The following is an 85,881-nucleotide window of genomic DNA, read 5'->3' on the forward strand; positions in this document are numbered from 1 at the left end:
ACTTACATCACGAACGCCATGGAGCTTCCATATTCCAACGCTAAACTGGAAGCGACCAATAAACTCATCAAAGACATCAAGAGGCAAGCGTTCGGCTTTAGGAACTTTACGAACTTTAAAAACAAGATATATATTTCTTTGAATATACAAAAAGAGAGAACGAATTTCGTCCTCTCTAGGTGTTAGCTTTTCACCTACCCACTACAGTTGACAAAGAGCCATAAAAACTGCCTCCCTTATATGAAAACAAGGATGCTAACTTGAGCTAGGCATCCTTGTATTAGTTTTATTCAATAACCTGTGTTTCTGCTACTTTTTTATACCAATAAGCACTTTTCTTTGGATAGCGTTCTTGGGTTTCAAAGTCAACATAGAACAGTCCATATCGTTTCTCGTATCCATTTGACCAAGAAAATACATCCATCAAGGACCAGATGAAATAACCTTTAACATTGGCACCATCTGAGATAGCATCTGAAATCACTTCTAAATGCTTTTTCACATAATCAATTCGACCATCGTCATAGACTGTACCATCTACAAATTCATCTTTATAGCCTAGACCATTTTCAGTGATGTAGATTTTCTTATAGTTTGGATAGTCATTTTTCACACGCATGATTTGGTCATAAAGGCCTTGCGGATAGATAATCCAATCCCAGTCCGTTTTTGGAATATCGACTGGAGACTCTCTACGACCGACTCCTTTGATTTGATACTTAGAACTTCCCTTTTCACCTTTACCATTATGGATAATTTCAGTCTCACCGTCATGAGCCCTCATCCAATCACTCATATAGTAATTGATGCCCAAGAAGTCGTTCAAATCTTTTGCAGCATCTAAGGCCGCGAAATCTTCATCACGAAGGTCTAATTCTCCACCATTCACTTTCAGAATATGTCGAACGCCTTCAAGTGTTTTTTCAGAATAGTAACCCAAGTATGTAGCATCGAGGATAAATTTATTATGAATAATATCTTCTAGTTCCGCTGCACGAACATCGTCAGGATTGGTTGGATCATAAGGATATTTCGTTGGCAATGCATGTACAACACCAATTTCTCCGCTATAACCAGCATCCTTGTAGAGCTTAACTGCCTTGGCATGTGAAACCATCATATTGTGATGAGATTGGAATACTTTAGCTAAATCATACTGAATACCTGGTGGGAACTTCCCAACAAGATACTGACCGTCACCAATTGGGCCGATTTCATTAAAGGTTGTCCAGTAATTAACTTCAGGGAATTCTTTGAAACAAAACGCTGCGTAATTGACAAAGTGCTCAATGTTTTCACGATTTAGAAAGTCACCATTAGAATGCAATGTTTCAGGCGTATCAAAATGGTGAAGCGTTACAAATGGTTCTACGTGACGTTTATGGCATTCCGCAAATAATTTATGGTAATACTCTACTCCCTTTGGATTCACTTCTCCAAAGCCTGTTGGGAAGATACGAGACCACGCAATTGAAATACGAATGCCATTCACACCAAACTGTTCACTTAGTTCTAAATCAACTGGATAACGATTATAAAAATCAGAAGCTGGTTCCGCAGTGTACCAGTAATTATCTTCTAGATACTTGTCCCACGCAACACGACCTTTTCCATCCGTCTGTGTAGCACCCTCTGCTTGATATGCAGCAGTTGCTCCACCAAATATAAAATCTTTTGGTAATGTTTTAACCATATGCCTACCTTCTTCTATCAAAAATAAATAAAGGGGTAGGAGTTGGAGATTTATTACTCCCTCCCCTTTTGATTAAGAACCTGTATTCACAAGTGAAGTGCTTGTATATAAGAGATAGTTTTTCGCTAATCAAGGCAGTTTTTTGAGGGAATACTGACTGTATTTTGAAAAAAACTAACGATGAGTAGCTGAAAAACTAGCCTTAGATGGGAGTGCTGAACTGTGAATACAGGTTCTAGAACTGTTGTTTGACAAAGTCAAGAGCACCTTGACCATCACGAGTGAGTTTAATGTATTGAGCCCCTTCAGTTTTGGCAAGTTTAATGCCCAATGCATCAGTTTCTTGTTTTATATCATCGTAGTTCGATGCCACTTGAGGTGCAAGGATAACTAATTGATATTCTGGCAAAATCTCACGGTGAGCACCATAGCTTCCTGCTGTCGCTGTGACTGGAACGCCGTATTCCTTTGCAGCTTTAGTTAAAGCGTTGGCAAGCAACCCACTTGTACCGCCTCCTGCACAAAGTACCAGAACGTTTGTTTGTTCAGAAATTTCAGTATCTACTGCAGCTTTTTCAAGGATAGCATCCGCCTTAGCAGTATTAAAGTTAGCCGCCACTTTCTCTTTCAAGCTATTTTCAACTTTCCCTGATTGTTCTTCAGCAAGAATTTGCTCATCGTAAACTTTCAAGAATGGATAATAGATAAGTACATCGACAACTACCAATAAGATAGCTAGTGCAAAGGCAAGTGGAGCAAAGTTTGTCCCCATTACAATCCCCAATGGTCCTGGAGTTGTCCATGGCAAGTTAACGCTGAAACTGTTCATTTTTAGCGTATCAACAAAGAATTTGAAAATCCATACGTTAGCAATTGGAGCTAAGATGAATGGAACAAAGAATACTGGGTTGAGTACAAGTGGTGCACCGAACAAGATCGGTTCGTTTACACCAAAGAAAGTTGGAACAACTGAAGCACGTCCAATTGCTTTATTTCGTTTAGACTTAGTCAACCACATAAACATGAATGGCACAACCAAGGTAGCACCTGTACCACCCATTGTCACGATAAACATTTGAGTACCTGAAGTCAGGATTTTGTCCGCATGTTGACCCGCCTGTAGAAGCTGGAAGTTGGTTTCAATATTGGCATAAGTAATGGCTGCAATTGCTGGTTCCACAATAGATGGACCATGAATCCCTACAAACCAGAACAAAGCATAGGCACCAAAGATAATGGTAATACCAACATAACCATCTGCGGCTGTAAATAGAGGCTCAAATAATTTCAGGATCGCCTCAGCAACGTTTGTTCCAAGGAATTGACGTGTCACAAGATCAATTCCATACAAGACAAAGATAGACAATGCATATGGAATCACATCTTTAAATGCCTGGGATACGTTCGGTGGAACTTCGTCTGGCATACGAATGGTAACATTGTTTTTCACACAGACCTTATAGATATTAACCGTAATGAAGGCAGCTAGAAAGGCTGTCAAAAGTCCCTTAGTTCCCATGTAACCATTGGCAAATCCACCTTCAATACCATCAGAAGCCAGTAATAGGAAACCTGAAATTGAAGCAATCATGGTTGAAATGAAGTTGATTTGATTGGTTTTTGGCAACTGACGGTTAAACGCATCTGTCAAAGATTTTGCGGTCGTTCCTGCAACTAAGACAGCTACAATACCCATTGTATAACCGTAAGGTTTCATGATAGCTGCAACTGCTTCATCTGACCAAGTAAAACCAAAGATATTAGGCACGAAAGCCACCAATAGAAAGATACTTGAGAACAAGATAACCGGCATGGCAGCAATAAAACCATCACGGATAGCCCTTAAATAAGGGTTTCTCGAAATCTTTTCAAAGAAAGGCTTCCCTTTCTCAATGAATTCAATCAATTTATTCATTACTTGTCACCTCGTTTGTACAGTTCAATCATATGACTCATCATATCTTTCAATAATAATGTTGTCATGAGATGGTCTTGACCATGCATAAGTGTCACACTAAAGGCTAAATCCTCACCAGCCGCTTCTTTCTGCAACAAACTTGTCTGAGCATGGTGGGCTTCAACAATACAAGCATTGGCAGCTTCAACTAGTTCTTCTGCTTTTGCGTAATCACCTTTTTGAGCAGCAGCCAGTGCCTCCATCAAACGAGAACGAGCATCACCAGCGAATGCAACAATCTCAAAACCTAATAACGTAATTTCTTCTCTGTTCATAATATGAACCTCCTATTTTTTATGTACTCAATGGAAATACCATTCAGACTAGGCGACGAAAACGTAGATAGAACTAAAGTTCATCAAGTTGAGGCAACAACGTCTGAATTGGATTTACGAAGAGTATGATTTACAATAACCGTTGAATATGTAGTACAATATAGAACCTTTCACTATCATTTACAGGCTCATCAACCAATGATGTAATCATCTCAAAAATCTGACTTCCAACCTGATGGGCTCTTGGATTCTGGAGCTTGATGTACTGTTCCAAACTAGCAATCGATTCATTTGACTGATGGGATCTATCTAAGTAATTCAGAAAATAGGACAAATGAATCATAAAGCGATCATAAAAATTACTATTTTCTTTTGTCCGTTTAATCCCATTCTCTATCAAAATTTGTTCAACCTCAGCAATAATTTTCTTACTGATGTCATGTTCTTCACTTGTGGGATGAATTGTTTCACCTTTTGCATTGATTAAGTGAAGTGCAATTTTACCAATCTCATCATTTGGAAAATCATTTAGCAACTTTTCACGAAACATAGCTAAGGCTTCACGCGCCATTTTATATTCCAATGGATATTCGGCTGAAATATTGGGTAGTCTACTTTCTTGATAGGTATTCTTTAAAACCGCTTGATATGCACAATAGATATGATCTGTCAGTGTCACATATAGATATTCTTGTACAGGGTAATGATAAGTTTCTACCAGATGATTAATAACCGTGTAGGTTGCCGAAATAAAATCTAAGGGAATATCTTTTAATAAGGTTAGAAAATTTTCTTTGGCTTCATCATTTTTCAGTGAAAAAATATTTTCTATCTTATCCTTAACAATCAAATCTCCCTTTTTCTTTTGAAAGGTTATACCTAATCCCATCACGACTGCCTGTTCCCCATGTTCATTTTTCACCAGGGCAGCGTTATTATTTAGTGACTGTATAATCCTAAACATATATCCCTCCTATATTTTTAAGCAAAAAAAGACTACAAACAAACCGAGAATATCCTACTCTCAAATTCATTTGTAGTCTTGCCTAATCGAATTAGTTACAATCCACTCTATTCTTACTGATGAGATTATTATAGCATATTCTCAAAAAATGTAAACCCTTTCTTTTAAGAAAATGGTAATTTTTTTAATTATTTTTCTAGCCAAGAAGTTGCTGTTTGAGACAAAACTGCATCAAGTCCCTCAATATTTTCACGACCAACAGTTCGTAACCATTCTCGTGCTGCTTCTTCACCTTGCTCAATATAAACAGGCACAACTCCAGCCCATGTTGCACGACCGCAAAGAACACCGTTAAATTTTGCACCTGCTTCATGAGCAAACACCAGAGTATCTTGGAAGAGTTTAGCTGAAACACCTGCACTTAGATAAATGTATGGCAAATGAGTTGATGCTTCTTGTTGACGGAAATATTCAGCTGCTTCTTCTTTTGTATAGACGACTTCCCCTGTTCCAAAGCCTTCTACAAAATTCATATTCACAGGTACTTCTACCTTGAGAACATCCACTCCAAAGCGTTCATCCGAAAATACTTTCATAGCATCATTTACTTTTCGAGGTTTGACTTTTGCAAATTCCACACTGGCATTGTCTTCAATCGTTTCATCGTAGCTCAAAATTTCCAAAAAGAATGGTAAACCTTCAGCCTGACATTCTGAACCCAAGCGTTCAATATAGGCCTGTTTTTGAAGATTGACGTATGAATCTCCATCCACATCATAATAGAGTAGGAATTTAATGGCATCTGCACCTTCTTCTTTTAGTCGTTTCACAGACCACTCTACTAGGCAATCTGGTAAGCGACTAGTAGAGCTGGTATCATAGCCAGTTTTTTCATAAGCCAAAAGCAAACCGCACTGTTCGTCACGGGCGCGTGATGCTGGCAAACCAAATTCAGGATCTAACAGAATTGAGGAAGAAAACTGTGTTAATTCCTCTGAAACTAGTTTCTTTAGTTCTTCCATCTGCTCCACAGTAGGTTCTTCTACCTGATGTTTTGCCATCATTTTTTTCAGGGCTCCACGTTGGTCAAAAGCTAAAGCTGAAATAATACCTGCTTCATTGCTTACTTTTTCCATGTATTTTCTTTTATCTGCTGTTGCTACCATATTATACCTCTTCGACTTCGATTTGAGAATACAACGATTCTGCATTTTCTAAATTGACGTAACCTGTCTGTTCTTCTTGGGCATTTAACATGCCTAAAACATTAGCATTTTTTAATAATTCTGCTTCAGGTAAAGCATGTACCAAACCTGCTGCAATACCTGCAACAGTTGAATCTCCTGATCCTACTGGATTGACGACTTTGATTTTTGGAATTCTGACACGATAGAACTTGTCATTGTGCTTGGCAAAAGCCCCCTGTGCCCCTAATGAGACGACTATCCAATCAATTCCTTGGAAAAGTTGATCAGACAAAACTGATTTTAACTCTTGAATATCATCAGTAACTTCTTTACCAATCAGTTGTGATAACTCCTCTGTATTCGGCTTAATAACTGTCGGCTTCTGCTGGCTTTCTAAAACGTTTTTCAGCGCCTCACCAGAACAATCCAGAACAACAGCCACACCGCATTTTTTACAAAGTTCAATTATTTTAACATAGTAGTTGCTAGCAAGTCCCTTAGGCAAACTTCCTGAAATGACAACTACATCTACATTATTCAGGATGATTTCAAGATGTTCTATAAAATTCAAGGCTTCATGTTCTTGAATAGTTGGTCCTTGTTCTAAAATCTCCGTCTGTTTGCCATCATGAAGAACCGCAATACAGTTACGTGTTTCGCTCCCAATTTCCACAAAGGAATTTTTAATATCCTTTCGAGTGAGTTGTTTCTTTACATAACTTCCAATCTCACCGCCAATAAAGCCTGTTGCTACAACATCTTCACCGATTTGTTTCAAAACTCGTGTGACATTGAGCCCCTTGCCTCCAGCTGTTTTTTGAACTTTTTCTACTCGATTGACCGTATCCAAATGAAAGGTATCCAATTGATAGGCAATATCAACGGACGGATTTAATGTGATCGTCAAAATCATGTGAGCCTCCTAGTCGTGGTATTCTCCACGATCCCACTTTTCAAGAAATTCCGTAAAGAACTCTGGATTAGCCTGCTCTTGATTGAGCGTTTCAACTGCAGCAATCTTTTCAATCAAACGTTTGTTTGCTTCAGTTGGTTTGTATTCTGCTTTAATGAAGGCTTCAATGATGTCGCACATGAGCAACTCACCTGTAATCTTTCCTCCAAAACCAATGACGTTGGCATTTAACTCTTCTTTTGCATAGAGTGCAGAGGTCATATCACGAACCAGGGCTGATCGAACGCCAGGTACCTTGTTTACAGCATTGTTGATTCCAACACCTGTTCCACAAATACAAATTCCCAAATCTGCTTGTCCGCTTGCAACAGCTTCACCAACTTTTTTACCAAAGATTGGGTAATGAGTACGAACATTGTCATAAGTCCCAAAGTCCAATACTTCATATCCTTGATTTTTCAAATAATCTACCACAGCGATTTTTTCATAGGTTACAATGTGGTCACAACCGATTGCAATTTTCATCTCTTATTCTCCTTTGTTTACAACAATTAGCACATTTTATTTAGCATATCGACACGAATTTGGTGACGGCCACCATCATACTCACCTTCAACAAATCCTTTAACGATATTTTTAGCAATGCCTTCTCCTACAATCTCACTACCGATTGTAATAATACGCGAATTGTTGTGGCCTCTTGTCATATAGGCAGAACGTTCGTCTGAAACTTCTGCAGCGATCATGCCTTTGACTTTAGTTGCGGTCATAAATGGACCAACACCATAAGCATCAATCACAATGCCAAGATTTCCTTCCTCTTGATTAACTTCTGCAACTACCGCCAAAGTTGTATCAACAAAATCACTTCCATCACTGACATCTTTAAAGTCATATGATTTTTCTAGCAAATAATCTTTAATAACGTCTTTTAGTTTTGAACCCGCTGGATCAGCACCGATAATGATTGTCATAACCTATCTCCTAACAAAAATAGAAAGTTGTAGCCATATTTGGCAGAAAATCTTTGTTTTGCAAAACTTAGAAAAGCGTTTTCGCTTTTTATGTTTAAATTATACAACCAAACAAACATAAAGTCAACATATTTTGTTTTATTTTTGTTTATTTTTTTCGTATACAAACAAAAAACCAACATTTTGCTGTTGGTTTTGATAACTTTATGATTTTGTAGAAATAATTTCAATGTGATTACTTAATAATTGGTAATTTTCATCCTTTGCATTCATATCTGTCACTAGAGCAGTTACATCATTCAAATCACAAAAAGAAGTAAAATCATCTTTTCCAATTTTCGAGGCATCTAGCAGTAGATATTTTTCTAAAGAATGTTTAATGGCAATATTTTGCGTATAGGCTTCGGCTAAGGTAGAGGTCATGACATCAGTCCCCTTAAGTCCGTTACCTGAAAAGAAAATCTTGCTGAATCGCATTTTTTCCAAACTTGTATTGGTAATTTCTCCTACAAAAGATTCTGTCACTTGGCGATATTCTCCCCCCAAGAGAAAGACTTGAAAATCCTCTGTCTTCTTTTGTGATAGGATGGTAAAAACAGGCATACAGTTGGTGATGACCGTTAGGCGAGGATTTTTAATGGCCTCAGCCAGAAAGGCCACTGTTGTTCCTGGACCTAAAAATACCGTGTCTCCATCTTCTATCAGTTGTGCAGCCCTTTCCGCTATCTCTTGCTTGGCTTCCTTATTCTGAATGTGTTTCTCAGAATGGGAATATTCCCGATATTGAAAAGCCTTATTACTTCTAGCACCACCGTGAATTTTTGTTAAGACACCTTGCTCTTCCAGTTCAATAAAATCACGTCGAACAGTCATATCAGTAACATTTAGCAATTCAACAATCTCAGAAATTCGAACTGTGCCTTTTTTGTTTACCAATCGTGTAATTTCTTCTAGTCGTTCTCGTTTATTCATGTTTAATCCTTTGTTGTTTTTTTACATTATATCAAAAATAAACAAGAATATGTTGGAATTTTGAACAATTCAAACCACCCATTCGATAATATAATGCGAATTACTGTTCCTAGAAGAATTCTCAATTAGAAAATTAACTACTTTTTAAACTCCCTCAACCGTTCCTGTCCAAACTTCATCATCTCTTCCTCTACCTTACTCCATTTTCCAAAGAGACACTCTTGTAACACTTCTGCTGCTGAACCTTCATCTGTTTCAGAATCATAGACACAAGTTCTATCTCTTTGGTAAATTTGAATTCGTTCAAAGAGTTTCTCACTTTCTAGCTCCCTCAAGTTATCCACCAAGTTCTCTACAATCCCATCATGGTGTTCTTTTGGTGTTACTCTGGCCTGATTGGGATCGATGGCATAAAGTTCTTCGTAACGAATCAAGGTGCTGAGATAGGACAATTCTGGTTTGGTACCAATGACAGCTAAGGAAACTTGGAAGCCTTTTGATGCTAATAATTGAGCAGTCTGACGAGGAACTTTAGTGGTTCGTAAAGTCCCTTCAATTAACAAATGATAACCACGTTTACTGAGTTCATCAACCAGATGTTCTACCATCTTTCCTGCAAATCCCTTGGTATAGTCCACGCTGTCCTTGCCATACTCTTCTTGCAGGGCTAAGTAGTTGGGATGCTGAGAACGGCAGCTATCACCATCGATGATAATGATATTACCTTGAAATTCTTTTTGCTTGATACGATGAATAGTCGTCTTACCAGCCCCGCTTTGTCCTCCAAGCAAGATAGCTTTCGATCGATCTGGAATCATCTTTCCTCGGGTTAAAGCCCGAATGGTTCGCTGTAAAGCCTTCTGAAAGTCAGCCTCACTAAATTCTTCCAATCTCATTAAGCCACCACCCGATGATGCACCATCTCTAACATCCGCTCAATACCATCTAAATAACCATTGTAACGCTCGATTTCATCGAAGGTATCGACAAGGTAAATTTTCGTATTGATCAATTCAGCCAAGTCATCACTCATCAAAATCCAAGGATTCGCTTCATCATCAAAAGCAATCTCTTGACTATCCTGGTATCTATAAAGCTGTGATAAAATGGCTGCTCCACGTTCTTTTATCACTTCTATTCTTAAAGTCAGTTGGTAATCTTCAACAGGTGTTAGCATCTTATCCTCCCCTACAATATCGACATAAGAGACGTTAAATTTTTGACAAATACGATCGATGAGTTCTGTTGAAACTTTACTAGTTCCATTTTCATAACGACTCAGGCTATTGCGTGAAATCCCCACCATTTTCGCAAATTCTGGTTGTGTTAAATCGTGTGTCTGGCGTAGTGATTTTATATTGTCTCCAATCATAGCCTTTCCCCCTATTCTTAGTTTTATTGTAACACAAAACGCACCAAATTTGGTGCGTTTTTAATCGATTTTTTTCACAAAATAGCTCTCGTGCTCTTTTTAAACCTACTTAGGCCTAAAACTCCTCCATCTCCACAAAGGAGGCAAGAATAATCTCTTCCACATGGTCCACTGAAAGAGTCACAAAAACATTTCCATCCAAGCGACCATGCAACACAGCCTGCTCGCTCATTTCTCTCACCAAATCTTGGACTGGGATACCTACTTCAGGCAAGGTCATCGGAATTTCCATCTCATTTTTGAAGAAATGGTAGGTTTTCTCAATAGCCTGTCTAGCCAATTCTTCATCTGAACCTTCTGTCAGTCCCCAAACATTGCGGGCATAAGTTGCAAATTTCGCATGTGTCGTCGGATCAGTATCAACACAGAATTTCATCCAGCGCGGTGTCAAGACAGCCAAACCAATACCGTGCGTAATATCATAATAGGCCGACAATTCATGCTCGATAGCATGGCAAGTCCAGCCGCCCGCACGTCCACTAGCAACCAAGCCATTCAAAGCCAGGGTCGAGGTCCAAAGCAAGTTGGCACGCGCCTCATAATTTTCTGGTTCTGCAAGAGCCACCGGACCATGTTTGATGGCCGTCTTCAACAAGCCCTCTGCAATGCTATCCTGAACATCCACTCCAACTGTGCGATTAAAATATTGCTCAAAAAGATGGCTCATCATATCCGCCGTACCAGCTGCCGTCTGCCATTTTGAAACCGTGTAAGTCAAGGTCGGATCTAAGAAAGAGGCCCGCGGAATGAGCTCCCAGCCACCTGTACCCAATTTTTCATTGGTCTCCATATTGGAAATCACAGCCCCACGGTTCATTTCTGTACCAGTTGCCGCCAGCGTCAGAATATCTACAATCGGAACTGCCTGGCCAATCAGGCGAGGATTTTTGACCAAATCCCAGGCATCACCATCGTAATAAGCTGCCGCAGCCATAACCTTACTGGCATCAACGACTGAACCGCCACCGACAGCCAAAAGCATGTCTAGGCTATTTTCGCGAATCAACCTTCCACCTTCACGGACTGAATCAATCCGCGGATTGGGCTCGACACCTGCCAGCTCCACCCACTCAAAATCATTGTCTTTCAGCAAGGCCGTAACCTTATCATAGAGACCAGAACGCTTGATGGAGCCACCACCGTAGACCAAAAGTACCTTCTTGCCGAATTGTTCCAAGACCTCTGGCAATTCAGCTAAGCGGTCACGTCCGAAACGGATGTCTGTCGGAATCTGTAAACGAAAATTATTCATCATGTCTCCTTTCAACGACGAGAAATGTATAAATTAGTGAAAACGCTACACTCTTAGTATATCATTCTTGGCTCCAAAAATCAGCTGCTGTAGATAGGAAAGCAAAAAGAGGCCAAGACCTCTTTCCTATCCCTTACCTAAGCATCCGCTGGTGGGTAGATATAGCTAACCGTACCTGCCCCGGTAGTCGTCGGGTTAAACCATCCACGGTAGTTTCCAATGGACATATTGCCATTAAAATTCGATTCCATCACCTGAATGGTCCCGTCTGCTGCTACGTCTGTCACATAAGCCACATGTCCATAGCCACCATCTGTCCATACGATAACGGCACCTACCTGAGGAGTTGTCCCAACCGTATAGCCCTGAGCCGCAGCACTTGCTGCCCAATCACCTCCATTGCCCCAATAGTTACCGACCCATGGCGCTAGCTCCTTTACACCCCAGGTACATTGGCCGACTGGATAGGTGTTGGCAGTATAAGTAGCCGTTACAGCGGAACTATAGGTCGTCGAGGCTGTAGAGACCGTCTCCGAAATGACAGCGCTACTGCTATCAGCCACTCCAAATGATTGGTAGATTGGAGCTGGATGTTCTCCCAGATAGCGCGGACCATAGGAATCAAAGGTATCTGCACTAGCCGAGGATTGTCCCAGCATGGCCATACCTGCAACTAAGCTTGCAGCGATTCCCAATTTCAACTTCTTGTTTGCAAAAAATGTATTCATTTCAATACTTCCTTTCTTCTAGAACCTATATTCCCAAGCGAAGCACATTTATATAAAAAAATAAAGATGCCGAGCTATAAAGGTGGGTTCGGATATTACCCTATCTATCCTAAGACAGAAAGCTTGAAGAAGCCTTAAATAAATATGACAACTGTTACAGCTGACTCACAAGCAGATGACAAACATGTTATAATGGAAAAAATGATTGGAGGAAAGTTTATGAAACATATGGTCTTGATTCACGGAACCTGGTGCGATGGGGCTGTCTGGGGAGAATTTGCCACAAAATTAGAAAAAATGGGCATCATTGTTCACACGCCTAGCCTGCGCTACCACGACTTACCCTATGAGCAAGTGATGGAAAAGGTTGGTGCCGTCAGCCTGACCGACTACGCTGATGATTTGGTTGCCCTGGTCGAAAGTCTGGAAGAGCCTCCTCTACTACTAGGGCATTCCCTTGGCTGTCTCTTGGCACAAATGGTCGCCGAGCGCACAGAAATCGCCGGCATGATTCTCATGGGACCTGCCCCTACTGCCGACATCTTTGCCCTCTATCCGACCATGATTCGTTGTTTCATCCGCCACTTCCTGCGCTGGGGCTTCTGGAAAAAGCCCATGCCACCATACAAGGATGAGTTTTTCACCTATTGCCTCAACGTCCAGGACCCTAGCCTCAAGGAGGATATCTTCAAGACCCTGGTTCCTGAATCCGGCAAGGTTTACACTCAGATGGCCTTTCCTTTCTTTGACAAAAGCAGAGCAGGCTATGTGGATTTCAGCAAGATTTCGGGTCCAGTCCTGGTCATCACGGGAAGCGAGGACAAGATGACCGTATCCGCCATCGCCAGAAAAACAGCTCAGAACTACGCCGAATCAGTGCTCGTATCCCTAACAGGAGCCGACCACATGTACGAATCCGGCAAATTCCAAGACAAAACCCTCTCTGTTATCCGCGCCTGGTTGACCGAGAAGAATTTCATCTGATTCCCCACACCAATTGCGCTTAGGTTTCTCAAAAATATAGTAGATTATTTGATGGTTTTAAAGTATAATAAGCTAGTACGTAAAATCAGAAAGTTCCGCAAGCATGAAGCAATCTATCAAATCAAACATCCGAAAACGAAAAATACAAAGACCCCTATGGAAAAAATTAGCCATTGGACTCCTGGTCCCCCTATTGGCCCTGGGACTTTGGTACTCTGTCAGTCTGGCCAATTACTATCTCCAAGCACATCTGACAGAAAGATTTCCCCAGCATGTGCAAGAAATTTACTTCATTCTCTTCGCCCTGCTCTATAGTGGCCTTGTTCTGGTCCTGTCTTTCTCGCTCTGGCTCTGGTGGAAAGTCATTTTTGACGAAAAATTCACCTGGTGGAAACCAGCTTCCTTACTGGTCGTCTGGCTACCCGTCTTTCCAGTCTTCTACCTTGTTAAACAAGAGGCCAGACAGATTATCCCAAAGTCTCCACAGGTCATTTCCCACCGGGCTCTCAACGGTCCTAGCGCAGTTGAAAATAGTCTCGAGGCCTTCCAAATTTCCAGCAAAAGCAAGTTTGACTACATTGAAATTGACATCTGGGAAACAGCAGATTTGGAATATGTGGTCTTTCACGACCCTAATCTATCCGGCTGGACAAGGCTCCACTATCGGCCACACGACCTGCCCTTAAGCACTCTAACCAACATTAGCTTGACCGATCAAGAGGGGCACACAGCCCATATCGCCGGCTTTGATCAGATTCTGGAAGAGGCCGAAAAGTCTGGTCAAAAGCTCCTGATTGATTTCAAAACTTCTGAGCTAGACAGTCCACAGATTGTGGAAAACTTTCTAGGAAAATACCAACAGCGTTTAGAGCAAGGCCAGCATCAACTACAAACAGCTGACCAAGAATTTATGAAGAGAGTCCTCAGCCACTCACCTAAATTTGAAACAGTCTTGATTATGAATTCCATCCTTGAGGAGCAATTTCCAGGTTTAACTGGATTCAGCGTCCCTTTGAGCGACCTGACTCCCGAATTACATGATTACATCAAAGCCTCCAAGAAATTTCTCTATGTCTGGACAGTCAATGATGAAGCTGGCGTGACCCAGGCAGATGATTTAGCGGTTGATGGCATCATTTCAGACTTTCCTGGCAAGACCCAAGACCAACTAAACCACACCTTGGTGTATTCTAAGTACAAGGATTATTATCACAAGCAATTGGAGAACCTTCTCATCTTTCCAAGCTTAAAATAAAGACAGCATAGTAGCAATCAGGTGGATACCATCTGGTTATTTTTTTTTGAACAGGTTACACAAAAAGAGAAGACCAAACGGTCTTCCCTTAAAGATTATTATTCAGTTACAGCTTCAAGCTCTGCTTCTGCTGCAAGTTCTTCAGCAACTGTATCTTCAATGATTTCAACTTCATTGATGGCTTGTGGCTCAAGATTACGGTAGCGGGCCATGCCTGTACCTGCTGGGATAATCTTACCAATAATAACGTTCTCTTTAAGACCAAGAAGGTTATCACGTTTACCACGAATGGCTGCATCTGTAAGGACACGAGTTGTTTCCTGGAAGGATGCGGCAGACAAGAATGAGTTGGTTTCAAGGGAAGCCTTAGTGATACCCATAAGAACTGGACGAGCTGTTGCCGGAATACCACCTGCAATAACCACGTCAGCATTGGCATCTGTAAAGTCTGTGATATCCATAAGGGTACCCATGAGAAGATCAGTGTCACCTGGATCCATGACACGAACTTTACGAAGCATTTGACGAACCATTACCTCGATGTGCTTGTCGCCGATTTCTACACCCTGGCTACGGTAAACTTTTTGAACTTCAGAAAGAAGGTACGTTTCAACCGCCAAGACATCACGGACTTCCAGCAAACGTTTCGGTTGGATAGAACCTTCAGTAAGGGCTGCACCTCTCGCAACTTGGTCACCAACTTCAACCTTCATACGGGCTGTAAATGGAACCACATATTCGCCTTCGCCAGTTTTACCTTTAACAAAGACTTTCTTGGTACGAGTTGCCGCATCTTCTTCAATCGCTGTAACTTCACCTTTGACCTCAGTGATAACCGCTTCCCCTTTCGGATTGCGGGCTTCAAAGATCTCTTGAACACGAGGAAGACCTTGCGTGATATCGCTGTTTGAGGCTACACCACCCGTGTGGAAGGTACGCATTGTAAGCTGTGTACCAGGCTCACCGATAGATTGGGCTGCAATCGTACCAACTGCTTCACCCACTTCAACCGCATCACCTGTCGCCAAGTTGATACCGTAACAATGACGGCAGACTCCATGACGAGTATTACATGTAAATACGCTACGGATGGTTACTTGTTCAACACCAGCATTGACAATATCACGAGCAATGTCTTCTGTAATCAATTGGTTTGGACCGATGATAACTGCATCCGTTTCAGGATGTTTAACAGTTTTCTTAGTGTAACGACCTTGCAAACGCTCTTCAAGTGGCTCGATCATTTCCTTGCCATCTGTGATTGAACGGATATCAAGACCACGGTCAGTTCCACAGTCGTCTTCACGGATAATAACGTCTTGGGCAACGTCAACCAAACGACGAGTCAAATAACCTGAGTCGGCTGTCTTCAAGGCCGTATCCGTCATACCCTTACGGGCACCGTGAGTAGAGAAGAACATTTCCAATACAGAAAGACCTTCACGGAAGTTAGACAAGATAGGCAATTCCATGATACGTCCGTTCGGAGCTGACATGAGTCCACGCATACCGGCCAACTGGGAGAAGTTGGAAATGTTACCACGGGCACCAGAGTCCATCATCATAACGATTGGGTTCTTCGGATCCTGTTTTTCAACCAAGCGTTTTTCCAATTTTTCCTTAGCAGAACGCCATTCATCTGTAACAGCTGTGTAGCGCTCGTCCTCGGTGATCATACCACGACGGAATTGTTTCTTGATTTGTTCCACACGTTCGTGAGATTCTTCAATGATTTCAGCCTTGTTGTCGATAACCGGAATATCGGCAATACCCACTGTCAAACCAGCAAGTGTTGAATGATAATAACCCAAGTCTTTCAAACGGTCAAGCAGGGCTGATGTTTCAGTTGTACGGAAACGCTTGAAGATTTCAGCGATGATGTTACCAAGATTTTTCTTCTTGAATGGTGGGTTGATTGGCAATTCTGCAATAGCAGCCTTGATATCTGAACCTGGTTCCAAGAAGTATTTATCAGGAGTTCCTTCTGTCAAGTTAGCGTTGTTTGGCTCTTGCAAGTATGGAAGACCTTCTGGCATAATCGCGTTGAACAAGATTTTTCCGACAGTTGTCATCATGACCTTGTGTTTTTGGTTGTCTTTCCAAGGTTTATCAAGGCTATCTGTTGCAATACCAACACGGGTATGCAAGTGAACATAGCCATTACGGTAAGCCATAACAGCCTCATCCGCATCCTTGAAGACCATACCTTCACCTTCACGACCAGCATCTTCCATGGTCAAGTAGTAGTTACCCAAGACCATATCCTGAGACGGTGTTACAACTGGTTTACCATCTTTAGGGTTAAGGATGTGTTCTGCCGCGAGCATAAGGATACGTGCTTCTGCTTGTGCTTCTTCTGACAATGGAACGTGAATCGCCATCTGGTCACCGTCAAAGTCGGCGTTGTAGGCTTCACAGACAAGCGGGTGCAAACGAAGGGCTTTACCGTCGATCAGAACTGGCTCAAAAGCCTGGATACCCAAACGGTGAAGGGTAGGTGCGCGGTTCAAAAGAACTGGGTGTTCTTTGATCACTTCTTCCAAGATGTCCCAAATACGATCATCTCCACGTTCAATCAAACGTTTTGCAGCTTTTACGTTACCAGCAATATCACGGGCAACGATTTCGCGCATGACAAACGGTTTGAAGAGCTCGATCGCCATTTCGCGTGGCACACCACATTGGTACATTTTAAGCGTTGGACCAACGGCGATAACGGAACGTCCTGAGAAGTCAACACGCTTACCAAGCAAGTTTTGACGGAAACGTCCTTGCTTACCTTTAAGCATGTGGCTGAGTGATTTAAGTGGACGGCTACCTGGTCCAGTGATTGGACGACCACGGCGACCGTTGTCAATCAAAGCATCCACAGCTTCTTGGAGCATACGTTTTTCGTTTTGTACGATGATCCCTGGGGCATTAAGTTCCAAGAGACGAGCCAAACGGTTGTTACGGTTGATTACACGGCGATAGAGTTCGTTCAAGTCAGATGCGGCAAAACGGCCACCATCCAACTGAACCATTGGACGCAAATCTGGCGGAATAACTGGAAGGATATTGAGAATCATCCATTCTGGCTTGTTACCAGATTTGTAGAAGGCATCCAATACATCCAAGCGACGAACTGCTTTAATGCGTTTTTGACCAGAAGCTGTTTTCAATTCTTCTTTCAAAGCTGCGATTTCTTTTGGAAGATCGACTTGCTTCAAGAGGTCTTGAATCGCTTCTGCACCCATTTTGGCAACGAATGAACCATAGCCATATTCACGCAAACGCTCACGGTATTCGCGTTCTGTCATGATTGACTTGTGCTCAAGCGGCGTATCTTTCGGATCAATCACCACATAAGCTGCGAAGTAAATAACTTCTTCAAGCGCACGTGGGCTCATATCCAAGGTCAAGCCCATACGGCTTGGAATACCTTTGAAATACCAGATGTGTGAGATTGGAGCTTTCAACTCAATATGGCCCATACGCTCACGGCGGACTTTTGCACGAGTTACTTCCACACCACAGCGGTCACAAGTGATCCCTTTATAACGGATACGCTTGTATTTACCACATGAACACTCCCAGTCTTTTGTTGGACCAAAGATCACTTCATCAAAAAGTCCATCACGTTCTGGTTTTAGTGTACGATAGTTGATTGTTTCAGGTTTTTTAACCTCACCGTAAGACCATGAACGAACCTTACTTGGTGAAGCTAACGTGATTTGCATACTTTTAAATCGATTTACGTCAACCACTAATAATCCCTTTCTTTTCTTGTGAGAGGTGGATGAGTCACACCTCGGATTCTTGAATAACCGACAAAGTTGCTAGACTGTCTAGCACCAGACAGACTAGGCGATCCCAGTTGATACAAAATCAAGCAAGGACCTCCCCCTAGTCTCCTATCTGATTATTCTTTGTCTTCTGCTTCTTCTGCTGCAAAGGCTGCCGCTGCGTCAGCTGCTGCTTTTGCACGTGCTTTTTCAAGATCATCTACGTGGATGATATCATCATCTTCACCTTCATCAAGGTCACGCAATTCTACTTCGTTATCATCTTCATCAAGGACACGCATATCCAAACCAAGTGATTGCAATTCTTTGACAAGAACGCGGAATGATTCTGGAACGCCTGGTTTTGGAATTGGTTTGCCTTTTGTGATGGCTTCATAGGCTTTCAGACGGCCTGTCACATCATCTGACTTGTAGGTCAAGATTTCTTGTAGGACGTTTGAAGCACCGTAGGCTTCAAGGGCCCAAACCTCCATCTCACCGAAACGCTGACCACCAAACTGAGCCTTACCTCCGAGTGGCTGTTGGGTAACGAGTGAGTATGGTCCGACTGAGCGGGCATGAAGTTTATCATCAACCATGTGGTGAAGCTTGATCATGTACATGACACCGACAGACACACGGTTATCAAATGGCTCACCGGTACGTCCATCGTAAAGAATGGTCTTGGCATCTGAATCCATACCCGCTTCTTTAACGGTTGACCAAAGATCTTCTGAACTTGCACCATCGAAAACTGGTGTTGCAATATGGATACCCAAGTTACGAGCCGCCATACCCAAGTGGAGTTCCATAACCTGACCGATGTTCATACGAGATGGCACCCCGAGTGGGTTCAACATGATATCAACTGGCGTTCCATCTGGAAGATATGGCATATCTTCAACCGGTACAATACGTGAAACGACACCCTTGTTACCGTGACGACCGGCCATCTTATCTCCGACCTTGATCTTACGTTTTTGAGCGATGTAGACACGAACCAGCATGTTAACACCTGATTGCAATTCATCACCGTTGGCACGAGTAAAGATTTTCACATCACGAACGACACCATCGGCACCGTGAGGTACACGAAGAGAGGTGTCACGCACTTCACGTGACTTGTCACCGAAGATTGCATGCAAGAGGCGCTCTTCAGCAGAAAGATCTTTTTCACCCTTAGGTGTGACCTTACCAACAAGAATATCGCCTTCTTTAACTTCCGCACCGATACGTATGATACCCATTTCATCCAACTGACGAAGGGCATCCTCACCAACGTTTGGAATTTCGCGTGTGATTTCTTCAGGGCCTAACTTGGTATCGCGGGTTTCTGATTCGTATTCTTCCAAGTGAACAGATGTATAGACATCTTCTTTCACCAGACGCTCAGACATGATAACCGCATCCTCGAAGTTATAACCTTCCCACGTCATGTAGGCAACGATTGGGTTTTGACCGAGGGCCATTTCCCCACGTTCCATAGAAGGACCATCTGCGATAAAGTCGCCTTTTTCAACGACATCGCCTACTTTTACAAGGGTACGTTGGTTATAGGCTGTACCAGAGTTTGAACGGCGGAATTTTTGAATGCTATAAACATCCAAGGAACCATCTTCACGGCGTACTTCTACCTTGTCCGCATCTGCATAAGTTACCTTACCATCATGTTGAGCAATAACTGCCGCACCTGAGTCATGAGCAGCCTGATACTCCATACCAGTACCAACGTAAGGTGCTTTTGGATCAATCAATGGAACAGCCTGACGTTGCATGTTGGCACCCATGAGGGCACGGTTGGAGTCATCGTTTTCCAAGAAAGGAATACATGCTGTCGCAACAGCAACTACCTGTTTCGGTGAAACGTCCATGAAGTCCGCTGAATCTGCTGGGAACTCTTGGTTATTACCTTGGTGACGTCCCATAACGATTTTATCAACGAAACGGTTGTTTTCATCAAGTGGTGATGTTGATTGGGCTACGATGTAGGCATCTTCTTCATCTGCTGTCAACCAAACGATTTCGTTCGTTACTGTACCAGTTGCACGGTCGATCTTGCGGTATGGTGTTTGGATGAAACCATACTTGTTGAGGTGACCATAAGAAGACAAGTTGTTGATCAAACCGATGTTTGGTCCCTCAGGCGTTTCAATCGGACACATACGGCCATAGTGAGTGTAGTGAACATCTCGAACCTCATAACCAGCGCGGTCACGGGTCAAACCACCAGGTCCCAAGGCTGACAAACGGCGTTTGTGAGACAACTCGGAAAGTGGGTTGTGTTGGTCCATGAACTGTGACAACTGAGATGAACCAAAGAATTCTTTGATTGCAGCTGTAACAGGGCGGATATTGATGATTTGTTGTGGCGTCAATACTTCATTGTCTTGAACAGACATACGCTCACGCAAGTTACGTTCCATACGGGTCAAACCGATACGTACTTGGTTGGCAAGCAATTCACCAACGGCACGAATACGACGGTTACCCAAGTGGTCAATATCATCTACACGACCAAGACCTTCAGCCAAGTTGAGGAAGTAGCTCATCTCTGCCAAGATATCCGCAGGTGTTACTGTACGTACGTTTTCCGCCGGATTAGCATTACCAATCACAGTGACTACACGATCTGGATCTTTTGGTGCCACAATCTTGAATTTCTGCAAAAGAACTGGCTCAAGAAGAACAGCGTTGTCATTTGGAATGTATTCAACAAGGTTGAGTTCGTCGAATTGAGCTTCTACTTTTTCAAGCACATCACGGCTCAAGACTGTACCTGCTTCCAAGACGATTTCGCCTGTCTCACCGTTAATCACATGATCAGCAAGTGTTTGGTTGAGCAAACGAGTACGGAGGTTGAGTTTTTTATTAATCTTGTAACGACCAACAGGTGCTAGGTCGTAACGACGTGGGTCAAAGAAACGAGCTGTCAAAAGGCTCCGTGAGCTTTCCGCTGTCTTTGGTTCACCTGGACGAAGGCGCTCATAGATTTCCTTAAGCGCTTCATCTGTACGAGAATCTGCTGGGTTTTTATGAATATCTTTTTCAATGGTATTGCGAACCAATTCGCTATCACCAAAGATATCAATGATTTCATCATCACCTGAGAAACCAAGCGCACGAACAAGTGTCGTGAACGGAATCTTACGCGTACGGTCAATACGAGTGTAGGCAATGTCTTTTGAGTCTGTTTCCAATTCCAACCAAGCTCCACGGTTAGGGATAACCGTTGAACCATAACCTACTTTACCGTTCTTATCTACTTTATCATTGAAGTAGACACCTGGTGAACGCACCAACTGAGAAACGATAATCCGCTCTGCACCGTTGATGATGAAGGTACCCATTTCAGTCATGATTGGGAATTCGCCAAAGAAAACTTCCTGGGTCTTGATTTCACCCGTTTCCTTGTTGACCAAGCGGAATGTCACATAGATAGGCGCAGAATAGTTGGCATCGTGCGAACGTGCCTCTTCCAAAGTGTATTTTGGAGTCTTCAATTCGTAGCCAACAAATTCCAATTCCATGGTATCTGTGAAGTTTGATACTGGAAGTACATCTTCAAAGACTTCCTTCAAACCAGAATCCAAGAAATCTTTGAAAGAATCTGTCTGGATTTCGATCAAATTTGGTAAATCAAGAACTTCCTTGATTCTTGAAAAACTACGACGGGTACGGTGCTTACCGTACTGAACTTCATGTCCTGCCAAAAGTTTTCTCCTTTGTAATAAGATACGAGACCGTCAAGCTACTCGCTATCCGGTCGAGTTTTATCTATCGCCAGCCCTAGCGAGCTAGCTTTTGTCCTTTTTCTGAATATTTAGAATCTTTAAGAATACATTACAATTCCTAAAAATCCATCAAATAGACACAAAAAGAGCAGCTAAATCTTCCTTTGAAAAGTGTGATTTAACTGCTGCAAGTCTTGTTTGGACAAGATTTCAAACAAGACAGACGACAAATTATTTATAAAATTATAACACAAGACCGCTTAAAAATCAAGGGTTATCTTCTTCACCAGAGTCCGAGCTTGGTTCGGAATCTCCGTCATTATTATTTGCTGAGGATGATGAGCTCGAACTGCTAGAAGAACCTGTCCTGCTGTTACTGCTTGAGGAGGTCGTCCTACGCTGCTGGTTGCCAAACAAACTATTCCAAGCTGTCTGATAATCAGCCTCTGTTCCACCTACCATAAATCGATAGTTGGTCACCGGCGCCCCATTTTTGGCCCAATAACTAGTCGTAGTAGCACCTGATACGTTAATCGTACGGCCATTGACCTGCACACTACCTGGCCGTTGCCCAGTAGAGGTGACTACATTAGATGCAATCACACTATCATCCAGTGTAAATCGTCCAGAGAATAATTCCGGTGCCACTTGATAGATGGCATTGGACAAATAAGCAACATAGTGAGAATTGCTATTATAGCTTGCAAAAACATCCAAACTTGTATTATCATCATAGCCTGCCCAGGAGCCCAAGGTAACCTGAGGGGTCGAAAGCATGAGCCAAGCATCTCCAGCGTAATTACTCGTACCAGTCTTGCCAGCTATATCTGTATTGGCCAATACTTGAGGGTTGATAGCCCTGATACGGTTTGCATAGGTTGTGGTCAAGCCAGAGGAAATAACCCCCTTGAGCAGGTTCATCATGATACTCGAAGTTGCCTTAGAGTAAACCTGAACAGGTGCCGCCTGGTGCTGGTAAACAACTGTCCCATCAGCCTTCTTGATATTCTCAACCAGATAATGCTTGTTGTAGACGCCGCCGTTTGCCAAGGTTTGATAGGCGTTGGTATTGGTAGCTACAGAAACATCAATCCCTCCTCCGAGAGGCAGACTTTCAATGTCATACATCGGAATGTGGTAATCCATCTTCTCCATATAGGACTTGACATCCACACCAGACTGTTGCAGCAGCTTATAGGTCCAGAAGGCAGGAATATTGACCGAGCGATTGAGAGCAGTCTGCAAATCAATCATACCTGAACCTCGGTTATTGACGTTCATGATTTGCTCGCCACTGGAGAAACGAGCTGGGTAATCTGAGAAGATACTAGCCGATCCGATTAGGCCCTGGTCCATAGCAATACCGTAGGCCAAAATAGGCTTAATGGTTGATGCAGGAGAACGAACAGTATCGAAAGCATGATTGTTCTTGTTCTGTGAAAAATCACGGCCACCAACAAAGCCAAGCACTGCACCTGTCTTGTTATCTAGCAAGACCGAACCAGTCTCTACAACTCCGTTTCCTTCATCCAGCAAGTAGCCATTGTCACGCGCCACAGCATTCATGGCATTGTGAATAGCAGGATTGACCGTAGAAGTGACGGTATAGCCCCCTTGGCTAATTTCTTGGGCGGCAAGCTCTCTGTATTCTTGAACGGTCTCATCATTTTTCAGCTTGGCATCTGAAACCTTATCCCGCTCCACCAGATAATCATACATGACGTCAATGGCTTCATCCAGAACAGCATAGTATAGAAAATCCTTGGTATCCTCTGTTACCGGACTAGGAGGAAGGAAGTCCTGGCGAATATCATAATCCTTATAGGTCTCGTACTCTTCCTTGGTCAGAAATTCTGCTCGGTACATATTATAGAGTACATCTTGGTGTCGAGCCAGGCCGTAAGACATATACTCATCCGACTTGAGACTACCGTCTGCCGCATAGGGCGAGTAGACAATGGGACTCTGTGGCAAACCAGCAATAAAGGCCGCCTGAGGAACCGTTAATTCCTTGGTTGATTTTCCGAAAATTCCCCGCGCCGCTTCTTCTACACCGGCAATATTTTTGCCCTGATTATTTCGACCAAAAGGCGAGACATTGAGATAAGTAGTCAAAATATCTTCCTTGGACATGTCCCGCTCCAGAGCCAAGGCTGTGATAATTTCATTGGCCTTACGTGTAAAAGTCGGAGCGTTGCCTACAATCTGCTGCTTAATCAACTGCTGAGTAATGGTCGAACCACCGCTGGAAGAACCAAAACCAACCGAGCCCAGAGCCGCACGCAATACCGCCTTAGGCACAACACCATTGTGGCTCTCAAAGGTGACATCCTCCGTAGCAATCACGGCCTGCTTGATATAGTCAGAAATATCTGCATTTTCAATAGGGCTCCGCAACAAGTCTGAATTGATATCTGCTACAGGAGAACCATCCGAAAAGACAATATGAGAATTTCTACTGATATTGGCGATATTGGCCAGCAGCTCTTCCTTACTAGGCGCCTCTACTTGGTCAAATAGGCTAAAGACATAGCCAACTCCAACCCCGGCACCCAGACTGCCCAAGACTAGGAAAATGACTGCCAAATAATCCACCAATAATTTGATACTTCTTAACAAGATGCCCAATCCATTGGTCAGGCTAAAAGAAGCCATCATTGTTTTGAATTTAGAATGTTTCGTCGTCATAGTAACTCCTTATTCCTTTTATTATACCAAACTTTGCCCACTTTCTACAATTTCATGGTATAATAGGGGGAAATTTTAAAAGGAGAAAGCCTCATATGAATATTTTTGAAGAACTAAAAGCACGTGGCTTGGTCTTTCAAACGACAGACGAAGAAGCCTTGGTAAAAGCCTTAACAGAAGGGCAGGTTTCTTATTACACAGGCTACGATCCAACAGCAGATAGTTTGCACTTGGGGCACTTGGTTGCTATCTTAACCAGCCGTCGCTTGCAACTAGCTGGTCACAAGCCTTATGCCCTCGTTGGCGGTGCGACTGGTCTGATTGGCGACCCTTCCTTCAAGGATGCGGAGCGCAGCTTGCAAACCAAAGACACCGTTGACGGTTGGGTGACAAAAATCCAAGGTCAACTCTCTCGCTTCTTGGATTTTGAAAATGGTGACAACAAGGCCGAAATGGTCAACAACTACGACTGGTTCTCAGACATCAGCTTTATTGACTTCCTTCGTGATGTCGGTAAATACTACACGGTCAATTACATGATGAGCAAGGACTCTGTGAAAAAACGGATTGAAACAGGTATTTCCTACACCGAGTTTGCCTACCAAATCATGCAGGGCTATGACTTCTACGAGCTCAATGACAAGCACAATGTGACCCTACAAATCGGTGGTTCTGACCAGTGGGGTAACATGACTGCAGGTACCGAGTTGCTTCGCCGCAAGGCTGACAAGTCTGGTCACGTTATGACTGTACCACTTATCACCGACTCGACAGGTAAGAAGTTTGGTAAGTCAGAAGGCAACGCCGTTTGGTTAGACGCCGACAAAACTTCCCCTTATGAAATGTACCAATTCTGGCTCAATGTCATGGATGACGATGCCGTTCGTTTCTTGAAAATCTTTACTTTCTTGACATTAGATGAGATTGCTAAGATTGAAGAAGAATTTGACGCTGCCCGTCATGAACGTCTGGCTCAGAAAATTTTGGCTAAGGAAGTCGTGACATTGGTTCACGGTGAAGAAGCTTATCAACAGGCCCTTAACATTACCGAGCAATTGTTCGCAGGCAACATCAAAAACCTGTCCGCAAAAGAGCTCAAGCAGGGTCTCAGCAACGTTCCAAACTACGCTGTACAGGCTGAAGACAACCTTAACATCGTTGAACTCTTGGTTACCTCTGGTATTGTCAACTCAAAACGCCAAGCTCGTGAAGATGTGCAAAATGGTGCCATCTATGTCAACGGTGAGCGTGTACAAGACTTGGACTACACCCTCTCTGACAGCGACAAAATTGACGGCGAGCTGACCGTTATCCGCCGCGGGAAGAAAAAATATTCTGTGTTGACTTATTAACATCTCCCAAGGAAATCCTATGTGATTTCCTTTTCTGCTAACCTAGGAGAACAGCTATGACCTGTATTTTTTGCCATCAGATTGAAGAAATCGATATTCTCTACCAGACGGAGCATTTCAAGGCGGTCTGGGACATTGACCCTGTCCAAACGGGGCATCTACTGATTATCAGCAAAGACCACTATGACACGCTCAGCCAAGTCCCACCTGTTGTTCGCTATGAGCTATCGGACTTGGAAGTCTTTTTGACTGATAAACTCTGTCAAGCATTGATAATTGACGGTGTGACCATAGCTTGCAACGATCGCTTGTTTGATGTCGGCACCCATTTCCATGTCCACCTGATTCCACGCTTTCAAGAAGATGGCTTCTGGGATCAAATTAGGCTTAGGCAAGCCCAGATGGACCTGAACAAACTCCTCAAAGCATTATAAAAAGCAGCCCGACGGCTGCTTTTTCGCTTATATCAACTCTTCCACTTCATAGATGGTATCGTCCAAAGCCACTTGGTAGCCTTCCAAATCATAGGCCACCGAAGTTTCCACTTCCGCCAACTGCTGATCCAGCTGGATTTTCACTTCTACCACTCCGTCCAAATCCAAAAGGTGATTGGTCACGTGCTTGACACAGTTCTGACAAGATAAGTTTTTCAATTTCAAGATTTGTTTCATATTCAAACTCCTTTAGCATGATGCCCACAGGTACATTGACCTGCCAAGCATTGACAGGCGATTCGCTCAGGTGCAGTCTTTTGTAGTTGGGCTATTTTACTAGCTAGTTGTTCAAGGCTTTTTTGGGAAAATGTCCCTGTGTCTAGCAAGTTTTCAACTAACTGCCCCTGTTTTGTGGAACAGATGGTAGCTAGTAAGAGTTCCACCTGCGCCTGCAAATGTTCTTCCTCACTGATCAGCGGATAATAGTGATACTTGCTAGTTTCCTTAGCCATTCTCAGATAGTTTTTCTTCCGTAGCCGCCCCAAGAGTGTCTTAATGGTCGTCGCCTGCCAGTCAAAGCCTTCCTGCAAGGACTGAATAATTTCCTGAGAAGTCGCACCAGGATGGGCCCACAGAACCCGCATGACCTGCCACTCCGCAGCAGAAATCATCTGCTCCATAAACTCACCTCCCAACAATCATTTTCTAATTTTAGTTTACACTTGTAGTCAGAAAATGTCAAGAAAAAGGACTGAACATTCCGTTCAGCCTTATTTTCTTAGTGAGCCAGCATTTCCTGACCGATTTCCAAACCAGTCAAACCAACTGGATAATAGGTCGGCCAGTTTTCCAATTCTTCCAATAGTTTTTCTTGGCTCTCTCCACCAAAATAGATATGGAAGTGACCTGTCTTAACAGGGGCAATATTGTGGTCACTGAATTGCACATACTTGTAATCACCAGCATTTGGATCCGTTGCTTCAAATAAGAAACGAACACCACGGTTACCTTTTTTATAAGTCAAAATTTCATAACCCACGTACTTATAGGTATACTTGTAAGACTTGTCTCCCACTACAAACTCCATGGTATTATCTGTAATGTTAATTTGATCAACGTCTGTCTTGTAACCTGTGTCGTAGTATGCCTTATACTCTTCAGCTGTCATATCACCTTTAATTTTCGCCTTGTAATCCCAAACTTGATCAAGCGTACCATCGAGCAAATATGGGTAAACAGACTGCCACTCCCCGGCATAATCTGACAAAGTGCGATCTTTAACAGCAGCATCTTCAAAGTAGCCATTGTAAACCGTCTGAGCCGTCTCAGCACCCTCTTCTGGCAAGATTTCCACTCCTGCTTGACTGGTTGTTTTTTCCAAAGCCGCCAAGTTTGCTTCCATGATGGAAATATAATCCTCACCACTATCCATAGCTTCTGTCGTCACACTCTCAAGCGTATCCAAAACATCCAGTTCCACGCCAGTTTCTTTTGCCAAGGTTTCCGCTACTGCTGAAGACGCATTCTCTTCAAAATAGATATACTTGATACCGTAGGTCTTGATATACTCGGTCAATTCCGCCAAACGAGTTGCCGTAGGCTCTTGGTCTGCAGAGACACCTGTGATCGACACTTGGTGCAAACCATAGTCCAAAGCCAAATAGGCAAAGGCAGTATGCTGGGTGACAAAATATTTTTGCTTAGCAGCTGACAAGGTTTCTGTGTATTGAGAATGCAGAGCTTCTAACTTTTCAATGTAAGCAGCTGCATTTTCTTCAAAAACAGCTTTTTTATCAGGGTACTGGGCAATCAACCCATCCCGAATGGTTTCCACCAAGGTAATGGAACGTTCAGGTGACAACCATACGTGTGGGTCATAGGCGTGTTCGTGGTCTTCCCCTTCTTCGTGGTCATGTTCTTCTTCCTCACTACCAGGCAAGAGCAACATTCCCTCCGTCGCCTTGATAACACCGACCGCTTCAGTATCAATACTGTCTAAAACATCTGGCACCCAAGTCTCCATATTTTCATTTTCATAGACAAAGGTATCCGCTTCTTGAATAACGGCAATGTCCTTGGCAGATGGCTCAAAGTCATGAACTTCTGTACCTGCTTCAATCAAAAGGTCAACGGTTCCTTCCTCACCCACAACCTGTTTGGTAAACTCATAGACAGGATAAAAGGTGGTCACGATGTTCAACTCATCATTTTGAGAAGCTGTGCTATTACCACAGGCCGACAAGGCGAAGAACGATAAACCCAAACCTAAAAGAGCTAATTTTTTCATAATTCCTCCTATTTTTTAAACTTGGCTACTAGATTCACCAATAGGAAAATACTAATAAAAATCAAGGTAATGCTGGCACTTGCAGGTGTTTCAGCATAATAAGATGTCAGCAAACCAGTGACCATTCCAAAGAAGCCAATCAACATTCCGATCACAATCACCGACTTGAAATTTTTTCCTAAACGAAGCGCAATGGCTGCAGGTAAGACCATGATGGTCGATACCAAGAGGGCACCAGCCGCAGGAATCATCAGGGCAATGGCGACACCTGTCACCACATTAAAGGCAATAGACATGGCACGTACCGGTAAACCGTCCACAAAAGCCGTATCCTCATCAAAAGTCAAGATATACATAGGACGCAGGAAGAGAAGGGTCAACAAGATAACCGCAACTGCAATGCCAAATAAAGCCCAGACCTGTTCCTGGCTAATAGTGACAATCGATCCAAACAGATATTGATCCAAACTCAAACTCGACTTTCCGCCAGACTTATTCATGACAATAAGGGAAATAGCCAGACCTGTAGACATCAAGATTGCCGTACCGATTTCCATAAAGTTCTTGTAAATCGTCCGCAAGTATTCAAGAAAGACTGCTGCAACAATCACAACAAGTAAGGTGGACACAGTCGGAGAAATCCCCAAAACCAAACCAAACGCCACACCTGCTAAGGAAACGTGACTAAGCGTATCTGACATCAAACTCTGTCTTCTAAGAATGAGAAAAACACCCAGGATTGGCGAAAACAAACTCATGGCAATAATTGCCAAAAAAGCCCGCTGCATGAAATCATACTGGAAAATAGACAGATCAAACATGGCCTACCTCCTCGTCGGGTTCGTGGACGTTGAAACAACGCCATGGTGACGCTTGGTCCCGCACCAGATGGATGTTACGGTCCGCATACTTGCTAAGCTCATCTGGATCATGGGTAATCATCAAAACAGCCTTTCCATGCTTTTTAGCAGAATGGTGCATTAACTTATAAAAGGCATCCTTGGTACCACTATCCATACCAGTAGTCGGCTCATCCAGAATGAAAATATCCGGATCAGATGCAAACATCCGAGCAATGACAGCCCGTTGCTTTTGTCCACCGCTCAGTGAACCCAGTTTTTTATCTCGATGATCCCACATACCAACTGATTCCAAACTCTTCTTCACATGTTCCTCATCGTGAGCCGTCAACCGTCTAAACCAACCCTGCCTTGGGTAACGCCCCGAACGAACAAATTCCAAAACAGTACTTGGAAAACCAGCATTAAAGCTAGCAATCTGCTGTGGTAAATAGGCCAAACGTAACTTTTTGCCCGTAACACTCTTCTCTGCCAATGTCACTTTTCCTATCCTAGGCTTTAAAATACCCAGGGTCGCCTTGATCAAGGTAGACTTGGCAGCCCCATTTTCACCCGTCAAGGTCACAAACTCCCCACTATCCAAGTGATAATGGATGTGCTCTAGGACCGGCTCCTTGTCATAATAGAAGGACAAATCCTCCACTGTGATGTATCTCATTATTTTTTAATCTTCTCCACTAAATCCTGCATAAATCGACCAATCAATTCTTGCTCATCAGTCGTGTAACCCTTTAGCAAGTCCTCGTAAGCCTCTAATGTGTGGGCATGATGGTGGGCATGCTCCGCCGCAATGGGACGAGCCAGGTCCGTTAGACTAAAGCGAACAACACGGCCATCCTTACTATCCCGCACTGCCTCCAAGAGACCTTGCGCAACCAAAGACTTGGTGGCCTTGGTCACTGCAGCCTGACTGATATTGAGCTGCTTAGCAATCTCAGTATTGGTATAAGCATTCTTTTCAATCAACATGAGGATATGCTCCTGGGTATTGGTCAACTTGACCGAGCTCTGGCAATTACCAACTAGAATCTCCAGTTGATTTTCCGAACTCAGGACAATCTCATGCAAACATTTTTCAATTTCTAACGCAATCGGATTCATTTTATTTCCTTAACCTTTTAATTAACTTGTTAAGTATATCATATAAAAAAAGAAAAAACAAGAAAATGAGTCATATTTTCAGAAAAAGGCAAACCTCTGACTAAGAGTAGCTTGGACATAGGGCAACCAAGGTCCGTATCAACCTATGCCGTAAGGTATTTTTCTATTCAAATAGCAAAACAGGCACAACTGGCAACCTCGCACAGACATACCGAGATATTTACAAGATTCACTTTTTCATCTTTAAGAGAAATACCAGAGGGGCAAAGAGAAAGAGAGACGGGAAGGCGATTTTTTCTGCCAAGGCATTTTTAGGTATCTTTTCATACAAATCATCCATGATAAACGAAAAGGCCAGCCAACAGAGAAATAAGTAGATGGCACCTAGAAAATTAGGCCAAGTAGGCAAACCATCCCAAAGCAAACTTAGGCCAACCCCAAACAACATCCCACCGACGACAAAGGCCAAAAAATCAAATTTCAAAGATTTCATAACAGCTCCTTTTGTTTATAGTATAACACAAAACAACCCCTCGGCGAAGGGCTGCTTTGATAATCCGTTTAACTTATAGACTGGACACATATTCGTAGATAATGTGATAAGTCTGTTCTACGTTAGGAGCGAGAATAATAGAATCAAAATGTTCATGGTGAACTGCATCAGGAAGATTTTGCGGTTCAATTGCAATTCCTTCGTGAATGATACCCGCTTTTCCATCGTCACGCGCAAATGAAACTCCTTCTGTCAGCGAGTTCATGGTGTAGATAACTACCCCTTGACGCTCAGAATATACATTTAGCTGATCTCCACTCTCTCTATCACGCAAAACAACTATTGGCTGGTTCTCTGCTTGGTTGACAACAAATGCATCATCAAAGCCTACACTCTGCTCAATTGCTCGACTAAGATTAGTTAACTTTCTAAAATCGAATGGCGTATTATCGACCGGCAGAAATTGACCGGAGGGAATCAATTCGTCATCAGTCTCCAAAACATAATCTGCAGCAACCATCAATTCGTGTGTCTGTAGGTTTTGATAACGACTCAAATTAAAGTAGGGGTGGGTAGTAGGATTGAAAACTGTTGACTTAGTAGCATTTGCCCCTGAAAACTCAAATATAACCTGATTCTCATTTGTCAAACAAACAGCTACCGTTACATCCATATCAGCTGGAAATCCGTCATGTGCCTCTGTTATACTGTGTGAGAAAACCACCGTCACCCTATCCTCATCCTCGATTACTTGGTAATCCCAGTGTAGTTGATGGAAACCTTCTGGACCTCCGTGTAAGCAATTTTGATGATTATTTATTGGTAGCTGGTAACTATTTCCATCAAGAGTAAGCTCCCCCTTTGCAATACGACCGGCAACTCGTCCGATTGTTTGACCTGCAAAAAGATCATTTCGGTAATAGTCACTTGGCACATCAAAACCCAACAAAAGATTTTTATAAGAACCATCTGGTTGCGGAACTAAAAATTCTTGCCAAGTGGCCCCTAAAGTCAGAAAACTAACCACAAGACCATTCTTATTCTGTAGCCGAACCTGTGTGACTTCCTTATCATATATCATCTCTAGTATTTTTGTTGTAACTGTCATCCTTGTCTCCTTAACAACTTAGAAAGCTACTTTATCAACACATACTCAAGCCCTACTAATTTAGCCCAATCAATAACCTGATCAGAGGTCGCATTCAACGAAACAACTGTATGGTGGCCTCCCCCAGCCTCAATCCAAGCTTTTACACCATCTTGGAAATTAGGTTTTACCTCCCAAAGTACACGTGCAACTGGTAAATGTGGAGCTAGCTCTGTTGGCTCAAACGCACTTACTTCATTGATAAGTAATTTGAAGTGTGTTCCAAAATCTGCTACTGATACGACGACACCTTCTCCTGCTTTTCCATCAAATACAAGACGAGCTGGATCTGCTTTTCCCCCAATTCCTAATGGAGAGACAAGTATTTTTGGTTTGTCTTTGGCCAGTGTAGGATCGACTTCAAGCATGTGAGATTGTAGGACAGATTCCTTACCGATAGCAAGTTCGTAAGTATAGTCTTCCATAAAACCAGTATTCTGATTATGTGCCATCACTTTCATAAAACGATCAAGGGCAGCAGTCTTCCAATCACCTTCCCCTGCAAAACCATAACCTTGCGCCATTAATCGTTGAACAGCTAAACCTGGCAACTGTTTCATGCCGTGCAAATCTTCAAAATTATCAGAGAAGGCCGTGTAGCCACCAGCATCAAGGAACCGTTTCAGTGCAATCTCATATTTAGCTTGTTCCTTCACGTGCTCTTCCCAGATTGCAACATCATAGTCACCATAGTCAAAGTCGTAAAGCTCCTTGTAATCTGCAAAGAGAGTATCTACCTCTTCATCAGTTACTTGATCAATTACTTCAACTAAATCACCTATTCCATAGTAATCAACAGTCCAACCTAACTGAATTTGTGCCTCAATCTTGTCACCATCAGTAACAGCAACATTACGCATGTTGTCCCCAAAACGAGCCACTTTTATATTAAACCCTTCATTGTAGGCAACTGCCACGTCCATCCATTGACCAATTTGGCTTTGAATAGATTCATTTTGCCAATAACCAACAACTATTTTGTTATTTTTCTTAAGACGAGCATTGATAAAACCATACTCTCTATCCCCATGAGCTGATTGATTGAGGTTCATAAAATCCATATCAATCGTCGACCACGGAATAGACTCATTATATTGGGTTGCTAAATGTAAGAGTGGTTTTTGTAACAATTTAGTGCCACGAATCCACATCTTAGCTGGCGAGAAAGTATGCATCCAAGTTACAACACCAGCGACCTCGTCTCGGTAATTAATTTCTTTCATCAACTTGGTAATAACATCAGCAGAAACAGCTAATTCTTCTTGAAATACTAATGGGTAAGGGAGTCGGCCACTTGCATTCAGACGATCTACCATCTCTCTCGCATGTTTTTTGACTTCCTCAAGCGTTTCTTCACCATATAAATGTTGTGATCCAACCACAAACCAAAATTCTTTTTTTGTTTCTAACATAATATAGCTCCTTTTAAATAGAAATTAATTCTGACCATAGTAAGCATTCTTACCATGTTTTCTTAAATAGTGTTTGTCTAAAATATATTGAGGCAACTCTGGTGCAAATGGATTTAGAAAACGAGTAATAGCATTCATTCGACAAACTTCTTCCAAAACCACGGCGTGCATAACAGCATCTTCTGCATTTTTTCCCCAAGTAAAAGGTCCATGTCCTTGGAGTAGAATACCTGGAACAGAGACTGGATCTAATCCGCGTTTTGTAAATGTCTCAACGATTACATTCCCTGTCTCATGTTCATAACCAGCATCAAGCTCTTCTTTCGTCAAAAATCGGGCACACGGAACTGTCCCGTAAAACGTATCTGCATGAGTTGTCCCCATTGCTGGCACATCTAGCCCAGATTGTGCCCAAGAAGCTGCCCAAGGCGAATGCGTGTGAACAACACCGCCTATTTCAGAATATGTCTTATATAATACTGCATGAGTTGGCATATCTGATGACGGACGAAGGTTGCCGTCAATTACATTACCATCAAAATCACAAACAACCATGTCATCAGCAGTCATCACATCATAATCAACACCTGACGGTTTAATAACAAAGAGACCGGATGCTCGATCAACTTGACTAACATTCCCCCAAGTATATTGAATTAAGTTACGTTTTGGCAATTCCAAATTTGCTTGGTATACAACTTTCTTTAGTTCTTCTAACATAGTATCTCCTTAAACTCTCTCGACTGCCACCTTTTCAATAGCTAGTCCTTTTTTATAATTTGCTAGAAATACCTTAAATCCCTCACTATCTTCTGAATTCGGCTCAATCGTCTCAACAGGAGCATCTACAAATACAATTTCTTCCAGATAGCTACTTAATGGTTGTTCAGTAGCATAATTCAAATAATCAGCCAAGAGTGCAATGCCCCAAGCACCTCCTTCTCCAGCCGTATCCATGACCGATACCGGTGTTTGAATAGCTGCAGCTAATAAACTTTGGGCAACTTGTGGAGTTTTAAAAATACCACCATGCCCTAAGATACTATCAATCTGAATGTGCTCTTCATCTACCAAAATTTCCATTCCAATTGCCAGGGTTGAAAATGCCGATAAAATATGACTCCGCATTAAGTTCGGTACTGAAAATCTACTTTCAGGAGTACGCACCAAGAGCGGCCTACCTTCGTTTATATTGGTGATACTTTCCCCAGAATAATAGCCATAGGATAACAAGCCACCACAATCTTTTTCACCCGATAAAGCCGCATTGAAAAGCAATGGGTAAATATCTGAACTGCTAATTGATTGACCAGACAAAACTGAAAACTCCTGAAATAGTTTGACCCAAGCATTTATGTCTGAACTGCAATTGTTCGCGTGTACCATTGCAACTGTATCACCAACCGGAGTTGTAACAATATCTATCTCTGAATGTCGGTGTTGCAAAGCGCGCTCTAAAACAATCATTGCAAAAATAGACGTTCCAGCTGAGACATTGCCTGTCCGTTGCGATACACTGTTTGTGGCTACCATTCCAGTTCCTGCATCCCCTTCTGGCGGACAGAGACGAGCTCCTGATTTTAACTGACCTGTTGGATCTAAACGATTAGCTCCTTCTGGCGTTAATACTCCAGCTAAACTTCCTGCCGGCAAAACCGCTGGTAAAATAGATCTTAAATTCCAAGAAAAATCATACTCCTTAATCAAGCTATCAAATGACGCAAGGAAATTTTCCTTATAATATCCAGTATCAGAGTCAATAGGGAACATGCCCGACGCATCTCCAACTCCCAAAACTTTTTGACCGGTCAACTGCCAATGAATGTACCCGGCTAAAGTGGTCAAAAATGAAATATTTGGTACATGTTCTTCCTTATTCAAAACCGCCTGATAAAGATGTGCTATGCTCCAACGTTCAGGAATGTTAAAATCGAACAGTTGGCTCAATTCTTCAGCAGCCTGTCCTGTAATTGTATTGCGCCATGTGCGAAAAGGGACTAATAGCTGATCTTTTTCATCAAAAGCCATATAGCCATGCATCATCGCACTAATACCGATTTGACCAATTTGGGTTAGATGAATACCATACTTAGATTGCACTTCCTCAACTAGCTGACGATAGGCAGACTGCAGACCAGTCCACACAGCATCCAATGAGTAGGTCCAAACACCATCTACCAATTGATTCTCCCAATCATAACTGCCCGAGACTATTGTTTGTTGATGACTATCAATTAAAATGGCCTTAATTCGTGTCGATCCAAATTCAATTCCTAAGGATGTACGTCCTTGAACTATGTCATCCATAATATGATGCATCTCATTTCCTCCTTTTTCTTACAGATACTCAATTACCACACTATCTAAACTTTATTGACTCTATAATTTATTATTAGAATTAAAAATTAAAAGTCATCATTAACCCGTCCAAAACTGGATTGATGATAACTTTCAAAATTCACAATCTGTAGGAGAATTTCCCTCCAATAATCAAGAAATGAATGGAAGCTATCACTACTTTTTCTTCTTAAGCGACTTTTTCATATCATATGCCGTATACGCGGTATAGACAATGACAAAAAGAAGTGATAGATAAAAAATAATATTCAATACTGTGAAGACAGCCTGCCCAGCCTGGAGAGTCTCATAGATACTTTGGACCAACCAAACGAAGCACACAAGTGCAGTCAAACCATACAGACGACACTTTGAAATATCATTTAATTCTTTGCCCATTTTCATTCCTCTTTTCAAAAAATATTAGTGTTTACGACGTTTTGAATAAATATCAATGGCTACTGCAAGCAACAGTACTAATCCTTTAATTGTTTGAATCAATGCCGAATCAACACCCATGATAGATAACCCTTGGTTAATAACCCCAATCACAGCTGCACCGACAACTACACCTGGAACTGTACCGATACCACCCGTTACTGCAGTACCACCAACAAAACAGGAGGCAATTGCATCCATTTCAAAGGAGTTACCTGTTGCTGCGGACGCCGAACTCAAACGCGAAAGCATTGCAATAGCTGCAATCGCTGACAAGAATCCCATATGAACATACAACAGGAAATCTACTCGCTTAGTATTGATACCGGATAACATCGCAGCACGACGATTGCCTCCGACTGCATATACATGACGACCAAATACAGTTTTTGTCAAAATAAAGTTATATAGGGCAACCAAAACTCCGACAATGACTAACATGATAGGAATCCCACCTTGAACTGCATTACCAGAAGTTGCAAACAAATATGTTAATGCTCCTATGATAACTGCCGCTATCCCAATTTTAGTATAGGTAGCAGATAATGGTTCGACATCTAAACCTACTAAAAAGGCTTTCTTACGACTACGAAATTGACTATATGCAAAAAACAAAATCAATAGTAAACCAACTACTACTGTCAAACCATCAAATGGTCCCCAGAATCCTAAAACATTCGGAAGATAGTTTGCCGCAATGGCATTGAAAGATGAATCGTTTACTGGAATAGATGCATTAATCATGGTTGTTGCTAGACCACGAAATACTAACATTCCTGCTAACGTCGTGATGAAGCCTGGGATGCCAACATAAGCGACCCAAAATCCTTGCCAAATACCAATCAATAAGCCAATTAAAATACCAATAATAATTGATAAGAACCAATTAACATGCATATCTTGCATCAGCAATGCAACACATCCACCAATAAAACCAACTAGAGACCCTACTGATAAGTCGATATGAGTCGCGATAATGACCATTACCATACCAATAGCCAAGATAACAACATAAGCATTTTGTTGGATTAATTGCACAACTGTATTAGGCTGTAATAGTAATCCTCCTGTCAAAAATTGAAAGACTGCTATGATGACAATCAAGGCGCCGACAATCCCGTATTGACGACTATTTGCTAATAGTGACTCAAATAAGCCTTTTTCTTTTTGATTAGCTGATTTCACAGCTGTATTTGTTTGTGTACTCATTTTACGCATCCACCTTCGATTTTTCTTTTGTCATCCCTTTCATGAGATACTCTTGCGAGAATTTCTCTTTAGGCACATCTTCTGTGACAACACCTTGGCTTACTGTATAAATGCGATCACATATACCAATCAATTCAGGGAGCTCCGAAGAAATAACAATAATCGCTTTCCCTTCATTAGCCAATTTGTCGATAATTTCATAAATTTCATATTTTGCACCAACGTCAATTCCTCGTGTTGGTTCATCTAAAATCAAAATATCTGGATTTGAAATGACCCATTTGGCCAATACCACTTTTTGCTGATTCCCACCAGATAAATTTGAGACCTGCTCCTCAATAGAGGGAGTTTTTATATGAAATTCTTTCCGATAACGTTCAGCAACAACACGCTCAACATTTGAGTCCATAACGCCGTTTTTAGAATGTTCCCGTAGAGCAGCTAGCGAGGCATTCTCTCGAATACTTTGCAAAAGATTCAATCCGTAACCTTTCCTATCCTCTGTTGCATAGGCTAGTCCGGCAGCTATTGCTTTTTGAACAGTAGAAGTATCCGTCTCTTTTCCACGAATAAAAACTTTTCCAGAAATATTTGAACCATAGGATTGTCCAAAAATACTCATCGCTAACTCAGTTCGACCTGCCCCCATCAAACCTGCAATACCAACTATTTCTCCAGAACGTACTTCAATATTGGCATGATCAACTACGACACGTTGTTGATCTAATGGATGGTGAACTGTCCAATCCTCAATTCTCAAAATTTCATCACCTGGATGTGACTCATGTTCAGGATACAAATTGGTTAATTCACGTCCAACCATTGCTGCAATCAATCGATCTTGATTTAACGGTTCTTCTTCGGAGTTCGGCATATATCCAACTGTAGATCCATCACGAATAATAGTAACATTATCAGTGATCTCTTTAATCTCATTCAACTTGTGTGAGATAATAACAGATGTTACCCCTTGATTGTCACGTAAATCTCTAAGAATATCCAACAGATGAGCCGAATCTTCATCGTTCAACGCTGCTGTCGGTTCATCCAAAACTAATAACTTAACATTTTTGGATAGTGCTTTTGCAATTTCAACAAGTTGCTGTTTACCGACACCAATATCCATAATTTTGGTTTCTGGACTTTCCATCAATCCCACACGCCCCATAACTTTAATTGCATCCGAGCGTGTGCGCATCCAGTCTATCACCCCATTGTGTTGTTTTTCATTACCCATAAAAATATTTTCCGCAATAGACAGAAATGGGCTTAAAGCAAGCTCTTGTTGAATAACAACAATCCCTAACTCCTCCGAGTCAGAAATCTTTTTAAACTTACACTCTTTTCCATCATACAAAATCTTACCAGAATATGTCCCATGTGGGTAAACTCCCGAAAGTACATTCATTAGGGTGGATTTTCCAGCACCATTTTCCCCACAAATTCCATGAATTTCCCCACGTTTGATATTCAAATTTACATTAGACAGTGCTTTCACGGGACCAAATGTTTTGGTAATATCCTGCATCTGTAAAATCATTTCAGATTCATGCATACTATCTCCTTACTCATTCTATTCTATACTTTAGCTTTTCTGACAAATATTCTCTGCAAGGATATTTAAAATACCGGGCTAGTTCGCAATCCCAATCACAAACTAGCCCAACCTCTATGGTTTTATTCAATAATTGGAGCCTTAATATCTTTTTGATATTGGTCCTCAGTTATAAATCCTGTTTCCACTACATAATCGAGACCTTTTTGATCACCGGTAGGTTCTTTAACTAGCTCATCGGATTGCATCAACCATGTTGGCACATCCTTTTTGCCATTATTCATCGGTTTTTTATCAGAAGACGGTGTCTTCCCTTCTGAAATCTCTTTGATAAGAGTTGTAGTTTGTTTAGCGAGAAGTGAAACATCTTTAAAAACTGTTTGTTCTTGTGCACCATAGTAAATGTTTGTTATCGCAATATCCATACCATCTTGTCCTGTAATAATTGGCCAAGCAGATTTATTTGTTGGATTTTTTGCATCAAATGGAATAGACGGTGTCATATCTGGGCGGGCATTTTTGATTGATTTCATAACACCAAGCGAAATAGCATCATATGGTGAAAGAACAGCAGCCAGAGGTTGATCTCCTAATTTTGTCATAATTGCATCCATTTGTTTTTGAGCTTGAGATTGATCCCATGCATGGACAGATATTTTCTTCCAGTCTTCCACTGTAAAATCTTTTGTTACAATTCCAGATGGATCTACAAGTTGACCAGATTCAAAATACGGTTGGAGCAAGTCCCACGCTCCTTTGAAGAAGTACGGAGCATTGTTATCGTCATCAGATCCTGCAAATAACGCAATATTATAAGGTATATCTTTTCCTCCACCATTTTCTAAGTCCAACCTTCTGATAATCGTTTCAGCCTCCAAAATGCCCGTACGCTCCAGATCAAAAGTAACATAATAGTCAACCGCCTCAGTGTTCATGATAAGTCGGTCATAGGCAATAACCGTCGCACCACCGTCTTTTGCCTGCTGAACAGCTGGACCTACGGCTGTTCCATCTACAGAAGCCACAACCACAGCTTTCGCTCCAGCAGAAACTAAGTTATTAATATCTGTAGATTGTTGAGAAGGGGAGTTATTTGCATAAGCAAGTTTTGTTTTAAAACCAGCTGCTTCCAACTCTTTAACTAAGTTTCCACCATCGACATTCCAACGTTGATCAGCTTTCGTTGGCATCGAAATACCAATTAAATCTCCTTCTTGAAGAGCTCCTTCTGTGGCGCCTCCACCTCGTGTGGTTGAACTACATGCTGCTAAACCTGATAACAATGTAACTCCTGCGATCATAAATCCAGCTTTTTTTATTAACTTACTAATTTTCATTTTTGTAACACCTCTGTTTTTTCTGTATATAAGATATAGTTAGTCAAAATGTTAATTATGAGAACATTTTAATTTCTCCCTCACTTCTCCCTTCGTTAAGAATTTGATTATTAGAATATATTCTTCTTTGGTATGCGCTTACATTTAATATTATAACCTCTTCAAAAAAATTTGTCAATACTTTTTTATTATTATTTTTATTTGTCTGCACAAAATTATGCAAATCTATTGAAAATTTGTATCAAATAATGTTATAATACAATAAATTAGTATAAAACAAGAGGTTCTTTATATGAAGCCTAAATATCAGATGATTGCTTCTGAAATCAGAGAAATGATTATTCACAAACAATTCGTTGAAGACCAACCATTACCTACAGAAATTGAATTGCAGAATACCTATAAAGTCAGTCGTCAAACAATTAGGAATGCACTGTCACTTCTAGTTTCCGAAGGATACCTATACAAAAAAAGAGGGTCTGGTACTTATATCAATACACAACGTTCTATACTCAATACACATAATACTCCAACTAAAACAATAGGAGTTATCACAACTTATATTTCAGACTATATCTTTCCGTCAATAATTCGTGGTATCGAAGAAGAATTGACGAAGCAAGGATATTCCCTAATATTATCTAGTACAAATAATAATGTTGAACAAGAACTTAAATGTCTTGAAAAAATGGTTACTCATAATGTAGATGGGCTTATTATTGAACCGACTAAAAGCAACTTGTACAACCCCAACATAGCAACTTATGTTACACTTAAAGAACTTGAAATTCCAATTCTGATGATCAATTCAACATACGAAGAATTAGAGGTTCCTTGCCTTCGAATTGATGATATAAAAATATGTTATGAGTCAACTAGTGAATTGATAAAAAATGGTCATAAAAACATCTTATTTATTACCAAAATTGATGACTTACAGGGTAAATATCGTATGAAAGGATTTATCAAGGCTTGTGAAGAAAACAAGTTAAATATAACCAATCATTCGATTATTACTTATACGACCGAAACTTCTGAGTCTATCTGTGAAATAGCTCTTAAGTCTATCCATGAAAATCCGGAAATAACTGGAATAGTTTGTTACAATGACGCTATTGCCAAAAAAATTATCGATATATTAATTAAAAATGGGTATTCCATTCCTAATGACCTTTCTATCGTAGGGCATGACAACTCGCATATCAACAATTTTGAGGAACTAACATTAACTACAATTGAACATCCTAAAGAATTACTTGGTATTGATGCAGCCAAAAGTATCATTTCAGCAATTGAGACCGGGAAACGACCAAAAGGAAAATTGTATCCTCCTCAGATTGTTAAAGGAAATACAGTGAAGCGCATACTACCTTAGCACTACAGTCTTGTACTCAAATTATGAGTAAACATAATTTAAAAGCACAATAGATAACAAACTGTTACTTATTGTGCTTTTTCATGTTTTCTGTCGATTCAAAAAAACAGCCCCGAAAACAAGGGCTGTTCCTAGTTAATCTGTTTTACAACTCATTAACCAATTTCACGACGTTTTCAACGGTGAAGCCGTAGTTGTCGATAACGGTTTGAGCTGGAGCGGATGCACCAAACGTATCGATACCAAGCACCTTACCGTCAAGGCCGACATACTTGTACCAGCCCTGAGTAGCACCCATTTCGATAGCCAAACGACGACGAATAGCGTTTGGAAGGATTTCTTCCTTGTAAGCTGCGTCTTGAGCATCGAAGAGCTCTGTCGAAGGTACTGACACGACACGGACTTTTGTACCAGCTGCCGCCAATTCCTTGGCTGCCTTGACTGCCAAGTTAACTTCAGAACCTGATGCAATCAAAATAGTGTCAAAGCCTTCTGTATCGTAGACAACATAGGCACCTTTGGCAACCTTATCAAAGTCTGTTCCTTCTTCAACTGTCAAGTTTTGACGAGTGAGGACAAGGGCAGACGGAGTAGACTTGCTTGTCAATGACAAGTACCAAGCAGCTTGTGTTTCACGCGCATCTGCTGGACGGAAAACGTTGAGGTTTGGCATTGCACGAAGACCAGCCAAGTGCTCGATTGGTTCGTGGGTTGGTCCATCTTCACCAACTGCGATTGAGTCGTGGGTAAAGACATAGGTCACTGGCAATCCTTGCAGAGCTGACAAGCGTACCGCCGCCTTGACATAGTCTGAGAATACAAAGAATGTACCACCAAAGACACGAAGTCCACCATGAGCTGCCATACCGTTCAAGATCGTACCCATCGCAAATTCACGCACACCAAATTGGATGTTGCGATTGAGCGGATTTGCAGCATCTTGCAATCCTTCGCCCTTGATAACGGTCATGTTTGAGTGAGCCAAGTCGGCTGAACCACCAAAGAAGTTTGGCAAAACAGCTGCTGCTGCGTTGATAGCGTCTTGTGACGAGTTACGAGTGGCTTGTGAAAATCCATTTTCATAAACTGGGAAGTCTTCTGGCTTGAGCTCTGCCAATTCACGGCCTTCCAAGATAGCTGTCACTTCATCTGCCAATTCTGGATAAGCAGCCTTGTAGTCTTCAACCAATTTAACCCAAGCGTCGTAAGCTGCTGCACCACGATCAGCCACATTTTCTTTGAAGTCAGCGTAGACTTCTTCTGGAATCTCAAATGGAGCATAGTTCCAATCCAAGGCCTTGCGAGTTGCTTCTGCTTCATCTGGTCCAAGTGGAGCACCATGAGCCGCATTGCTACCAGCCTTGTTTGGTGAACCATAACCAATAACTGTCTTGATTTCAATCAGAGATGGCTTGCCTGCTGTTTTTGCTTTTTCAATGGCCGCAAAAATCGCATCCACATCTGTACCATCGGTCACAAGGTCTGTATGCCAACCGTAGGCATCGTAGCGAGCACGGACATTTTCCGTAAAGGCATCCTTGGTCTCACCGTCCAAGTTAATATCGTTTGAATCGTAAAGAACGATGAGTTTTTCAAGCTTCTGAAGACCTGCGTATGACGCTGCCTCAGCTGAAACACCTTCCATGAGGTCGCCGTCTCCACAGATAACATAGGTATAGTGGTCAAAAATTGGGAAACCGTCGCGATTGTACTTAGCCGCCAAGTAACGCTCTGCCTGCGCAAAACCTGTTGCAGTTGAAATACCTTGTCCAAGCGGACCAGTTGTCGCATCGACACCTGCTGTGTGACCGAATTCTGGGTGCCCTGGTGTTTTAGAACCCCACTGACGGAAGTTCTTAATCTCATCCATTGTCACATCAGCAAAGCCTGACAAGTGGAGCAAGCCGTAAAGCAACATAGAACCGTGTCCTGCTGATAAGATGAAACGGTCGCGGTTAATCCAGTTTGGTTGCGCTGGATTGACACGGAGTTCTTTTGTAAAGAGGCTGTAAGCCATCGGAGCTGCACCCATGACAATACCTGGGTGACCTGATTTAGATTTTTCAATGGCATCAATACCAAGGAAACGAATCGCATTGACTGAAAGATTTGACATGTTTTTCTCCTTTTATAAAGTCATGTTTTCATTATACCATAAAGCGTTTTCTATGTCTGTCACAATATTCTTGTTTCTATATAACGAAATTTTTTGAGAGGAGGGGAATCAATAAATGTATGAAAGAAATTACAATTTTTGAGATCTAAAATCCAAGTAAATTCTTCATTAAAAAACGCATAAAATCAGTATGTCACTTGAACCGTTGATTCTATGCGTTTTATAATGTGGTCTATCTCAATAATTTTGCTACATTTTTAGTTTTTACCAAAAACTGTAAAAACTATTGTTACGACCGAAGAATACTATTCTTCTAATTTTTTGTTTCTTCCTTGTGCAGCAACTGTCAAACCAAGTCCAGCAAGTCCGAGGCCTAGAAGTGCCAAATCACTTTGTCGGTCACCTGTAGCTGGTAGGCTTTCTTTGTTTGATGCACTTGTGGTTTGTTCAGACACTTGAGCTATTGGAGTAGAAAGACTTGGTTTTTCTACTGTTTCCTTAGCCTCCATACTACCCTTAACAACAATCCGTGCCTCACCATCTACTACTGTTTCAGATAACAGATTTGTTGCTACTACCTTGCCGTCAACCAAGACATCTTGATAAACCAAGACTCTCTTACCTGCCTTACCTTCTTGAAGCACATAAGATTGACCTTTTGCGAGAGTTTCATCATAGCGAACTTCCTCTGCAACCGGAAGGACTGTTTCTTCTGTACGTTCTTTCGTAGTAAATTCTAGGGTTGGTTTTTCTTCAGCAGTAGGTGCTGTATCTGGAACTTCTGTAATGATATAAGGCAAACGAATCACTGTTGCTGTCAAAGGTGCAAGAACAACTGCGCTATCAGTCAATTCGACACCCACTAAATCAGACAATGCTTCTACACCTGCACGTTCACCATCAACCAATACTTGACCCTGCAGTAAGTCTTTGTAAATATCTGAAAGAACAAAACTACGTTCTTTACTGTCAGCATTGACAAAGACAGCATAGCGATCACCGTTGCTTGCAATGGTTTGATAGGCAATAACCACATCATTTGTAGCAATACCATTCTGACCTGGAATTGAAATCAAGCTAACCATTTGATCGACTTGGTCTTTTGTTCCCAAACGGAAGGCATCTGTAGATTTGCGCAAGGCAATCAATCCTTTTGTAAAGGCCTGAGTACGGGTATTCTCTGGATAGAGCGCCTCATCTGTCGCTTTGGTCCAGTCAAACTTGTTGACGGCATCAGATGAATCGTAAGAGTCATGAATGTAGTATGGGTAATCAAATGGTGTACCATCAGCATTTGTCAACAAATGAGCTTTGTTCGGCACTTGATCTTCTGCTACAGGGTACTGATAATCAGGGTGAAGGAACTGTTTGGTCCGTCCATACTCCTGACCAGAATGGATGAACGGTGTCCCTTGAGCAGTCAAAACTAGCAAGTTACCCAAACGTTGCCGTTGGTGAATTTCCGTGTAATTTTCAGCGATTGATGGATCCTTCTTGATGGACTGAGCAATGATATCAAAGAGCGTCAAGTTATCATGCGCAGCAATATATTGGATCACATCACCTGGATCATCTGCCAAGAAGTTGCCTGGTTGTGCCTTGATGTTATTAAAGACAGATTCTACACTCTTAGCACCGCCTGTGATGAAGGCTGGCTGACCTTCGTTTGGATAACCTGATTTAAGTGTGTTGCGAATGTCATCTGAGAATACCGCAACCGTATCTGTTGAACTCATCCAGTCTTGGTCCGCTGGCTGAACAGGTTGATTGGCATCACCTGTAAAGGTTCTCCAACCCTCACCAAGCATAATGATGTTTGGATTGAGTTTTTGAGCCTCGGTAAAGGCCAACTCAATTGCTTCGGCATCATGGTCCCCCATCATATCGAAGCGGAAACCATCTACCTTAAACTCATCCACAAGATACTTGATGGAATCAACTAAGACACGACGGCTCATATAATGAGTTGTTCCCAGACGACCACCACCAAAGCTTGATTTAGCCGTACCATCTGCCTCCATAAAGTGATAATAGTTTGGCTCTAAGTCTTCAAATAAGAAGGTCTTAGAAGTGTGGTTATAGACCACATCCAAAATCACACCCATGCCTTGTTTGTGGATTTCATTGACCAGGTTTTTGAATTCCTCGATGCGTTTCAACGGATCTGTTGGGTCTGTAGAATACATACCTGTAAAGGCAAAGTAGCTCTGTGGATCATAGCCCCAGTTGTAGTTGCTGTTGCTTGATGCGTACTCGCTCATCCGCTCTGCATTTTTCAATTCATTGACATAATAGTAGCTCATAACTGGTAGCAACTGAATATGGGTCACACCCAGGTCTTTGAGGTAGCTGAGACGCTCTGCAAAGGCTGCGAAGGTACCGAACTGAGCAGTCAATTCATCCAAAATTGCAGGATCTGATGTGAAGTCACGGACATGAACCTCATAGATAATAGCATCTTCACGCTGATTGAAGTTAGGAATGGTGGCATAGTTCAAATCACTTGGACCAACTTCTGCTGGGTCCACAATCGCAGCTTTTGCAATCCGATAAGATGGGTCTGTATCGGCCAAATCACTATTCCACTCCGCTAAAGATTTAGCATATGGGTCTAAAACAAGAACAGATTGATCCCCACGAGTGATTTCATAATGGTAGTAGTAACCACGATAGTCCGCGATACCAAGACCTGATTGACTGTTCAATTCGAGGTCCCATTGTCCTTTATCGCCCTTGGTCATGGCCAATTTACCGACCACCTTAGATTGGTCATCCTTATCATAAAGAACAACTGCCACACTGTCTGCACTTGGAGACCAGAGAGTCATATCAACGACACTACCAGCCTGACGCACACGCGCACCAAGCTCTCCATCATAAGCATAGAGCTCATCCTTCAACTGCCAGCTCATAGTTGTTGTGAAGCTATCATTGCCATATTTGAGAGTATAGCCCGCATTTTCTTGGTTGAAATCCCCGAGGACTCGCACCTTGTTGCTAGTGGCATCCAAGACAAGATCCGTCACTGCAACTGTCTGACCATTCTTATCTGTTACAGACAATTTCTCCAAGATGCTATCCTTATCCGCACCTTCCAATGTTGTAAAGGCTGCTTCTAAAGCTGTTAAACTAACGTGAGAAACACCTGTCACACGGACATTATTGACAAAATAAGGGTTGGTGTAAATAGTCGTATCATCATCCTTGAGGAAGATTTGTGTCTGATTTTTCAAATCTGTAAAGCTATAATCTTTCTGTTGAATCTTCACATCATCTCCTGACTTGCTTTCATCCAATAGCAAGAAGCCAATGGAACTTGGTAAATCTGTCAATTTGACATCAATATAGGCACCGTACTTGCCTTGGTTTTCAAAATCAATACCATTTGGCCAGTCACCCAAGGTAAGGTCAGTCACATCACCCCAAATCCAGAGACCTTTTTGGTCATAATTGCCATCGGTACGGAAGTAATTGATACGGATGTAGCCTTCTTTAAGCGGTTGATAGAGGCTGAGTTGGTAGTTTTCATCAAACCAAGCTTCATTCATCTTGGTGCTAATTCGTTCAATGGTCTTGTCACCTGTGATGTTATCACCAGAAGTGTTATTAATCAACAGACTAATCTTGCTGGCTGTTTCATCTTTCATCTTGATGTCCAGATAATAGCCATAGTCATCCTGCTTAGCAGTACTGAAATTGGTTGCACCTGTTGGCCAAGCACCAAGATCTGACGATGGTTTTTCGACATCATCCCATGTCCATAAACCTAGGCTAGATAAATTATCAGATGGTAGAGTTTTAAAGTGAACACGGAAGTAACCTGCTTCAATTGGTTCTTCAGTTGCTCCTTGCACACTTGCATTGACGATGTCACCTGCTTGAGTCTGAAGGAGCATGGTGCCACCTTGACCGATTGTTGGCAGTTCGACTTGAACAACCCATTTACCATCTTTCTCGATAGCTTGGTAAGATTTTCCTGTGTAGGCATCTGTGACAACCACATCTTTACCAGATACTTCAAGCGCCATTTCCTTGTTCTCGGTATTGGTTGAGAAGACAAGATAGGCTACTTGATCTTGGTAACCGCGTTTGCTGATAAGCCAACCTTGGCTATCATTTCCAGCAAGTGTGCTTGTATCACCACGTGAGAGTAGTGTTGAATTGGCATTACGGAAAGCCAACAATTTTTGGTAATGGTCCTCTATGTCACTTGTTTCTACCTTACTCCAATCGAAATCGTACCGGTTATCATAAACTGGCCAGTTGTTTTGCCCAGATTGGCCTAATTCTTCACCGTAGTAGATGACAGGCTGACCTTTAGCAGTAATCAAGAGACTAGCAGCCAATTTCAGTTTATCCAGATTGCCTTCTTTTTCTGCGCCACTGAGACTGTAGAGGAAACCATCTTCGTCGTGACTGCCCAAGAATTGACCCAGAGAAGCTGCACTAGTCAGAACCTTGCTACGTTCTTCCAGCTCTTGTCCAGCTGCTTTTAGTTGACCATTGACCAGATATTTGGCAATATCCTTAAAGCCAAAGTCCAACAAGCTGTCCATAGTACCGACTCCCAAGTCACCCTTGGTATCCTTATAATTCGCTCCCCAAGTTTCCCCAATCAAGTGGAAGTCAGGATCTCTATCCACCAATTCATTTTTGAAATGTTGCCATGTGGTATCATCAACGTGTTTGACTGTATCGACACGGAAAGCATAGATAGAGTTGCCCTTGGCAGTTGTTGAGCGTTCCAACCAAGATGCCTGCCAAGCAACCAACTGATTGCGAACAACTGCTTCTTCTGTCTTGAAGTCTGGTAATCCAGATAATGAGCCTAATTGGTCATCTCCCTGCTTGTCTTCTTCCTTAGTCCGTACCATACCTGCAAAGGTTTCTTCTGTACCATAGCCAGCATGGTTAAGCACCACATCGACAACAATGTTTATTCCTTTTTCTGCCGCGGCATCAATCAATTCGTGGAAGTCGGCTAAACTTCCCAAATGCGGATTAAGTTTCTCAAAATTGGATGCCCAATAACCATGGTAAGCATAGTACTCTCCATCTGTTGCGCTACCAACATTCTGTGGAATATTTTCCACAATCGGAGTCAACCAGATAGAGTCCACACCCAGTTCTTTCAAGTAATCCAGCTTGGCTGTCACTCCTTTGAAGTCACCACCTTGGTAAAGACCGCGAGGATTGGTCACGTCTCCGTCAACCACCTGATCATTGCTAACGTCACCATTGTAGAAACGGTCGGTCATCATGAAGTAGATGACTTGCTCATCCCAGTCTTTTTCACCTTCTGCCTTAATGCGCTCCGTAATGGTCACATCCAATTTTGTTTCGTAGTAACCATTGTCCTTGTCATAGACCTTTACAGGAAGACTATATGTACCTGGCGCTGTGCTAGACGTCGCTTTAATGGTCACACGATTGAGCTCAGAAGAGATTGGTACAAGGCCTCCACCGATGGCACTTGTATCGACTTCCATTTTAACTATCTCAGCATTTTCAGGGTTAGTGACAGTAACAAATACCAAGCCGCTCTCATTGTAGTTGAATGGTGCTTTGCTACTAGCCTCAACAGTCACATTTTTTGTACCCGGAGTAGCTTTACTTGTATCTAATTCTACTTTCTCTTCGATAAAATATGGATTTGTGTAAACTTTGTCGTCATCGTTTCGAAGGAAAATTTGGCTATGCCGTTTACGATCTGCAAAAGCTAAATCAATCGATTTATTGCCAGCAAGATCTGGATTATTCTGATTGATTAGTAGAAATCCAAGCTTAGAATCTAAACCATTCGAAAGAGGAATGTCAACATAAGCACCGTATTTGCCAAGTTTAAAGTCAAGGGCGCCCGTTGGCCAGCCGCTACTTGCTTCAGTCGTATCTCCCCAAGTCCATACGCCCCAACCATCATAATTGTTGTCTTCACGTGTGTAATTGATGCGGAGAACATTATCATCCTTGAGTGGCTCATAGCTAGAAACAGTATAATCGCTAGCAATCCAAGCCTCATTTTGTTCCGGAACAAGAAGCTCCACTTTTTGGTCCGATTCTGTTATTTTTTCCCCATCTTTAAGGACCAAATAACCGATTGTGCCTGGTGTCTCAGATTTTTTAATATCAACATAATGGCCGTAGTCATCTACCTGACTGCTTGAAAAATTCGCTGTATCCGTTGGCCATTGATTACCATCGGACGGCTCTGCCACTCCTCCCCAAGTCCACAGTCCTTGGCTCTCTGGCGCTGTTTCATCTACATTTTCAAAGTGCAGACGAATACTGCCTTCTTCAATTGGTGCTTCTGCCGGGGTGGATAATGTAGCTGTTTCTGCTGCAGCTCTTTCTGCCACAGCTGTTTCAGTAGTTGCCAGCGGTTCTGCTGATGCATTATCTACTGTTTCAACAACCTCCGTTACTGCTGGAGTCTCAACTGTTTCTGATACTCCAGTTGAATTTGATGTAGACTCAGTCACCGTTTCTTCTGAACTTGGTGCTGTATCCAAGGCTGTAGGCGTAGTCTCTGCAACTGGGGCTGGCTCAACTGTTTCGACAGGCTGCTCAGAAACATCGGTTATAATAGCTTCCACAGGAGTAGCCACTTCCTCAGCATGAACTGTTTGACCAGGTCCAGACATTAAAAAGGCTGTCGCTATACCGACGGACGCAACTCCTATCGTAAACTTACGAATTCCGAAAATAACTTTTTTTTCAAACATTGGTGATTTTTTTACTAAACGCAAACGTTTTCTATTCATGCCGTACTCCTTTGGTATGTATAATATGATAATAGTATATAAAAAATATTTTCTTTTGCAAACGTTTTCTTAATTGTTATCGGTAACAGCTTTCTTAATCAAAAAAGGGATTGTACTCTTTATTTACCCAGTCATCGTACCCATCAACACTGGATTTAACAACCCCTCTATTAGTTATGTAGCATCATTCATTTTATGCTCTAGTACTTTCTCTCACTACCAAGCTAGCTTGGCAAAATCGCTTTTGTTCCTTTAATTCACAGCCCTCCACCAGAGTCATTAACTGATTAACAGTAATTCTCCCCATTTTTCGGAACGGTTGCCGCATAGTGGTTAATTGAGGACGAGAAACGCGGTCAATAAAGATTCCATCAAATCCAATAATCCCATAATCTTCTGGGACTCTCTTTGATGAAAATAATAACCCCCGCTCAATACCAAGCGCTATGCGATCAGAAGCACATATAAAGCAAGTATTGGGTGATAACAAGTCCAATTGTCTTACAAAGTCTTCTGATACCCTAGACCTGTTTTCTAGACGATAAATTTTAGGGGGATGTCCCAATTCCTCCATTGCCTCTACATACCCAGCTTCCCTAGATTGTGCAAAGGCATCTGGCAAATCTATCCCAACAAATACGACCTGTTCATAGCTTTTCTCAAAGGCAAAGCGACTTGCTTGGTAGGTTGCTTCCTTATTGTGTGTATCTACAAACGGAAGTCCCACCATATTTTCGCCAAATAAGACTACGGGTTTCATCAACCTTCGCAGCCAGCCATAATCTTCTATACGCGCACCTGTGACAATGTAGCCGTCACATTGTTCCGTCACTTGATTCCGATCCGTCACAATTTGCATTGTATAGTTTTTTTCGCTCAGTCCGAGTGAAATTCCTGCTATCAACTCAGCATAATAAGGCTCGACAGTCTCCATTTCCTCTAAGATAATGACCTGGACTGTCAGAGTTCGTTGTTGTGCAAGGGCTTTTGCCACAACATTCGGTTGATAATCTAACTCTTTCATTGCTAACAAGACCATCTGTTTTAACTCTTCCGTAACGAGTTCTGGATGATTCAGAACCCTGGAAACTGTCATCTTTGAAACATTGGCCCTTTTCGCCACATCTGCCAACGTCGTCATATATCTCCTCTCTTATTTTCTAGCCAAAATATGCAAACGTTTTCTTGGTGTTATTATATATTATTTACTACTAAAAAGTAAAGCACTTTCATCACATTATTTTACAAGAATTTTCTGAATAATCCGCGAATCTGTTTTTTTAATTATAAAAAGGCCTATTTATTAGACCTTTTAACTGTATTTAAAAAGACGGTGTTGACATAACCCTTGAGAAGATACGTTGAACTTAATCCTAGTCAAGTCTTCTTGTTTTAGATAGAACTCTTTGGCGTGCTTAAATCTCAAAAAACTTGTCAAAAGGATGGCGGGAGAGCCTTTTTATTTTGTCCAGATGAGGTGGTTTAAGCACCAAAACAGACACTTTTCTCTAAAAACAGTAAAAAAGACAAATACCGAAACGATATTTGTCTGCAATCTGAAGAGGCCGAAGCCTCTTTGATTTTCACTAAGGATTATTTAGCGATTTTTGCGAAGTACTCAAGAGTACGAACAAGTTGTGAAGTGTAAGACATTTCGTTGTCGTACCATGAAACAACTTTCACCAATTGTTTGCCGTCAACGTCAAGAACTTTAGTTTGAGTTGCGTCGAACAATGAACCGTATGAGATACCTACGATATCTGAAGATACGATTTGGTCTTCAGTGTAACCGTAAGACTCGTTAGCAGCAGCTTTCATTGCAGCATTGATTTCGTCAACAGTTACGTTTTTCTCAAGAACAGCAACCAATTCAGTTACAGAACCTGTTGGAGTAGGTACGCGTTGTGCAGCACCGTCCAATTTACCGTTCAATTCTGGGATTACCAAGCCGATAGCTTTAGCAGCACCAGTTGAGTTAGGAACGATGTTTGCAGCACCAGCGCGCGCACGACGAAGGTCACCACCACGGTGTGGTCCGTCAAGGATCATTTGGTCACCAGTGTAAGCGTGGATAGTTGTCATCAAACCTTCAACAACACCGAAGTTGTCTTGAAGAGCTTTAGCCATTGGAGCCAAACAGTTTGTAGTACATGAAGCACCAGAGATAACTGTTTCAGTACCATCAAGGATATCGTGGTTAGTGTTGAAAACGATTGTTTTAACGTCGTTACCGCCAGGTGCAGTGATAACAACTTTCTTAGCACCATTTTCATGGATGTGTTGCTCAGCAGCAGACTTAGATGCAAAGAAACCAGTTGCTTCAAGAACGATTTCTACACCGTCAGTAGCCCAGTCAATGTTAGATGGTTCGCGTTCTGCAGAAACTTTAACGAATTTACCGTTAACTTCGAAACCACCATCTTTAACTTCAACAGTACCGTCGAAACGACCTTGAGTTGTGTCGTATTTCAACAAGTGTGCAAGCATTGCTGGATCTGTAAGGTCGTTGATACGAGTAACTTCAACACCTTCAACATTTTGGATACGACGGAATGCAAGACGACCGATACGACCGAAACCGTTAATACCAACTTTAACTACCATTTATGATTTCCTCCTTATGAAAATCGAGTTGTATTTTTAAAAGGCAAGCCTTTTAATCCTTTTTGTGAAAAATATAACTTGTAGATTTGCAAGTTAGTTTTCAACGTCCTTATTATATAACTTATTTTATAAAAATGCAAGAGATTCATGAGCATTAAGAAATTAAACCAACAGACCTATCTTCAATCCAATTATTCCACTGCTTTCAAACGTCACTATCACCAATCGCCGTCTAAGTGGAGGCAAGAAAATCGCTAAGCAAAGGAAGAGACCCAGCCCTTACTTTTTTCTATATAGATACCAATCTTAGCAGCGCTGTCGTCAGAACACCAACCAGGACCGCAAGCAAGATGTTTTTCGTCTTGAGAACCACCCAAAAAGTTGGAAGTAAAGCTAGGCTTTCTACCGGCAAGAAGCTCGGCAACCGTCCAACCTCCTCGTCCATGATACTAGATAAGGTCAAGGCAAAGATAATAGTCAGCGGCAAAAAGCTGAGAAACTTGACCAGTCTATCAGGCAAACCTTTTTTTTGAGTCAAGACAAACGGGAGAACCCGCGGAAACCAAGTCACCGCAGCCGCAGCTAGAATAATCAAAAATATAGTTTTATTGACCATCAACCATCACCCCCACTGTACATCCAACAAGCGTCGCCAACAAGACCGCCAAATAAGACGAGACTAGGCTTGCCAAGCCAACATAAACCACCAAAACCGAAAGCAAAATCAAACCAATCTTCTTCATAGGAAGTTGCCGAGCCATAGCCTCCAATTGGCCAGAAAAAATCCCAACAAACATGGCAATCAAAGCAAAATCCAAGCCCAAAGCCTCAGGATTAGCAATCAAACCACCCAGCATATTTCCCAAAACTGTAAAGACAAACCAAGAGGCATAGCTGGCTAGATTATTGCCATACATCCAGCTGGGCGCAATCTGCTTTTCCTCAACATGCTTTCGCAAAAGCACCGCATAAGATTCATCCGTCAAGAGGGAACCTATCAAAACATTAGAACCCAGGCTATTGCCTTGAAAAATCGTTGTCGTGTGCAAAGTCATCAAAAAAAGGCGGATATTAACAAAAAATACCGTCACCGCAATGGACAAAAGCGGTGCCCCAGCTAAAATCATAGCACACATGACAAACTGGGCACTCCCCGCGTAAACCAAGAGACTCATCAGCCCCATCTCAACGGCCGTAATCCCTGAATTGACCGAGACCACCCCGCAAGCAAAACCGATGCTAGCATAACCCAAAACCGTCGGCAGAGCTGCTTCCATGCCCGACCGAAAATTCATATCCTTCATATCTTCTCCTATTGATAACAAGAGGCTGGGCCAACGTCCAACCTCTCACGAAACTCTTACAAATTATCAAACGCCAAACTCGGCTTGGCGTTGAGCTCCCAACCCGCAAAGTTACCCTTGTTGTACTCGGACACAGCCGCAAGAGCAACCATCCCGGCATTGTCACCACAAAGACGAAGAGGTGGGATAATCACATCCACATCGGTGATTTCAGCCGCCAGACGCTCACGCAAGCCTTGATTGGCTGCTACACCGCCCGCCACAACCAAGGTCTTGACAGGGTATTGCTCCAAGGCCTTCTTGGTTTTAGCCATGAGAATGTCCATAACACAAGCTTGGAAAGAGGCTGACAGGTCCGCATTGGACAAGGTCTCCCCTTTTTGCTGGGCATTATGGTAGAGGTTGATAAAGGCCGACTTGAGACCCGAAAATGAAAACTCCAGATTATCTTCCTTGATCATAGCCCGCGGGAAATTGTAAATGTCCTCACCTTGATGAGCCAATTCATCAATGACCCGACCAGCCGGATAAGGCAAGCCCATAACGCGACCGACCTTGTCATAAGCCTCACCGACCGCATCATCGCGCGTCTCACCGACAATTTTGTAATCGCCCGCCTCAGACACATAGACCAACTCCGTGTGCCCGCCGCTGACCAAGAGCGCCAAGAGAGGAAATTCCAATTCCTTAACCGCACGCGCCGCCATCAAATGCCCCGCCATATGATTAACAGGAATTAAAGGCAAACCATGTGCCCAGGCAAAAGCCTTGGCCGCCGAAATCCCGACCAAGAGTGCCCCGACCAAGCCTGGACCGTAGGTTACCGCAACCGCTGACAAGTCCTCAGCCGTTACCTGAGCCGCAAGCAAAGCCTCCTCGATGCAAGCCGTGATAACCTCCACATGGTGGCGGCTAGCCACCTCGGGCACCACACCCCCAAAACGCTGGTGGCTGGCAACCTGACTGGCAATCACATTGGACAAAAGCTCCGCTTCACCTCGTAAAACCGCCACTGACGTCTCATCACAGGATGTCTCGATGGCCAAAATCAATCTATCTTCCATTCCGTTCTCTCTTCATCATCACCGCGTCCTCGACAGGATGGCGGTAGTAGTCTTTTCGTTTTCCTATTTTGGTAAAATGCTGGCGTGTATAGAGGGCTTGAGCTGCACTATTAGACTCCCTCACTTCGAGGAAGATGTCACCATCCCAGTCCATCACAGCAGCCATCAGTTGACTGGCGATTCCCAGCCTCTGAAAATCAGCCTTGACAGCAATCTGCAAGATTTCCATCTCATCCAGCACCGTCTGAACAGCCAAAAATCCGACCAACTCCTGACCTTCATAGGCCAGATAATAGGTCGTATCCGCCCCAGCCATATCCGCAGCCACTTGACTTTCCGTCCAAGGCGACCGCTCATACACATCCGTCAAAACGGCATATACAGCCGGAACTAAGTCCGCCTGCCCCTCGTATTTCCTAATTTCAATCATACACGTTTGATATAGTTTTCATCACCAGCAGCATGGTCCTTGAGCCAATTTTCCTCAGCCTCGACACGTTTGAGGTAGGCTGGCTCAAAACTGGTCACTTCCACCACAGACAAGTCCTGACCAATCACCGCCAGCTGATAGGCGGACGGCAGGCTGGTTTGAATAGCCGCCTCTGGAAAAGCTTGTTTTATCTGCTCGACAAAGTTTGTTACTTCCCCGATAAAAGTCAGGTTTTCCTGACCAGACAGGCTAGCCAATAATTCCTCAAATACCCAGTATTGGTCAGCTTGAGTAGCTCTGCCATTTTCATAAACCCCAGCATAGACCGAATTGCGGCGCGCATCAATGAGCGGAACCACCCGACCAGAGAGGCCAGCTGGCACCAGCGACTGCAGGCTAGAAACCCCGACCAAATCAATCTGCAGAGTGTAAGCCAGAGTCTTGGCCGTCGCCACCGCTACCCGCAAGCCCGTGTAAGAACCAGGCCCCTGAGCCACGACAATTCGCTCCAAATCCTTGGGTGTCCAACCAACCTGAGCCACTAAAAAATCCACTGTCGGCATGAGGCTGATACTGTGATTTTTCTTGATGGCCAAGAGCGTCTCCGCCAGCAGGCGGCCATCTTCCACCAGCGCCACCGAAAGAGCCTGATTGGAACTATCTAATGCTAAAATTTTCATGATTTTCTTCCTTTGAACTACTATCCCTCTATTGTAAGCTATTTGAGAGAGAAATTCAAATTGAAAAGGCTAGGGCTAGGTTGTCTCACCCAACCTCCTTCAGCTCTGTCAGGTCAATGACCTGGTCATAAACAATGCCTTTTGGTCTTGACGGACAGGCGAAGTCGCCACCAAATCATTCGATTGATTCCAAATAAATCGGCTGAGGCTGTGAATCAGGCCTTGAAACTCGTCTTGAAGGAGTTCCAAATCAAATCCATTACTACAGATAATGGAACCGAGTTTAGTCGCTTGTCAGAAGTGTGTCCGGAGGAACATGTCTACTACTCTCACCCTTATTCCTCTTGGGAGAGAGGCACGAACGAGAATCACAATAGGCTTATCCGACGGTGGTTGTCGAAAGGAACCACAAAAACGACCCCGAAAGAAGTCGCTTTTATCGAAAATTGGATCAATAACTATCCCAAAAAATGTTTGGGCTACAAGTCACCGAGAGAATTTCTTATAGGTGGCTAACTCGGAATTGAAATTTGCCCAACAAATTGAAAACCATATCATTTTCAATTCTCCGTCAATTCAATTTACCAAGGCTTTATTTTATGGTATAATGAAGAGTAATATACCGGCTGTGAAACCTAATAACTCAAAAAAATTGAATAGACCCAACAAATAGCACCCCTATTTGTATCTTTTTCATAGACACAGTCAAAAGAAGAAAGGAAACTACACTACACATGATTTTTAAAGTATTTTACCAAGAAACCAAAGTCAGCCCACGCCGTGAGCAGACCCAAGTTCTCTATGTTCAAGTAGATGCTGCTGACGAATTGCAAGGTCGTATCAAGGTCAAGGAATTGGTTGAAAACAAGTTCCCAGCCTACAACGTCGAATTTGTCGACCTCCTATCTGACAAGCACCTCGAATACGAGAAAGAGCACGCAGATTTCAAACTTACGGAGTTCTAATTTATGTCATCAGTCAATCTAAAACCTCATGAAGTTGGCGTCTTCGCCATCGGTGGTTTGGGAGAAATCGGGAAGAACACCTACGGTATCGAGTACCAGGACGACATCCTCATCGTTGATGCCGGCATCAAGTTCCCCGAAGATGACCTATTGGGTATCGACTACGTTATCCCAGACTACTCCTATATTGTTGAAAATATCGACCGCGTCAAAGGCTTGGTCATTACCCACGGGCACGAGGACCACATCGGGGGGATTCCTTTCCTACTCAAACAAGCCAATGTCCCTATCTACGCAGGTCCCCTAGCCCTAGCCCTTATTCGTGGCAAATTAGAAGAGCACGGTCTCCTTCGTGATGCCAAACTGTTTGAAATTAACCACAATACAGAATTGACTTTTAAACACCTCAAGGTCAGCTTCTTCCGCACCACCCACTCCATTCCAGAACCCCTGGGTGTTGTGGTCGATACACCGCAAGGAAAAATCGTCTGTACCGGTGACTTCAAGTTTGACTTTACCCCAGTTGGTGAGCCAGCTGATTTGCACCGTATGGCAGCCCTGGGAGAAGAAGGCGTTCTCTGCCTCCTCTCTGACTCGACTAACGCTGAAGTTCCGACCTTTACCAACTCTGAAAAAGTGGTCGGTCAGTCCATCATGAAGCTGATTGAAGGCATCCACGGGCGCATTATCTTCGCATCCTTTGCCTCCAACATCTTCCGCCTCCAGCAGGCTGCAGATGCTGCTGTCAAGACCGGTCGTAAGATTGCTGTCTTTGGCCGCTCCATGGAAAAAGCTATTGTCAACGGTATTGAGCTGGGCTACATCAAGGTGCCGAAAGATACCTTTATCGAGCCAAATGAAATCAAGGAATACCCTGCCAACGAGATAATGATTCTCTGTACAGGTAGTCAAGGAGAGCCAATGGCGGCCCTCTCGCGGATTGCCCACGGTACCCACCGTCAGGTCCAACTCCAGCCAGGCGATACGGTTATCTTCTCATCTTCGCCGATTCCGGGAAATACCACAGGTGTCAACAAGCTCATCAATATCTTGATTGAGGCTGGTGTCGATGTCATCCACGGTAAGATTAACAACATCCATACCTCCGGACACGGTGGCCAGCAGGAACAAAAACTCATGCTCCGCTTGATTAAGCCAAAATTCTTCATGCCTGTGCATGGTGAATACCGCATGCAAAAAATCCATGCCAGTCTAGCTGTTGATACTGGAGTTCCTAAGGATAACATCTTCATCATGGAAAACGGAGATGTCCTGGCTCTGACCAAGGACAGAGCCCGCATGGCCGGTCAATTCAACGCCCAAGATATCTACGTTGACGGAAACCGTATCGGTGAAATCGGAGCCGCTGTCCTCAAAGATCGTCGTGATTTATCTGAAGACGGTGTAGTCCTTGCAGTCGCAACCGTAGACTTCAAGACCAAGATGATTTTGGCTGGACCAGATGTCCTCAGCCGAGGTTTCATCTACATGCGTGAATCAGGCGACCTGATTCGTGAGAGCCAGCGCGTTCTCTTCAACGCCATCCGTATCGCCATGCGCAACAAGGATGCCAATATCCAAACGGTCAACGGCGCTATTGTCAACGCCCTGCGACCATTCCTTTATGAAAAAACAGAACGGGAGCCAATCATCATTCCAATGATTCTGACCCCCGATCACTAAACAAACTAAATCGAAGCAGGATTCCTCTTCGATTTTTTTATTTGAAAAAATTGGGAGCGGGAAAGAACTCGAATAATGAAAAGAGAGTTCGTCAACAAGTCCTTATTTCCAGTTGTTGAGCTGAAACAGTCTATCCCCAGACTGTTTCACTCCCGCCCCCGAACAGCTCCAACAGTCAGAGCAGTGACTGTTGGAGGTTGGAAATTGAACGAACGGAGTTCGTATCATTCGTTAGGACTGGTTCGGAGCGTCAAACGCGAAGGAAATGAGGCTTTCTACGCAACCCTTATTTCCAACTTCAAAAGGTTCCCCGAACCGTATGAACAATCAACCCCTACGTCAATATGTTTTTACTAATTAATGAGGTTGAGGTTGGATTTTATGCCCAACCTCAACCTTTTCCTATTCTCCTTATGAAGTGATATTTTGTGACACCTTTGAGGGGAACGTCCTCTAAACTCGCGTATAGTTCATAGCCATTTTTCAAGTAGAAATCCTTAGCTTGGTAGGATTTGGTGGATAGGGTAATACTGGTCACTTCCAGTTCTCTGGCCTGCTCCTCCAATTCTGACAACAATTGACTACCCAGCCCCAAACCTTGCGCTTCTTTAGCCACTACCAAAGCTTTGACATGAATAGTTTCCAATGTCTTCACCGCCTGCAGGACACCGACCAACTGACCGTCCTGTTCTTTGGTCAATACAAGCTCAGTCGGCGACAGTTTCTCTAAAGACTCCGGACCAAATTCCTCTACAAATTGCTGGTCAAACACCTGATTTACAAACTCATCAATCATTTTCCACCTCCATCGATAGAAAAAGAAACCCGAAGGCTTCTTTCCTCTTAATATAAATCCAAGTAGTTATCAATTTCCCACTTAGAAACGTAGGTTGCGTAGCTTGCCCACTCGATTTTCTTAGCTTCAATGAAGTTGGTGTAGATGTGCTCACCTAGGGCTGCACGCACCACTTCGTCCTTGCGGAGAGCCTTGAGGGCATTGTGCAGAGTTGAAGGAAGATCAGTGATGCCTGCTTCACGACGCTCTTCATCAGACATGGCATAAATATTTGACTCTACAGGAGCTGGGGCTTCAATCTTATTTTTGATTCCTTCTAAACCAACTTCCAACAGAACGGCCATAGCCAAGTAAGGGTTAGCAGTTGGGTCTACAGAACGCAATTCCAAGCGAGTTCCCATTCCACGAGATGCAGGTACGCGCACCAATGGCGAGCGGTTCTTACCAGCCCAAGCAATGTAAACTGGCGCCTCGAAACCTGGAACCAAACGCTTGTAAGAGTTAACCGTTGGGTTGGTAATAGCAGTATAGTTATAGGCATGCTTGATCAAACCACCAAGGAAATAGTAGGCTGTTTCAGACAATTGCATACCATTCGGATCTTCTGGATCATAGAAAGCATTGTTTCCATCCTTATCAAACAAGGACATGTTACAGTGCATACCAGAGCCTGCGATACCAAACTTAGGTTTGGCCATAAAGGTCGCATACATCCCGTGCTTACGGGCAATGGTCTTAACAACCAACTTAAAGATTTGGATATTATCACAAGCTTTTAAGACATCCTCATATTTGAAGTCGATTTCGTGCTGACCTACTGCCACTTCGTGGTGACTCGCTTCCACTTCAAAGCCCATTTCTGTCAGAACGTTTACGATTTCACGACGTGTATTATCAGCAAGGTCTGTTGGAGCAAGGTCAAAATAACCACCCTTATCATTCACTTCAAGTGTTGGGTTTCCGTGTTCATCCATCTTAAAGAGGAAGAACTCTGGTTCTGGACCAAGGTTGAATGATGAGAAACCTGCTTCTTCCATATGGCGAAGAGATTTCTTCAAATTTCCACGTGGGTCACCCGCAAAAGGCTTGCCATCAGTTGTATAAATATCACAGATCAAACCAGCTACACGACCATTTTCATCTCCCCAAGGGAAAATAGTCCAGGTATTCAAGTCAGGGTAGAGATACATATCTGATTCATTGATACGAACAAAACCTTCGATAGAAGATCCATCAAACATAACCTTGTTTGACAAAACCTTATCCACCTGCTCATCTGTTGCAGGAATTTCCACGTTCTTCATGATCCCCATAATATCTGTAAACATGAGACGTAGGAAGGTAACGTTTTTCTCTTTAATATCGCGTTTAATATCCGCTACTGTAATTGACATTGCTTTCTCCTCTATATTTGTGCTCTTTAAGATGACCGAAAAATGGAACTCGGACTTGAAAATCGTCCTTGTCGACTGAATTCATCATGCAAGATACGGCGAACATCCTCGTCCGTCAAGGTCTTGGTTTCCTGTTTGACTTTTTCTTTTACCTGACGATCAGCATATTCCTTCTTAATCGCAGCAATATTCAAACCCTCATCCAAGAAATCCTTGATTTCCAAGAGCAAGTCCATATCATTTAGAGAATACAAGCGACGGTTTCCTTCATTACGCTCAGGCTTAATCAAGCCCTGGTCCTCATAATAGCGAATCTGTCGGGCCGTCAGGTCAGTCAACTTCATCACACTACCAATCGGAAAAATGGCTAAGGAACGACGGAACTCTTTTTCTCTCATAATGAACTCCTTTCTGCACACTATTATAGGGGAAATTTTTCTGGGCGTCAATATGTGATGTCACATTTTGTGACATGCTTTATCTCAAAAAGCGCTTTTTCAGCTTTTCCAGGTCATAATTAACCAAAATTGCTACAAAAACTCCTACAAATGTCTCAAAAACCCTTGTCAAAGCATAGACAATAGTCGAATTCCCTGCAGGTACCGACAAAGCAATGATTAGCAGAGTAGCAACACCACTGACAACCCCGGCAGTATTATTGAATGCCACATTGGTCATAATGGTCAACATGGTAAAAATCGGTATGGCAATCAAGGTTACCCAAAAACTCTGTGAAAAGAAATCACTGAGGATGAAAAAGAGCAAGGCATAAAAACCACCGATAGAATTGCTGAGGACACGAGAAGAGCCAAAATGCACACTCTTGCCAAAATCCTCCCGCAGACTAAAGACCGCAGACAGAGCTGCTATCTGGAACCCATCCCATTTTAAGAGGTGAAACAGTAATATAACAAAGAAAACTGCGAGTCCCGACTTAAGGGTCCGCATCCCTAACTTAAACTTCTTGGGGTCAAATCGATATCTCTTAAACATACTACTATTCTAACATGATTTAGCAAAAATGTTTATCAAATGCCTGCAAAGATTGTGACAAATGGATGATATTGGCTGAACTCAATACTTTTCAAAGACTAGATAAGCTAACAAAAAACGACGGTCACCCGTCGTTTGATTGATTAGCTTATTTCTCAGTCAATGCTGCAAGTCCTGGCAATACTTTACCTTCAAGCAATTCCATTGATGCACCACCACCAGTAGAGATCCATGAGAACTTGTCTGCACGGCCAAGGTTGATAGCTGCTGCTGCTGAGTCACCACCACCGATGATTGATTTCACGCCTGGTTGTTTCACGATAGCGTCCATTACACCGATTGTACCAGCTTGGAAGTCTGGGTTTTCAAATACACCCATAGGACCGTTCCAAACAACTGTTTTCGCACTAGTCAAAGCTTCGTCAAATTTAGCGATTGACTTAGGACCGATGTCAAGACCAAGGAAGCCTTCTGAAACAGCTTCGCCTTCAGTGTCGCGAACTTCAGTGTAACCTGCAAATGCGTTTGCTTCTTTTGAGTCAACTGGCAAGATCAATTTACCATTTGATTTTTCAAGCAATTCTTTTGCGACATCCAATTTGTCTTCTTCTACAAGTGAGTTACCGATTTCGATACCTTGAGCTTTGTAGAATGTGTACGTCATACCACCACCGATAAGAACTTTGTCAGCTTTTTCAAGAAGGTTCTCGATAACACCGATCTTATCAGATACTTTTGAACCACCAAGAATTGCCACGAATGGACGCTCTGGAGTTTCAACAGCTTCTTGGATATATGCAATTTCGTTTTCCAAAAGGAAACCAGCTACTGCTTTTTCTACGTTTGCTGAGATACCAACGTTTGATGCGTGTGCACGGTGTGCAGTACCAAATGCATCGTTAACGAAGATACCATCACCAAGTGAAGCCCAGTATTTACCAAGTTCTTCGTCGTTTTTAGATTCTTTCTTACCATCAACATCTTCGAAACGAGTGTTTTCAACAAGGAGAACTTGTCCATCTTCCAATGCGTTGATTGCTGCTTCCAATTCAGCACCACGAGTAGCACCAGCGATGAAAGCAACGTCTTGACCCAATTTAGCTGCCAAGTCAGCTGCTACAGGAGCCAATGATTTACCTTCTTTGTCAGCTTCTTCTTTCACACGACCAAGGTGAGAGAAAAGAATTGCACGTCCACCTTGCTCAAGAATATACTTGATTGTTGGAAGAGCTGCTGTAATACGGTTATCGTTAGTGATAACGCCATCTTTCAAAGGAACGTTAAAGTCCACACGGACAAGGACTTTTTTGCCCTTCAATTCAACGTCTTTAACAGTCAATTTAGCCATTTGTTAGACTCCTTAAAAAATTTTTACCTTTCAATTGTACCATATTTTTAACATTTTTCCCATTCAAAGAAAAATTTTTCACAAGATAATGATCAATCTAAGACCAAGTACGAACAATCAGCTGCAGCAACCAAAAGAAACTGGCACAAAGTCCAGTTTCCATTAGCATTTTTTGGTAACATTTTCCAGATAGCCTAGAGAATCCAGAGCAACAGAGCTATACTTCACTCTGCTCTAGTCAACTTTACCTTGACTCTCCCATTTCTAAATCAATCTGGCTTGTCCTGATGATTTCTGTAAAGCAATGGGTAAATTGAGCCGTGATTCCCCAAACTGTTTCTGGCAGGTTATCATAAAAGGGGATAGACCGTTTGTGGTGCTTGAAAGGGTAGTCCCGACCACCACGAATTCGCTCGAATGGAAAATCTTGCTCCGGATCCAGACGAAGATAGAGGGGATAGTAGATTGGGTCCTGCTCAAGGAGTGTTGCCAGAGGCACGGTGAACAAGCGGGCCACCTCTTCATTGGGTACAATCTCTTTCCAGTCTATGTTTAAGCGACCGACAAAACAGCGGATAGTTGATTTGCCAAAGACCAGATAGTCAATTTCCCCTAAGATTTCTATAGATTCCTCTGCAAGATTCAGTTCTTCTACTACCTCACGGACCACCGCCGTCTCAGCCGATTCCCCCTCTTCGATACCTCCTCCAGGAAAAGAGACCTCCCCAGGTTGAGAAATAGACTCCGATCGGACTTCATACAAAACCTGCCACTGATCATCTGACCAGACTAGAGGCAGAAAAACCGCAAAAGACCTTTTCTCACCTAGAGGCTGAGGCTTGTAGTTGTCGAGAATTTCCTGAATCTGACGAGGCATAGAACCAACTCCTTACTAACTAGTGATAAAATTATTTTAATCTATTTCCAGCCAAATAGCAAGTGAAATAGCAAAGAAAAACTGAGACGGTGTGTTCTCAGTTTTAGCAGACTTACTTCCCTTTCAGCATGCCCATAATACCTCTGGTCACCACGCGCCCGACTTCCCGGCCGACTTGGCTCATGAGATTTTTGGTAAAGCGGTCCATCATCGAATCGGAACGTTTGGCAGCTGGTTTGCTGGCCTTGGCCTCTGCTTTTGCTCTTTCCTTGGCAGCCTTTTCTTCCAATTTTGCTGTTTCTTTGGCGGCTTTTTCTGCTGCTTTTTTCGCCTCCGCCTGCTCTGCTTGCTTGATCAACTGCGCCTCTTTTTCTTGGGTCAGCGCTAGAATTTGCTCATGGGCAGATTCTCGGTCAACCGCGTCCGCATATTTGTCCATCAGAGAAGAATTATTGATGGCAGACAAGACCAGAGTCGCATCAGCTGTTCCCAACTGACTCTTCGGCGGATAAATCATCACCCGGTCTGCAAAGCTTGGTGTTCCATCTGCCTGCAAGGTCGAGACAACTGCCTCTCCGACCTGCAATTCTTGAATGACCTTGGCTAAGTCCTCAGCTCCTTCTTGACGGAAGGTATCCGCCACTGTCGCCACCGTTTTCAGTTCCTTAGGTGTGAAAGCACGGAGCCCATGCTGGATACGGTTGCCCAGCTGGCTAGCGATGCTATCAGGAATATCGGTCGGATTTTGCGTAACGAAAAAGACACCAACACCTTTTGAACGAATCAGGCGAACGATTAACTCAATCTTCTCCAGCAAGACCTTCGGTGCATCCTTGAAGAGCACATGGGCCTCGTCAAAGAAGAAGACCATCTTGGGCTTATCTAGGTCGCCTACTTCCGGTAAAACTTCGTAGAGTTCCGACAAAAGACTGAGCAGAACGGTCGAATAAAGCGTCGGCTGATTGAGAAGTTCTGTCGCCTGCAAGACATTGATAACCCCTTGTCCATCAGCAGTTGTCCGCATCAAATCCGCAATCTCCAAGCTGGGCTCACCGAAGAACAGTTTCCCGCTCTGCTGTTCCAAGACCACCAAACTCCGCAAGATGGCACCGACCGAACGAGCTGGAATATTGCCGTAATATTGACTAAGCTCTTGAGCATTTTCAGCCACAAAATTGAGCATGGCCCGCAAGTCCATAAGGTCCAGCAACAGCAGACCACGTTCATCCGCCACACTAAAGACTATATTGAGAATGGATTCCTGCGTATCATTGAGCCCCAGCAAACGGGTCAAAAGCACCGGCCCCATCTCAGAAATAGTCATCCGTACTGGAATCCCATTTTCACCGAAAACATCCCACAGCTCAACGGGATAACTCCTCGGCGAATAATCTGCATACTGAGTCTGCTTCAAACGACTTGGGTCAATTTCCTTGGTATTGGCCTGGACCAAACTATTGAGGTCACCCTTGATGTCCGATAGAAAGACAGGAATGCCCGCCTCACTCAGTTTCTCCGCCAAAACCTTGAGCGTCACCGTCTTACCTGTCCCCGTCGCCCCGGCAATCACACCGTGCCGATTGAGGCGCTTGAGCTGGATTTCCGCCCGAGCACGCCCGTACCCAAATGCAATAACTTCTGACATAATCTGCCCTCTTTTCCGATTGTTCTGTCTATATTCTAGCATAGTTTTTAGGAAAATAGCAGAGCAGACAGCTTGCAAGTTCACCGCAACAAGAAAAAAAGAAAAGCCTGACGAGCAGACTTTTTCATATTACAAATACAAATATTTAAACAGGGCAACTGCAGCGATTGACGCAAGGATTGGAGCAACAACGCCGACCCATGCATACCACCATTTTGAATCAGCCTTGGCTTGACCAAGAATTGATTTTGGCAAGAAGTGGTGAACGATACGAGGACCAAGGTCACGCGCTGGGTTGAGACCAGGACCAGTTGGACCACCGACCGCTGCAACAAGTGCCATAACAAGGAAACCGATACCGACATGGGCTACTGCAATGGAACCGGCAGTATATGGCGCAACCATTGTTTCAGCAGCAGTCTTATCATAGCCTTGCTCAATCAACTTACCAACCAACTCTGCACCGAAGAAGTTCTTTGTCAAAGCAAGCGCACCGAAGAACAAGACGAATGACCCAACAAACTCATTCAAGAAACCATTGAAGGTTGCTGCTTTACGGCTTTCCGCTTTGCCATTGTCCAAAGCATTGATAGTAGAGAAAGAACCCAAGACATGGTTTGAATTCTCTGTTTTCAAGAAATATGGTTTGTAAACGGTGACAACGACTAATTGACCAAACATTGCACCCAATACCTGAGCGATAATGTATTGAGCCACATGTGCCCAAGGGAATAGACCTGAAACAGCCAAACCAAGTGTGAAGGCTGGGTTGATATGGTTACCAGAAACATTACCAAACATAAGGGCTGGCATCATAACAGCCAATCCGTAGCCGATAGCGATCAAAATCCAACCTGAGTTGTTTCCTTTAGTACCTTTAAGGTCAACGTTGGCAACTGTACCATTACCGATGATAATGAGCAAGGCAGTCGCAAGAAATTCAGTGATATATTTCACTGTCCATGTGATATCCATGAGTGTATCCTTCCAATTTATGAATAGTATTGATATTCTCTATTTTATCAAGTATAATATACAAAGTAAAGCATTAACTGGAAAGTGAAACGTTTACTTTCTGAAAACATATGATTACTTACACTATTTTTCAAGCGCCAAAGGAGATTTATATGGCTTCCCAAAATGACACGCTCATTTACAATATTGATAAAAGTATCAAGAAAAAAGCAGACTTGATTGAAAACAACTTCTTCGCCTATGCAATTCGCTCAGCTATGGCCAGTGTTTACCTAGCAATTGGTTTGGCTATCTCAGTTTATACAGCTGATAAGCTCAATCATATTGTAGATGGCCTCGGTAAATTCAGCTACGGACTCATGTTCGGCTGGTGCTTGGTCATGATTCTTTATATGAACGCTGAACTAGGCACTTCTAATATGATGTACATGACCTCTGCTATCCACCGTAAAGTGATCCCTACCAAAACAGCCCTCAAGATTCTAGCTACTTGTATCTTTTTCAACTTTGTTGGGGCAGTCATTGTAGCCTATATGCTCTCCTTCACAACTCCTTACCAGGTTGGACATTTGGAACATGATAGTTACCTGATTGAAGCTGTTGTCGCAAAACTGGCAAAAACACCTCTGACACAGTTTGTCGAGGGTATCTTTGCCAACATCGTAGTAAACATCGCTGTCTTTATCTCTATGCGCATGAAAGACGATGCGGGCCGTGTTATTTCCCTCATCTTTATCATCTTTATCTTTGCCTTCCTAGGCTTTGAGCACGTTATTGCCAACTTCTCTACCTTCTCCTTGGCCCTTTTCTCAAATGGTGGTCCAGTCGAGGGCATGACTATCCTCAGTGTCCTAAGGAATTTCCTCTTCTCAGGACTTGGAAACTACGTCGGCGGTGGTCTCCTTATCGGTCTCCTTTACAGCTGGCTCAGCGATAAATCAAAACTCTATGTCGACTAATCTAGAGAATGCGGTTTGGAAATCCAGCCGTATTTTTTGTACTCACCAATAGCCCGAGAGACCGAATATGATGCGAATAATCTAATTGCCCCTGTTTCTAGAAATATGACAATAAAACCCTCTGAAAGCTTGATTTCAAAGGGTTTTTAGAATACATACAAAAAGAGCACAGACTCGACATCGCTTAGGGCTGCTGGATTCCTCCCCTGACCCGCTTCACGCACGAACCTTGCTCCATTTATTATTATATCACAAATTCACTAAAATTCAATATTTTTCTCAACTTCAAGCTTCCTGAAAATGAGAAATAAGTTCATACTCAGAGATAGATATTCTTCATCAACATCCTATCATCAACTAACCCCACTCTCAGTATCACTTAGCTAATAGACCTAAAATTCATTATCCAGGCCATCTGATAGCTTTGATCCTCCCTCATCACTTAAACTGGGCACCGTATTGGGCTAACAGATGAGTCTAACGTAACCGCCCAATAACGGAGTATCTTTTCAGCTTCCCTATTATCCAGTATACTGTTAGAGAAAACAGAACTGGAGGATTTTTTTATATCACACCCCATCGTCCCATTGACTGTTCCCAAATCTCGTCGCTTTGAGAAGAAAGGCAGAAACGATATTCTAATGAAAATTCGTCTCGGAAAAGTGGAACTCACATTCTTTCAAGCGATCCACCAAGAGACACTAGAAACACTCTTGGATAAGGTACTGCACTATGACCGTCCAGCTCAGTGATTTAGGACAAGTGCAACCGCCCAATATACTTCGTTATTGGGCAGTTGCGTCTAACACTACAGACTTATTGAATCACAAGAATTCTCCGACATTCATAGTTAACAAGAGCTAAAAAACGCCTGCTTACGAAATTATTCTAGCTTAGAGTAATTTCGTAAACAAGCGTCAAATCAATATGATGAGTGTTACCGCTGGGGCAGGCCCAGCGGTAGACCAGAGCTAGACTAAGAAGATTTCTCTTCCATCATCATAACACTCAACAAAATTGATGATCTTATACAAGTTCGATAATTGCCATTGGGGCAGCATCACCACGACGTGGTTCAGTTTTAAGGATACGAGTGTATCCACCATTGCGCTCAGCATAACGAGGTGCGATTTCTGAGAACAATTTTTGAAGAGCTGTAGTAGCTGTGTACTTATCAGTTGCTTCATCGTAGTTTTCAGATGCAATTTCGTTACGAACAAATGCAGCAGCTTGACGACGTGCGTGCAAGTCACCACGTTTACCAAGTGTGATCATTTTTTCAACTGTTTTACGGATTTCTTTAGCACGAGCTTCAGTTGTAACGATTGATTCGTTGATCAAAAGGTCAGTTGTCAAATCGCGCAACATTGCTTTACGTTGTGAGCTAGTGCGTCCTAGTTTACGGTATGCCATGATTTCCTCCTATATTTATTTATCATTTTTCAATCCAAGACCGAGTTCAGCAAGTTTAATCTTCACTTCCTCAAGACTCTTACGGCCCAGATTGCGCACTTTCATCATTTCTGGCTCAGTTTTCTCTGTCAAGTCAAACACAGTATTGATGCCTGCACGTTTAAGACAGTTGTATGAGCGAACAGAAAGATCCAATTCTTCGATCGTACGATCAAGCATACGGTCATCAGATGCTGTTTCAGATTCTTTCATCACTTCAGCTGATTTTGCAACTTCAGTCAAATCTGTAAAGAGACCCAAGTGCTCCATCAAGATACGAGCAGAAAGCCCAAGTGCATCTTCAGGAATAATTGTACCGTTTGTACTGATTTCAAGTGTCAATTTGTCAAATCCATCGTTGCTACCAACACGAGCTGGCTCAACTTGATAATTGACTTTTGTAACTGGCGTATAGATTGAATCTACCGCAAGTGTACCTACTGGTGCATCATCTTTCTTATTGCCTTCAGCTGGTACATAACCGCGACCTGCATTTACAGTTAAAATCGCTTTAAATGTTGCACCTTCAGCAATTGTGAAGAGATAATGATCAGGATTTACAATTTCAATATCACTATCTGTAAGAATATCACCTGCTGTTACCGCAGCTGGACCTACTACATCAAGTTCAATTTTCTTTTCGTCTTCGACATAAGATTTTACAGCAATGCCTTTGATGTTAAGAATGATTTGCATAACATCTTCACGGACACCTGGAACTGTGTCGAATTCGTGGAGTACACCATCAATCTTAATTGATGTTACTGCAGCACCCGGAAGTGAAGCAAGAAGTACACGACGAAGAGAGTTACCAAGAGTTGTTCCGTAACCACGTTCAAGCGGTTCGACTACAAATCTGCCGTAATCTTTATTTTCATCAATTTTTGTTATTGTTGGTTTTTCAAACTCAATCATTTCTTACTCCCTCTTAAACGAAAAGCTGTGTATGGTTGGTATGATTATACACGGCGACGTTTTGGAGGACGAGCACCATTGTGTGGTACAGGAGTCACATCACGAATTGCTGTTACTTCAAGACCAGCGGCAGCAAGAGCGCGGATAGCAGACTCACGACCTGAACCTGGGCCTTTAACGGTAACTTCAACTGTTTTAAGACCGTGTTCTTGTGCAGATTTAGCAGCTGCTTCTGAAGCCATTTGGGCTGCGAATGGTGTAGATTTACGTGAACCTTTAAAACCAAGAGCACCAGCTGATGACCAAGCAATAGCGTTACCATGCACATCAGTAATCATAACAATAGTGTTATTAAATGTAGCGTGAATATGTGCAATACCAGATTCGATATTCTTTTTCACACGACGTTTACGTGTTGGTTTAGCCAATTTTTCTACCTCCTATATTATTTTTTCTTACCTGCAATCGCAACGGCTTTACCTTTACGAGTACGAGCATTGTTTTTAGTGTTTTGTCCACGGACAGGAAGTCCACGACGGTGACGGATTCCACGGTATGAACCGATTTCCATCAAACGTTTAATGTTCAAGTTAACTTCACGACGGAGGTCACCTTCAACTTTGATTGCATCAACTTCACGACGAATAGCATCTTCTTGATCTGATGTCAAATCTTTCACGCGTACATCTTCTGAAATGCCTGCAGCTGCAAGAATTTTTTTAGATGTTGCAAGACCGATACCGTATACGTATGTCAATGAAATAACTACACGTTTGTCATTTGGAATGTCAACTCCAGCAATACGAGCCATGTTTTCTCCTTTCTATATTTTAACCTTGACGTTGCTTGTGTTTAGGGTTTGCTGGGCAAATCACCATAACACGACCATTACGACGAATAACTTTGCAGTATTCGCAAATTGGTTTGACCGATGGTCTTACTTTCATGTTTTATCCCTCCAAGTATTTCGGCTATTTAAAGCGGTATGTGATACGTCCACGAGTCAAGTCATACGGACTAAGCTCAACAGTTACGCGGTCTCCGACCAAAATACGAATGTAGTTCTTACGGATTTTACCAGAAACAGTTGCAAGGACTTGGTGTCCATTTTCCAACTCAACAGTAAACATAGCATTTGGCATTGTATCAACTACTTTGCCTTCAATTTCAATCACATCTTCTTTTGCCATGCAAAAGTATCCCCTCTCTAAATATCGATTTGATGCCCTCTGAACACAGAGGTAACAATTATAAGTCAGACTAGGCTATTTTATCACTTTCACAAGAAAAATGCAAGCCAAATCCATTAGATTATTTTAAATTTGACAAGACTGTGTCAATTGCTTGGAAAACAAGTTCGATGTCTTGGTCTCCCTCAATATCATGGACCAAACCTTTGGCACGATAGTGGTCAATAATTGGTTGACCTTGGGCAATATTGACCTCCAAACGGCGTTGAACAGATTCAGGCTTATCATCTTCACGCTGATAGAAATCTTCTTCTTTATAATCTCCAACAGGTGGGTTAAAGATTTTATGGAAGGTTTCACCGGTTTCTTTATGGATGATTCGACCGCTAAGACGCTCAACCAATTTAGATGGATCGATTTCAATGTTGATAACACCCTGAAGTTCAATTCCTAGATCTGCTAGGTTGGCATCCAAGGCATGCGCTTGTTCAATCGTACGTGGGTAACCATCTAGCAAGAAACCTTTTTCCTTGATGTCGTCTTGCACCAAACGCTCTTTGACGATACCATTGGTTACTTCGTCCGGAACCAAGTCGCCTTTGTCGATATACGATTTAGCAAGTAACCCCATTTCCGTTTGATTAGCCATAGCAGCACGGAACATATCGCCTGTAGAAATGTGAGCAACATTAAATTTTTCAACAATCTTAGCCGCTTGAGTCCCTTTACCAGCACCTGGCAAACCCATAATTAAAAGATTCATGACAAACTCCTTATTTTGTTTTCACATAAATTTGCCACAATTGACAAACTTATCTAAAAACAAAATAGAAGGTTGACTAGGTCAACCTATATTCTATTCTGTTACGTTCATAAAGCCTACATATTTTCTCTTGAGAAGGTATCCCTCCAATTGCTTGATACCCTCGATACTTGTCATAATCAAGATAATCAAACTAGTACCCAGGAAGGCAATATTGGAAGAAAGACCAAAAATATTTTGAGCAAGAATTGGTAACAAGGCTACAAAACTCAAGAACAAGGCACCAACTGTCGCCAGACGTTTCAACAGGACAGAGAAATACTTCTCCGTTCCATTACCTGGACGAACACCGTGGATATATGCCGCACTTTTTTGAAGACTCTCTGCCGTTTTCTCAGGATTTACCTGTACAAATGTATAGAAAAAGGTAAAAATGATAATCAATCCAGCATATACCAGCATCCCTTTAACAGTGGAATAATCAAAATACTCTTGAATACCTAGTAACCAACCCGCACTTCTGTTTTGACTAGCAAAAAATTGAATCAAAGAACTTGGTAGTGCAGTGATAGACCCGGCAAAGATAACGGGGATAACGCCTGCAGGATTCAATTTTAAGGGAAGATATGAGCTAGATGGCGCACCTTGAGCACGTTTTGTATATTGAATCGGAATCTTGTATTCAGCTTGTTGAATGTAGGTTGTAAAATAGACTACAAACAAGATGAGTACAATCAAAAGTCCAACATAAATGATGGATTCTGTAATCCGACTAGCCTCAATATTGACAAAACGGTCGATATAAATTTCTCTAAAAGTATCTGGCAAGGATGAAATGATTCCCGCAAAGATAATCATTGATGTTCCGTTACCATAGCCCTTATCAGAAATTTGTTCTCCCAACCAAGTCACAATGACAGAACCGGTTGCCAAGATAGAACCCAGCAAAAGATAGGTCTGCCAAGTCATTGGCATATTGGTCAGTCGTGCTCCTGATAGGGCATTAAAGCTGGCGATAATCCCCATGGATTGGACAAAGGCCAAAACCAAGGAAATATAGCGAGTCGCCTGGTTTAATTTCCGACGACCAACCTCGCCCTGCTTGCCCCACTCTACAAACTTCGGCAAAATGTCCATCTGAAGCAGTTGAACAATAATCGAAGCCGTGATATAAGGGCTGACACCCAGTGCAAAAACAGAGAAATTTTTCAAAGCGTTACCCGAAACCAAACTCATCATGTTTAGGAAGGGAACGTTTGACAATGCTTCTAAGCTTTTGGCATTGACACCAGGAACGGTGATATGTGTACCAATCCTGAACACCAAAAGGATAAAAATTGTAAATAAGATTTTCTTACGAACAGCTTTTACTTTTAGAGCATCTGTTAAAAGTTTAAAAAACATAGGCGGTCACCTCTTAGATGACTTCTACTGAGCCACCTTTAGAAGTGATTGCTTCTTCAGCTGATTTAGAGAATTTAGCAGCTTTCACTGTCAATTTCTTCGTCAATTCGCCGTTACCAAGGATTTTAACACCTGATTTTTCAGCTTTAACGATACCAGCTTCGATAAGTACAACTGGTGTTACTTCAGCACCATCTTCAAAAGCGTTCAATTGATCAAGGTTAACGATTGCGTATTCTTTAGCGTTGATGTTTGTAAATCCACGTTTTGGAAGACGACGGAACAATGGAGTTTGTCCACCCTCAAAACCTGGGCGAACACCGCCACCGCTACGAGCTTTTTGACCTTTTTGACCACGGCCAGATGTTTTACCGTTACCTGATGATGTACCACGACCTACACGGTTGCGGACTTTACGTGAACCTGTTGCAGGTTGCAATTCATGAAGTTTCATTATATATTTCTCCTCTTTTATATGCTAGCGCCTGTGGGGAGTTAGAGTAAGCCGCCCACAAACTCGCTTCTATCAAAATTGACTAGAAGTCGCAAAGATTTCTCCATGCGACCTAGTCTGTTTATTGTTAACTTTAGTATAAGTTACTTAACTTCTTCAACAGTTACCAAGTGAGAGATAGCGTTCACCATTCCAAGAATAGCTGGGTTATCTTCCTTAACAACTGAAGAGTTCAATTTACCAAGTCCAAGTGCAACAACTGTTTTACGTTGCTCTGGTTTGCGACCGATTGGAGACTTAGTCAAAGTAATTTTAATTTGAGCCATGAGTATCTCCTTTCTTATGCTAAATCAGAAACTGAGATGCCACGAAGTGCAGCCACTTCTTCAGCACGTTTCAATTGTTTCAAACCTTCAACAGTTGCACGAACGATGTTGATTGGTGTGTTTGAACCGAGTGACTTAGATGTCACATCAGCGATACCAGCCAATTCGATTACGGCACGAGTTGCACCACCGGCAGCAACCCCAGAACCTTCTGAAGCTGGTTTCAACATAACACGAGCTCCACCGAATTCTGAACGAACTTCGTGAGGAATAGTTGTACCAACCATTGGTACCTCGATCATGTTTTTCTTAGCAGATTCAACTGCTTTGCGGATAGCTTCTGGTACTTCTTGAGCTTTACCAGTACCGAAACCTACGCGACCGTTACGGTCACCAACAACCACAAGAGCTGCGAAGCGAAGACGACGTCCACCCTTAACAACTTTTGTAACACGGTTGATGGCTACTACGCGTTCTTCAATTTCAACTGCGTTATCTTTGAATGCCATTTCTTAGTGTCCTCCCTATTAGAATTTCAATCCGTTTTCACGAGCTGATTCAGCCAAAGCTTTCACACGTCCGTGATAGAGATATCCACCGCGGTCAAAGACCACTTCAGAAATACCTTTAGCTACCGCGCGTTCAGCAACGAGTTTACCTACAACAACAGCTTGTTCTGTCTTAGTACCTTTTGAAACTTCTTTATCAAGAGTAGAAGCGCTTGCGAGCGTTACACCCGCTACGTCATCAATCACTTGAGCGTAGATGCCTGTATTAGAACGGAAAATGTTCAAACGTGGGCGAGCAGCAGTTCCAGAGATTTTACCGCGAACGCGACGATGGCGTTTTTGGCGGATTTTGTTTTTATCTGGTTTTGAAATCACAATATTCACCTCTTAATGTATGATTCTGTTTCTTGCGAAACAATTTGAGAAATAGTCAGCCAGGTGGCTAAGCCACCTCAGCAAGCTATTATTTACCTGTTTTACCTTCTTTACGGCGAACGAATTCACCAACGTAGCGGATACCTTTACCTTTGTATGGCTCAGGAGCGCGAAGGCTACGGATGTAAGCAGCTGTTTGACCAACAACTTCTTTGTTGATACCAGACACGACGATTTGTGTTGGTGTTGGAACTTCAAATGTAATACCTTCTGGTGCAACCACTTCATCTGGATGCGATTTACCAACAGCAAGTGTCAATTTGTTACCAGCCAATTGAGCACGGTAACCGACACCACGCATTTCAAGTTCTTTTTTGAAGCCTTCAGAAACACCAACAACCATGTTGTTGAGGTTAGCACGGCTAGTACCGTGAATAGTCTTCATTTCTTTTGAATCGTTTGGACGGTGAAGAGTAACTTCTGTACCTTCCACACGGATTTCAATAGCAGTTGGGAATTCACGAGTCAATTCCCCTTTAGGTCCTTTTACAGTTACCACGCCGTTGTTTTGAGCAAGCTCAACGCCAGCAGGCAATGTAATTACTTTATTACCAATACGTGACATATTTTTTAATTCTCCTGTTAAATTATCAGGCCGTCAAGCGACCAGTTTTCACGGGGGCTCATTTAAACACGGTCAATAGCCCGTGTTCGATTGAGCATGGTTACATGATACTAAATAATCAGTAAGTCTGATTTGAACACGCACGAAAAACTGGTTCTCCCGCGTTTTTGTATCATCCTTTTAGGTTTCAATTTCTAAATGTGGCAAGGCAGAGCGACGCAGACCATACTTGAGTATGTCAAGACGCTCTAACACAGGCACATGACGAAATTGGAAGCTAAAAGATTACCAAACGTAGGCGACAACCTCTCCACCAACGTTCTTTTGACGAGCTTGTTTGTCAGTCAAAAGACCTTCTGATGTTGAGATGATTGCGATACCAAGTCCGTTAAGAACTTTTGGAATATCTTCACGTTTTGAGTAAACACGAAGACCTGGTTTTGAAACGCGTTTCAAGTTAGTGATAACTTTTTCACCGTTTGGTCCGTATTTCAAGAATACGCGGATGATGCCTTGTTTGTCATCTTCGATGAATTCAACGTTTTTCACAAAACCTTCGTTTTTAAGGATTGTAGCAATACCTTTTTTGATGTTTGATGCAGGAACTTCAAGCACTTCGTGTTTTGCTTGGTTAGCGTTACGAATACGTGTCAAAAAATCTGCAATTGGGTCAGTCATAACCATTTGTTGTTTCTCCTCTTACTAGCAGTTTGATTAGGTCACTTGCTAGTTAATTCATGATACAAAGGGCGCTAAAAGCCAACGTGAAAATAGAAAACTTGACGTAGAAACTCTGGTTTCAAGAAAAGTTAGTCTTTTTCACACAGGCTTTCGCCCGTGTTCAAATCGGCAAGCAAACTTTGTATCGAGTTTGTTTATAAAATTGAGTTCGAGCTACAACCTTTGCAAAGAAGATAGACTTTTCCTAGAAGTAAACTTCTGCGTCAAATCTCCTATCTTTGCGTTGGTTGCTGAACGCTCTCACATCTTATCTTACCAAGAAGCTTTTGTTACGCCAGGAATTTGTCCAAGGTAAGCCAAGTCGCGGAAGCATACACGGCACAATTTGAATTTGCGGTAAACTGAGTGTGGACGTCCACATTTTTCACAGCGTGTGTAAGCTTGTGTAGAGAACTTAGCTGGGCGTTTGTTCTTAGCGATCATTGATTTTTTAGCCATTTATTCTCTCCCTCTTATTTTGCAAACGGCATACCAAGGCCAGTAAGCAATGCACGTGATTCTTCGTCAGTGTTAGCAGTTGTAACGATAACGATATCCATACCGCGAGTTTTATCAACATCGTCGAAGTTGATTTCTGGGAAGATCAATTGCTCTTTCACACCAAGTGTGTAGTTACCACGTCCGTCAAATGACTTAGTTGGTACACCGTGGAAGTCACGTACACGTGGAAGTGAAACTGTAACCAATTTGTCCAAGAACTCATACATACGTTCGCCACGAAGAGTTACTTTCGCACCGATTGCAACACCCTCACGAAGACGGAAGCCGGCGATTGATTTCTTAGCTTTAGTGATAAGTGGTTTTTGACCTGAGATCAAAGCCAATTCTTGAGCAGCTTTCTCAAGGTTTTTAGCGTTAGAAACAGCGTCACCAACACCCATGTTCAAAACGATCTTATCAACTTTTGGCACAGCCATAACTGAAGAATAGTTGAATTGTTCAGTCAAAGCAGGAACTACTTCATTAAGATATTTTTCTTTTAAACGATTTGCCATTATACTTCTCCTTTCCTTCGTGATTAATCAAGCACTTCGCCTGATTTTTTGTTGTAGCGAACTTTTTTGCCGTCTACAAACTTGTAACCAACGCGTCCTGCAACACCATTTTTGTCAAGAACTTGAACGTTTGACACATGGATTGGAGCTTCTTTTTCAACGATAGCGCCTTGAGGGTTTTCGCTGTTTGGTTTTTGGTGTTTCTTAACGATGTTAACACCTTCAACAATAACTTTGTTTACTTTTGGAAGTGCTGTTACGACAACTGCTTCAACGCCTTTGTCTTTACCAGCGATTACGCGAACTTTATCGCCTTTTTTTACAAACATTTGATTTCTCCTATGATTTCTTACGCCCTAATGGGCACCCTGGTTAGTGATTTAACCAGGGGACTTAGTTTGTTAGATTCTAAATTAAAGTACTTCTGGTGCCAATGAAACGATTTTCATGAAACCGCCATCACGCAATTCACGTGCCACTGGGCCAAAGATACGAGTTCCGCGAGGGTTTTTGTCTTCACGGATGATAACTGCTGCATTCTCATCGAATTTGATGTATGAACCATCTGCACGACGAGCACCTGTCTTAGTACGAACGATAACGGCTTTGACAACGTCACCTTTTTTAACCGCACCACCAGGAGTAGCTTGTTTTACTGAAGCAACGATGATGTCGCCGATGTTCGCGAATTTACGTCCTGAACCACCAAGAACTTTGATTGTCAAGATTTCACGTGCGCCACTGTTGTCAGCAACTTTCAAACGAGTTTCTGTTTGAATCATGTCAATTTTCTCCTTTCAGGTTGATTAAATGATAACTGCCTCTTCCACAACTTCTACAAGACGGAAACGTTTTGTAGCTGAAAGCGGGCGAGTTTCCATGATACGAACGATATCGCCTTCTTTAGCAACATTGTTTTCATCATGAGCTTTGTACTTTTTAGAGTAGTTAATACGTTTACCATAGACTGGGTGGTTACGTTTTGTTTCAACTACAACTGTGATTGTTTTGTCCATTTTGTCAGATACTACGCGTCCAACAAGAACTTTACGATTATTGCGTTCCATTGAAATTCTCCTTTCCCAATCTATTATTTAGTTTCAGATTGCACAGTTTTGATACGTGCAATTTGTTTCTTCACTTCGTTCAAACGAGCAGTTTGCTCAAGTTGACCAGCAGCAGCTTGGAAACGAAGTTCGAAGAGTTCTTTCTTCAATTCGTTTTCTTTCTTAGCAAGTTCTTCTTGAGAAAGGCCACGAAGTTCTTTTACAAAATCTTTAATTTCTTGAAGTTTCATGTCTTCTCCTTATTCTGCTTCACGTTTTACGAATTTAACTTTAACTGGCAATTTGTGACCAGCAAGGCGGAATGCTTCACGTGCAATTTCTTCAGAAACGCCAGCTACTTCAAACATAACCTTACCGCGTTTAACTGGAGCTACCCAGCCTTCAGGAGCACCTTTACCAGAACCCATACGTACACCGATAGCTTTAGCAGTGTATGATTTGTGTGGGAAGATTTTAATCCAAACTTTACCACCACGTTTCATGTAACGCGTCATAGCGATACGGGCAGCTTCGATTTGGCGGTTTGTAATCCATGAGCTAGTAGTTGCTTGAAGACCGTATTGACCAAAGTCTACTTGTTTTCCACCTTTAGCTTCACCGCGCATTTTTCCACGGAATTCACGACGGTGTTTTACACGTTTAGGTACTAACATTTGTTATTTACCTCCTTTAGTGTTTTTACGAGCTGGAAGAACTTCACCACGGTAGATCCATACTTTAACACCAAGTTTACCGTAAGTTGTCAAAGCTTCTTCCCAAGCGTAGTCGATATCCGCACGAAGTGTATGAAGAGGAACAGTTCCTTCTGAGTAGCCTTCTGCACGGGCAATATCAGCACCGTTCAAACGACCAGAAACTTGTGTTTTGATACCTTTTGCACCAGCGCGCATTGCACGTTGGATAGCTTGTTTTTGAGCACGACGGAATGCCACACGTTGCTCCAATTGACGAGCGATTGACTCACCAACAAGGTGTGCATCCAAATCAGGTTGTTTGATTTCGATGATGTTGATGTGTACTTGCTTACCAGTCAATTTGTTCAATTGAGCACGAAGTGCATCAACGTTACTACCAGCTTTACCGATAACCATACCTGGTTTAGCAGTGTGGATAGAAACGATAACTTTGTTTACAGCACGTTCGATTTCGATTGTTGATGTTGACGCATCAGCCAATTCTTTTTTGATAAAGTTGCGGATTGCAAGATCTTCATGAAGGTAATCCGCGTATTCTTTTTCAGCATACCATTTAGCATCCCAATCACGGATGATGCCAACACGCATACCAATTGGATGTACTTTTTGACCCACGTTTTTACCTCCTTATTTCTCTGCCACAACTACAGTGATGTGAGCTGTGCGTTTGTTGATTGGTGAAGCAGAACCTTTCGCACGTGGACGGAAACGTTTCAACGTTGGCCCTTCGTTTGCGAATGCTTCGCTGACTACCAAGTTAGCTTTTTCCAAACCAAAGTTGTTTTCAGCGTTAGCGATTGCTGAGTTCAAAACTCCCTCGATAATGCCTGCAGCTTTGTTTGGTGTGAATTTCAAGATTGCGATTGCGTCTGCTACGCTTTTGCCACGGATGTTATCCAAGACAAGACGTGATTTACGAGGTGAAACACGTACTGTGCGAGCAGTTGCTTTAGCTGAAGTAATTTCTGCCATTGTGTTTTCCTCCTAAATTATTTACGACGAGTTTTCTTGTCGTCAGCAGCATGACCTTTGTAAGTACGAGTTGGTGCAAATTCACCAAGTTTGTGACCTACCATGTCTTCTTGAATGTATACAGGTACATGTTTACGTCCATCGTAAACTGCGATTGTATAACCGATGAAACTTGGGAAGATCGTTGAACGACGTGACCAAGTTTTAATTACTTTTTTCTTTTCGTCATTTGCTTGAGCTTCAACTTTTTTCATCAAATGCTCATCGACGAAAGGTCCTTTTTTAAGACTACGTCCCATTTTAGTATTTTCTCCTTTAAAATATGTACCACAGCGGCTTGCCCGCTTTGCGGGCTACCGAGTTGGCGGATGATATAGAATGCTATGCAACTAAGAATATATTATTTTTGGTTGCGACGACGAACGATAAGTTTGTCAGATTTAGCTTTCTTGTTACGAGTTTTCAAACCAAGAGCTGGTTTACCCCATGGTGTAGATGGTGCTTTACGACCAACTGGTGCTTTACCTTCACCACCACCGTGTGGGTGATCGTTAGGGTTCATCACAGAACCGCGAACTGTTGGACGGATACCTTTCCAACGGCTACGACCTGCTTTACCAAGGTTAACAAGGCCATGTTGTTCGTTACCTACAGTACCAACAGTAGCACGGCAAGTACCAAGGATCATACGAACTTCACCTGATTGAAGGCGAACAAGAACGTATTTACCTTCTTGACCAAGAACCTGTGCAGATGCACCAGCAGCACGAACCAACTCACCACCGCGACCTGGTTTCAACTCGATGTTGTGAACAACAGTACCGACTGGGATGTTTGCAAGTGGAAGTGCGTTACCAACTTTGATATCTGCTTCTGGACCTGAAACGATGCGTTGACCAACTTCAAGACCTTTAGGAGCAATGATGTAAGCTTTAACACCGTCTGTGTAGTGTACAAGAGCGATGTTTGCTGAACGGTTTGGATCGTACTCGATAGTTTTAACGATTGCTTCAACGCCATCTTTGTTACGTTTGAAGTCTACCAAACGGTAGAAACGTTTGTGACCGCCACCTTGGTGACGAACAGTGATGCGACCGTTGTTGTTACGACCAGCTTTGCTCTTCAAAGCAACAAGCAAGCTTTTTTCTGGAGTGCTTGTTGTGATTTCAGCGAAGTCCAAAGAAGTCATGTTACGACGGCCATTTGTCGTTGGTTTATAAACTTTAATACCCACGTTAATTCCTCCTTTGATTATTCAGCGTCAGCTGTAGCGAACAATTCGATCGCTTTTGAATCAGCAGCCAATGTGATGATTGCTTTTTTCACTTTGTTTGTGCGACCTACATAACGACCTACGCGTTTTGTTTTAGGTTTCACGTTGATTGTGTTAACATTTGCAACTTTAACACCCTCGAATGCAGCTTCAACAGCTTGCTTGATCAAGAGTTTGTGTGCACGAGTGTCAACTTCAAATACATACTTGCCTGCTTCGAGTTGGCCCATTGAGCTTTCTGTGATGACAGGTTTTTTGATAACATCATACAAATTCATTATGCAAGAACCTCCTCAATTTTAGAGATAGCTGCTTGAGTTACAAGAAGTTTGTCTGCATTTGCGATGTCAAGTACGCTTGCAGTTGTTGCAGTTGCAACTTTAACTCCTGGGATGTTACGAGCAGAAAGAGCTGCGAATTCGTTGCCTTCTTCAAGAATAACAAGGACTTTAGAATCAATGCTCAATGCTGCAAGTACTTTTGCAAATTCAGCAGTTTTTGGAGCTGTGAATTCAAGTGAGTTAACAGCTACAAATTTGTTTTCAGCAACTTTTTCTGAGTAAACAGATTTAAGTGCCAAGCGACGAACTTTTTGTGGAAGTTTGTACGCGTATGAACGTGGAGTTGGTCCGAAGACTACGCCACCGCCACGCCATTGTGGTGAACGGATAGAACCTTGACGAGCACGTCCAGTTCCTTTTTGACGCCATGGTTTGCGTCCGCCACCTGAGACTGCTGAACGGTTTTTAACTGCGTGAGTACCTTGACGAAGGCTAGCACGTTGGCTGATGATCACATCAAATACAACTGCTTGGTTTGGCTCGATACCAAAGATCGCATCGTTAAGAACTACTTCACCAGCTTGTTTACCAGTTTGGTCAAATAATGTTACGTTTGCCATTTCGACTGATTTCCCCTTTCCTTATTATTTACCAGCTTTAACTGCTGACTTGATAGTGATAAGAGATTTCTTAGCACCTGGTACGTTACCTTTGATAAGGATAACGTTCTTTTCTGGAACAACTTGTACAACTTCAAGGTTTTGAATTGTTACACGGTTGCCGCCCATGCGACCTGCAAGGTTTTTACCTTTGAATACACGGCTAGGTTCAATAGGACCCATAGAACCTGGACGACGGTGGTGACGAGAACCGTGAGCCATAGGACCACGTGATTGACCATGGCGTTTGATAACACCTTGGAATCCTTTACCTTTAGATGTACCAGTTACATCAACAACATCACCAGCTGCGAAAGTTTCAACTGTAATTTCTTGTCCAACTTCCAAGCCTTCAATGTTTTTGAATTCACGAATGAAGCGCTTAGGAGCTGTGTTAGCTTTAGCTACATGGCCTTTGGCAGGTTTGTTGCTCAATACTTCGCGTTTGTCATCAAAACCAACTTGAACTGCCGCATAACCGTCAGTTTCAACTGTTTTCACTTGAAGAACAACGTTTGGAGTTGCTTCGATGACAGTTACAGGGATAAATTCACCAGATTCAGTGAAGATTTGAGTCATTCCCACTTTTTTCCCTAAGATTCCTTTTGTCATGAGAAAAATATTCCTTTTCTTAATTTTGTATTTAAAAAGTTTTTAACGAGCGTTTTTCATGCTCAAATATAAGATACTAAAGGCATCAAACTCAAGATGAAAATAAGAAACCCGACGAAGAAACGGTAGTTTCTAGGAAGATTTGTCTTTTTTCACACAGAGTTTAGCCTGTGTTCAATTAGAACACTCGCTTTACTCAGTCGTATCTAGCTGATTAAAGTTTGATTTCTACGTTTACACCACTTGGAAGATCCAATTTCATCAAAGCATCAACTGTTTTTTGAGTTGGGTTGATGATGTCGATCAAACGTTTGTGTGTACGCATTTCGAACTGCTCACGAGAATCTTTGTACTTGTGAGTCGCACGGATGATTGTGTAGAGGCTACGTTCTGTTGGAAGTGGAACTGGACCTGCTACTTGAGCACCTGTACGTGTTGCAGTTTCAACGATTTTTGCAGCTGCTGTATCAAGTGTACGGTGTTCGTACGCTTTCAAGCGGATGCGGATTTTTTTGTTTGCCATCTTTTTCTCCTTTTCGTCTATTTAAGATAATAGGCTAGCTCCACAAGAAAACCAACACGTGTTGCGTGGCAATGCAACCGAGCGTGTCGCAACCTCTTGCATCAAAGCTACAGCCGTAATTTTTACGGCACTAGAACATTCTATCAAATTATATTGTGCATTGCAAGAGTTTTTACTTAAAAATTTAAAAATCAAATGTAGCGTTACAATAGATGTGAAACTTCTAGAAGTCAAAAAGAAGATTCCTTGATATGATAAGAGTACCACCACTCATCAAAAAAGGAATCTTCTCATGACTAGTATATCACAAAATCTTCGCTATTTACCACATACTCTAGAAACACGTTACCACGCTGTTAAAACCTACCAAAATGGTGCCTCTGTCGCCTTCATCTGTCGACGTTACAAAGTTTCAAAAGCCTCTCTTATGCGCTGAAAGACCGTTCTCATCGTCCTCTAACACCGCATCCAAAGGCTCATACCGAGAAAGAGCTGACATGGATTAAAAACTGCATCAAAAGAAATCCAAACGCAACCCTAATCGAAATCTTCTACAAGCTCAAAACCAACAAGGGATATGATAGGCACCCTTTGACGATTGATAAGGAGAGGTATCCGGGCTACGAATGTGCATAAATACTTGATTCTTAATTTCCCACTGATATTCCGGATATCTTTGTCGCAAATTTGCTTCTAATTCTTTTGTTGCTTGATGCGATATTTTCTCATCGTAAAAGATTAAATCAACATCCGTATTTTTATCAAAACGATAGTGATTCCAGATAAAATTACGAATTGTTCCTGCACAAATCCACGAGTCCGCTAAGTCTAAATCCTTTACAATCCCCAAAATCCTAATGATATCAGGGTCTTTTAACAAATATCTTTCTAACTCATCTTTCATACAATCCTCTACCTTCAAGTTGTTCATTGATTTTAGTGTTATTTTTACTAGCTTCCATAAGAAAAAATCGTTAGAAATATCATTCTAACGACGGGGAGCAGATCAAAATATTCACCGGACCTTAATTCGTTCTTTGGTTTTCAAATTCATGATAAAAAGGGCCACCCGGACCTAGTTTTGCTCTCCTGTTTTTCAAGCAAAAGATAAAAAGGTCCCCCGGACCTTAATTCGTTCTTTGATTTGCAAACTCATGATAAAAAGGTCCACTGGACCTTTTTCAGACTGAAGACAAAGTCGTTAGAATTGTATTTCTAACGGCTTTTTCATATGTAAAGTAGTATAATAGAGTTAGGAATAAAGAGAACGCTTAGAAGGAGAATCGCTATGTTACACAAAGAAAATCCAGACTACAATCGCGGTCAATTTGGTTTCTACAGTTTAGATGA

The 85,881-nt window shown here is 42.4% G+C and carries 87 protein-coding genes, 1 other RNA gene and 4 pseudogenes; 13 read left to right on the forward strand and 79 right to left on the reverse strand.

Going from position 1 to position 85,881, the window contains the following annotated elements:
- Positions 1-186: transposase (locus ACHBGV_RS02890; protein ID WP_394735612.1), on the forward strand; the 186-nt coding region annotated here is incomplete at its 5' end.
- Positions 187-286: 100 nt separating this feature from the next.
- Here ACHBGV_RS02890 and lacG read toward each other — a convergent pair.
- From lacG to ACHBGV_RS02955, 13 genes and pseudogenes are all read right to left on the reverse strand, one after another.
- Positions 287-1,693, reverse strand: a complete 1,407-nt coding sequence (gene lacG / locus ACHBGV_RS02895) for a 6-phospho-beta-galactosidase (RefSeq protein ID WP_024410489.1) — start codon at positions 1,691-1,693, stop codon at positions 287-289.
- A 235-nt stretch (positions 1,694-1,928) separates the two neighbouring features.
- Complete coding sequence (locus tag ACHBGV_RS02900) at positions 1,929-3,608, reverse strand: lactose-specific PTS transporter subunit EIIC (protein ID WP_002941140.1); 1,680 nt, start codon at positions 3,606-3,608, stop codon at positions 1,929-1,931.
- Entirely contained in the window at positions 3,608-3,925 is a 318-nt protein-coding gene (locus ACHBGV_RS02905; RefSeq protein ID WP_003048451.1) for a PTS lactose/cellobiose transporter subunit IIA, read from the reverse strand. Before ACHBGV_RS02905 ends, ACHBGV_RS02900 begins: the two co-directional genes overlap by 1 nt.
- Before the next feature lie 130 nt (positions 3,926-4,055).
- On the reverse strand, positions 4,056-4,889 hold the full coding sequence (locus ACHBGV_RS02910; protein ID WP_024418732.1) for a PRD domain-containing protein: 834 nt from the start codon (positions 4,887-4,889) through the stop codon (positions 4,056-4,058).
- A 188-nt stretch (positions 4,890-5,077) separates the two neighbouring features.
- Positions 5,078-6,055, reverse strand: coding sequence for a tagatose-bisphosphate aldolase (gene lacD / locus ACHBGV_RS02915; protein WP_394735613.1), 978 nt, complete (start codon positions 6,053-6,055; stop codon positions 5,078-5,080).
- A 1-nt stretch (position 6,056) separates the two neighbouring features.
- Complete coding sequence (locus ACHBGV_RS02920; protein WP_394735614.1) at positions 6,057-6,989, reverse strand: tagatose-6-phosphate kinase; 933 nt, start codon at positions 6,987-6,989, stop codon at positions 6,057-6,059.
- Positions 6,990-6,998: 9 nt separating this feature from the next.
- Complete coding sequence (gene lacB / locus ACHBGV_RS02925; protein ID WP_002941130.1) at positions 6,999-7,514, reverse strand: galactose-6-phosphate isomerase subunit LacB; 516 nt, start codon at positions 7,512-7,514, stop codon at positions 6,999-7,001.
- A gap of 26 nt (positions 7,515-7,540) precedes the next feature.
- On the reverse strand, positions 7,541-7,963 hold the full coding sequence (gene lacA, locus ACHBGV_RS02930; protein ID WP_002941127.1) for a galactose-6-phosphate isomerase subunit LacA: 423 nt from the start codon (positions 7,961-7,963) through the stop codon (positions 7,541-7,543).
- A gap of 204 nt (positions 7,964-8,167) precedes the next feature.
- Positions 8,168-8,935 (reverse strand): DeoR/GlpR family DNA-binding transcription regulator, encoded by a 768-nt coding sequence (locus tag ACHBGV_RS02935; RefSeq protein ID WP_253214600.1) that lies wholly within the window; start codon positions 8,933-8,935, stop codon positions 8,168-8,170.
- A 137-nt stretch (positions 8,936-9,072) separates the two neighbouring features.
- On the reverse strand, positions 9,073-9,831 hold the full coding sequence (pezT, locus tag ACHBGV_RS02940; protein ID WP_172094904.1) for a type II toxin-antitoxin system toxin PezT: 759 nt from the start codon (positions 9,829-9,831) through the stop codon (positions 9,073-9,075).
- The gene (gene pezA / locus ACHBGV_RS02945) at positions 9,831-10,307 is read right to left on the reverse strand and encodes a type II toxin-antitoxin system antitoxin PezA (protein WP_394735615.1); all 477 of its coding nucleotides are present in this window, start codon (positions 10,305-10,307) and stop codon (positions 9,831-9,833) included. The genes pezT and pezA overlap by 1 nt, the downstream gene beginning before the upstream one ends.
- 115 nt (positions 10,308-10,422) lie before the next feature.
- Complete coding sequence (locus tag ACHBGV_RS02950) at positions 10,423-11,619, reverse strand: iron-containing alcohol dehydrogenase (RefSeq protein ID WP_105123018.1); 1,197 nt, start codon at positions 11,617-11,619, stop codon at positions 10,423-10,425.
- A gap of 137 nt (positions 11,620-11,756) precedes the next feature.
- A pseudogene (locus ACHBGV_RS02955) lies at positions 11,757-12,116 on the reverse strand (CHAP domain-containing protein); the annotation flags it as partial.
- 450 nt (positions 12,117-12,566) lie between these two features.
- On the opposite strand from ACHBGV_RS02955, the gene ACHBGV_RS02960 reads away from it, so the two are divergent.
- A complete protein-coding gene (locus ACHBGV_RS02960; RefSeq protein WP_105161021.1) occupies positions 12,567-13,331 on the forward strand; it encodes an alpha/beta fold hydrolase in 765 nt (254 codons plus the stop codon).
- A 103-nt stretch (positions 13,332-13,434) separates the two neighbouring features.
- A complete protein-coding gene (locus ACHBGV_RS02965) occupies positions 13,435-14,586 on the forward strand; it encodes a glycerophosphodiester phosphodiesterase family protein (protein WP_125266191.1) in 1,152 nt (383 codons plus the stop codon).
- Positions 14,587-14,684: 98 nt separating this feature from the next.
- Here the strand turns inward: ACHBGV_RS02965 and rpoC are convergent, their stop codons facing one another.
- From rpoC to pbp1b, 3 genes are all read right to left on the reverse strand, one after another.
- Entirely contained in the window at positions 14,685-18,332 is a 3,648-nt protein-coding gene (gene rpoC / locus ACHBGV_RS02970; protein WP_394735616.1) for a DNA-directed RNA polymerase subunit beta', read from the reverse strand.
- 155 nt (positions 18,333-18,487) lie between these two features.
- Positions 18,488-22,060, reverse strand: a complete 3,573-nt coding sequence (gene rpoB / locus ACHBGV_RS02975) for a DNA-directed RNA polymerase subunit beta (protein ID WP_394735617.1) — start codon at positions 22,058-22,060, stop codon at positions 18,488-18,490.
- Between the two features lie 288 nt (positions 22,061-22,348).
- Positions 22,349-24,769 carry a penicillin-binding protein PBP1B gene (gene pbp1b / locus ACHBGV_RS02980; RefSeq protein WP_394735618.1) on the reverse strand — a complete coding sequence of 807 codons (2,421 nt, stop codon included), beginning with the start codon at positions 24,767-24,769 and terminating at the stop codon, positions 22,349-22,351.
- 95 nt (positions 24,770-24,864) lie between these two features.
- Between pbp1b and tyrS the strand changes: the two genes are divergently transcribed.
- Together tyrS and ACHBGV_RS02990 are read left to right on the forward strand one after the other, a co-directional pair.
- The gene (tyrS, locus tag ACHBGV_RS02985) at positions 24,865-26,121 is read left to right on the forward strand and encodes a tyrosine--tRNA ligase (RefSeq protein WP_394735619.1); all 1,257 of its coding nucleotides are present in this window, start codon (positions 24,865-24,867) and stop codon (positions 26,119-26,121) included.
- Positions 26,122-26,177: 56 nt separating this feature from the next.
- On the forward strand, positions 26,178-26,555 hold the full coding sequence (locus ACHBGV_RS02990; RefSeq protein WP_394735620.1) for an HIT family protein: 378 nt from the start codon (positions 26,178-26,180) through the stop codon (positions 26,553-26,555).
- A 27-nt stretch (positions 26,556-26,582) separates the two neighbouring features.
- Here ACHBGV_RS02990 and ACHBGV_RS02995 read toward each other — a convergent pair whose 3' ends face one another.
- From ACHBGV_RS02995 to ACHBGV_RS03065, 15 genes are all read right to left on the reverse strand, one after another.
- Positions 26,583-26,792 carry a heavy-metal-associated domain-containing protein gene (locus ACHBGV_RS02995; protein ID WP_394735621.1) on the reverse strand — a complete coding sequence of 70 codons (210 nt, stop codon included), beginning with the start codon at positions 26,790-26,792 and terminating at the stop codon, positions 26,583-26,585.
- A 2-nt stretch (positions 26,793-26,794) separates the two neighbouring features.
- Positions 26,795-27,235 carry a CopY/TcrY family copper transport repressor gene (locus ACHBGV_RS03000; RefSeq protein WP_394733691.1) on the reverse strand — a complete coding sequence of 147 codons (441 nt, stop codon included), beginning with the start codon at positions 27,233-27,235 and terminating at the stop codon, positions 26,795-26,797.
- A 98-nt stretch (positions 27,236-27,333) separates the two neighbouring features.
- Positions 27,334-28,842, reverse strand: a complete 1,509-nt coding sequence (locus tag ACHBGV_RS03005) for a zinc ABC transporter substrate-binding protein AdcA (protein ID WP_394735622.1) — start codon at positions 28,840-28,842, stop codon at positions 27,334-27,336.
- Between the two features lie 8 nt (positions 28,843-28,850).
- Entirely contained in the window at positions 28,851-29,663 is an 813-nt protein-coding gene (locus tag ACHBGV_RS03010) for a metal ABC transporter permease (RefSeq protein WP_172043963.1), read from the reverse strand.
- On the reverse strand, positions 29,656-30,360 hold the full coding sequence (locus tag ACHBGV_RS03015) for a metal ABC transporter ATP-binding protein (protein WP_394735623.1): 705 nt from the start codon (positions 30,358-30,360) through the stop codon (positions 29,656-29,658). The genes ACHBGV_RS03010 and ACHBGV_RS03015 overlap by 8 nt, the downstream gene beginning before the upstream one ends.
- Positions 30,360-30,803, reverse strand: coding sequence for a zinc-dependent MarR family transcriptional regulator (locus ACHBGV_RS03020; RefSeq protein ID WP_105111109.1), 444 nt, complete (start codon positions 30,801-30,803; stop codon positions 30,360-30,362). Before ACHBGV_RS03020 ends, ACHBGV_RS03015 begins: the two co-directional genes overlap by 1 nt.
- Positions 30,804-31,032: 229 nt before the next feature.
- Positions 31,033-31,296, reverse strand: a complete 264-nt coding sequence (locus tag ACHBGV_RS03025) for a hypothetical protein (protein ID WP_105111110.1) — start codon at positions 31,294-31,296, stop codon at positions 31,033-31,035.
- Between the two features lie 73 nt (positions 31,297-31,369).
- Positions 31,370-32,404, reverse strand: a complete 1,035-nt coding sequence (locus tag ACHBGV_RS03030; protein WP_394735624.1) for an aldose epimerase family protein — start codon at positions 32,402-32,404, stop codon at positions 31,370-31,372.
- A gap of 26 nt (positions 32,405-32,430) precedes the next feature.
- Positions 32,431-33,855: an L-arabinose isomerase gene (gene araA, locus ACHBGV_RS03035; protein ID WP_394735625.1), complete on the reverse strand. Its 1,425-nt coding sequence runs from the start codon at positions 33,853-33,855 to the stop codon at positions 32,431-32,433.
- 24 nt (positions 33,856-33,879) lie between these two features.
- Entirely contained in the window at positions 33,880-34,575 is a 696-nt protein-coding gene (locus tag ACHBGV_RS03040; protein WP_318823935.1) for an L-ribulose-5-phosphate 4-epimerase, read from the reverse strand.
- 9 nt (positions 34,576-34,584) lie between these two features.
- Entirely contained in the window at positions 34,585-36,174 is a 1,590-nt protein-coding gene (locus ACHBGV_RS03045; RefSeq protein WP_394735626.1) for a xylulokinase, read from the reverse strand.
- Between the two features lie 195 nt (positions 36,175-36,369).
- A complete protein-coding gene (locus ACHBGV_RS03050; protein WP_394719506.1) occupies positions 36,370-36,591 on the reverse strand; it encodes a hypothetical protein in 222 nt (73 codons plus the stop codon).
- Between the two features lie 24 nt (positions 36,592-36,615).
- Positions 36,616-37,839 (reverse strand): multiple monosaccharide ABC transporter permease, encoded by a 1,224-nt coding sequence (gene mmsB / locus ACHBGV_RS03055; RefSeq protein WP_318823937.1) that lies wholly within the window; start codon positions 37,837-37,839, stop codon positions 36,616-36,618.
- A gap of 1 nt (position 37,840) precedes the next feature.
- Entirely contained in the window at positions 37,841-39,394 is a 1,554-nt protein-coding gene (locus tag ACHBGV_RS03060; RefSeq protein WP_318823938.1) for a sugar ABC transporter ATP-binding protein, read from the reverse strand.
- A gap of 122 nt (positions 39,395-39,516) precedes the next feature.
- A complete protein-coding gene (locus ACHBGV_RS03065; protein ID WP_318823939.1) occupies positions 39,517-40,731 on the reverse strand; it encodes a sugar-binding protein in 1,215 nt (404 codons plus the stop codon).
- A 292-nt stretch (positions 40,732-41,023) separates the two neighbouring features.
- On the opposite strand from ACHBGV_RS03065, the gene ACHBGV_RS03070 reads away from it, so the two are divergent.
- Complete coding sequence (locus ACHBGV_RS03070; RefSeq protein WP_318823940.1) at positions 41,024-42,106, forward strand: GntR family transcriptional regulator; 1,083 nt, start codon at positions 41,024-41,026, stop codon at positions 42,104-42,106.
- Positions 42,107-42,251: 145 nt separating this feature from the next.
- On the opposite strand, the gene tkt is transcribed toward ACHBGV_RS03070, so the two are convergent.
- The 3 genes from tkt to ACHBGV_RS03085 all read right to left on the reverse strand — a co-directional run bounded on the left by tkt (position 42,252) and on the right by ACHBGV_RS03085 (position 52,124).
- Positions 42,252-44,222, reverse strand: coding sequence for a transketolase (gene tkt, locus ACHBGV_RS03075; protein WP_394735627.1), 1,971 nt, complete (start codon positions 44,220-44,222; stop codon positions 42,252-42,254).
- Between the two features lie 305 nt (positions 44,223-44,527).
- Positions 44,528-50,983 carry a pullulanase gene (locus ACHBGV_RS03080; protein ID WP_394735628.1) on the reverse strand — a complete coding sequence of 2,152 codons (6,456 nt, stop codon included), beginning with the start codon at positions 50,981-50,983 and terminating at the stop codon, positions 44,528-44,530.
- Between the two features lie 193 nt (positions 50,984-51,176).
- Positions 51,177-52,124 (reverse strand): LacI family DNA-binding transcriptional regulator, encoded by a 948-nt coding sequence (locus ACHBGV_RS03085; protein WP_394735629.1) that lies wholly within the window; start codon positions 52,122-52,124, stop codon positions 51,177-51,179.
- 262 nt (positions 52,125-52,386) lie between these two features.
- Here ACHBGV_RS03085 and ACHBGV_RS03090 point away from each other — a divergent pair.
- Positions 52,387-52,563: pseudogene (locus ACHBGV_RS03090) on the forward strand (IS5/IS1182 family transposase); the annotation flags it as partial.
- Positions 52,564-52,576: 13 nt separating this feature from the next.
- On the opposite strand, the gene gap reads toward ACHBGV_RS03090, so the two are convergent.
- The 6 genes from gap to tsaB all read right to left on the reverse strand — a co-directional run bounded on the left by gap (position 52,577) and on the right by tsaB (position 57,065).
- A complete protein-coding gene (gene gap, locus ACHBGV_RS03095; protein WP_105111113.1) occupies positions 52,577-53,587 on the reverse strand; it encodes a type I glyceraldehyde-3-phosphate dehydrogenase in 1,011 nt (336 codons plus the stop codon).
- Positions 53,588-53,876: 289 nt separating this feature from the next.
- A complete protein-coding gene (locus ACHBGV_RS03100) occupies positions 53,877-54,203 on the reverse strand; it encodes an AzlD domain-containing protein (RefSeq protein ID WP_172062988.1) in 327 nt (108 codons plus the stop codon).
- The gene (locus tag ACHBGV_RS03105) at positions 54,193-54,891 is read right to left on the reverse strand and encodes an AzlC family ABC transporter permease (RefSeq protein WP_257103931.1); all 699 of its coding nucleotides are present in this window, start codon (positions 54,889-54,891) and stop codon (positions 54,193-54,195) included. The genes ACHBGV_RS03100 and ACHBGV_RS03105 overlap by 11 nt, the downstream gene beginning before the upstream one ends.
- Positions 54,892-54,947: 56 nt before the next feature.
- Positions 54,948-55,955 carry a tRNA (adenosine(37)-N6)-threonylcarbamoyltransferase complex transferase subunit TsaD gene (gene tsaD / locus ACHBGV_RS03110; RefSeq protein WP_394735630.1) on the reverse strand — a complete coding sequence of 336 codons (1,008 nt, stop codon included), beginning with the start codon at positions 55,953-55,955 and terminating at the stop codon, positions 54,948-54,950.
- Complete coding sequence (rimI, locus tag ACHBGV_RS03115; protein WP_394735631.1) at positions 55,945-56,385, reverse strand: ribosomal protein S18-alanine N-acetyltransferase; 441 nt, start codon at positions 56,383-56,385, stop codon at positions 55,945-55,947. The genes tsaD and rimI overlap by 11 nt, the downstream gene beginning before the upstream one ends.
- On the reverse strand, positions 56,382-57,065 hold the full coding sequence (gene tsaB / locus ACHBGV_RS03120; protein WP_394735632.1) for a tRNA (adenosine(37)-N6)-threonylcarbamoyltransferase complex dimerization subunit type 1 TsaB: 684 nt from the start codon (positions 57,063-57,065) through the stop codon (positions 56,382-56,384). Before tsaB ends, rimI begins: the two co-directional genes overlap by 4 nt.
- A gap of 135 nt (positions 57,066-57,200) precedes the next feature.
- Between tsaB and ACHBGV_RS03125 the strand changes: the two are divergent.
- The 3 genes and pseudogenes from ACHBGV_RS03125 to rnjA form a co-directional block, all read left to right on the forward strand.
- Positions 57,201-57,581 (forward strand): annotated as a pseudogene (locus ACHBGV_RS03125) (IS30 family transposase); the annotation flags it as partial.
- A 218-nt stretch (positions 57,582-57,799) separates the two neighbouring features.
- Positions 57,800-58,030 (forward strand): DNA-dependent RNA polymerase subunit epsilon, encoded by a 231-nt coding sequence (locus ACHBGV_RS03130; protein WP_105111122.1) that lies wholly within the window; start codon positions 57,800-57,802, stop codon positions 58,028-58,030.
- Between the two features lie 3 nt (positions 58,031-58,033).
- Positions 58,034-59,713: a ribonuclease J1 gene (gene rnjA / locus ACHBGV_RS03135; protein ID WP_105111123.1), complete on the forward strand. Its 1,680-nt coding sequence runs from the start codon at positions 58,034-58,036 to the stop codon at positions 59,711-59,713.
- Positions 59,714-60,104: 391 nt separating this feature from the next.
- Here the strand turns inward: rnjA and ACHBGV_RS03140 are convergent, their stop codons facing one another.
- The 8 genes from ACHBGV_RS03140 to gla form a co-directional block, all read right to left on the reverse strand.
- Positions 60,105-60,509 (reverse strand): GNAT family N-acetyltransferase, encoded by a 405-nt coding sequence (locus ACHBGV_RS03140; protein WP_172020946.1) that lies wholly within the window; start codon positions 60,507-60,509, stop codon positions 60,105-60,107.
- Between the two features lie 47 nt (positions 60,510-60,556).
- Positions 60,557-61,903: a type I glutamate--ammonia ligase gene (gene glnA, locus ACHBGV_RS03145; protein ID WP_105111125.1), complete on the reverse strand. Its 1,347-nt coding sequence runs from the start codon at positions 61,901-61,903 to the stop codon at positions 60,557-60,559.
- Between the two features lie 26 nt (positions 61,904-61,929).
- On the reverse strand, positions 61,930-62,301 hold the full coding sequence (locus tag ACHBGV_RS03150; RefSeq protein WP_105160183.1) for a MerR family transcriptional regulator: 372 nt from the start codon (positions 62,299-62,301) through the stop codon (positions 61,930-61,932).
- Between the two features lie 79 nt (positions 62,302-62,380).
- Positions 62,381-62,896 (reverse strand): aromatic acid exporter family protein, encoded by a 516-nt coding sequence (locus ACHBGV_RS03155; RefSeq protein ID WP_105111127.1) that lies wholly within the window; start codon positions 62,894-62,896, stop codon positions 62,381-62,383.
- A 148-nt stretch (positions 62,897-63,044) separates the two neighbouring features.
- Positions 63,045-64,244 (reverse strand): phosphoglycerate kinase, encoded by a 1,200-nt coding sequence (locus tag ACHBGV_RS03160; protein WP_394735633.1) that lies wholly within the window; start codon positions 64,242-64,244, stop codon positions 63,045-63,047.
- A 244-nt stretch (positions 64,245-64,488) separates the two neighbouring features.
- Positions 64,489-65,121 carry a CoA pyrophosphatase gene (locus ACHBGV_RS03165; RefSeq protein WP_105122151.1) on the reverse strand — a complete coding sequence of 211 codons (633 nt, stop codon included), beginning with the start codon at positions 65,119-65,121 and terminating at the stop codon, positions 64,489-64,491.
- A gap of 112 nt (positions 65,122-65,233) precedes the next feature.
- The gene (locus ACHBGV_RS03170; RefSeq protein WP_394735634.1) at positions 65,234-66,766 is read right to left on the reverse strand and encodes a helicase HerA-like domain-containing protein; all 1,533 of its coding nucleotides are present in this window, start codon (positions 66,764-66,766) and stop codon (positions 65,234-65,236) included.
- Positions 66,767-66,895: 129 nt separating this feature from the next.
- Entirely contained in the window at positions 66,896-67,741 is an 846-nt protein-coding gene (gla, locus tag ACHBGV_RS03175) for an aquaglyceroporin Gla (RefSeq protein WP_394735635.1), read from the reverse strand.
- Positions 67,742-67,893: 152 nt separating this feature from the next.
- Between gla and ACHBGV_RS03180 the strand changes: the two genes are divergently transcribed.
- Positions 67,894-68,700, forward strand: coding sequence for a formate/nitrite transporter family protein (locus ACHBGV_RS03180; RefSeq protein WP_105111132.1), 807 nt, complete (start codon positions 67,894-67,896; stop codon positions 68,698-68,700).
- Between the two features lie 148 nt (positions 68,701-68,848).
- Here the strand turns inward: ACHBGV_RS03180 and ffs are convergent.
- Positions 68,849-68,946, reverse strand: an RNA gene (gene ffs / locus ACHBGV_RS03185) — signal recognition particle sRNA small type.
- A gap of 320 nt (positions 68,947-69,266) precedes the next feature.
- On the opposite strand from ffs, the gene ACHBGV_RS03190 reads away from it, so the two are divergent.
- Positions 69,267-69,452, forward strand: coding sequence for a hypothetical protein (locus tag ACHBGV_RS03190; protein WP_394735636.1), 186 nt, complete (start codon positions 69,267-69,269; stop codon positions 69,450-69,452).
- A 274-nt stretch (positions 69,453-69,726) separates the two neighbouring features.
- On the opposite strand, the gene rplQ is transcribed toward ACHBGV_RS03190, so the two are convergent.
- The 29 genes from rplQ to rpsJ all read right to left on the reverse strand — a co-directional run bounded on the left by rplQ (position 69,727) and on the right by rpsJ (position 84,531).
- Positions 69,727-70,113 carry a 50S ribosomal protein L17 gene (rplQ, locus tag ACHBGV_RS03195; protein WP_024532345.1) on the reverse strand — a complete coding sequence of 129 codons (387 nt, stop codon included), beginning with the start codon at positions 70,111-70,113 and terminating at the stop codon, positions 69,727-69,729.
- Between the two features lie 15 nt (positions 70,114-70,128).
- On the reverse strand, positions 70,129-71,067 hold the full coding sequence (locus ACHBGV_RS03200; protein ID WP_105111778.1) for a DNA-directed RNA polymerase subunit alpha: 939 nt from the start codon (positions 71,065-71,067) through the stop codon (positions 70,129-70,131).
- A 44-nt stretch (positions 71,068-71,111) separates the two neighbouring features.
- The gene (gene rpsK / locus ACHBGV_RS03205) at positions 71,112-71,495 is read right to left on the reverse strand and encodes a 30S ribosomal protein S11 (RefSeq protein WP_004195509.1); all 384 of its coding nucleotides are present in this window, start codon (positions 71,493-71,495) and stop codon (positions 71,112-71,114) included.
- 17 nt (positions 71,496-71,512) lie between these two features.
- On the reverse strand, positions 71,513-71,878 hold the full coding sequence (rpsM, locus tag ACHBGV_RS03210) for a 30S ribosomal protein S13 (protein ID WP_002936622.1): 366 nt from the start codon (positions 71,876-71,878) through the stop codon (positions 71,513-71,515).
- Positions 71,879-71,897: 19 nt separating this feature from the next.
- Entirely contained in the window at positions 71,898-72,014 is a 117-nt protein-coding gene (gene rpmJ, locus ACHBGV_RS03215; RefSeq protein WP_001808836.1) for a 50S ribosomal protein L36, read from the reverse strand.
- Positions 72,015-72,038: 24 nt separating this feature from the next.
- Entirely contained in the window at positions 72,039-72,257 is a 219-nt protein-coding gene (gene infA / locus ACHBGV_RS03220) for a translation initiation factor IF-1 (RefSeq protein ID WP_002936627.1), read from the reverse strand.
- Positions 72,258-72,378: 121 nt separating this feature from the next.
- Entirely contained in the window at positions 72,379-73,020 is a 642-nt protein-coding gene (locus ACHBGV_RS03225; RefSeq protein ID WP_105122395.1) for an adenylate kinase, read from the reverse strand.
- Positions 73,021-73,113: 93 nt separating this feature from the next.
- Positions 73,114-74,424, reverse strand: coding sequence for a preprotein translocase subunit SecY (secY, locus tag ACHBGV_RS03230; RefSeq protein WP_105122396.1), 1,311 nt, complete (start codon positions 74,422-74,424; stop codon positions 73,114-73,116).
- A 13-nt stretch (positions 74,425-74,437) separates the two neighbouring features.
- Entirely contained in the window at positions 74,438-74,878 is a 441-nt protein-coding gene (gene rplO / locus ACHBGV_RS03235; RefSeq protein WP_105107796.1) for a 50S ribosomal protein L15, read from the reverse strand.
- 143 nt (positions 74,879-75,021) lie between these two features.
- Positions 75,022-75,204, reverse strand: coding sequence for a 50S ribosomal protein L30 (rpmD, locus tag ACHBGV_RS03240; RefSeq protein WP_002936638.1), 183 nt, complete (start codon positions 75,202-75,204; stop codon positions 75,022-75,024).
- Between the two features lie 14 nt (positions 75,205-75,218).
- Complete coding sequence (gene rpsE, locus ACHBGV_RS03245; protein WP_105111775.1) at positions 75,219-75,713, reverse strand: 30S ribosomal protein S5; 495 nt, start codon at positions 75,711-75,713, stop codon at positions 75,219-75,221.
- Between the two features lie 18 nt (positions 75,714-75,731).
- Positions 75,732-76,088 (reverse strand): 50S ribosomal protein L18, encoded by a 357-nt coding sequence (gene rplR, locus ACHBGV_RS03250; protein WP_002936641.1) that lies wholly within the window; start codon positions 76,086-76,088, stop codon positions 75,732-75,734.
- 88 nt (positions 76,089-76,176) lie between these two features.
- Positions 76,177-76,713 (reverse strand): 50S ribosomal protein L6, encoded by a 537-nt coding sequence (gene rplF, locus ACHBGV_RS03255; protein ID WP_002936644.1) that lies wholly within the window; start codon positions 76,711-76,713, stop codon positions 76,177-76,179.
- 285 nt (positions 76,714-76,998) lie between these two features.
- Complete coding sequence (gene rpsH, locus ACHBGV_RS03260; RefSeq protein ID WP_024532337.1) at positions 76,999-77,397, reverse strand: 30S ribosomal protein S8; 399 nt, start codon at positions 77,395-77,397, stop codon at positions 76,999-77,001.
- A gap of 309 nt (positions 77,398-77,706) precedes the next feature.
- Positions 77,707-77,892: a type Z 30S ribosomal protein S14 gene (locus tag ACHBGV_RS03265; protein WP_002936651.1), complete on the reverse strand. Its 186-nt coding sequence runs from the start codon at positions 77,890-77,892 to the stop codon at positions 77,707-77,709.
- Positions 77,893-77,906: 14 nt separating this feature from the next.
- Positions 77,907-78,449 (reverse strand): 50S ribosomal protein L5, encoded by a 543-nt coding sequence (rplE, locus tag ACHBGV_RS03270; RefSeq protein ID WP_002936653.1) that lies wholly within the window; start codon positions 78,447-78,449, stop codon positions 77,907-77,909.
- 23 nt (positions 78,450-78,472) lie between these two features.
- Positions 78,473-78,778 carry a 50S ribosomal protein L24 gene (gene rplX, locus ACHBGV_RS03275; RefSeq protein WP_002936656.1) on the reverse strand — a complete coding sequence of 102 codons (306 nt, stop codon included), beginning with the start codon at positions 78,776-78,778 and terminating at the stop codon, positions 78,473-78,475.
- An 84-nt stretch (positions 78,779-78,862) separates the two neighbouring features.
- Positions 78,863-79,231 (reverse strand): 50S ribosomal protein L14, encoded by a 369-nt coding sequence (gene rplN, locus ACHBGV_RS03280; protein ID WP_002936658.1) that lies wholly within the window; start codon positions 79,229-79,231, stop codon positions 78,863-78,865.
- Positions 79,232-79,255: 24 nt separating this feature from the next.
- A complete protein-coding gene (gene rpsQ, locus ACHBGV_RS03285; protein WP_000440801.1) occupies positions 79,256-79,516 on the reverse strand; it encodes a 30S ribosomal protein S17 in 261 nt (86 codons plus the stop codon).
- Positions 79,517-79,539: 23 nt separating this feature from the next.
- Positions 79,540-79,746: a 50S ribosomal protein L29 gene (rpmC, locus tag ACHBGV_RS03290; protein ID WP_002936659.1), complete on the reverse strand. Its 207-nt coding sequence runs from the start codon at positions 79,744-79,746 to the stop codon at positions 79,540-79,542.
- A gap of 9 nt (positions 79,747-79,755) precedes the next feature.
- On the reverse strand, positions 79,756-80,169 hold the full coding sequence (gene rplP, locus ACHBGV_RS03295) for a 50S ribosomal protein L16 (RefSeq protein WP_002936660.1): 414 nt from the start codon (positions 80,167-80,169) through the stop codon (positions 79,756-79,758).
- A 3-nt stretch (positions 80,170-80,172) separates the two neighbouring features.
- A complete protein-coding gene (rpsC, locus tag ACHBGV_RS03300; RefSeq protein WP_002936661.1) occupies positions 80,173-80,826 on the reverse strand; it encodes a 30S ribosomal protein S3 in 654 nt (217 codons plus the stop codon).
- A gap of 12 nt (positions 80,827-80,838) precedes the next feature.
- Entirely contained in the window at positions 80,839-81,183 is a 345-nt protein-coding gene (gene rplV / locus ACHBGV_RS03305) for a 50S ribosomal protein L22 (protein WP_002936662.1), read from the reverse strand.
- 17 nt (positions 81,184-81,200) lie between these two features.
- Positions 81,201-81,482: a 30S ribosomal protein S19 gene (gene rpsS, locus ACHBGV_RS03310; protein WP_000533766.1), complete on the reverse strand. Its 282-nt coding sequence runs from the start codon at positions 81,480-81,482 to the stop codon at positions 81,201-81,203.
- A 101-nt stretch (positions 81,483-81,583) separates the two neighbouring features.
- Positions 81,584-82,417, reverse strand: a complete 834-nt coding sequence (gene rplB, locus ACHBGV_RS03315) for a 50S ribosomal protein L2 (protein ID WP_002936663.1) — start codon at positions 82,415-82,417, stop codon at positions 81,584-81,586.
- A gap of 17 nt (positions 82,418-82,434) precedes the next feature.
- Positions 82,435-82,734: a 50S ribosomal protein L23 gene (locus ACHBGV_RS03320; RefSeq protein ID WP_004195491.1), complete on the reverse strand. Its 300-nt coding sequence runs from the start codon at positions 82,732-82,734 to the stop codon at positions 82,435-82,437.
- On the reverse strand, positions 82,734-83,357 hold the full coding sequence (rplD, locus tag ACHBGV_RS03325; protein ID WP_004195490.1) for a 50S ribosomal protein L4: 624 nt from the start codon (positions 83,355-83,357) through the stop codon (positions 82,734-82,736). The genes ACHBGV_RS03320 and rplD overlap by 1 nt, the downstream gene beginning before the upstream one ends.
- A 24-nt stretch (positions 83,358-83,381) precedes the next feature.
- On the reverse strand, positions 83,382-84,008 hold the full coding sequence (gene rplC, locus ACHBGV_RS03330; protein WP_024415739.1) for a 50S ribosomal protein L3: 627 nt from the start codon (positions 84,006-84,008) through the stop codon (positions 83,382-83,384).
- 214 nt (positions 84,009-84,222) lie between these two features.
- Positions 84,223-84,531: a 30S ribosomal protein S10 gene (gene rpsJ, locus ACHBGV_RS03335; RefSeq protein WP_002939332.1), complete on the reverse strand. Its 309-nt coding sequence runs from the start codon at positions 84,529-84,531 to the stop codon at positions 84,223-84,225.
- Between the two features lie 292 nt (positions 84,532-84,823).
- On the opposite strand from rpsJ, the pseudogene ACHBGV_RS03340 reads away from it, so the two are divergent.
- Positions 84,824-85,131: pseudogene (locus ACHBGV_RS03340) on the forward strand (IS481 family transposase); the annotation flags it as partial.
- Here the strand turns inward: ACHBGV_RS03340 and ACHBGV_RS03345 are convergent.
- A complete protein-coding gene (locus tag ACHBGV_RS03345; RefSeq protein WP_394719578.1) occupies positions 85,091-85,462 on the reverse strand; it encodes a nucleotidyltransferase family protein in 372 nt (123 codons plus the stop codon). The pseudogene ACHBGV_RS03340 and the gene ACHBGV_RS03345 overlap by 41 nt on opposite strands.
- Positions 85,463-85,881 lie beyond the last annotated feature (419 nt).

The sequence above is a fragment of the Streptococcus sp. A34 genome (assembly GCF_043674115.1).
Taxonomy (GTDB): Bacteria; Bacillota; Bacilli; order Lactobacillales; family Streptococcaceae; genus Streptococcus; species Streptococcus suis_V.

What these genes read in the sequence shown, in the direction of transcription:
- lacG (WP_024410489.1), bottom strand. Translation starts at nt 1,693, where the DNA reads ATGGTTAAAACATTACCAAAAGATTTTATATTTGGTGGAGCAACTGCT.
- ACHBGV_RS02900 (WP_002941140.1), bottom strand. Translation starts at nt 3,608, where the DNA reads ATGAATAAATTGATTGAATTCATTGAGAAAGGGAAGCCTTTCTTTGAA.
- ACHBGV_RS02905 (WP_003048451.1), bottom strand. Translation starts at nt 3,925, where the DNA reads ATGAACAGAGAAGAAATTACGTTATTAGGTTTTGAGATTGTTGCATTC.
- ACHBGV_RS02910 (WP_024418732.1), bottom strand. Translation starts at nt 4,889, where the DNA reads ATGTTTAGGATTATACAGTCACTAAATAATAACGCTGCCCTGGTGAAA.
- lacD (WP_394735613.1), bottom strand. Translation starts at nt 6,055, where the DNA reads ATGGTAGCAACAGCAGATAAAAGAAAATACATGGAAAAAGTAAGCAAT.
- ACHBGV_RS02920 (WP_394735614.1), bottom strand. Translation starts at nt 6,989, where the DNA reads ATGATTTTGACGATCACATTAAATCCGTCCGTTGATATTGCCTATCAA.
- lacB (WP_002941130.1), bottom strand. Translation starts at nt 7,514, where the DNA reads ATGAAAATTGCAATCGGTTGTGACCACATTGTAACCTATGAAAAAATC.
- lacA (WP_002941127.1), bottom strand. Translation starts at nt 7,963, where the DNA reads ATGACAATCATTATCGGTGCTGATCCAGCGGGTTCAAAACTAAAAGAC.
- ACHBGV_RS02935 (WP_253214600.1), bottom strand. Translation starts at nt 8,935, where the DNA reads ATGAATAAACGAGAACGACTAGAAGAAATTACACGATTGGTAAACAAA.
- pezT (WP_172094904.1), bottom strand. Translation starts at nt 9,831, where the DNA reads ATGAGATTGGAAGAATTTAGTGAGGCTGACTTTCAGAAGGCTTTACAG.
- pezA (WP_394735615.1), bottom strand. Translation starts at nt 10,307, where the DNA reads ATGATTGGAGACAATATAAAATCACTACGCCAGACACACGATTTAACA.
- ACHBGV_RS02950 (WP_105123018.1), bottom strand. Translation starts at nt 11,619, where the DNA reads ATGAATAATTTTCGTTTACAGATTCCGACAGACATCCGTTTCGGACGT.
- ACHBGV_RS02960 (WP_105161021.1), top strand. Translation starts at nt 12,567, where the DNA reads ATGAAACATATGGTCTTGATTCACGGAACCTGGTGCGATGGGGCTGTC.
- ACHBGV_RS02965 (WP_125266191.1), top strand. Translation starts at nt 13,435, where the DNA reads ATGAAGCAATCTATCAAATCAAACATCCGAAAACGAAAAATACAAAGA.
- pbp1b (WP_394735618.1), bottom strand. Translation starts at nt 24,769, where the DNA reads ATGACGACGAAACATTCTAAATTCAAAACAATGATGGCTTCTTTTAGC.
- tyrS (WP_394735619.1), top strand. Translation starts at nt 24,865, where the DNA reads ATGAATATTTTTGAAGAACTAAAAGCACGTGGCTTGGTCTTTCAAACG.
- ACHBGV_RS02990 (WP_394735620.1), top strand. Translation starts at nt 26,178, where the DNA reads ATGACCTGTATTTTTTGCCATCAGATTGAAGAAATCGATATTCTCTAC.
- ACHBGV_RS02995 (WP_394735621.1), bottom strand. Translation starts at nt 26,792, where the DNA reads ATGAAACAAATCTTGAAATTGAAAAACTTATCTTGTCAGAACTGTGTC.
- ACHBGV_RS03000 (WP_394733691.1), bottom strand. Translation starts at nt 27,235, where the DNA reads ATGGAGCAGATGATTTCTGCTGCGGAGTGGCAGGTCATGCGGGTTCTG.
- ACHBGV_RS03005 (WP_394735622.1), bottom strand. Translation starts at nt 28,842, where the DNA reads ATGAAAAAATTAGCTCTTTTAGGTTTGGGTTTATCGTTCTTCGCCTTG.
- ACHBGV_RS03010 (WP_172043963.1), bottom strand. Translation starts at nt 29,663, where the DNA reads ATGTTTGATCTGTCTATTTTCCAGTATGATTTCATGCAGCGGGCTTTT.
- ACHBGV_RS03015 (WP_394735623.1), bottom strand. Translation starts at nt 30,360, where the DNA reads ATGAGATACATCACAGTGGAGGATTTGTCCTTCTATTATGACAAGGAG.
- ACHBGV_RS03020 (WP_105111109.1), bottom strand. Translation starts at nt 30,803, where the DNA reads ATGAATCCGATTGCGTTAGAAATTGAAAAATGTTTGCATGAGATTGTC.
- ACHBGV_RS03025 (WP_105111110.1), bottom strand. Translation starts at nt 31,296, where the DNA reads ATGAAATCTTTGAAATTTGATTTTTTGGCCTTTGTCGTCGGTGGGATG.
- ACHBGV_RS03030 (WP_394735624.1), bottom strand. Translation starts at nt 32,404, where the DNA reads ATGACAGTTACAACAAAAATACTAGAGATGATATATGATAAGGAAGTC.
- araA (WP_394735625.1), bottom strand. Translation starts at nt 33,855, where the DNA reads ATGTTAGAAACAAAAAAAGAATTTTGGTTTGTGGTTGGATCACAACAT.
- ACHBGV_RS03040 (WP_318823935.1), bottom strand. Translation starts at nt 34,575, where the DNA reads ATGTTAGAAGAACTAAAGAAAGTTGTATACCAAGCAAATTTGGAATTG.
- ACHBGV_RS03045 (WP_394735626.1), bottom strand. Translation starts at nt 36,174, where the DNA reads ATGCATCATATTATGGATGACATAGTTCAAGGACGTACATCCTTAGGA.
- ACHBGV_RS03050 (WP_394719506.1), bottom strand. Translation starts at nt 36,591, where the DNA reads ATGGGCAAAGAATTAAATGATATTTCAAAGTGTCGTCTGTATGGTTTG.
- mmsB (WP_318823937.1), bottom strand. Translation starts at nt 37,839, where the DNA reads ATGAGTACACAAACAAATACAGCTGTGAAATCAGCTAATCAAAAAGAA.
- ACHBGV_RS03060 (WP_318823938.1), bottom strand. Translation starts at nt 39,394, where the DNA reads ATGCATGAATCTGAAATGATTTTACAGATGCAGGATATTACCAAAACA.
- ACHBGV_RS03065 (WP_318823939.1), bottom strand. Translation starts at nt 40,731, where the DNA reads ATGAAAATTAGTAAGTTAATAAAAAAAGCTGGATTTATGATCGCAGGA.
- ACHBGV_RS03070 (WP_318823940.1), top strand. Translation starts at nt 41,024, where the DNA reads ATGAAGCCTAAATATCAGATGATTGCTTCTGAAATCAGAGAAATGATT.
- tkt (WP_394735627.1), bottom strand. Translation starts at nt 44,222, where the DNA reads ATGTCAAATCTTTCAGTCAATGCGATTCGTTTCCTTGGTATTGATGCC.
- ACHBGV_RS03080 (WP_394735628.1), bottom strand. Translation starts at nt 50,983, where the DNA reads ATGAATAGAAAACGTTTGCGTTTAGTAAAAAAATCACCAATGTTTGAA.
- ACHBGV_RS03085 (WP_394735629.1), bottom strand. Translation starts at nt 52,124, where the DNA reads ATGACGACGTTGGCAGATGTGGCGAAAAGGGCCAATGTTTCAAAGATG.
- gap (WP_105111113.1), bottom strand. Translation starts at nt 53,587, where the DNA reads ATGGTAGTTAAAGTTGGTATTAACGGTTTCGGTCGTATCGGTCGTCTT.
- ACHBGV_RS03100 (WP_172062988.1), bottom strand. Translation starts at nt 54,203, where the DNA reads ATGGTCAATAAAACTATATTTTTGATTATTCTAGCTGCGGCTGCGGTG.
- ACHBGV_RS03105 (WP_257103931.1), bottom strand. Translation starts at nt 54,891, where the DNA reads ATGAAGGATATGAATTTTCGGTCGGGCATGGAAGCAGCTCTGCCGACG.
- tsaD (WP_394735630.1), bottom strand. Translation starts at nt 55,955, where the DNA reads ATGGAAGATAGATTGATTTTGGCCATCGAGACATCCTGTGATGAGACG.
- rimI (WP_394735631.1), bottom strand. Translation starts at nt 56,385, where the DNA reads ATGATTGAAATTAGGAAATACGAGGGGCAGGCGGACTTAGTTCCGGCT.
- tsaB (WP_394735632.1), bottom strand. Translation starts at nt 57,065, where the DNA reads ATGAAAATTTTAGCATTAGATAGTTCCAATCAGGCTCTTTCGGTGGCG.
- ACHBGV_RS03130 (WP_105111122.1), top strand. Translation starts at nt 57,800, where the DNA reads ATGATTTTTAAAGTATTTTACCAAGAAACCAAAGTCAGCCCACGCCGT.
- rnjA (WP_105111123.1), top strand. Translation starts at nt 58,034, where the DNA reads ATGTCATCAGTCAATCTAAAACCTCATGAAGTTGGCGTCTTCGCCATC.
- ACHBGV_RS03140 (WP_172020946.1), bottom strand. Translation starts at nt 60,509, where the DNA reads ATGATTGATGAGTTTGTAAATCAGGTGTTTGACCAGCAATTTGTAGAG.
- glnA (WP_105111125.1), bottom strand. Translation starts at nt 61,903, where the DNA reads ATGTCAATTACAGTAGCGGATATTAAACGCGATATTAAAGAGAAAAAC.
- ACHBGV_RS03150 (WP_105160183.1), bottom strand. Translation starts at nt 62,301, where the DNA reads ATGAGAGAAAAAGAGTTCCGTCGTTCCTTAGCCATTTTTCCGATTGGT.
- ACHBGV_RS03155 (WP_105111127.1), bottom strand. Translation starts at nt 62,896, where the DNA reads ATGTTTAAGAGATATCGATTTGACCCCAAGAAGTTTAAGTTAGGGATG.
- ACHBGV_RS03160 (WP_394735633.1), bottom strand. Translation starts at nt 64,244, where the DNA reads ATGGCTAAATTGACTGTTAAAGACGTTGAATTGAAGGGCAAAAAAGTC.
- ACHBGV_RS03165 (WP_105122151.1), bottom strand. Translation starts at nt 65,121, where the DNA reads ATGCCTCGTCAGATTCAGGAAATTCTCGACAACTACAAGCCTCAGCCT.
- ACHBGV_RS03170 (WP_394735634.1), bottom strand. Translation starts at nt 66,766, where the DNA reads ATGTCAGAAGTTATTGCATTTGGGTACGGGCGTGCTCGGGCGGAAATC.
- gla (WP_394735635.1), bottom strand. Translation starts at nt 67,741, where the DNA reads ATGGATATCACATGGACAGTGAAATATATCACTGAATTTCTTGCGACT.
- ACHBGV_RS03180 (WP_105111132.1), top strand. Translation starts at nt 67,894, where the DNA reads ATGGCTTCCCAAAATGACACGCTCATTTACAATATTGATAAAAGTATC.
- rplQ (WP_024532345.1), bottom strand. Translation starts at nt 70,113, where the DNA reads ATGGCATACCGTAAACTAGGACGCACTAGCTCACAACGTAAAGCAATG.
- ACHBGV_RS03200 (WP_105111778.1), bottom strand. Translation starts at nt 71,067, where the DNA reads ATGATTGAGTTTGAAAAACCAACAATAACAAAAATTGATGAAAATAAA.
- rpsM (WP_002936622.1), bottom strand. Translation starts at nt 71,878, where the DNA reads ATGGCTCGTATTGCTGGAGTTGACATTCCAAATGACAAACGTGTAGTT.
- rpmJ (WP_001808836.1), bottom strand. Translation starts at nt 72,014, where the DNA reads ATGAAAGTAAGACCATCGGTCAAACCAATTTGCGAATACTGCAAAGTT.
- infA (WP_002936627.1), bottom strand. Translation starts at nt 72,257, where the DNA reads ATGGCAAAAGAAGATGTGATTGAAATTGAAGGCAAAGTAGTTGATACA.
- ACHBGV_RS03225 (WP_105122395.1), bottom strand. Translation starts at nt 73,020, where the DNA reads ATGAATCTTTTAATTATGGGTTTGCCAGGTGCTGGTAAAGGGACTCAA.
- secY (WP_105122396.1), bottom strand. Translation starts at nt 74,424, where the DNA reads ATGTTTTTTAAACTTTTAACAGATGCTCTAAAAGTAAAAGCTGTTCGT.
- rplO (WP_105107796.1), bottom strand. Translation starts at nt 74,878, where the DNA reads ATGAAACTTCATGAATTGCAACCTGCAACAGGTTCACGTAAAGTCCGC.
- rpmD (WP_002936638.1), bottom strand. Translation starts at nt 75,204, where the DNA reads ATGGCTCAAATTAAAATTACTTTGACTAAGTCTCCAATCGGTCGCAAA.
- rpsE (WP_105111775.1), bottom strand. Translation starts at nt 75,713, where the DNA reads ATGGCATTCAAAGATAACGCAGTTGAAATTGAAGAACGCGTAGTAGCC.
- rplF (WP_002936644.1), bottom strand. Translation starts at nt 76,713, where the DNA reads ATGTCACGTATTGGTAATAAAGTAATTACATTGCCTGCTGGCGTTGAG.
- rpsH (WP_024532337.1), bottom strand. Translation starts at nt 77,397, where the DNA reads ATGGTTATGACTGACCCAATTGCAGATTTTTTGACACGTATTCGTAAC.
- ACHBGV_RS03265 (WP_002936651.1), bottom strand. Translation starts at nt 77,892, where the DNA reads ATGGCTAAAAAATCAATGATCGCTAAGAACAAACGCCCAGCTAAGTTC.
- rplE (WP_002936653.1), bottom strand. Translation starts at nt 78,449, where the DNA reads ATGGCAAATCGTTTAAAAGAAAAATATCTTAATGAAGTAGTTCCTGCT.
- rplX (WP_002936656.1), bottom strand. Translation starts at nt 78,778, where the DNA reads ATGTTTGTAAAAAAAGGCGATAAAGTTCGCGTAATCGCTGGTAAAGAC.
- rplN (WP_002936658.1), bottom strand. Translation starts at nt 79,231, where the DNA reads ATGATTCAAACAGAAACTCGTTTGAAAGTTGCTGACAACAGTGGCGCA.
- rpsQ (WP_000440801.1), bottom strand. Translation starts at nt 79,516, where the DNA reads ATGGAACGCAATAATCGTAAAGTTCTTGTTGGACGCGTAGTATCTGAC.
- rpmC (WP_002936659.1), bottom strand. Translation starts at nt 79,746, where the DNA reads ATGAAACTTCAAGAAATTAAAGATTTTGTAAAAGAACTTCGTGGCCTT.
- rplP (WP_002936660.1), bottom strand. Translation starts at nt 80,169, where the DNA reads ATGTTAGTACCTAAACGTGTAAAACACCGTCGTGAATTCCGTGGAAAA.
- rplV (WP_002936662.1), bottom strand. Translation starts at nt 81,183, where the DNA reads ATGGCAGAAATTACTTCAGCTAAAGCAACTGCTCGCACAGTACGTGTT.
- rpsS (WP_000533766.1), bottom strand. Translation starts at nt 81,482, where the DNA reads ATGGGACGTAGTCTTAAAAAAGGACCTTTCGTCGATGAGCATTTGATG.
- ACHBGV_RS03320 (WP_004195491.1), bottom strand. Translation starts at nt 82,734, where the DNA reads ATGAATTTGTATGATGTTATCAAAAAACCTGTCATCACAGAAAGCTCA.
- rplD (WP_004195490.1), bottom strand. Translation starts at nt 83,357, where the DNA reads ATGGCAAACGTAACATTATTTGACCAAACTGGTAAACAAGCTGGTGAA.
- rplC (WP_024415739.1), bottom strand. Translation starts at nt 84,008, where the DNA reads ATGACAAAAGGAATCTTAGGGAAAAAAGTGGGAATGACTCAAATCTTC.
- rpsJ (WP_002939332.1), bottom strand. Translation starts at nt 84,531, where the DNA reads ATGGCAAACAAAAAAATCCGCATCCGCTTGAAAGCGTACGAACACCGT.
- ACHBGV_RS03345 (WP_394719578.1), bottom strand. Translation starts at nt 85,462, where the DNA reads ATGAACAACTTGAAGGTAGAGGATTGTATGAAAGATGAGTTAGAAAGA.